Annotated in this window: 91 protein-coding genes (2 of these 91 only partly in view); 49 read left to right on the forward strand and 42 right to left on the reverse strand. The window is 70.8% G+C overall.

The annotated features are described in order from the left end of the window. The 3 genes from OG892_RS09910 to OG892_RS09920 form a co-directional block, all read right to left on the reverse strand. A protein-coding gene (locus OG892_RS09910; RefSeq protein ID WP_328867332.1) for a sensor histidine kinase crosses the window boundary here: on the reverse strand, nt 1–324 show its beginning. Its footprint begins 939 nt before the window's first position; only the first 324 of its 1,263 coding nucleotides appear in the window; its start codon is at nt 322–324; the stop codon falls past the left edge of the window. A 154-nt stretch (nt 325–478) separates the two neighbouring features. Then, nucleotides 479–757 carry a hypothetical protein gene (locus tag OG892_RS09915; protein WP_073735605.1) on the reverse strand — a complete coding sequence of 93 codons (279 nt, stop codon included), beginning with the start codon at nt 755–757 and terminating at the stop codon, nt 479–481. Between the two features lie 9 nt (nt 758–766). Continuing rightward, nucleotides 767–1,552 (reverse strand): PspA/IM30 family protein, encoded by a 786-nt coding sequence (locus OG892_RS09920; protein ID WP_073735606.1) that lies wholly within the window; start codon nt 1,550–1,552, stop codon nt 767–769. Between the two features lie 362 nt (nt 1,553–1,914). On the opposite strand from OG892_RS09920, the gene OG892_RS09925 reads away from it, so the two are divergent. The 3 genes from OG892_RS09925 to OG892_RS09935 all read left to right on the forward strand — a co-directional run bounded on the left by OG892_RS09925 (nt 1,915) and on the right by OG892_RS09935 (nt 4,523). Next, a complete protein-coding gene (locus tag OG892_RS09925) occupies nt 1,915–2,514 on the forward strand; it encodes a DUF3043 domain-containing protein (protein WP_073735607.1) in 600 nt (199 codons plus the stop codon). An 89-nt stretch (nt 2,515–2,603) separates the two neighbouring features. Next, nucleotides 2,604–3,356, forward strand: coding sequence for a bifunctional 2-polyprenyl-6-hydroxyphenol methylase/3-demethylubiquinol 3-O-methyltransferase UbiG (locus OG892_RS09930; RefSeq protein ID WP_073735608.1), 753 nt, complete (start codon nt 2,604–2,606; stop codon nt 3,354–3,356). A 72-nt stretch (nt 3,357–3,428) separates the two neighbouring features. Then, nucleotides 3,429–4,523 carry a S1C family serine protease gene (locus OG892_RS09935; protein WP_371628931.1) on the forward strand — a complete coding sequence of 365 codons (1,095 nt, stop codon included), beginning with the start codon at nt 3,429–3,431 and terminating at the stop codon, nt 4,521–4,523. Between the two features lie 76 nt (nt 4,524–4,599). Here the strand turns inward: OG892_RS09935 and OG892_RS09940 are convergent, their stop codons facing one another. Then, on the reverse strand, nt 4,600–4,857 hold the full coding sequence (locus OG892_RS09940) for a hypothetical protein (RefSeq protein ID WP_371628932.1): 258 nt from the start codon (nt 4,855–4,857) through the stop codon (nt 4,600–4,602). A 126-nt stretch (nt 4,858–4,983) separates the two neighbouring features. Here OG892_RS09940 and OG892_RS09945 point away from each other — a divergent pair, with 126 nt between their 5' ends. The 4 genes from OG892_RS09945 (at nt 4,984) to OG892_RS09960 (ending at nt 10,106) form a co-directional block, all read left to right on the forward strand. Further along, a complete protein-coding gene (locus OG892_RS09945; protein ID WP_328867330.1) occupies nt 4,984–6,186 on the forward strand; it encodes a bifunctional adenosylcobinamide kinase/adenosylcobinamide-phosphate guanylyltransferase in 1,203 nt (400 codons plus the stop codon). A 145-nt stretch (nt 6,187–6,331) separates the two neighbouring features. Beyond that, nucleotides 6,332–7,477, forward strand: coding sequence for a nicotinate-nucleotide--dimethylbenzimidazole phosphoribosyltransferase (gene cobT / locus OG892_RS09950; RefSeq protein WP_371628933.1), 1,146 nt, complete (start codon nt 6,332–6,334; stop codon nt 7,475–7,477). 92 nt (nt 7,478–7,569) lie between these two features. Continuing rightward, a complete protein-coding gene (locus OG892_RS09955) occupies nt 7,570–9,378 on the forward strand; it encodes a phosphatidylglycerol lysyltransferase domain-containing protein (protein WP_371628934.1) in 1,809 nt (602 codons plus the stop codon). Beyond that, nucleotides 9,375–10,106 (forward strand): hypothetical protein, encoded by a 732-nt coding sequence (locus OG892_RS09960; protein WP_328867327.1) that lies wholly within the window; start codon nt 9,375–9,377, stop codon nt 10,104–10,106. The genes OG892_RS09955 and OG892_RS09960 overlap by 4 nt, the downstream gene beginning before the upstream one ends. On the opposite strand, the gene OG892_RS09965 is transcribed toward OG892_RS09960, so the two are convergent. Then, nucleotides 10,049–10,810, reverse strand: coding sequence for a hypothetical protein (locus OG892_RS09965; RefSeq protein ID WP_073735613.1), 762 nt, complete (start codon nt 10,808–10,810; stop codon nt 10,049–10,051). The genes OG892_RS09960 and OG892_RS09965 overlap by 58 nt on opposite strands. An 88-nt stretch (nt 10,811–10,898) precedes the next feature. On the opposite strand from OG892_RS09965, the gene OG892_RS09970 reads away from it, so the two are divergent. Beyond that, nucleotides 10,899–11,678, forward strand: a complete 780-nt coding sequence (locus OG892_RS09970; RefSeq protein ID WP_371628935.1) for an adenosylcobinamide-GDP ribazoletransferase — start codon at nt 10,899–10,901, stop codon at nt 11,676–11,678. Between the two features lie 10 nt (nt 11,679–11,688). On the opposite strand, the gene OG892_RS09975 is transcribed toward OG892_RS09970, so the two are convergent. Continuing rightward, entirely contained in the window at nt 11,689–12,534 is an 846-nt protein-coding gene (locus OG892_RS09975; protein WP_328867325.1) for an endo alpha-1,4 polygalactosaminidase, read from the reverse strand. Nucleotides 12,535–12,804: 270 nt separating this feature from the next. On the opposite strand from OG892_RS09975, the gene OG892_RS09980 reads away from it, so the two are divergent. The 7 genes from OG892_RS09980 to OG892_RS10010 all read left to right on the forward strand — a co-directional run bounded on the left by OG892_RS09980 (nt 12,805) and on the right by OG892_RS10010 (nt 23,799). Further along, a complete protein-coding gene (locus tag OG892_RS09980; protein WP_328867324.1) occupies nt 12,805–14,340 on the forward strand; it encodes a leucyl aminopeptidase in 1,536 nt (511 codons plus the stop codon). Nucleotides 14,341–14,666: 326 nt separating this feature from the next. Next, nucleotides 14,667–16,055 (forward strand): dihydrolipoyl dehydrogenase, encoded by a 1,389-nt coding sequence (lpdA, locus tag OG892_RS09985; protein WP_073735617.1) that lies wholly within the window; start codon nt 14,667–14,669, stop codon nt 16,053–16,055. A 60-nt stretch (nt 16,056–16,115) separates the two neighbouring features. Beyond that, nucleotides 16,116–17,927, forward strand: a complete 1,812-nt coding sequence (sucB, locus tag OG892_RS09990; protein WP_371628936.1) for a 2-oxoglutarate dehydrogenase, E2 component, dihydrolipoamide succinyltransferase — start codon at nt 16,116–16,118, stop codon at nt 17,925–17,927. 147 nt (nt 17,928–18,074) lie between these two features. Beyond that, on the forward strand, nt 18,075–18,698 hold the full coding sequence (locus tag OG892_RS09995) for a GntR family transcriptional regulator (protein WP_073735619.1): 624 nt from the start codon (nt 18,075–18,077) through the stop codon (nt 18,696–18,698). Between the two features lie 278 nt (nt 18,699–18,976). Next, entirely contained in the window at nt 18,977–21,646 is a 2,670-nt protein-coding gene (gene aceE / locus OG892_RS10000; RefSeq protein WP_073735620.1) for a pyruvate dehydrogenase (acetyl-transferring), homodimeric type, read from the forward strand. 563 nt (nt 21,647–22,209) lie between these two features. After that, complete coding sequence (locus OG892_RS10005) at nt 22,210–23,190, forward strand: YafY family protein (RefSeq protein ID WP_073735660.1); 981 nt, start codon at nt 22,210–22,212, stop codon at nt 23,188–23,190. An 87-nt stretch (nt 23,191–23,277) separates the two neighbouring features. After that, nucleotides 23,278–23,799, forward strand: a complete 522-nt coding sequence (locus OG892_RS10010; RefSeq protein ID WP_073735661.1) for a DUF4240 domain-containing protein — start codon at nt 23,278–23,280, stop codon at nt 23,797–23,799. 48 nt (nt 23,800–23,847) lie between these two features. Here the strand turns inward: OG892_RS10010 and OG892_RS10015 are convergent, their stop codons facing one another. Beyond that, nucleotides 23,848–24,618: an SDR family NAD(P)-dependent oxidoreductase gene (locus tag OG892_RS10015; RefSeq protein ID WP_371628937.1), complete on the reverse strand. Its 771-nt coding sequence runs from the start codon at nt 24,616–24,618 to the stop codon at nt 23,848–23,850. A gap of 140 nt (nt 24,619–24,758) precedes the next feature. Between OG892_RS10015 and OG892_RS10020 the strand changes: the two genes are divergently transcribed. Further along, nucleotides 24,759–25,388, forward strand: a complete 630-nt coding sequence (locus OG892_RS10020) for a TetR/AcrR family transcriptional regulator (protein ID WP_073735663.1) — start codon at nt 24,759–24,761, stop codon at nt 25,386–25,388. Nucleotides 25,389–25,433: 45 nt separating this feature from the next. Here OG892_RS10020 and OG892_RS10025 read toward each other — a convergent pair whose 3' ends face one another. Continuing rightward, the gene (locus OG892_RS10025) at nt 25,434–25,961 is read right to left on the reverse strand and encodes an N-acetyltransferase family protein (RefSeq protein WP_371628938.1); all 528 of its coding nucleotides are present in this window, start codon (nt 25,959–25,961) and stop codon (nt 25,434–25,436) included. Between the two features lie 54 nt (nt 25,962–26,015). Here OG892_RS10025 and OG892_RS10030 point away from each other — a divergent pair, with 54 nt between their 5' ends. Both OG892_RS10030 and OG892_RS10035 read left to right on the forward strand, forming a co-directional pair. Beyond that, nucleotides 26,016–26,915, forward strand: coding sequence for a TIGR01777 family oxidoreductase (locus tag OG892_RS10030; RefSeq protein ID WP_073735665.1), 900 nt, complete (start codon nt 26,016–26,018; stop codon nt 26,913–26,915). 262 nt (nt 26,916–27,177) lie between these two features. Then, nucleotides 27,178–28,527 (forward strand): NAD(P)/FAD-dependent oxidoreductase, encoded by a 1,350-nt coding sequence (locus OG892_RS10035; RefSeq protein ID WP_073735666.1) that lies wholly within the window; start codon nt 27,178–27,180, stop codon nt 28,525–28,527. Between the two features lie 24 nt (nt 28,528–28,551). Here the strand turns inward: OG892_RS10035 and OG892_RS10040 are convergent, their stop codons facing one another. Further along, nucleotides 28,552–30,291: a regulator gene (locus OG892_RS10040; RefSeq protein ID WP_371628939.1), complete on the reverse strand. Its 1,740-nt coding sequence runs from the start codon at nt 30,289–30,291 to the stop codon at nt 28,552–28,554. 265 nt (nt 30,292–30,556) lie between these two features. Between OG892_RS10040 and lipB the strand changes: the two genes are divergently transcribed. The 4 genes from lipB to OG892_RS10060 all read left to right on the forward strand — a co-directional run bounded on the left by lipB (nt 30,557) and on the right by OG892_RS10060 (nt 33,709). After that, the gene (lipB, locus tag OG892_RS10045) at nt 30,557–31,369 is read left to right on the forward strand and encodes a lipoyl(octanoyl) transferase LipB (protein ID WP_328867319.1); all 813 of its coding nucleotides are present in this window, start codon (nt 30,557–30,559) and stop codon (nt 31,367–31,369) included. Between the two features lie 133 nt (nt 31,370–31,502). After that, entirely contained in the window at nt 31,503–32,468 is a 966-nt protein-coding gene (lipA, locus tag OG892_RS10050) for a lipoyl synthase (protein WP_328697097.1), read from the forward strand. A gap of 310 nt (nt 32,469–32,778) precedes the next feature. Next, a complete protein-coding gene (locus tag OG892_RS10055; RefSeq protein WP_024492387.1) occupies nt 32,779–32,979 on the forward strand; it encodes a hypothetical protein in 201 nt (66 codons plus the stop codon). 19 nt (nt 32,980–32,998) lie between these two features. After that, nucleotides 32,999–33,709, forward strand: coding sequence for a DUF4191 domain-containing protein (locus tag OG892_RS10060; protein ID WP_073735670.1), 711 nt, complete (start codon nt 32,999–33,001; stop codon nt 33,707–33,709). Between the two features lie 109 nt (nt 33,710–33,818). Here OG892_RS10060 and OG892_RS10065 read toward each other — a convergent pair whose 3' ends face one another. After that, a complete protein-coding gene (locus OG892_RS10065) occupies nt 33,819–34,286 on the reverse strand; it encodes an RDD family protein (RefSeq protein ID WP_073735671.1) in 468 nt (155 codons plus the stop codon). Nucleotides 34,287–34,552: 266 nt separating this feature from the next. Here OG892_RS10065 and glnA (OG892_RS10070) point away from each other — a divergent pair, with 266 nt between their 5' ends. Then, the gene (glnA, locus tag OG892_RS10070) at nt 34,553–35,962 is read left to right on the forward strand and encodes a type I glutamate--ammonia ligase (protein WP_073735672.1); all 1,410 of its coding nucleotides are present in this window, start codon (nt 34,553–34,555) and stop codon (nt 35,960–35,962) included. 134 nt (nt 35,963–36,096) lie between these two features. Here glnA (OG892_RS10070) and OG892_RS10075 read toward each other — a convergent pair whose 3' ends face one another. Both OG892_RS10075 and OG892_RS10080 read right to left on the reverse strand, forming a co-directional pair. Beyond that, nucleotides 36,097–37,983, reverse strand: coding sequence for an SMI1/KNR4 family protein (locus tag OG892_RS10075; RefSeq protein WP_371628940.1), 1,887 nt, complete (start codon nt 37,981–37,983; stop codon nt 36,097–36,099). A 72-nt stretch (nt 37,984–38,055) separates the two neighbouring features. Then, complete coding sequence (locus OG892_RS10080; RefSeq protein ID WP_371628941.1) at nt 38,056–38,541, reverse strand: FxLYD domain-containing protein; 486 nt, start codon at nt 38,539–38,541, stop codon at nt 38,056–38,058. 129 nt (nt 38,542–38,670) lie between these two features. Between OG892_RS10080 and OG892_RS10085 the strand changes: the two genes are divergently transcribed. After that, complete coding sequence (locus OG892_RS10085) at nt 38,671–39,111, forward strand: hypothetical protein (protein ID WP_073735675.1); 441 nt, start codon at nt 38,671–38,673, stop codon at nt 39,109–39,111. 61 nt (nt 39,112–39,172) lie between these two features. On the opposite strand, the gene OG892_RS10090 is transcribed toward OG892_RS10085, so the two are convergent. Continuing rightward, the gene (locus OG892_RS10090) at nt 39,173–39,442 is read right to left on the reverse strand and encodes a hypothetical protein (protein WP_328867317.1); all 270 of its coding nucleotides are present in this window, start codon (nt 39,440–39,442) and stop codon (nt 39,173–39,175) included. A 119-nt stretch (nt 39,443–39,561) separates the two neighbouring features. On the opposite strand from OG892_RS10090, the gene OG892_RS10095 reads away from it, so the two are divergent. Beyond that, nucleotides 39,562–39,921 carry an arsenate reductase family protein gene (locus OG892_RS10095; protein WP_328697095.1) on the forward strand — a complete coding sequence of 120 codons (360 nt, stop codon included), beginning with the start codon at nt 39,562–39,564 and terminating at the stop codon, nt 39,919–39,921. Between the two features lie 47 nt (nt 39,922–39,968). Here OG892_RS10095 and OG892_RS10100 read toward each other — a convergent pair whose 3' ends face one another. Continuing rightward, complete coding sequence (locus tag OG892_RS10100; RefSeq protein WP_073735678.1) at nt 39,969–40,883, reverse strand: Gfo/Idh/MocA family protein; 915 nt, start codon at nt 40,881–40,883, stop codon at nt 39,969–39,971. 43 nt (nt 40,884–40,926) lie between these two features. On the opposite strand from OG892_RS10100, the gene OG892_RS10105 reads away from it, so the two are divergent. From OG892_RS10105 to OG892_RS10120, 4 genes are all read left to right on the forward strand, one after another. After that, nucleotides 40,927–42,597 carry a hypothetical protein gene (locus OG892_RS10105; protein WP_371628942.1) on the forward strand — a complete coding sequence of 557 codons (1,671 nt, stop codon included), beginning with the start codon at nt 40,927–40,929 and terminating at the stop codon, nt 42,595–42,597. After that, entirely contained in the window at nt 42,594–43,739 is a 1,146-nt protein-coding gene (locus tag OG892_RS10110) for a hypothetical protein (RefSeq protein ID WP_371628943.1), read from the forward strand. The genes OG892_RS10105 and OG892_RS10110 overlap by 4 nt, the downstream gene beginning before the upstream one ends. A gap of 89 nt (nt 43,740–43,828) precedes the next feature. Beyond that, the gene (glnII, locus tag OG892_RS10115; RefSeq protein ID WP_073735681.1) at nt 43,829–44,863 is read left to right on the forward strand and encodes a glutamine synthetase; all 1,035 of its coding nucleotides are present in this window, start codon (nt 43,829–43,831) and stop codon (nt 44,861–44,863) included. A 346-nt stretch (nt 44,864–45,209) separates the two neighbouring features. Further along, nucleotides 45,210–45,821, forward strand: coding sequence for a winged helix-turn-helix domain-containing protein (locus tag OG892_RS10120; protein ID WP_073735682.1), 612 nt, complete (start codon nt 45,210–45,212; stop codon nt 45,819–45,821). A gap of 77 nt (nt 45,822–45,898) precedes the next feature. Here the strand turns inward: OG892_RS10120 and OG892_RS10125 are convergent, their stop codons facing one another. Next, nucleotides 45,899–48,049 carry an MMPL family transporter gene (locus tag OG892_RS10125; protein ID WP_371628944.1) on the reverse strand — a complete coding sequence of 717 codons (2,151 nt, stop codon included), beginning with the start codon at nt 48,047–48,049 and terminating at the stop codon, nt 45,899–45,901. Nucleotides 48,050–48,357: 308 nt separating this feature from the next. Here OG892_RS10125 and OG892_RS10130 point away from each other — a divergent pair, with 308 nt between their 5' ends. Together OG892_RS10130 and OG892_RS10135 are read left to right on the forward strand one after the other, a co-directional pair. After that, entirely contained in the window at nt 48,358–49,626 is a 1,269-nt protein-coding gene (locus tag OG892_RS10130) for a sensor histidine kinase (RefSeq protein WP_371628945.1), read from the forward strand. Next, the gene (locus OG892_RS10135) at nt 49,611–50,258 is read left to right on the forward strand and encodes a response regulator transcription factor (protein WP_073735685.1); all 648 of its coding nucleotides are present in this window, start codon (nt 49,611–49,613) and stop codon (nt 50,256–50,258) included. Before OG892_RS10130 ends, OG892_RS10135 begins: the two co-directional genes overlap by 16 nt. On the opposite strand, the gene OG892_RS10140 is transcribed toward OG892_RS10135, so the two are convergent. Continuing rightward, a complete protein-coding gene (locus OG892_RS10140; protein WP_371628946.1) occupies nt 50,255–51,895 on the reverse strand; it encodes an alpha-L-fucosidase in 1,641 nt (546 codons plus the stop codon). The genes OG892_RS10135 and OG892_RS10140 overlap by 4 nt on opposite strands. Before the next feature lie 170 nt (nt 51,896–52,065). After that, nucleotides 52,066–52,560 (reverse strand): MarR family transcriptional regulator, encoded by a 495-nt coding sequence (locus OG892_RS10145; RefSeq protein WP_328867313.1) that lies wholly within the window; start codon nt 52,558–52,560, stop codon nt 52,066–52,068. Nucleotides 52,561–52,629: 69 nt separating this feature from the next. On the opposite strand from OG892_RS10145, the gene OG892_RS10150 reads away from it, so the two are divergent. The 5 genes from OG892_RS10150 (at nt 52,630) to OG892_RS10170 (ending at nt 58,060) form a co-directional block, all read left to right on the forward strand. After that, on the forward strand, nt 52,630–53,181 hold the full coding sequence (locus OG892_RS10150) for a carboxymuconolactone decarboxylase family protein (protein WP_073735688.1): 552 nt from the start codon (nt 52,630–52,632) through the stop codon (nt 53,179–53,181). A gap of 101 nt (nt 53,182–53,282) precedes the next feature. Continuing rightward, nucleotides 53,283–55,232 carry a hypothetical protein gene (locus OG892_RS10155; RefSeq protein ID WP_371628947.1) on the forward strand — a complete coding sequence of 650 codons (1,950 nt, stop codon included), beginning with the start codon at nt 53,283–53,285 and terminating at the stop codon, nt 55,230–55,232. Between the two features lie 76 nt (nt 55,233–55,308). After that, nucleotides 55,309–56,214 (forward strand): metal-dependent hydrolase, encoded by a 906-nt coding sequence (locus OG892_RS10160; protein WP_328867311.1) that lies wholly within the window; start codon nt 55,309–55,311, stop codon nt 56,212–56,214. Between the two features lie 8 nt (nt 56,215–56,222). Beyond that, nucleotides 56,223–57,299 (forward strand): 2Fe-2S iron-sulfur cluster-binding protein, encoded by a 1,077-nt coding sequence (locus OG892_RS10165; protein WP_371631607.1) that lies wholly within the window; start codon nt 56,223–56,225, stop codon nt 57,297–57,299. 38 nt (nt 57,300–57,337) lie between these two features. Continuing rightward, complete coding sequence (locus tag OG892_RS10170; protein ID WP_073735990.1) at nt 57,338–58,060, forward strand: TetR/AcrR family transcriptional regulator; 723 nt, start codon at nt 57,338–57,340, stop codon at nt 58,058–58,060. 2 nt (nt 58,061–58,062) lie between these two features. On the opposite strand, the gene OG892_RS10175 is transcribed toward OG892_RS10170, so the two are convergent. The 6 genes from OG892_RS10175 to OG892_RS10200 all read right to left on the reverse strand — a co-directional run bounded on the left by OG892_RS10175 (nt 58,063) and on the right by OG892_RS10200 (nt 70,631). After that, nucleotides 58,063–58,413 carry a 5-carboxymethyl-2-hydroxymuconate Delta-isomerase gene (locus tag OG892_RS10175; RefSeq protein WP_073735692.1) on the reverse strand — a complete coding sequence of 117 codons (351 nt, stop codon included), beginning with the start codon at nt 58,411–58,413 and terminating at the stop codon, nt 58,063–58,065. A 113-nt stretch (nt 58,414–58,526) separates the two neighbouring features. Next, the gene (locus OG892_RS10180; protein WP_371628948.1) at nt 58,527–59,693 is read right to left on the reverse strand and encodes an alpha/beta hydrolase; all 1,167 of its coding nucleotides are present in this window, start codon (nt 59,691–59,693) and stop codon (nt 58,527–58,529) included. 218 nt (nt 59,694–59,911) lie between these two features. After that, nucleotides 59,912–60,895: a serine protease gene (locus tag OG892_RS10185; protein WP_371628949.1), complete on the reverse strand. Its 984-nt coding sequence runs from the start codon at nt 60,893–60,895 to the stop codon at nt 59,912–59,914. Between the two features lie 353 nt (nt 60,896–61,248). Continuing rightward, on the reverse strand, nt 61,249–63,285 hold the full coding sequence (locus OG892_RS10190) for a regulator (protein WP_073735694.1): 2,037 nt from the start codon (nt 63,283–63,285) through the stop codon (nt 61,249–61,251). A 194-nt stretch (nt 63,286–63,479) separates the two neighbouring features. Continuing rightward, on the reverse strand, nt 63,480–68,807 hold the full coding sequence (gene pulA, locus OG892_RS10195; RefSeq protein WP_371628950.1) for a pullulanase-type alpha-1,6-glucosidase: 5,328 nt from the start codon (nt 68,805–68,807) through the stop codon (nt 63,480–63,482). 102 nt (nt 68,808–68,909) lie between these two features. Then, nucleotides 68,910–70,631 carry a carbohydrate-binding module family 20 domain-containing protein gene (locus OG892_RS10200; protein ID WP_371628951.1) on the reverse strand — a complete coding sequence of 574 codons (1,722 nt, stop codon included), beginning with the start codon at nt 70,629–70,631 and terminating at the stop codon, nt 68,910–68,912. A gap of 516 nt (nt 70,632–71,147) precedes the next feature. Here OG892_RS10200 and OG892_RS10205 point away from each other — a divergent pair. The 3 genes from OG892_RS10205 (at nt 71,148) to OG892_RS10215 (ending at nt 73,869) form a co-directional block, all read left to right on the forward strand. Beyond that, nucleotides 71,148–71,744, forward strand: a complete 597-nt coding sequence (locus OG892_RS10205; protein ID WP_371628952.1) for an NAD(P)H-dependent oxidoreductase — start codon at nt 71,148–71,150, stop codon at nt 71,742–71,744. A 186-nt stretch (nt 71,745–71,930) separates the two neighbouring features. After that, the gene (locus OG892_RS10210; protein WP_371631608.1) at nt 71,931–72,740 is read left to right on the forward strand and encodes a hypothetical protein; all 810 of its coding nucleotides are present in this window, start codon (nt 71,931–71,933) and stop codon (nt 72,738–72,740) included. A 505-nt stretch (nt 72,741–73,245) separates the two neighbouring features. Next, nucleotides 73,246–73,869, forward strand: a complete 624-nt coding sequence (locus OG892_RS10215; protein WP_371631609.1) for a tyrosine-type recombinase/integrase — start codon at nt 73,246–73,248, stop codon at nt 73,867–73,869. 102 nt (nt 73,870–73,971) lie between these two features. On the opposite strand, the gene OG892_RS10220 is transcribed toward OG892_RS10215, so the two are convergent. From OG892_RS10220 to OG892_RS10255, 8 genes are all read right to left on the reverse strand, one after another. Continuing rightward, nucleotides 73,972–74,496: a hypothetical protein gene (locus OG892_RS10220; protein WP_371628953.1), complete on the reverse strand. Its 525-nt coding sequence runs from the start codon at nt 74,494–74,496 to the stop codon at nt 73,972–73,974. Then, on the reverse strand, nt 74,465–81,472 hold the full coding sequence (locus OG892_RS10225) for a polymorphic toxin-type HINT domain-containing protein (RefSeq protein WP_371628954.1): 7,008 nt from the start codon (nt 81,470–81,472) through the stop codon (nt 74,465–74,467). The genes OG892_RS10220 and OG892_RS10225 overlap by 32 nt, the downstream gene beginning before the upstream one ends. A 176-nt stretch (nt 81,473–81,648) precedes the next feature. Beyond that, nucleotides 81,649–85,374 carry a LamG domain-containing protein gene (locus OG892_RS10230; protein WP_371628955.1) on the reverse strand — a complete coding sequence of 1,242 codons (3,726 nt, stop codon included), beginning with the start codon at nt 85,372–85,374 and terminating at the stop codon, nt 81,649–81,651. A 243-nt stretch (nt 85,375–85,617) separates the two neighbouring features. Beyond that, nucleotides 85,618–86,688: a LacI family DNA-binding transcriptional regulator gene (locus tag OG892_RS10235; protein ID WP_371628956.1), complete on the reverse strand. Its 1,071-nt coding sequence runs from the start codon at nt 86,686–86,688 to the stop codon at nt 85,618–85,620. Next, nucleotides 86,673–88,349: a glycoside hydrolase family 13 protein gene (locus OG892_RS10240; RefSeq protein ID WP_328867300.1), complete on the reverse strand. Its 1,677-nt coding sequence runs from the start codon at nt 88,347–88,349 to the stop codon at nt 86,673–86,675. The genes OG892_RS10235 and OG892_RS10240 overlap by 16 nt, the downstream gene beginning before the upstream one ends. A 105-nt stretch (nt 88,350–88,454) precedes the next feature. Continuing rightward, nucleotides 88,455–89,333: a sugar ABC transporter permease gene (locus OG892_RS10245; RefSeq protein ID WP_073735704.1), complete on the reverse strand. Its 879-nt coding sequence runs from the start codon at nt 89,331–89,333 to the stop codon at nt 88,455–88,457. Next, a complete protein-coding gene (locus OG892_RS10250) occupies nt 89,330–90,349 on the reverse strand; it encodes a carbohydrate ABC transporter permease (protein ID WP_371628957.1) in 1,020 nt (339 codons plus the stop codon). Before OG892_RS10250 ends, OG892_RS10245 begins: the two co-directional genes overlap by 4 nt. Before the next feature lie 21 nt (nt 90,350–90,370). Beyond that, a complete protein-coding gene (locus OG892_RS10255; protein WP_073735706.1) occupies nt 90,371–91,648 on the reverse strand; it encodes an extracellular solute-binding protein in 1,278 nt (425 codons plus the stop codon). 381 nt (nt 91,649–92,029) lie between these two features. Here OG892_RS10255 and OG892_RS10260 point away from each other — a divergent pair, with 381 nt between their 5' ends. Beyond that, nucleotides 92,030–93,097, forward strand: a complete 1,068-nt coding sequence (locus OG892_RS10260) for a LacI family DNA-binding transcriptional regulator (protein WP_327336567.1) — start codon at nt 92,030–92,032, stop codon at nt 93,095–93,097. A 135-nt stretch (nt 93,098–93,232) separates the two neighbouring features. After that, complete coding sequence (locus OG892_RS10265) at nt 93,233–94,129, forward strand: phosphatase PAP2 family protein (RefSeq protein WP_328698232.1); 897 nt, start codon at nt 93,233–93,235, stop codon at nt 94,127–94,129. A gap of 105 nt (nt 94,130–94,234) precedes the next feature. On the opposite strand, the gene OG892_RS10270 is transcribed toward OG892_RS10265, so the two are convergent. After that, complete coding sequence (locus OG892_RS10270) at nt 94,235–97,231, reverse strand: bifunctional [glutamine synthetase] adenylyltransferase/[glutamine synthetase]-adenylyl-L-tyrosine phosphorylase (protein WP_073735709.1); 2,997 nt, start codon at nt 97,229–97,231, stop codon at nt 94,235–94,237. 135 nt (nt 97,232–97,366) lie between these two features. On the opposite strand from OG892_RS10270, the gene OG892_RS10275 reads away from it, so the two are divergent. Next, nucleotides 97,367–97,882, forward strand: coding sequence for a pyridoxamine 5'-phosphate oxidase family protein (locus OG892_RS10275; protein WP_371628958.1), 516 nt, complete (start codon nt 97,367–97,369; stop codon nt 97,880–97,882). Between the two features lie 29 nt (nt 97,883–97,911). Here the strand turns inward: OG892_RS10275 and OG892_RS10280 are convergent, their stop codons facing one another. From OG892_RS10280 to OG892_RS10295, 4 genes are all read right to left on the reverse strand, one after another. Beyond that, nucleotides 97,912–98,709 (reverse strand): putative protein N(5)-glutamine methyltransferase, encoded by a 798-nt coding sequence (locus OG892_RS10280; protein WP_371628959.1) that lies wholly within the window; start codon nt 98,707–98,709, stop codon nt 97,912–97,914. 273 nt (nt 98,710–98,982) lie between these two features. Next, nucleotides 98,983–99,210 carry a hypothetical protein gene (locus OG892_RS10285; protein WP_327336571.1) on the reverse strand — a complete coding sequence of 76 codons (228 nt, stop codon included), beginning with the start codon at nt 99,208–99,210 and terminating at the stop codon, nt 98,983–98,985. Nucleotides 99,211–99,244: 34 nt separating this feature from the next. Then, entirely contained in the window at nt 99,245–100,468 is a 1,224-nt protein-coding gene (locus OG892_RS10290; RefSeq protein WP_371628960.1) for an NADH:flavin oxidoreductase, read from the reverse strand. 105 nt (nt 100,469–100,573) lie between these two features. Then, the gene (locus OG892_RS10295; RefSeq protein ID WP_073735714.1) at nt 100,574–100,798 is read right to left on the reverse strand and encodes a cold-shock protein; all 225 of its coding nucleotides are present in this window, start codon (nt 100,796–100,798) and stop codon (nt 100,574–100,576) included. 103 nt (nt 100,799–100,901) lie between these two features. Between OG892_RS10295 and OG892_RS10300 the strand changes: the two genes are divergently transcribed. Further along, nucleotides 100,902–101,828 (forward strand): LysR family transcriptional regulator, encoded by a 927-nt coding sequence (locus OG892_RS10300; protein WP_371628961.1) that lies wholly within the window; start codon nt 100,902–100,904, stop codon nt 101,826–101,828. Nucleotides 101,829–101,889: 61 nt separating this feature from the next. Here the strand turns inward: OG892_RS10300 and OG892_RS10305 are convergent, their stop codons facing one another. Both OG892_RS10305 and glnA (OG892_RS10310) read right to left on the reverse strand, forming a co-directional pair. After that, complete coding sequence (locus OG892_RS10305) at nt 101,890–102,249, reverse strand: SH3 domain-containing protein (protein WP_073735716.1); 360 nt, start codon at nt 102,247–102,249, stop codon at nt 101,890–101,892. Between the two features lie 266 nt (nt 102,250–102,515). Then, nucleotides 102,516–103,877 (reverse strand): type I glutamate--ammonia ligase, encoded by a 1,362-nt coding sequence (gene glnA, locus OG892_RS10310; protein ID WP_073735717.1) that lies wholly within the window; start codon nt 103,875–103,877, stop codon nt 102,516–102,518. Between the two features lie 285 nt (nt 103,878–104,162). On the opposite strand from glnA (OG892_RS10310), the gene OG892_RS10315 reads away from it, so the two are divergent. The 6 genes from OG892_RS10315 (at nt 104,163) to OG892_RS10340 (ending at nt 110,183) form a co-directional block, all read left to right on the forward strand. After that, nucleotides 104,163–104,807: a DUF3105 domain-containing protein gene (locus OG892_RS10315; RefSeq protein ID WP_371631610.1), complete on the forward strand. Its 645-nt coding sequence runs from the start codon at nt 104,163–104,165 to the stop codon at nt 104,805–104,807. Then, nucleotides 104,804–105,535, forward strand: coding sequence for a DUF305 domain-containing protein (locus OG892_RS10320; protein WP_073735718.1), 732 nt, complete (start codon nt 104,804–104,806; stop codon nt 105,533–105,535). The genes OG892_RS10315 and OG892_RS10320 overlap by 4 nt, the downstream gene beginning before the upstream one ends. 137 nt (nt 105,536–105,672) lie before the next feature. Continuing rightward, nucleotides 105,673–106,098: a CBS domain-containing protein gene (locus tag OG892_RS10325; RefSeq protein ID WP_073735719.1), complete on the forward strand. Its 426-nt coding sequence runs from the start codon at nt 105,673–105,675 to the stop codon at nt 106,096–106,098. A 163-nt stretch (nt 106,099–106,261) separates the two neighbouring features. Then, nucleotides 106,262–106,705: a DUF6153 family protein gene (locus tag OG892_RS10330; protein ID WP_371628962.1), complete on the forward strand. Its 444-nt coding sequence runs from the start codon at nt 106,262–106,264 to the stop codon at nt 106,703–106,705. Nucleotides 106,706–106,765: 60 nt separating this feature from the next. Next, nucleotides 106,766–108,337, forward strand: coding sequence for a multicopper oxidase family protein (locus OG892_RS10335; RefSeq protein WP_371628963.1), 1,572 nt, complete (start codon nt 106,766–106,768; stop codon nt 108,335–108,337). Between the two features lie 91 nt (nt 108,338–108,428). Then, entirely contained in the window at nt 108,429–110,183 is a 1,755-nt protein-coding gene (locus OG892_RS10340; RefSeq protein WP_371628964.1) for an NAD+ synthase, read from the forward strand. A 136-nt stretch (nt 110,184–110,319) separates the two neighbouring features. Here the strand turns inward: OG892_RS10340 and OG892_RS10345 are convergent, their stop codons facing one another. The 4 genes from OG892_RS10345 to OG892_RS10360 all read right to left on the reverse strand — a co-directional run. Next, complete coding sequence (locus OG892_RS10345; protein WP_073735723.1) at nt 110,320–111,540, reverse strand: MFS transporter; 1,221 nt, start codon at nt 111,538–111,540, stop codon at nt 110,320–110,322. Between the two features lie 205 nt (nt 111,541–111,745). After that, on the reverse strand, nt 111,746–112,789 hold the full coding sequence (locus OG892_RS10350; RefSeq protein WP_371628965.1) for an endonuclease/exonuclease/phosphatase family protein: 1,044 nt from the start codon (nt 112,787–112,789) through the stop codon (nt 111,746–111,748). Between the two features lie 190 nt (nt 112,790–112,979). After that, nucleotides 112,980–113,672: a TetR/AcrR family transcriptional regulator gene (locus OG892_RS10355; RefSeq protein ID WP_371628966.1), complete on the reverse strand. Its 693-nt coding sequence runs from the start codon at nt 113,670–113,672 to the stop codon at nt 112,980–112,982. Nucleotides 113,673–113,755: 83 nt separating this feature from the next. Beyond that, nucleotides 113,756–115,343, reverse strand: the 3' portion of a protein-coding gene (locus OG892_RS10360; protein WP_073735725.1) for a DHA2 family efflux MFS transporter permease subunit. It continues 29 nt past the right edge of the window; the window shows 1,588 of its 1,617 coding nt (coding positions 30–1,617); its start codon lies beyond the right edge, outside the window; its stop codon occupies nt 113,756–113,758.

Below are 115,343 nucleotides of genomic sequence, written 5' to 3' on the forward strand. Positions count from 1 at the left end.
CGCGATGACCACGCTCATCACCACCGGGGCCGGCGGGTCCACCAGCACCAGCTCGACGACCGTCAGTCCGCAGGTGGCGACGAGTACGGCCATCGGGTGGCGGCGGCGCCACACCAGGGCGAGGGCGCCCAGCACCATCAGCAGCACGCTGCCCGCGTCGGGGGTGCGGGTGCCGAAGGTGGGTCCGTTGTGCGAGCCGGGGTCGGCGAACGAGCCGACGATCATGGCGGTGAGCACGCACAGGGCGAGTGCTCCGTCCAGCGCGAGCGGATGGTCGCGCAGCCAGTGCCGGACGCGCAGCACGCCGGTTCCGAGGGTGGTCACGTCAAGCAACGTTACGGCGTGTCGCGCGGGAATCGGTCCGGCCGCGGGTGCGCGGAACGCCGCCGGCGGTCCGCCGGGCGCTCGACAGTGCCCCGCGTCCGGCGGAGGCCGGTGCGCGGGGCACTGTCGGTGCGGGTGCTGGAGCTGCCGGTTCTCAGCCGGGAATCAGACCGTCGTCGCGGAGCATGGCGCGTACCTCTTCGAGGGTCGCCTCCGGTGACGGCAGGATCAGCTCGGACGGCTCCAGGGAGTCGTCCGGCAAGGGCGCGCCGAGTTCGCGCACCCTGGCGAGGAGCGCGTGGAGAGTGGAGCGGAAGCCGGGGCCGTCGCCGCTCTCCATTTCGGCGAGCAGTTCGTTGTCGAGCTCGTTGAGCTCGGCGAGATGACTGTCGGCCAGGAGTACCTGGCCCTCCCCCATGATCCGTACGATCATGTCGCTGCCTTAATTCTTGTCGAACTTGTTCGGGGACCGGTCCTGGGACTGCTGCTGGGCGGCGTCCTGCGGGCCGCCCTCGATGGCCTGCTGCGAGGAGGAGCCGCCGGCCAGTTCGGCCTTCATGCGCTGCAGCTCCAGCTCCACGTCCGAGCCACCGGAGATCCGGTCCAGCTCGGCGGTGAGGTCGTCCTTCGCCGTGCCGGTCGGGTCGTCCAGGGCGCCGGAGGCGAGCAGCTCGTCGATCGCGCCTGCGCGCGCCTGGAGCTGCTGGGTCTTGTCCTCGGCCCGCTGGATCGCCAGGCCGACATCGCCCATCTCCTCGGAGATGCCCGAGAAGGCCTCCCCGATCCGGGTCTGCGCCTGGGCCGCCGTGTAGGTGGCCTTGATCGTCTCCTTCTTGGTACGGAAGGCATCGACCTTGGCCTGCAGCCGCTGGGCCGCGAGAGTGAGCTTCTCCTCCTCACCCTGCAGCGTGGTGTGCTGCGTCTCCAGGTCGGTGACCTGCTGCTGGAGGGCCGCTCGGCGCGACAGCGCCTCGCGGGCCAGGTCCTCGCGACCGAGCGCGAGTGCCTTGCGGCCCTGGTCCTCCAGCTTCGAGGTCTGGCCCTGCAGCTGGTTCAGCTGCAGCTCCAGACGCTTGCGCGACGTCGCCACATCGGCGACACCGCGGCGTACCTTCTGAAGCAGCTCCAGCTGCTTCTGGTACGAGTAATCGAGGGTCTCGCGCGGGTCCTCGGCCCTGTCAAGAGCCTTGTTTGCCTTCGCGCGGAAGATCATCCCCATACGCTTCATGACACCGCTCATGGGCTTCGCGCGCCCCCTTCTGACTTAACCGGTCTCCAGCACTCCAACAGAACCCACAGTACGGGCCCTGTCTCTATTACCGCACTGTTCGAGCAGAGATGTGGTCCTCCCCAAGGACGACTGACACCGGCCGGCGCTCCGGCGCAGGGAGTAGGTGAAGGTCGGGGAATCCGTTGACAGCACCCGGATCGCCCCGCTTGTGATGCCCCTGTCATCCCACCCGCAGCGCCCGTATCGTCCCGCTCGTGCACTGATCATCCCGCTCGCACACTGCTGAGGACGCAGGCCGTTGCCGGATCGTTCCCGGCCGGCCTGGGGTCGCCGCGATCGACCCCGTACCCTTGGGCCTTGTGTTCCGTAGCCGCTCCAAGGAAGAGAAGGCCCCCACCGGCAAGGTGACGGCGGACCTCTCCAAGACGCCCCGCGACCCGCAGGCCCCCAAAGGTCGCCCCACCCCCAAGCGCAGCGATGCCCAAACGCAGCGCCGTCGTGCCTCCAGTGGAGCGCCGACCGACCGCAAGGAGGCCATGAAGCGCCAGCGCGAGGCGCGCCGCGTCGACATGGCCAAACAGCGTGAGGCGCTCGCCAGTGGTGACGAGCGCTATCTGCCGGCCCGTGACAAGGGCCCGGTGCGGCGCTTCGTCCGTGACTTCGTGGACTCGCGCTTCTGCATCGCGGAGTTCTTCCTGCCGCTCGCCGTGATCATCCTGATTCTCAGTGTGATCCAGGTGCAGGGCATCCAGAACATCTCGCTGCTGCTCTGGCTCGGCGTCATCGTGCTGATCGTGGTCGACTCGATCGGGCTGACGTTCCGGCTGCGCAAGCAGCTGAACGAACGGTTCCCCGATACGCCCAAGCGTGGCGCGGTCGCCTACGGTCTGATGCGCACGCTCCAGATGCGACGGCTACGGCTGCCCAAGCCGCAGGTCAAGCGCGGAGAGCGGCCCTGAGTACGGATCTCTTCGGTTCGGCCGGCGGTACGTCCGCCGGCCGGCCGGGTGATGCCGTCGCCGGGTTCTCCGGAGCCGCTTCGGCGTGGCTGGACGGGCTCGGCGGACTGCGCAACACCGTCCGCCAGGAGCTGGTCGCCCGGCAGCTGGACGAGCAGATCGCGGGCCGCTTCCGGGTCGGGCAGCGGCTGCGCATCCTGGACGTCGGTACGGGCCAGGGCACGCAGGCACTGCGCCTCGCCCGCGCCGGGCACACCGTGACCGGCCTGGAGTCCGACACCGACATGCTGCGGACCGCGCGTGAGGCGCTCGCGGGCGAGCCCGCGGGAATCCGTGAGCGGGTCCGGCTCATCGAGGGCAACGGCCAGGACACCGGGGTGCACTTCCTGCCCGGCAGCTTCGACGTGGTGCTCTGCCACGGCGTGCTCATGTACGTCCAGGCACCCGACGCCATGGTGGCCGGGCTGGCCCGGATGCTCGCGCCCGGCGGCCTGCTCTCACTGCTCGTACGGAACGCGGACGCGCTGGCGATGCGGGCCGGGACCGCCGGGGACTGGGACGCGGCGCTGGCCGCGTTCGACACGGACCGCTACACCAACCGGCTCGGGGTGTCCGTGCGCGCGGACCGGCTCGACGCCCTCACCGCGACGCTCGCCGGGATCGCGGCGCCGCTGCACGCCTGGTACGGGGTCCGGGTCTTCACGGACAACGTGAGCAACGACGTGCCGCTGCCCGCCGCGGCGGAGCTGGAACGCGTGCTGGCCGCGGAGGACCGGGCGGGCCGGACGGACCCCTACCGCGGGGTGGCGGCCCTGCTGCACCTGTGTGGAGTACGGGGCTGAGGATCGCCCCGGCTGCGCTCGGGCGGGTGCGCTCAACGAGCCACCAATGGGGTTGAAAGTAATAATCCGGACATGGATTCCCTTCACTCCCGCCGCCGTGCGCGCCGGCTGCTACTGCCTCTGACCGCGGGTGTCTGTGCGATCGCGCTGGCCGGCGGCTGCTCGGACTCGAACTCGAACTCCTCCGGGCCCGACAACGCGACGAAGGCCGGACAGGTCCAGCAGGGCTCGGCCTCGAAGGCCACCGGCGATCTGCAGGCCGAATACCAGTCCGTCATCGAGAACGTGCTGCCCTCCGTGGTGCAGATCGACGCGTCGGACAGCCTGGGCTCCGGCATCGTCTACGACACCAAGGGCCATATCGTCACCAACGCCCACGTCGTCGGCAAGGAGAAGACCTTCAAGGTCAGCTCGGCCACCGGCGAGAGGGTGCTGAGCGCCTCGCTGGTCGCCGCCTACCCGGAGCAGGACCTCGCCGTCATCAAGCTCGACAAGGTGCCCAAGGGGCTCAAGGCCGCGAAGTTCGGCGACTCGGACAAGGTCGCGGTGGGGCAGATCGTGCTGGCGATGGGTTCGCCGCTCGGGCTGTCCAGCAGCGTCACCCAGGGCATCGTCTCCGCGCTCGGCCGGACCGTCAGCGAGAGCAGCGCGGGCGGCGGCACCGGGGCCACCATCGCGAACATGGTGCAGACCTCCGCCGCGATCAACCCGGGCAACAGCGGGGGCGCGCTGGTCAACCTGAACAGCGAGGTCGTCGGCATCCCGACGCTGGCGGCGGCGGACCCGCAGCTGGGCGGCAGCGCGGCGCCGGGGATCGGGTTCGCGATCCCGGTCTCGATGGTGAAGACGGTCGCGGACCAGATCATCAAAACGGGCAAGGTCACCGACTCGGGCCGGGCGGCGCTGGACATCACCGGCCGTACGGTCGTCGACAACAGCTACAAGCCTGCCGGGGTGGCGCTCGTCAGCGTCTCGAAGGGCGGCGCGGCGGAGAAGGCGGGGCTGCGGGTCGGCGACATCATCACCAAGATCGGCAGCACGCCGGTCACCACGATCACGTCCCTGTCCGAGGCCCTGGCCTCGGACAAGCCGGGCGAGAAGGTCACCGTGACGTATCAGCGCAGCGAGGCGGAGAAGACCGCGCAGGTCACCCTGGGCGAGATCTGAGAGCCGGAGCCGGCGCGCGGGACGGCCGCACGGCCGCCTGGCGGACCCCGAGGGGTGCGCCCGGCGGCCGTCCGGTTCAGCCCTGCTCTGCCTCTGCCTCTGCCTGCTCGGACTGGTCCGTCTGCTCGGGCTGCTCGGCCTGGAGGCTCATCGGGCCGTAGATCTTCGTCGTGTCGTCGAAGAGCGTCACCTGGGCCGCTCCGCCGTCGAGGAGTTCCTTCCAGTACTCACCGATCCAGGACTCCGCGTCGCCCTGCGTCGTGAATTCCTCCGGCTGAAGGGCCGGCTCCGTCTCCGTACCGTCGGACTTCTCGAACCGCCACGTCCACGCCATGTCCGCCTCCTGGGTCACTTGTTACGCTCCGCAGCCTAGTGGCTCCGGACCTGCGCGGGAGGGGGTGGGCACGCTGGGTGTACCCCACGTCGCGCACCCCGTGCGGGTACGCGGGAGGATCGGACCGTGGAACTGACTCTGCTCGGCACCGGAGCCCCCGACGGGCTGCCCCGGCCGGAATGCCCCTGCGCCGCCTGCGCCACCGCCCACGGGGTGCGCAGCCGGGCCGCGACCGCTCTGCTGGTCGACGACGCGCTGCTGCTCGACCTCACCCCCGGGGCGGTGTTCGCCGCCGCCCGTGCGGGGCATTCGCTGACCGGCGTACGCCAGGTGCTGCTCACCCATCCGCACGACGGCCCCGCCGTCGAGCTGCCCCCCGGGCTGCCTCCGGCGGGCCGGGTGCCGGACGGGCAGGTGCTGACGCTGATCAGCGGACACCGGGTGCGGGCCGTGCCGATGGACGCGCCGGGGACCGGGTACGAGGTGATCGCGCCGGAGGGCGAGCGGCTGCTGTACCTGCCGCCGGGCGGCGCCCCCGCCGGTCTGGCCGACCGGATGGCGGAGCCGTACGACATGGTGGTCTGCGACGTGGTGGGCAGGCCCGACGCGGTGGCCCGGCTGCGGGCCGTCGAGGCGGTCGGGCCGGCCACCGAGGTGGTCGCCGTCCATCTGGACCACGACGCGCCGTACGGGCCCGCGCTCGACCGCCGGCTCGCGGCCGCCGGGGCGCGGGCCGTGCCGGACGGGACGACGCTGCCGGTCGGCGGGTACCACGCCGCGCCGGACGTCCCCCGGCGCACCCTGATCACCGGCGGCGCGCGGTCCGGGAAGTCGGTCGAGGCCGAACGGCGCCTGGAGACGTATCCGGAGGTCGTGTACGTGGCGACCGGCGGCTCCCGCGACGGCGACGCGGACTGGGCGGCCCGGATCGGACTGCACCGGGAGCGCAGACCGGCGGCCTGGCGCACGGAGGAGACCTGTGAGCTGGCGGAACTGCTGGCCTCCGACGGGCCCCCGCTGCTGATCGACTGCCTCTCGCTCTGGCTGACGGACGCGATGGACCGGGTGGACGCCTGGGACGACGCTTCGTGGGCCGGTGGCGGCCGGAGCGCGCTGCGCGAGCGGACGGCGGAGCTGGTGGCCTCGGTGCGCGGGACGCGGCGCACCGTCGTCCTGGTGACCAACGAGACCGGTTCCGGGGTGGTGCCCGCCTCAGCGGCGGGGCGGCGGTTCAGGGACGAGCTGGGCCGGCTGAACGCCTCGGTGGCCGCCGAGTGCGAACAGGTGCTGCTGGTGGTGGCCGGGCAGTCGCTGCCGCTGCGCGGTTGAGAGGCTGAGCGGCACGGCGTACCAGCGGGGTCCGGAAATCGCGGCAGGTACTGTTCCCGCAGGGGAGGCCACCCGGCAGCGTCCGAGAGGCTGCCGCCGGGCTCCCCCGGCCCACACGACGTATCGACCCGCGAGGCAGACCCCCGTGAATCTGGACGACTTCTCCGACCTGATCGAACGCCCCGACGGTGGTGTGCGGCGCGACGCCGAGGAGCGCCGGGAGCGCTTCGCCGTGTCCCCGGGCGCCCTCGGCCGCCTGGACGAGCTGGGTGAATGGCTCTCGGCCGCCCAGCAGGCCGTACCGGTCAGGCCGATCGGGCAGCCTCGGGTGGTGCTCTTCGCCGGTGACCACGGGGTGGCGGCACTGGACGTCTCGGGGCGGGCGGCCGGCACCGCGTACGAGCTGGTGCAGGCCACGCTGGAGGGTGCGACACCGGCTGCCGTGCTGGCCCGCCGGTTCGGCGTACCGGTGCGGATCGTGGACGCCGGCCTGGACTGCGATCCGGAGCTGCTGCCCGAGCAGGTGGTGCGGACCCGGGTGCGGCGCGGCAGCGGCCGGATCGACATCGAGGACGCGCTGACGGCGGAGGAGGCCGAGCAGGCGGTGCGCCTCGGGATGGCGATCGCCGACGAGGAGGCCGACTCCGGCACGGACCTGGTGGTGCTCGGTGACCTGAGCGTGGGCGGCACGACGGCCGCGGCCACCCTGATCGCGGCACTGTGCGGCACCGATGCCTCGGTCGTCACCGGGCGCGGCGGCGCGGGCATCGACGACCTGGCCTGGATGCGCAAGTGCGCGGCGATCCGGGACGCGCTGCGCCGGGCCCGGCCGGTCCTGGGCGACCAGCTGGAGCTGCTGGCCACGGTGGGCGGTGCGGATCTGGCTGCGATGACCGGCTTCCTGCTCCAGTGCGCGGTGCGCCGGCTGCCGGTGGTGCTGGACGGTGTGGTCTCCGCGGCCTGCGCGCTGGTCGGCCAGCGGGCGGCGTTCCGGGCGCCGGACTGGTGGCTGGCGGGGCATGTGAGCGGGGAGCCGGCGCAGGCGAAGGCGCTGGACCGGATGGCACTCAACCCGCTGCTCGACCACGGCGTCATGGTCGGGGAAGGAAGCGGGGCATTGCTCGCACTTCCGTTCGTGCAGGCCGCTGCCGCGCTGGCGGCGGAGCTGCCCGAGCGCACACCGGCCGCCGACGAGGACGAAGAGGAAGAGAAGGAAGAGCGGGGCGACGAGGACGACGACGGCGAGGCGGCCGGCGAAAGGGCCAACGAGAGCAAACCGGCCGGGAACTGACGAGAAGCAGCTGACCGATCATGCTGCGGTCGCCGGACACCGGCCGCAGGGTGGCCCTTTATGAAGTGCGATGCCCCATATGATCGCTTTTCATGGGAGAGGTCAGATTGGCCAGCGAGGAATCCGGGCAGGGCGCCGTCCCGGCACAGAGCACCGTCCGGTCACAACGCAGCGCGGCCTTCGCCATCTGGTACCTGCGCGTCGTGTCGTTCATCAACTTCCTGAGCGCCGTCTGGGTCACCTTCGGACAGGATCTCCGGCGCCACAACACCGAGAACTACTTCACGCCCTATCTGCTCACCGCGGGCTTCTCCTCCGGGGTGGTGGCGCTCTTCCTCGCGGTCACCATGCGGCGGCGTAAACGCGCCGCGTGGATCGTCAACATGGTCCTGAGCGGGCTCACGCTGCTGCTGTTCGCCGCGGTGATCGGCTTCCCGGAGATCCGCCGGTACCCGCAGAACTGGATCTCGCTGGCGCTGACCGCCTCTTTCGTCCTCGCGCTGGCCCTCGGCCGTCGCGAGTTCTACGCGAAGGGCGACCGGTCCAATCCGAAGCTGGCCGCGCTGGTGGCGGTCGTCGGGCTGCTGGTCACCTCGCTGATCGCGGCGACCCTGGTCGCCGCCACCAACACCGCGCACGACGAGGCCCGTTCGACGTTCCTGGACCGCTGGCGCTACGGGGCGCTGCGGCTGGTGTCCGTCGCGGACAACGACTCCCGGTTCCCCGGCATCACCACGCCCGGCTGGGTCAACGTCGTGATCAACATCATGTCCACGCTGCTGCTGATCGCCGTCGTCTACGCGGCCTTCCGCTCCCGCCGGGCGGTCGACCCGATCAGCCCGCAGGACGAGGAGGCGCTGCGTGTCCTGCTCGACAAGCACGGCGACCGGGACTCGCTCGGGTACTTCGCGCTGCGCCGCGAGAAGAGCGTCATCTGGTCGCCGACCGGTAAGGCGGCCGTCGTCTACCGGGTGGTCGGCGGGGTGTCGCTGGCCTCCGGTGATCCGATCGGCGACCCGGAGGCCTGGCCCGGCGCGATCGGCCCCTGGCTGACCGAGGCGCGCGAGCACGGCTGGACCCCGGCCGCGATGGGCGTGAGCGAGGAGGGCGGCACCGTCTACGCCCGGCACGGGCTCGACGCCCTGGAGCTCGGGGACGAAGCGATCGTGGAGACCGCCGAATTCACCCTGGAGGGCCGGGCGATGCGCACCGTCCGCCAGGCCTACAACCGGGTCAAGCGGGCCGGTTACGAGGTCACGGTGCGCCGGCACGAGGAGATCCCGGAGGCCGAGATGGCCGAACTGGTGCGCCGGGCCGACGACTGGCGCGACGGGGCGACCGAGCGCGGCTTCTCGATGGCGCTGGGCCGGCTCGGTGACCCGGCCGACGGGCAGTGCGTGATGCTCGAATGCCGGTACACCGGCACGTCCCCCGAGGAGGGCGAACAGGGCGAGCTGCGGGCCGTGCTGAGCTTCGTCCCCTGGGGCCCGAACGGCCTCTCGCTCGATCTGATGCGCCGTGACCGGGACGCGGAGAACGGCCTGATGGAGTTCATGGTCATCGAACTCCTGCAACGGGCACCGGAGATCGGCATCACCCAGGTCTCGCTGAACTTCGCGATGTTCCGCTCGGTCTTCGAGCGGGGCTCCCGGCTCGGTGCCGGGCCGGTGCTCAGAATGTGGCGGTCGCTGCTCAGCTTCTTCTCGCGCTGGTGGCAGATCGAATCGCTCTACCGCGCCAACGCCAAGTACCGGCCGATCTGGGAACCGCGCTTCCTGCTCTTCGAGAAGAGTTCCGACCTGCTGCGCATCGGCATCGCGGCCGGACGCGCCGAAGGGTTCCTGGAGGCGCCCGGTCTGCCCAAGTGGCTGCACCGCTCGCACCTCGGACCGCGTGAATGAGACCGGTGCGCGCCCTCGGCCGGGCGGCCCGCCGGGAGTGGGGCCCGCTGTGGGCGACCGTACGGGCGGCGCTCACCGCCGACCGGCTGCGGGCCGTCCCGATGACGCTGGCGGCGGTCGCTCTCACCGCGCTGCTCCAGGTGGTGCAGAACCGGTCCTGGGGCTTCGGTCCGGTGCAGACGCTCGGCGCGGTGCGGGCCGAGGATCCGCTGTGGGCGGCTCTGCTGCGTACCCCGCTGTCGCTGTTCGTGCCCGCGCCGGACCTGCCCGTCTGGGGCGCGCTGGCGCAGTTGCTGCTGGTGTTCGGGATCGCCGAGATCTGCCTGGGCCGGTGGCGGACGCTGCTGATCGCGTACGTCGCGACGCTGGCCGGGACGCTGTACGCACGGATCGGCGTCGCGGTCGGCCCCGACGGGCTCTTCGGCCTGCCCGCCTCCGACGCACTGGAGGTCGACACCGGCCCCTCGGCCGCCGTGGTCGCCCTGGCCGTCTACCTCGCTTACGTCCACCGGGCCTGGTTCACCGGGGCCCTGGTGATCGGGGCGATGGTGGCCGAGATCGCCGTCAAGGACAACCTGGCGGGCAAGGAGCATCTGGCGGCCATCGCGGCGGCCCTCGTGCTGTGCGCGGTCTCGGCCCGCCACGACCGGCGCAGGCTGCGGCGCCGCCGTCAGGGTTTGGGCGTGGGCGCCGGGACCCGGTCGGGTGCGCCGCCGATCAGGTCCTGAAACCTGCGGCGCGGGCCGGCCCAGCGGACGTCGTGGTGGTAGGCGCGCAGCACGGAGCGGGAGCGGGCCCGGTGCCGGTTGCGGTAGAACCGCTTCGCCCACGTCGAGGTCGGCCGGGCGAGGCGGACCGCGCCGATGAGGGCGACGAACGGGACCAGGGTGCCCACCACCGCCATCCGCGCCTTGCCCTTGAACAGGGAGATCAGCACGAAGCAGAAGTTGATGACGACGGTGAGCACGGCGCTCAGCCGGCCCTGCTGCTGATCGTCGCTCAGGTCGTTCACGCCGAGCGGCGAGAACCCGCCGAGCACGAGCAGCACCAGCGCCGCGGTGAGGACCACGACCTCCACGCTCTGGCGGCCCTGCTCCGTCCAGTACACGTCGTCCAGATGCAGGATCAGCGCGAACTCGTCCAGCACCAGGCCTGCGCCCATGCCGAAGACCACCGCACAGGCCCCGGCCGTGAATCCGTGCCGCCCGCTGGCGACCGCGCCGAAGCCGCCGACCACGCTCAGCACCACCCCGGGCACCACGTGGTGGACGTGGACCCCGCCGGGGGTGAAGTTGCGGAACGGGCCCTTGCCGGCCCGGATCATCCGGGTGATGACCCTGGTGATCCCGAAGGTCAGCACGAAGGAGGCCAGCGCCAGGAGCAGGGGCAGCTTCCCCGGCTCGACGATGTTCTGATCGAACCAGTGACCCATGCCACCCACTCCCGATAAGCCGCTTTCGCCCCGCTCCATGGCGTTTCGGACAATCTATCGGCCGCGCCCACCGATTAGCCTGCGCGCCGTGACCTCCCTGAACAGCCACGGCATACGTTTCGCCTTCGGCACCCTCACCGTGATCCCCGTCCGCGTCACCCGCTGGGACCGTGCGGCGGCGCGGGCCGGAATGCTGTGCGCCCCGCTGGCCGGTCTGGTCGTGGGGGTCCTCGCGGCGGTGCCCGGCAGCCTGCTGCTGCTGTCCGGCTCGGGCCCGCTGCTCGCCGCCGTGGTCTGCGCCGCGGTGCCGGCCGCCCTGACCAGGGGGCTGCACCTCGACGGTCTCGCGGACACCGCCGACGGCCTCGGCAGCGGGAAACCGGCAGCGGACGCGCTGCGGATCATGAAGCAGTCCGACATTGGGCCGTTCGGTGTGATCACCCTGCTGTTCACGCTGCTCGCGCAGGTGGCGGTCCTTCAGCAGCTGTACGCGCAGAGCTGGACGCGGGGCGCGGCGGCGGCCGTCGTGGCGGGCGTCGTCGCCCGGCTCGCCCTCACCCTCGCCTCCCGCGACGGGGTCCCGGCGGCCCGCCCGGAGGGGCTGGGCGCCGCGGTGGCGGGCGCGGTGCCGGTCCGGGGCGCGATGGCGGTCGCGCTCGTGACGGTGGCGGGCTGCGCGGGCGCGGGAGCGCTGCTCGGCGGGTACGGGGCGCTCAGGTACGGGCTCGCCTCGCTGGCCGCTCTCGCGGTCGCCCAGCTGCTCCTGCGGCACTGCGTGCGGCGCTTCGGCGGGGTGACCGGCGATGTGTTCGGGGCGCTGGCGGAGACGGCGGCGACCGTGACGCTGGTGGGGCTGGCGCTCGGCTGAGGCGTCCCGGTCAGGCCCCGGCCGCCGGGCACCGCTCGCGCCAGACGCCGAGCTCGTACTTCTTGAGCAGCGAGCTCAGCCCCAGCCGCCGGGAGTCCGCGCAGAACCGTGCCACGGGCAGCTCGTACTCCACGTGGAAGACCGCCTTGCCCGCCTTCACGAACGGGCTGAGCTCCTCGCACTCCTCGTACTGGGCGCACTGCTCGTTCACCGCGAAGTCGAAGTCCCCCACCAGCTCCGGGATCTGCGGGAGGTCGTTCTTCAGGCCGACGGCCATGCCGTGGCGGTGGGCGGCGCGGGCGACGAGCCGGTTGTAGCGCAGCTGGTGGGCGGCGGTCAGCGGGAAGCCGGAGCGGTTGCGGTAGCCGTCCATGTTGTCGGGTTCCACCGCGTCGAAGCCCTTCTTCGCGCACATCGCGATCCGGGCCTCCATCAGCGGCTCCAGCACGTCGGTGCGGCGGATGTCGAGCCACCGCTCCCCCGCCCAGCCGTTGCTCTTCCCCAGGACCGCCGCCGGGAAGTCGTCCGCGTCCGGGCGGAACTCCTCCCAGGCGCCGGTGGAGAGGTAGCAGATGACCTTGCGCCCCTTGCGGTGCAGCCCGGCCACCTGGGACGCGTCGTGATCGAAGCCGTCGATGTCGTACACCGGGGCGTCCACGGTGGTGTCCAGCCGGCCGGAGAGCTGCCACTGCCAGTCGGTGCCCGGCTCGGGCTGCCAGCGGGCCCCGGCGGACCGTCCGGCCCCGGCGGATTCCGGCGCCGAGGTGCAGCCCGCCAGCACGGCCAGCAGAATCAGTACGGCGACGGGCAGCACGGCCGGCCCTCCGGTCACCCTTGCGGTCGGCCGCTCGCGCATCGTTCTCCCAGCTCACCAACGTGCCGCCAACCGTGTTGCGGTCGTGGCCCGTTCCCCCCGGGAAGATCATCCCGGCAGGACAACCGTACGACGGCCCGGACACGTACTCGGCCCGCCGCCGTGATCCGTCACCAAGGGCGCGCGTAGGCTCATTCCCGGCACAATGCGGCGGCGCCTACGATGCGCCGGGCACGGTCGGCCCGCCCTCTCAGCCAACACAGGCCAACACGGACCGGGCACAGAACTCAACGGAAGCGAGATTTCACCACCGTGACTGCTCTCACTCTCAGCACCTCCGGTGCGGCGACACTGCGCGCCGACGCACTCGTCGTCGGCGTCGCCAAGGGCGACAAGGGCCTGGTCCTCGCACCGGGCGCCGAGGCCGTCGACAAGGCGTTCGGCGGAAAGCTCGCCGCCGTCCTGGAGACCCTGGGCGCCAGTGGTGCCGAGGGCGAACTGACCAAGCTCCCCGCGCCCGACGGCCTGAAGGCCCCGGTCGTCATCGCGGCCGGACTCGGCCCGGTCCCGGACAAGGACGGCGCCTACGACGCCGAGGCGCTGCGCCGGGCCGCGGGCTCCGCCGCCCGCTCGCTCACCGGCTCCAAGAAGGCCGGCTTCGCGCTGCCCATCGGCACCGTCGAGGACGCCGAGGCCATCGCGGAGGGCGCCCTGCTGGGCGCGTACGCCTTCACCGCCTACCAGCGCGGCGAGAACAAGCTCGCCACCAAGGCCTCCAGTGGCGCCAAGCTGCCGCTCGCCGAGGTGGCCGTGCTCGGCGCCAAGCCCCGCGACAAGGCGTTCAAGGCCGCCGCGGAGCGTGCCGTCGCCCTGGTCGAGGAGATCAACCGCGCCCGCGACCTGATCAACACCCCGCCGAACGACCTGTACCCCGAGTCCTTCGCCGCCGTGGCCACCGCCGCCGGCAAGGAGCACGGCGTCAAGGTGCAGGTGCTCGACGAGAAGGCGCTCGTCAAGGGCGGCTACGGCGGCATCCTCGGTGTCGGCCAGGGCGCGTCCCGCGGCCCGCGCCTGGTGAAGCTCGCCTACACGCACCCGAAGGCGGAGAAGACCCTGGCCCTGGTGGGCAAGGGCATCACCTACGACTCGGGCGGCATCTCGCTGAAGCCGGCCGGCCACAACGAGACGATGAAGTGCGACATGGCCGGCGCCGCCGCCGTGTTCGCCTCCGTCGTCGCGGCCGCCCGCCTGGGCCTGCGCGTCAACGTCACCGGCTGGCTGGCGCTGGCGGAGAACATGCCGTCGGGCAACGCCACCCGCCCCGGTGACGTGCTCAACATGTACAGCGGCAAGACCGTCGAGGTGCTCAACACGGACGCCGAGGGCCGTCTGGTCCTGGCCGACGCGCTGACCCGCGCCTCCGAGGAGAAGCCGGACGCGATCGTCGACGTGGCGACCCTGACCGGCGCGATGGTGCTGGCCCTGGGCAACCGCACGTTCGGCATCATGGCCAACGACGACGCCTTCCGCACCTCGATCCACGAGATCGCCGAGGAGGTCGGTGAGGCCTCCTGGCCGATGCCGCTCCCCGCCGACCTGCGCAAGGGCATGGACTCCCCGACCGCCGACATCGCCAACATGGGCGAGCGGATGGGCGGCGGCCTGGTGGCCGGTCTGTTCCTGAAGGAGTTCGTGGGCGAGGGCATCGCCTGGGCGCACCTGGACATCGCCGGTCCCGCCTTCCACGAGGGCGCCCCGTACGGCTACACGCCGAAGGGCGGCACCGGATCCGCGGTCCGCACCCTGGTGAAGCTGGCGGAGCGCACCGCGGCCGGAGACCTCGGCTGAGTACGTAGCTGATGGACGGCCCCGGGCATACGTCCGGGGCCGTCCGTGTTGCACCCACGGCACCGCTGCCGGGTCCGGGCGGGTTTCGCTCTCGACGAAATCAGCCCTCCCTACGCGGCGGTAACCCGCTGGGACGGACCATCGTCCGTCCCAGACCCGGGCCCCGCGTCCCGCCCACCGTCAACAAGTGCGAAGATGGGTTCTCGGCAGGACAGGGCCCCCACCACAGGGCCGAATGACAAAAGCGGCCGCACACCAGCCGACCGGCCGGTCACACCCCGATGACGGGGGCCCGGCGTACGGCGCACATGCATGGAGGACGTGACGTGGCGAACGACGCCAGCACCGTTTTCGACCTAGTGATCCTCGGCGGTGGCAGTGGCGGTTACGCCGCGGCCCTGCGCGGAGCGCAGCTGGGCCTGGACGTCGCTCTGATCGAGAAGGGCAAGGTCGGCGGCACCTGCCTGCACAACGGCTGTATCCCCACGAAGGCCCTGCTGCACGCCGGTGAGATCGCGGACCAGGCGCGCGAGGCCGACCAGTTCGGTGTCAAGGCCACCTTCGAGGGCATCGACATGGAGGCCGTCCACAAGTACAAGGACGACGTGATCTCGGGCCTGTACAAGGGTCTGCAGGGTCTCATCGCCTCCCGCAAGGTGCACTACATCGAGGGTGAGGGACGGCTCTCCTCCCCCACCTCGGTGGACGTGAACGGCCAGCGCATCCAGGGCCGCCACGTGCTCCTGGCGACCGGCTCCGTGCCGAAGTCGCTGCCGGGCCTGGAGATCGACGGCAACCGCGTCATCTCCTCGGACCACGCGCTGAAGCTGGACCGGGTCCCGAAGTCCGCGATCGTGCTGGGCGGCGGCGTCATCGGCGTCGAGTTCGCCTCGGCGTGGAAGTCCTTCGGCACCGACGTCACCATCGTCGAGGGCCTGAAGCACCTGGTCCCGGTCGAGGACGAGAACAGCTCGAAGCTTCTTGAGCGCGCGTTCCGCAAGCGCGGCATCAAGTTCAACCTCGGTACGTTCTTCCAGGGTGTCGAGTACACCCAGGACGGCGTCCGGGTGACCCTCGCCGACGGCAAGACGTTCGAGGCCGAGCTGCTGCTCGTCGCCATCGGCCGCGGCCCCGTCTCGCAGGGCCTCGGGTACGAGGAGGCCGGTGTCGCGATGGACCGCGGCTACGTCCTCGTCGACGAGTACATGCGGACGAACGTCGAGACCATCTCGGCCGTGGGCGACCTGGTCCCGACGCTCCAGCTCGCGCACGTCGGCTTCGCCGAGGGCATCCTCGTCGCGGAGCGGCTGGCCGGTCTGAAGACCGTTCCGATCGACTACGACGGTGTCCCGAAGGTGACGTACTGCCACCCCGAGGTCGCCTCCGTCGGCATCACAGAGGCCAAGGCCAAGGAGCTCTACGGAGCGGACAAGGTCGTCGCCCTCAAGTACAGCCTCGCGGGCAACGGCAAGAGCAAGATCCTCAAGACCGCGGGCGAGATCAAGCTCGTCCAGGTCAAGGACGGTGCCGTGGTCGGCGTCCACATGGTCGGTGACCGTATGGGCGAGCAGGTCGGCGAAGCCCAGCTGATCTACAACTGGGAGGCGCTGCCGGCCGAGGTCGCGCAGCTCATCCACGCCCACCCCACGCAGAACGAGGCGATGGGCGAAGCCCACCTGGCCCTGGCCGGCAAGCCTCTGCACTCCCACGACTGATCAGTCGACGGGCGCGACGACCGACCTACTTCCGCACATTCGTAAGGAGCAACTGAAACCATGTCGGTTTCCGTAACCCTTCCGGCGCTCGGCGAGAGCGTCACCGAGGGCACTGTCACCCGTTGGCTGAAGGCCGAGGGCGAGCGCGTCGAGGCCGACGAGCCGCTGCTCGAGGTATCGACCGACAAGGTCGACACCGAGATCCCGGCTCCCGCCTCCGGCATCCTGGCCTCCATCAAGGTCGCCGAGGACGAGACCGTCGAGGTCGGCGCCGAGCTGGCCACCATCGACGACGGCACCGGTGCCCCGGCCGCCGAGGCGGCTCCGGCCGCCGAGCCCGAGGCCGCCCCGGCACCGGCCGCCGAGGCCCCCGCGGCCGAGGCCCCCGCCGCCGCTCCGGCCCCCGCGGCCGAGGCCCCCGCCGCCGCCCCCGCCGGTGGTGCCTCCGGCACCGACGTCACCCTTCCGGCGCTCGGTGAGAGCGTCACCGAGGGCACCGTCACCCGCTGGCTGAAGGAGGTCGGCGAGGAGGTCACGGAGGACGAGCCCCTCCTCGAGGTCTCCACGGACAAGGTCGACACCGAGATCCCGGCCCCGGTTTCCGGTGTGCTGCTGGAGATCGTCGTCGCCGAGGACGAGACCGCCGAGGTCGGCGCCAAGCTCGCCGTCATCGGTGCTCCCGGTGCCGCTCCGGCTGCCGCTGCCCCGGCTCCGGCTGCTGCCCCGGCTCCGGCCGCTGCCGCTCCGGCTCCGGCCGCGCCGGCAGCTCCCGCCGCTCCGGCTCCGGCCGCGCCGGCTCCCGCTGCCCCGGCCCCGGCTCCGGCGGCTCCCGCGGCACCGGCCGCCGCTCCGGCCCCGGCCGCTCCGGCGCCCGCCGCCGCTGCTCCGGCTCCGGTCACCCCGGCGGCTCCGGCCGCCGCTCCGGCCGCGACCTCCGGGGACGACGGCGCGTACGTCACGCCGCTGGTCCGCAAGCTCGCCGCCGAGAACGGCGTCGACCTGGGCGCAGTCAAGGGCACCGGCGTCGGTGGCCGTATCCGCAAGCAGGACGTCGTCGCCGCCGCGGAGGCCGCCAAGGCCGCCGCCGCCCCGGCCCCCGCCGCCGCTGCTGCTCCGGCCGCCTCCAAGGCGCCGAAGCTGGAGGCCTCTCCGCTGCGCGGTCAGACGGTCAAGATGACCCGCATGCGCAAGGTCATCGGCGAGAACATGATGAAGGCGCTGCACTCGCAGGCCCAGCTGACGACGGTCGTCGAGGTCGACGTCACCAAGCTGATGAAGCTGCGCAACAAGGCGAAGGACGCCTTCGCGGCCCGTGAGGGCGTCAAGCTCTCCCCGATGCCCTTCTACGTCAAGGCCGCCGCCCAGGCGCTGAAGGCCCACCCGGTCGTCAACGCCCGGATCAACGAGGACGAAGGCACGATCACGTACTTCGACTCGGAGAACATCGGCATCGCCGTGGACGCCGAGAAGGGTCTGATGACCCCGGTCATCAAGGGCGCGGGCGACCTCAACATCGCCGGTATCTCGAAGAAGACCGCCGAGCTGGCCGGCAAGGCCCGCGGTGGCGGCCTGACGCCGGACGACATGTCCGGTGCCACCTTCACCATCAGCAACACCGGCTCGCGCGGTGCGCTGTTCGACACCGTCATCGTGCCGCCGAACCAGGCAGCCATCCTGGGCATCGGCGCCACCGTCAAGCGTCCGGCCGTCATCGAGACCGAGGAGGGCACCGTCATCGGTGTCCGCGACATGACGTACCTCGCGCTCTCCTACGACCACCGTCTGGTGGACGGCGCCGACGCCGCCCGCTACCTGACCTCGGTCAAGGCGATCCTGGAGGCCGGTGAGTTCGAGGTCGAGCTCGGCCTCTGAGCACCGCGGTTGTAACCAGCCTCACCAGCGGCGCCCCCGTCCGGAACACTCCCGGGCGGGGGCGCCGCCGTATTGTCTAGACACCACCGGCCGCTCCGGCAGCCGAGTTGGGTGCAGGCAGCACCGGTTTGCCCGAAGGAGCCCCACATGACCCCGCCCGTCGTCCACTCGCTGCGCGAACAGATCCGCGAGCACATCGTGGACGGGATCGTCAGCGGGCGCTGGAAGCCGGGCGAGCGGATCGTGGAGCGGCGCATCGCCACCGAGCTGGAGGTCAGCCAGACGCCCGTGCGCGAGGCGCTGCGGGAGCTGGAGACGCTCCGGCTGATCGAGTCGGCCCCCAACAAGGGCGTCCGGGTCCGCAACCTCACCGCCGCCGATCTGGAGGAGAGCTACCCGGTCCGGGCCGGCCTGGAACAGATCGCGGCGGAGCTGGCGGCCCCGGGGCTGGGCGAGAACTGCTCACGGCTCGCCCCGCACGTCACGGCGCTGTACGAGGCCGACCGGCTCGCCGACGGGGAGGCCCAGGTGCGCCACACGGTCGGCTTCCACCGCGAGCTGGTCCGGGCGGCCGGCAACGCCGTACTGCTGCACACCTGGGAGGGGCTGGGCATCGAGGTGTTCACCGCCCTCTCGATCCGCTGGCTCGGCACGGTGCAGAAGTCGTACGCGGAGGAGCACGAGGCGCTCATCGAGGCGTTCCTGCGCAAGGACCCGGACATCGGCGTGCTGGTCAAGGCGCACGTGCTCGGGTGCGCCCCGCGCGCCTGAGCGGGACGGGCGCAGCGCCGGCCTTGGTGCGCATGTGACATGAGAGGCGCTCACCCGTGCAGACCGGCGCCCCTTTTATGCGCTATATCCCGTCACTGCGTGCCCTGTTCTGCGGCACGCCATGCCACTTTCTCCATATCGAGAAGTTTTGCCTTTCATCCTTTGATCGATCATCGATCGGAGACTTACAGTTCATCCGCGGGCCCACCGGCCCCATCGCCCTGTCCTGCCAGTCAGGGACCTTTCTCCACCCCCCTCCTCACCGGAAGGCGGCGATCATGACCGACCCCGTAGGAAAGCTTCCGAGCGAGCTCGACCAGCTCCCGGACCGCGACCCCGAGGAGACCGCCGAATGGGCGGCCTCCCTGGATGCCGTCACCAAGGCCGCAGGCCCGCACCGCGCCGCATACCTGATGCGCCGCTCGCTCCAGCATGCCGAGGGCGCCGGTCTCGCGCTGCCCAAACTGCTGGAGACCGATTACGTCAACTCCATCCCGACCGCCGCCGAGCCCGCGTTCGACGGCGACCTGGAGATGGAATCGAAGATCACCGCGTGGAACCGCTGGAACGCGGCCGCGATGGTCACCCGGGGCTCCCGGTTCGGCGTCGGCGGCCACATCGCCACCTTCGCCTCCGCGGCCTGGCTGTACGAGACCGGCTTCAACCACTTCTTCCGCGGCAAGGAGGGAGACGGCTCCGGCGACCAGCTCTACATCCAGGGCCACGCCTCCCCCGGCATATACGCCCGCGCCTTCCTGGACGGCCGGCTCAGCGAGCAGCAGCTCGACAACTTCCGCCAGGAGGCGGGCGGCGAGGGTCTGCCCTCCTACCCGCACCCGCGGCGGCTGCCCTGGCTGTGGGAGTTCCCCACCGTCTCGATGGGCCTCGGCCCGCTCTCGGCGATCTACCAGGCGCGCTTCAACCGCTACCTGACCAACCGCAGCATCAAGGACACGTCGAACTCGCACGTCTGGGCCTTCCTGGGCGACGGCGAGATGGACGAGCCCGAGTCGACCGCAGCCCTCGCCCTCGCGGCCCGTGAGCAGCTCGACAACCTGACTTTCGTCATCAACTGCAACCTGCAGCGCCTCGACGGTCCGGTCCGCGCCAACTTCCGCGTGGTCCAGGAGCTGGAGGGCGCGTTCCGCGGTGCCGGCTGGAACGTCGTCAAGACGCTCTGGGGCAACGCCTGGGACGAGCTGTTCCAGCTCGACACCACGGGTGCGCTGGTGCGCCGGCTCCGGGAGGTCCCGGACGCGCAGTTCCAGACGTACGCCACCCGTGACGTCGCCTACATCCGCGAGCACTTCTTCGGCGCCGAGCCCGCGCTCGCCGAGCTGGCGAAGCTGCTCACGGACGCGAAGATCGCGGAGTGCTTCCACACCTCGCGCGGCGGCCACGAGGCCCGCAAGGTGTACGCGGCGTACCGGGCGGCCCTGGAGCACAAGGGTGCTCCGACGGTGATCCTGGCGCAGACGGTGAAGGGCTACACGCTCGGCTCCGGCTTCGAGTCGCGCAACGCCAACCACCAGATGAAGAAGCTCGACGGCAAGCAGTTCCGCGCCATGCGCGATCTGCTGGAGCTGCCGATCCCGGACTCGAAGCTGGACGAGGGCCTGGTGCCGTACGGCCACCCGGGCGCCGACTCCCCCGAGGTCCGCTACCTCCAGGAGCGCCGTGCCGCCCTCGGCGGCCCCGCCCCGGCCCGCCGGGTGCACGCGGTGGCGCTGCCCGCGCCCGAGGAGCGCGCGTTCGCCGCGCTGAAGAAGGGCTCCGGCAAGCAGGAGCTGGCCACCACGATGGCCTTCGTCCGGCTCGCCAAGGACCTGATGCGGGACAAGGAGACCGGCAAGCGCTGGGTTCCGATCGTCCCCGACGAGGCCCGCACCTTCGGTATGGAGGCGCTGTTCCCGTCGGCCGGCATCTACTCGCCGCTGGGCCAGACGTACGACCCGGTCGACCGCGACCAGCTGATGTACTACAAGGAAGCCAAGGACGGCCAGGTCCTCAACGAGGGCATCACAGAGGCCGGCGCGATGGCCGACTTCATCGCCGCGTCCACGTCGTACGCGACGCACGGCGAGCCGATGATCCCGTTCTACATCTTCTACTCGATGTTCGGCTGGCAGCGTACGGGCGACCAGTTCTGGCAGCTGGGCGACCAGCTCGGCCGTGGCTTCGTGGTCGGTGCCACGGCGGGCCGTACGACCCTGACGGGTGAGGGCCTCCAGCACGCGGACGGGCACTCGCACCTGATCGCGTCCACGAACCCGGCGTCGCTCAACTACGACCCGGCGTTCGCGTACGAGATCGCGGTGATCGTCCAGGACGGTCTGCGCCGGATGTACGGCCCCGAGGCCGAGAACGTCTTCTACTACCTGACGGTCTACAACGAGCCGAAGCCGCAGCCCGCGATGCCGGAAGGCGTCGAGGAGGGCATCGTCAAGGGCCTCTACCGGTTCAAGGAGGGCACGCCCGCGAAGGCGGACGCGCCGCGCCTCCAGCTGATGGCGTCCGGTACGGCGATCCACTGGGCCCTGGAGGCCCAGGAGCTGCTGGCCGCGGACTGGGGTGTCACGGCCGACGTCTGGTCCGCCACCTCGTGGGGCGAGCTGCGCCGCGACGCGCTGGAGTGCGACGAGGCGCTGCTCCGCGGTGAGCAGCGGACGCCGTACGTGACCCAGGCGCTGGAAGGCGCACCGGGTCCGGTCCTCGCGGTCAGCGACTGGATGCGCGCGGTGCCGGACCAGATCAGCCAGTGGGTGGAGCAGGACTGGTCCTCGCTCGGTACGGACGGCTTCGGCCTCTCCGACACCCGCGAGGCGGCCCGCCGCCACTTCGGCGTGGACGCGCAGTCGGTCACCGTCGCGGCACTGGCCCAGCTGGCCCGTCGCGGCGAGGTGCCGGCGTCTGCGGTCAAGGACGCGCGCGAGCGGTACGGGCTCTGACGGCCCGGAGGACGGGGCGCGGGCCCACCCTGCTCCCCGTCCTCCGTTTCTTCCAGCCCGTCCGGCAGAGGCTCTGTCCTCAATCGCCGGACGGGCTTGTTTTCTGCGGGGTTCTCCGGCCTGAGGCCTTGTCCTCAATCGCCGGACGGGCTTGATTTCTGCGGGATTCCCCGACCTGAGGCCTTGTCCTCAATCGCCGGACGGGCTTGATTTCTGCGGGATTCCCCGACCTGAGGCCTTGTCCTCAATCGCCGGACGGGCTTGATGTGCCTGCCGAGCGATTTCATGCGCGGCAGGGCGCACCCCCAGCCCGTCCGGCGATTGAGGACAGCTTTTGAGCCCGGCCGGCGTTTGAGGCCTCATTTCAAGCCCGGCCGGCGTTTGAGGCCACGTTCCAAGCCGGCCGGCGATTGAGGCCACCCGTCAAGCCCGGCCGGCGTTTGAGGCCACACTTCAAGCCCGGCCGACGCTTGAGGCCAAACCCAGCCCGGCCGGCGATTGAGGCCGCCCAGGCGCGCCGGGCCGCAGGCACACGTACCCCTCACCGCGGCCACAATGGCCGCATGCGTGCTGCCCGGCTCATCAGAATGGTGCTGCTCCTGCAGCACCGCCCCGCCATGACCGCCGCCGAGCTGGCCCAGGAACTGGAGGTGTCGGAGCGGACCGTCACCCGGGACGCCCAGGCGCTCTCCGAGGCCGGGATCCCGGTCTACGCGGAGCGGGGGCGGGCGGGCGGGTACCGGCTCGTCGGCGGGTACCGCACCGGACTCACCGGGCTCGCCCGTGACGAGGCCGAGGCGCTCTTCCTCTCCGGGCTGCCCTCCGCGCTGCGCGAGATGGGGCTGGCGGACGCCGGGGACGCCGCCCGGCTGAAGGTGTCGGCGGCCCTGCTGCCCTCCCTGCGGGACGCCTCGGCCGGGGTCAGCCGCCGCTTCCACCTGGACGCACCCGGCTGGTACCGGGAACCGGTCACCCCCGAGCTGCTGCCCGCCGTCGCCGAGGCGGTCCGGGACGACCGGACGGTGCTGGCGCGCTACCGGCGGCCCGGCCGGGACACCGAGGTGGAGCGGGAGCTGTCGCCGTACGGACTCGTGCTCAAGGCCGGGGTCTGGTACCTCTGCGCCCGCGCGGCGGACGACTTCCGGGTCTACCGGATCGACAGGTTCACGGCCGTCACCGTCTCTGACACCCGGTTCGTCCGGGACGAGAGCTTCGACCTGCCGGGGTTCTGGGACGAGCGCGCGGCGCAGTTCGCCCGGTCGATCCTGCGTACCGAGGTGACGCTGCGCCTCTCGGAGGCCGCGGCCGCCCGGCTGCCGCACACCGTGGACCGGGCCGCCGCCCACGACGCCCTGGCCGCGGCAGGCCCGCCGGGGCCCGACGGCTGGGTCACGGTCACTCTGCCGGTCGAGTCCCTGGATGTCGCGTACGGCCAGCTGCTCTCCCTGGGACCGGAGTTGGAGGTCCTGGAACCGGATGGGCTGCGGACCCGGTTCGCCGTCGCCGCCGAACGGCTGCACTCGCTCTACCGGCGGCCCCGGTAACGATCACCCCTGCGGTGGAGACCGTAAGGCTTCATTTCGGTGTCTCCGCGTGCATCGCCCGCCGCCAGGGCAGATGCTGGACCCGTGATGGACGAGACTGAATTCTGGGAGATCGTCGACAGCACCCGCGAGGCTGCTGACGGCGACCCCGAGGACCACGCCGATCTGCTGGTCGAACGGCTGGTGCAGCTCGATCCCGATTCCGTGCTGGACTTCGCCCGGCACTTCGAGGCCCGCTACAACCGCGCCTACCGCTGGGAGCTGTGGGGCGCCGCCGCCGTACTGCTCGGCGGGGCGAGCGACGACGCCTTCGACTACTTCCGCTGCTGGCTGATCGGTCAGGGCCGGGAGGTCTTCGAGGGCGCCGTACACGATCCGGACAGCCTCGCCGAGCTCCTCGACGACTTCGACGAGGAGCTGGACGGGGACGCGGAGGAGCTGGGCTACGCCGCCGACGAGGCGTACGAGCAGCTCACCGGGGTGGTCACGCCGGACCTCGGGCTGCCGCCCCAGCCCGCAGAGCCGGAGGGCATCCCGTTCAGCCTTGAGGACCACGCGGCCCTGGCCGAGCGCTTCCCGTCGCTCCAGGAGCGGTTCGGCGGCGTCTGAGCCCCACCGCCCCCGGGCCCCGGGTCCTGCCCAGCCCTCCCGCCCCGGTCAGTAGTGGGTGCCGCCGTCGATGCGGATCTCCGTACCGGTGATGAACGCGCCGTCCTGCGAGCCGAGCATCGCGACGACGCCCGCCACGGTGTCCGGGCTGGCGAAGCCCTCACCCAGGGCGGGGGACAGCTTCGCGAAGAGGGACATGTCGGCGTCGGCCGGGAGCCCCGGTCCGTTGCCGCTGGTCATGTCGGACGAGATCGAGCCGGGCGCGACGGCGGCGAACCGCAGCCCCTGCTTGCTGTACTCGGCGGCCAGCGCGTGGGTCATCGACTGGATGCCGCCCTTGCTCGCCGCGTAGGCGGACATGTAGGGGTGCGCGAAGCTCGCGGACGTCGAGGAGAAGTTCACGACGGCCGGACTGTCGCCCGCGAGCAGGGCCGGTATCGCCTCGCGGATCATCAGGAAGGTGCCGGTGAGGTTGACCGCGATGACCTTGTTGAAGAACTCCAGCGAGGTCTTGTGCGTGTGCTCGGAGCGCAGGATGCCCGCGGCGTTGACCAGCACGTCCAGCCCGCCGAGGGTGGCCACGGCGGCGGCGACACCGGTCCGCACGGCGGTCTCGTCCGAGATGTCCAGGACGGTGGTGGTGAGGCGCTCCGCGGTGCCGTCCGCCACGGCCTTGGCGTACGTGGCCTTCAGCCCCGCCTCGCTGACGTCGGCGGCGACCACGAGACCGCCCTCCGCGAGGACGCGGTGGACGGTGGCCCGTCCGATGCCGGAGCCCGCGCCGGTGATGAGTACGCGTCGGCGTTCGTAGCGGTTCATATGAGGTCTCCCGATCTCGAATCCCCCGATGACGATCTCTTTCACTGTCCACCGTACGCCTATGTGGCACGTTTTGCCATGACGGCATTTAGTGCACTCGTTCGATGCGATCCGGGCCCGGCCGGGGTAATCTGCGGGGAATGAACCCGCCGCAGCCGTCACTCACCGAACGCCGCAAGGCCGCGACCCAGCTGGACATCGCGCGCGCGGCCGCCGCGCTCTTCGCCGAGCGCGGCCCCGACGGCACCACCGCGGAGGACATCGCCCACCGGGCGGGCGTCGCGCTGCGCACCTTCTACCGCTACTTCCGCTCGAAGCAGGACGCGGTGGGGCCGCTGCTCACCGGCGGCGCCGAACGCTGGCAGGCACTGCTCGAAGCGGCGGAGCCGGGCGCACCGTTCGCCGGGGTCCTGGAGCGGGCGGTGACGGAGGCGCTCAGCCCCGGGGACGAGTACGCCGCGGAGCAGCTCGGCCAGACCCGCGGGCTGCTGCGGGCGGCGCAGGACGATCCGGCGCTGCGAGCCGTCTGGTACCGGGTCAACCAGGACTCGGAGGAGCGGCTGCTGCCGGTGCTGACCCGGCTGGCGGGCGACGCGGCGGACCCCCTGGAGATCCGGCTCGCCGCGGCCGCCGCCACGGACGCGGTACGGGTCGCCCTGGAGACCTGGGCGGGCACGGACGCCCCGGCGGCCGGGGCCGGCTCCCCCGCAGACCTCGCGGTGCGCTGCCTGCACGAACTCACCGGCGGAATGCGGCTGTTCAAGGACTGACCGAGCGCAGGGACCGGCTCAAGGGACTCAAGGAGCTCAAGGAGCTCAGGGCGCGAGCGAGCGCCCCATCAGCACGTCGTCGACATAGCGTCCGGCCAGGAAGAACTCACCGGGAAGCACCCCCTCGACGACGAACCCCTCAGAGGCGTACAGCGCCCGCGCGGGCGCGTTGTGCCCGAGCACCCGCAGGGTCATGCGGTTCGCGCCCTGGTCGCGCGCCGCCGCCATCGCCGCCCGCAGCAGCGCCCTTGCGATCCCCCGGCCGCGCGCCCAGTCGGCCACGGCCAGGCCCTGTATCTGGCGTACGTGCGTGTTGCAGGCCAGCGGGGTCGGCGGGACCAGCCTGGTGTACCCGGCCAGCCGCGTCCCGCCCGTCGCGTCCCGCGCCTCGGCCACCAGGAAGTCCGGCGGCCGGTGGTTCTCGTCGAAGAACGGGGCGTACGGGGGCTGCGGCCGGGGCGACACGGCGTGCAGCGTCGACCAGGTGGCGCGGTCCAGTTCACCGAGCGCGGCTTCGTCGGAGAGGACCGAGGGACGGACGGAGTGGGCCGGGTGCGTATGAATCTCGGACATGCGCGCAACTGTGCCACGCCCCCTTCGGCCCGTCCGGTACGGCAGGATGGCCCCATGCCGCACTCCCGTATCGCTGTCACCGGATCGACCGGACTCATCGGAGCGGCCCTGGTGCGCTCCCTGCGCACCGACGGGCACGAGGTGGTCCGGCTGGTCCGGCACCCCGCCCGGTCGGGCGACGAGGTGGAGTGGGACCCGAAACGGAGCTACGTCGACGTGGCCGGACTGGTGGGCTGCGACGCCGTCGTCCATCTCGCCGGGGCCGGGGTGGGCGACCACCGCTGGACCGAGTCGTACAAGCGTGAGATCCGGGACAGCCGGGTGCTGGGCACCGCAGCGATCGCGGAGGCCGTCGCCTCGCTCGACACCCCGCCGAAGGTGCTCCTGGCCGGTTCCGCGATCGGCTTCTACGGCGACACCGGTGACCGGGCGGTCGACGAGAGCGCGCCGCCCGGCGACGGGTTCCTGCCGTCGGTGTGCGTGGAGTGGGAAGAGGCCACGGCCGCCGCGCAGGAGGCGGGGGTGCGGACCGCGCACGCCCGCACCGGACTGGTCGTCGCTCGGGAGGGCGGGGCCTGGGGCCGGCTCTTCCCGCTCTTCCGCGCGGGGCTCGGCGGGCGGCTGGGCGACGGGCGGCAGTACTGGAGCTTCATCGCGCTGCACGACCACATCGCGGCCCTGCGGCACATCCTCGACACCCCCGAGCTGTCCGGCGCGGTGAACCTGACCGGCCCCGACCCCGTCACCAACGGCGAGGTGACGGCGGCGATGGGCCGGGTGCTGCGCCGGCCGACCCTGTTCACCGCGCCCGCGCCCGCGCTGCGGATCGCCCTGGGCGAATTCGCCGGGGATGTGCTGGGCAGTCAGCGGGTGCTGCCGGGGCGGCTGCTGGACACGGGGTTCTCGTTCGCCTTCCCCGGGATCGACGCCGCCATCCGCGCGGCACTGCGCTGATCCGGCCCTCCGCGCACCACGGCGACGGGTCCGCCACCACCCCCGGCCGACTCGGATCCCGGGCCCCGGAAGCCCCAACGACGCCAGGAACCCCACCCGTAGTCGGATTCAGACGGATGTGCGACCCCGTGCACCGGTGCCCCGGTGCGCGCGACTGCGCCGATAACCGGCCGCACTCCTAGCCTCATGGCGAACTCGCGCATTTCGGTGGCCTGTTGAGGGCACAACCCTCCCACCAATCGCGCCGACTCGGGGAGGGCACGTGCTCAGCACGGCACACCACGCGGACGTCGTCATCATCGGGGCCGGGATCGCCGGCCTGGCAGCGGCTCACCAGCTGACCAGCGCGGGAGTGAGCGTCAGCGTCCTGGAGGCCGGCCCCCGGGTCGGCGGCCGGATGATGACGGAGGAGGTCGACGGGTTCCGGCTCGACCTCCTCGGCCCGCTCCTCAACACCTCCTATCCGGAGCTGTACGCGGCCCCGGGACTGGACGATCTCGTCCTGCGGAACTTCGCCCCCGGCGTGCTCGTCCACAGCGAGGGCCGCCGCCACCGCACCGGTGAGATACGGAGCGCCCGGGGCGCGCGCAATGCCCGCGGCGCGCTCAAGGCGGCGCGCGCGCTCGCGAGTGCCCCCAGGGCGCCGCTCGGCGGGGCCATCACCGGGGCCATGGGCGGCGCGATAGACCAGGCCAGGCTCGGCGCGGCACTGTCCCGGCTGGCCGCCACCCCCCGGGCGCGGGTGCTGGCCCGGCCCGAACGGACCGCGCTGGAAGCCCTGTCCGGCCGCGGCCTGTCCTCCCGTACGCTCAACGGCTTCGTGCGCCCGCTGCTCACCGCGCTGCTCAGCGACCCCGGACTCAGCACGTCCAGCCGGTGCGCCGATCTGGCCCTGCGCAGCTACGCGAGCGGCAGGCTCTGCGTGCCGTCGGGGGGTTCGGGCACGCTGCCCGAGCTGCTGGCGGCGGCGCTGCCGCCCGGCACGGTACGGACGGGCGTCCATGTCACGGCCGCCGACATCACCTCGGTGCGCACCAAGGAGCACGGCGAACTGGGCTGCCGCTCCCTGCTGCTGGCCACCGGCGCGGGCGCCGCCGCCGAACTGCTGCCCGGTCTGCGGGTGCCGTCCTTCCATCCGGTGACGGTGCTTCACCACACCGCCCCGGCTCCCCCGCAGACCGGCGCGTCCCTGGTGCTGGATGCCGACCGCTCGGGCCCGGTCGCGCACACCGCGGTGATGAGCGAGGTCGACCCCGCCCGTGCCCCGCACGGCCGGACGCTGGTCAGCTCGACGGTGCTCGGCACCCCGCCGCCCGATCTGGACCGCGCGGTCCTGGCCCATCTGGCCGTGCTGCACGGCACACCGACGGACGACTGGGAGTTGCTGGCCGTCCACCACGACCCGGAGGCGGTGCCCGCCATGGCGGCCCCGCACGACCCCCACCGCCCGGTCCGGCTGCTCGCGGGGCTGTACGTCTGCGGCGACCACCGCGACACGAGTACGGTCCAGGGGGCGCTGTCCTCGGCCCGCCGCGCGGCCGGGGCGATCCTCACCGACCTGGGCGTACGGCCGGGCCGCACAAGCGCCACCGCGTTCCCGGAGGCGGCGTAGGCCGTGTCCGCGAGGGCGCCGGCCTCAGCCGAGTGCGGCGACCCGCTCCCGGTACCCGCGTACCGGGGCGGCGTCCCGGAACGGTTCGAGCCGGCGCTCGAAGTCGCGTACGTACTCGGTGGCGCGCACCGAGCGCATCTCGGTGGCCTGCTGAGCGGCCTCCGCGCCCAGTCGGCAGGCCTGGTCGAGCTCCCCCAGCCCGAGCCGGGCGGAGGCCAGCACCACCCGGCAGAACAGCCGGCTGCGGGCGTACCCGGGGGCGCGCAGCTGTAGCGAGCGCTCCGCGTGCTGCGCGGCGGCCCGGTACTGCTGGAGGTCCCGGTGGCAGTGCCCGAACTCGTCGGCGAGCTGGGCCTCGTCGAAGTAGCGCGCCCAGTGCGGCACTTCGTCCCCCGGGCGCGATACCTCCAGCGCGCGCTCGGCCCGCGCCAGTGAGGCCACGCAGGCCTTGGCCTCCCCGAGGACGCCGTGCCCGCGCGCCTCGACCGCGTGCAGCAGGGCCAGTACCACGTTCGGCGCCGCCGAGCCGATGCCCTGCTGGGCCACCCGCGCCAGCTGCACCGCTTCCCTGCCGTGTCCGAGGTAGACGGCCTGCCTGCTCATGGTGATCAGGACGTAGCTGCCGTAGGCCCGGTCCCCGGCGGCCTGGGCCAGGCGTAAGGACTGCACGAAGTACCGCTGGGCGAGCCCGTGCGCGGCGATGTCGTACGAGGTCCAGCCCGCGAGGCGGGTCAGATCGGCGGCGGCGGCGAACAGCCGTCGGCCGGTGGCCTCGCCGTAGGTGCCGCGCAGCATCGGTTCCGTCTCGTGCTCCAGGTACCGCACCAGGGCCTGGCGGGCATGGCCGCCGCCGTAGGCGTTGTCGAGGGTGCGGAAGAGTTCGGCGACCGACCGGAGAGCGGCGACGTCGCCGCTGCTGACCTTCTGGCCGGAGCCCCGTTCCGTCTGCCGCTGCCGGGGCACGCCGGGGACACCCGGGGCGTGCGGTGTCCCCGGCGTCCCCGGCGGGACGAGGGCTCCCGGAAGCCCGTGGGCCCCGGGTGTGCCGGACGGCCGGACCGGGGCGGGCCCCCGGGGACCGGGCCTGCCGCCGGGACCGGGAACCCCGCCCTGCTCGGGCACCGCGCCGAGACCGCCACCGGGGTGCCCGTTCACGCCGTAGCCGCCGTAGCCGCCGTTCGGTCCGGACGTTCCACGCGAGCCGCCGGGTGCCTGGGTGCCGGGGATCCGGCCGGCCGGGCCGGTACCGGGAGCACCACCGGCCCTCACCGGTCCGCCGGCCGCCCCCACGGCCGCTCCGGGCTCGACGCCGCGCGCCACCCACTCGTCCGCCCGGCCGATCAGCCAGTCCCGGCTGGGGACGACCAGGCCTGCCGGGGTGAAGGCGATCTTCCGCAGCTCCGCATGGCTGCCGGAGTCCTTCCGCCACAGCCCGCTGACGATGTCGACCGCCTCTGCGGGGGTGGCGGCGAACTCCAGGCCCGCGTAGACCGGGGCGCAGGCGTCGAGGCCCAGGTCCTGGGCGGAGAGTCTGCGCCCCAGCCGCCGGGTGAAGACCTCCGCGATCAGTGCCGGGGTGGTCCCGCGCGGCTGCTGTCCGCGCAGCCAGCGGGTCACGGAGGTCTTGTCGTACCGCAGGTCCAGGCCGTGTTCGAGGCCGAGCTGGTCCACCCGGCGGGCGAGGCCGGCGTTGGAGAACCCGGCTTCGGTGATGAGCGAGGCGAGTCGGCGGTTGGGCGTGCGCTGCGGAGGTCGATCCGACATCAGCTGTACGGTCTCCTGCCTTCGGGGCCGGGCGGGCAGCCCTTATGGAACGGCGCGAATTTAGCGGCCTCCGGGGCGACCTCGGCCACCTTCGCTTCACTTTCATCCGATCGTGTGAGGATTGCGGAGAAGCTGACGAGAACCACCTGCCCGGTCGGCACCCGAACGCCGGTCGTACAGTTGCGGGTGGCGCGATTCGGTGCATGGTGACGTGGCGCGGGGACACTTCCCGGCTTCCGGCACCGCAAGGAGAAAGGCTGCTGCCGTGACTGAGCTTCGGTTCGTCCGTCTGGGATTCGGCGAGGAATCCGTCGACTACCGGGAGGCCTGGCAGAAGCAGCGCGAGGTGCACGCGGCGCGGTTCGAGGACACCGTCCCCGACACCTGCCTGCTGCTGGAGCACCCGCCCGTCTACACGGCGGGCCGGCGCACGCTCGACAGCGAGCGCCCCCTGGACGGCACGCCGGTCATCGACGTGGACCGGGGCGGCAAGATCACCTGGCACGGGCCGGGCCAGCTGGTCGGCTACCCCATCCAGAAGCTGCCGCGCCCGGTGGACGTCGTCGCGCACGTCCGCCGCCTGGAGGACGCGCTGATCCGCACGGCGGCCGATTTCGGGGTGGCGACCAGCCGGGTCGAGGGCCGCAGCGGCGTCTGGGTGCTCGGGGACCCGGTCGAGGAGCGTCCGGCGATCGGCGGCCTCTCCCTGGACTTCGACCCCAGGCTCCAGGACGAGGAGTTCGACGCCCGGCTGAACGGCCCCGAGTACGCCCCGTCCAACGCCGGACAGCGCCGCGAGGACCGCAAGCTTGCCGCGATCGGCATCCGGGTCGCCAAGGGCGTGACGATGCACGGTTTCGCGCTCAACGTGAACCCGGACAACACCTCCTTCGACCGGATCGTGCCGTGCGGCATCCGGGACGCGGGCGTCACCTCACTGGCGTACGAGCTGGGCCGCGATCTCACGATCACGGACGTGCTCCCGGTCGTCGAGAAGCACCTGCGGGACGTCCTGGAGAACGCCGAACTCGCTCCGCGCGTCATCGAGCGCCCTGTCGATGCCGTGGCCACGGCGTGACGCTCGGAACACGGCACCGGGAATAGGCCCTGCCGGCCACGGGTTGGTCCAGACGTAAAGCCGCATGAACCACGGGCGTACCCTGGTGTTCGCCGAAGAATCCAATGCAGTGAAAGCAAAGGGGAGTGCCGGAGTGTCCGCTGTCGCACCCGACGGGCGCAAGATGCTGCGCCTTGAGGTCCGGAACAGCCAGACCCCCATCGAGCGGAAGCCCGAGTGGATCAAAACCCGGGCGAAGATGGGCCCCGAGTACAACCAGCTGCAGAAGCTCGTGAAGAGCGAGGGTCTGCACACGGTGTGCCAGGAGGCGGGCTGCCCCAACATCTTCGAGTGCTGGGAGGACCGCGAGGCCACGTTCCTCATCGGCGGCGACCAGTGCACCCGGCGCTGTGACTTCTGCCAGATCGACACGGGCAAGCCGCTGGCGCTGGACCGGGACGAGCCCCGCCGCGTCGGTGAGTCCGTCGTCACGATGGACCTGAACTACGCCACCATCACCGGCGTCGCCCGCGACGACCTGGAGGACGGCGGTGCCTGGCTGTACGCGGAGACCGTGCGCCAGATCCACGCGCAGACGGCGGAGCGGGAGGGCGGCTACACCAAGGTGGAGCTGCTGATCCCCGACTTCAACGCCGAGCCCGCGCAGCTCGCGGAGGTCTTCTCCTCGCGCCCCGAGGTGCTGGGGCACAACGTGGAGACGGTGCCGCGGATCTTCAAGCGGATCCGCCCCGGCTTCCGGTACGAGCGTTCCCTGGAGGTCATCACCCGGGCCCGCGAGGCCGGTCTGGTGACCAAGTCCAACCTGATCCTCGGCATGGGCGAGACCCGCGAGGAAGTCAGCCAGGCGCTCCGGGACCTGCACGACGCGGGTTGCGAGCTCATCACGATCACGCAGTACCTGCGGCCGACCCCGCGCCACCACCCGGTCGAGCGCTGGGTGAAGCCGCACGAGTTCGTGGAGCTCAAGGACGAGGCCGACGCGATCGGCTACTCCGGTGTGATGTCCGGGCCGCTGGTCCGTTCCTCGTACCGCGCGGGCCGGCTCTTCCAGCAGGCGGTCGAGCGGCGCGACGCAGCCGCCGTCGCGCCGACCGCGTAGCCGGACGCCCGTGTGAAACCGGGCACAAGTAGTTACTGAGCAGTAATAGCTGATTCGGCGCGGCCCGTCCGCTCCTCGCAGGTCGGAGGCGCAGATGGGCCGCGCCGACGTGCGCGGCGCCGCTATCAAGGTTTCATTGGTGTTTGACCGACCGGTCATGCGCTGGTAACACCGAGCAGTGACCCTGGATGCACGCAGCGCAGTGGCTTCCCGGCCGCTGGCCACGCCGCTTCCGTATCCAGTCCGCGCAACACAGTCCGCCCACTGAGCGCCGCTCAGTCCGCGCATCCGTTCCGAGGGGACTTCCACGATGCAGGCCGCGCCGGTACGCGCCACAGCCATTCCGACCGTCACCAACGCCCTCCGCGCCGTCGAGTCGCTGCTGCTGAGCAGCGGCCAGCGCACCGCCCGCCGCAATGCCTGGACCGCCGTCCTGGAGGACCGCCGCCGGGCCAAGGACCGGGTCGAGTCCGAGTCCGTACTGGAGGCCGTGGCCGAGCACCGTTCTTAGGCCACGTAAACTTCATTGCATGGCGAGGAAGGCAAAATCCACTGAAGGCGCGGACAGCGCCGAGAACGCGGGGCGACTCAAGCAGATCGCCCTGACCTACAAGATGACCAGGCGGACCGACTCCAAGATCGGTCTTGTCGTCGCGGGTGTGGGAATCGTCACCTTCGGTGTCCTCCTCGCGATCGGTTTCTTGATCAACCACCCGATCTACGTGGGCATCCTGGGCTTCGTGCTCGCCCTCCTCGCGATGGCGATCGTCTTCGGGCGGCGTGCCGAGCGGGCCGCCTTCGGGCAGATGGAGGGGCAGCCGGGCGCCGCCGCGGCGGTACTGGACCGCGTGGGCCGCGGCTGGTCCACGACGCCCGCGGTCGCGATGAACCGCAGCCAGGACGTCGTCCACCGCGCCGTGGGCAAGGCGGGCATCGTGCTGGTGGCGGAGGGCAACCCGAACCGGGTGAAGTCCCTGCTCGCGGCCGAGAAGAGGAAGATGGCCCGCATCGTGGTCGACGTACCGGTGCACGACATCATCGTCGGCAACGACGAGGGCCAGGTGCCGCTCAAGAAGGTGCGCACCAAGATGCTGAAGCTGCCGCGTGTCCTGACCGGCCCCCAGGTGACCGCCGCCAACGACCGGCTGCGCGCGATGGGCGACCTGATGAGCAACATGCCGCTGCCGAAGGGCCCGATGCCGAAGGGCATGCGGATGCCGCGCGGCGGAAAGATGCGCTGACGTACGGAGCGGGCATCCGGATGCGCGGAGGGCGGGTCACGAACTCCTGGTTCGTGACCCGCCCTCTGCGCATCCGTGTGTGCGCACGTCCTACGCGTCGTATCCCGTCTCAGCCGCGGATCTGGACGGCGCGGGCCAGCCGGTCGTGCAGCCCACGGCCGTCGCGGTCCCAGACCAGGGCCGGGATCACCAGGCACAGCAGCACGGTGCGCACCAGCACCCTCCCGAGCCCCAGCCGCCCGCCACCCTCTGCGACGACCCTGATGCCCATGAGGCGCTTGCCGGGCGTGCAGCCGATGGTGCCGACGGTGAGCAGGCTCAGTACGAGGAAGATCCCCACCGCCCAGTTGCCGGCCGCCTGCTGGTCACCGCGAGCGAACAGCCCGTATGCGATCACCATGCACAGGGCCCAGTCGACGAAGATCGCGCCGAAGCGGCGGCCGAGCGGCGCGGCGGCCCCGGGCCCCTGCTCGGGGAGCCCGAGCCGCTTGCCCCGGTACCCGAAGTCCGCGCCCATGTCCTCGGCGGCCGCACGCGGCCCGGAGAGCCACGATCCGATTGCTTGCCTGTTGTCCACCCGACCACGGTACTGCGCCCGCCCCGGCCCCCTGCCGGGCGGGTGGAACAGCCGCGTTCCCGCACCCCGGGGAAACCGGCCCGGAACCGGTCACCGCACGGTCACGAGGCGCTACTCACACCCGGCCCGGTTAACTTCAGCGAAACAAATGGGTCATGCTTGAGAAATCCGGTCTGCCTATGGTCGGGTCCAGCGTGTGCCACCGCACTGGCCGCACAACGAGCTGCAACCCCGTCCCACCCCGGGCCGGGAGTAGGAGGAGTTGGATGTTCCAGAACGCCGACGACGTGAAGAAGTACATCGCCGACGAAGACGTCAAGTTCATCGACGTCCGGTTCTGCGACCTGCCCGGTGTGATGCAGCACTTCACCATCCCGGCGGCGGTCTTCGACCCGACCGAGGAGCTCGCCTTCGACGGCTCGTCGATCCGCGGCTTCCAGGCCATCCACGAGTCCGACATGGCGCTCCGCGCGGACCTGTCGACCGCCCGTGTCGACCCCTTCCGCCGCGACAAGACCGTCAACATCAACTTCTTCATCCACGACCCGATCACCGGCGAGCAGTACAGCCGTGACCCGCGGAACGTGGCCAAGAAGGCCGAGGCGTACCTCGCCTCCACCGGCATCGCCGACACCGCGTTCTTCGGTCCCGAGGCCGAGTTCTACGTCTTCGACAACGTCCGCTTCCAGACGTCGGCGAACGAGAGCTTCTACCACATCGACTCCGAGGCCGGCGCCTGGAACACCGGGTCCGAGGACAACAACCGCGGCTACAAGGTCCGCTACAAGGGCGGCTACTTCCCGACCCCGCCGGTGGACCACTTCGCCGACCTGCGTGCGGAGATCTCCCTGGAGCTGGACAAGAACGGCCTCCAGGTCGAGCGCCAGCACCACGAGGTCGGCACCGCCGGCCAGGCCGAGATCAACTACAAGTTCAACACGCTGCTCGCCGCGGCCGACGACCTGATGCTCTTCAAGTACATCGTGAAGAACGTCGCCTGGCGCAACGGCAAGACCGCGACCTTCATGCCGAAGCCGATCTTCGGTGACAACGGCTCGGGCATGCACGTCCACCAGTCCCTGTGGGCCGGCGGCGACCCGCTGTTCTACGACGAGCAGGGCTACGCGGGCCTCTCGGACATGGCGCGCTACTACATCGGCGGCATCCTGAAGCACGCCCCGTCGCTGCTGGCGTTCACCAACCCGACGGTGAACTCCTACCACCGCCTGGTCCCCGGCTTCGAGGCCCCGGTCAACATGGTCTACTCGCAGCGCAACCGCTCCGCCGCGATGCGCATCCCGATCACGGGCTCCAACCCGAAGGCCAAGCGCGTCGAGTTCCGCGCCCCGGACCCGTCGTCCAACCCGTACCTCGCCTTCTCGGCCCTCCTGATGGCCGGCCTGGACGGCGTGAAGAACAAGATCGAGCCGCCGGAGCCGATCGACAAGGACCTCTACGAGCTGGCTCCCGAGGAGCACGCCAACGTCCAGCAGGTCCCGACGTCCCTCCCGGCCGTCCTCGACGCCCTTGAGGCCGACCACGAGTACCTCCTCGCCGGCGGCGTCTTCACGCCCGACCTGATCGAGACGTGGATCGACTTCAAGCGTACGAACGAGATCGCCCCGATCCAGCTCCGCCCGCACCCGCACGAGTTCGAGCTGTACTTCGACCTCTAGGCGGCGGAGTCCGTCACCGGTCGGTTTCCGTGCCTTGTGCACCGGGGCGGACCGCGTGCCTGATTCGCCGGCGTGAGCCGACAGCATGGGCGAGGGCCGCTACCCCGTGATCGGGGCAGCGGCCCTCGCCCGTGTCAGTGCCGGTGCCGGTGCCGCACCATGCGCAGGTACGCGTAGCTCTCGCCCTCGCGCGGCGCCCGGGTCCAGGAGCGCGGGGTGAACGTGCTGAGCCTGCCCCGGGTCAGCGCGAAGCGGGGGAGCGCGAGTCCGAGTTCGGTGTGCAGGGCCTCCAGGGCACGCAGTTCGTTGTCCGGTGCGGGGTCCTCCGGCCGGAACAGGCGCTCGGGGTCCAGTGCCTCGGGTATGGCACCGGAACGCTGGATCTCCGTGCCGCGCACGGTGAACGCGTAGAGCTCCTGGCCCTGTTCGGCCACCGAAAGGTGGAACGTGAGCCGGCCGCCCGGGGCCGGGTGATCCGGGTCGCGCCACAGCACGGCCGCGCGTCCGGACGCGGAGGCGGGCGCGGCAGGGGACACGAACCGGTCGTTCAGGAACCGGGGGTGGCCGTCGAAGGCGAAGGACCAGGCGCCCGCGGTGCGGCCGACCGAGGCCACGCCCCGGTCCTCCCAGGGCTGCGGGGGTTCCCACCCGTCGTCCTTGGGCATGCGCCAGGGCACCATGCGCTGGTCGACGGGCGCGCTCAGGGTGGCATCCTCCTCGCCCAGCAGGGCGGGCAGCAGGGTGGGATCGGCCCCCTCGACCCAGACGCAGCGGTATCCGTCGAACGGCGGCCGGCGCGTCTCCGGCCCGGTCAGCCAGGCGAGGCCCGGCGGATCGAGGTCGGGCACCGGTCCGGGAGCGGGCCCGATCTCCCCGGCCCTCGGTGTCGCGAGGATCTCCCGCCCACGCTCCGGGGTGACCAGTTGGCCGAGCACCGGATCGGCGAGCAGCCCGACCGGGGCGATCAGCGAGGGGCCCGGGGCCTCCCATCCCGGAAGCGCCTCGCGCAGCACCCGCCACGCGGCGTCCGTCTCCCCCCAGCGGGCCGAGTCCCGGGCCCGGGAGACGGCGCGGCCCCAGGCGCCGGGGGGCTCGTAGCGATGGGAGCCGTCCCGCATCGCGCGCAGAGCGGCCTCGGCCGTGTCCCGCGCGACCCCACGGGCGGCCATCATCCCGAGCCAGTGGTCGTCACCGCCCCGCCTCGCGGGCTCCATGGCGTGCAGGGGCAGGAGCTCCGGCAGACAGCGCGGGTCTGCCACCAGCAGGCCGTAGTCCCGGTCGCCGCCGGGGGCCGTCAGGTGCCGGAGCTGGTTCAGCAGGTCGGCGCTGCGTGGCCGTCCGAAGGACAGCGCCTCCTCCAGCAGGGGCAGAGCCTCCTCGTACCGCCCGCGCAGGGCCAGCAGACGGGCCTCCTCGACGCGCGCGTCGAGGGTGCGCGTCGTCGCGTTCACGAAGTCCGGCATTCCCGCCCGGCGGCCGTGGAAGCCGCGGTACATCGCCTCCATGTAGGCGCGGAACGACTCGTAACGTTCCGGGAACTCACCGCTCCAGCCCTTGTAGACGTACAGCGCCCACTCGCCGTCCCGGCCCCTGTCGCCCGGGTCGAGCAGGGCGTACGACGCGTCGGACTCCGTCTCCAGTTGCAGCGCCCGGCGCCACATCCCGGCCAGCAGGACGTCCTCCTCGCGCGGGTCTTCGTCCAGATTCTCCTCGTACAACTGGGCCAGGTCGTACGGGTCCTGGAACCAGCCGATGTCCGCGACGCCGCCGAGCCGGTAGACGCCGGCCATCTGGTCCACGTTCCAGCCGTCGCTCACGGCCAGGAACTCCCGGTAGGAGGGCGGCAGCCGCTTCCCCAGCCGCGCCTCCGCGGCGGCGATCGCGCCCTCGCCCGCCCCGGGCACGCCCAGCCGGACCGGGGTCCCAGCACCGTCGTCGTCATCGTCCTCGTCGTCGCGCGGGACCCACTCCTCCTGCCACCGTCCAAGGAAATCGGTCCAGTTGAAAGACGCATCGTTCATGGCCGGATGGTGTCATCCGGCGCTGACAACGCCGCGGGGGCAGGGGCGGGCGGGGTCGTACGCGCCGCGTGGTCAGTGCCGCAGGGCCTTGCTCACCTCGGCCTTGACGTCGCCGTCGAGCTTGCGGTTGCTGCGGGCGGTGGCGTCCTTGGTGGCCTTGGCGGCGACGTCGTCGACCGTCACCACGACCGTGTCGAGGAGGTTGCCGTTCTGGTCGCGGAAGTTGATCTGTACGCCGTAGGACTGCTTGGAGTCGCCGTTGTTGTGGACGGTGACCTTCGAGGTGGCGTGGCCGTCCTTGCCGGTGGCCGCCGCACCGGCCTTGACGTCGCCGCTCGCGTTCACGCCGTCCTTGAAGCTGTTCAGCTCGTCCTGGGCGGCGGCCGTCGCGGAGGCGACCGCGTCGGCGCCCTTGGACGCCAGCGAGGAGGCTGCCGACGCGGCCTTGGACGCCGTGCTGGACGCGCTGTCCCCGTCGTCCGAGCACGCCGTCGCCCCCGCCGCCACGACCACCGCCACCAGCACGGCACCCGCACCCCGTACGCCTCGCCTCGTCATCGCGCCTCCCAGCACTCGTCGACCGCCCCAAGTCAAGGCGGCGGCAGGTCGTGCCGCACGCTCTGTGGGCCGGACGGGTGAGGGTGCGGCGGGGTCGCGGGGCGGGGCCGGAGCGTGGAGGGTAGGGGCATGAGCGAGCAGGTGACCGATGACGGGCCGGACGGGCCGCAGACCCCTCGGCGGCGGCTCTGGCCGTGGGTGCTGCTGATGGTCGTCGTGCTCCTGGCGCTGGCCGCGGGCGCGGTCTCCGCGGTGCTGGCCCACGGGCTGTCGGAACAGAGCTCGGAGCGGTTGCGGATCAGGTACGAGGTCACCGGCACCGCCAAGGACGTGACGCTCACCTACAGCACCTGGCAGGGCGAGGCCCTGTCCACCGGGCGGCTGACCCTGCGGACGCTGCCGTGGGCCGGGGAGCTGGAGACCAGGGGGTTCATGAACAGCGGCTCGTTCGTCGTCAGCCTCGGGAGGTCCGGCGGCGACGTCGCCTGCTCCGTGAAGGTCGACGACATCACCCGGCGGACCGACCGGGCCTCCGGCGCCTTCGCCACCGCCACCTGCGACGGGTACTGAGACGAGGCTGCGCCCCCGGATTCTCCCCGGGGGCGCAGCGGGCGGGGCAGGTGGCCCCCGGTCAGCGTCCGTAGCGGATGAGCGCGCGGACCATGCGGCAGGTGGTGTCGGACGGCGGGTGGATGCCGAGGAGCTCGGCGGTCGTGCGTATCCGGGCGTTGCCGGCGCTCGACGGCTGGTGAACTCCGCTGTCGAGCAAGGCGATCGCCAGGCGCATCGCCTTCAGCCGCCGGTTGTGGCTGACGTACCACTCACGGGGACGGCCGGCGGGCAGGCGCTTCTTCTGCAGGGGCTTGTGGAGCGGCTCGGTCGTGACTGCGGCAACGGCCATTGGCAACCTCCTGGCACGGTGGTGGAACCCTCACGAACTCCCTCCATTTTACTGCCCGGCACTGACAATCGCCCCTGGCCAGAGGGGTTTTCGCGGGTCCCTCCCGTACCGTTGGCCCCATGGAGATCTGGATCAATCCCGCCTGTTCCAAATGCCGCAGCGCGGTACGGCTGCTCGACGCGGAGGGCGCCGACTACACGGTCCGCCGCTACCTGGAGGACGTGCCGTCGCCGGACGAGATCCGGGCCGTCCTGGACCGGCTCGGGCTGGAGCCGTGGGACATCACGCGGACGCAGGAGGCGGACGCGAAGGAGCTGGGGCTCAAGGAGTGGCCGCGCGACGCGGACGCGCGGGAGCGGTGGATCACGGCGCTCGCCGAGCACCCGAAGCTGATTCAGCGGCCCATCATCACGGCCGAGGACGGCACCGCCGTGGTCGCGCGCACGGACGAGGCGGTACGGGACGCGATGGGGCGCTGAGGCGGCGGGGTCCGGGCGCCGGGAGAGGCGCCCGGACCGCTCCGCCGCTACTCCCCAGCCCCCGCCTGCGCCTCGGCCTCCGCGAGCAGTTCCGTCAGCCGGAGCCCGAACCGTACGTCGCAGGGGTGCGCCACCCCCGTACGCACCGATTCGAGCAGCGCGTCCACCGCCGCCCGGAAGGCACCCACCGCACCGTCCCACCGGGGCAGCCCGACCGTGCCGTGCTCGCCCCTGAGCTGCACCTCGACCCCGGTCGCCGCCTGCGGGGCGGCCAGGGTGAGCGTCACCGTGCTGGAGGCACCGGAGGCGTGGCGGAGGATGAGGTGGTGGGTGTCCGCGGGGCCGCGGGCGGCGGTCAGCCGGGTCACGTCGCCCAGCACCGGGATGAGGACGGAGAGCGCGTGCGGGCCGACGTCCCAGAGGCCGCCCTTCTCGTGGCGCCACGGGGACGCGGCGTACTCGCTGTCCACGCCGGGTGCCCACAGGGCGCCGATCCAGTGGGCGTGCGCGGTGAACCAGCCGCCCGCCGCGTGCTGTTCCGCGATCCAGGCCGAGGTCTCCGGGGCGAACCTGAGCGTGCAGAAGACGATGGAGGCGACCCGGGCCCGCTCCGCCGCCTCCGCCACCTCGCGGGCTGCCGCGACGCTCGTGGCCACCGGCTTGTCCATCAGCAGGTGGCAGCCGGCCGCCGCGGCGCGGGCGGCCAGCGGCGCCTGGACGTCCGGCGGCAGGGCGAACGCGACGGCGTCGCTCGCGGCGAACAGCTCGTCGAGCCCCGCGTCACCGGTGTACGCCGGGGCGCCGTGGGCCTCGGCCAGTTCCCGCGCGGCCTCGGCCCGGCGGCCCCACACCCCGCTCAGCACGGCGCCGGGGTGCGCGGCGAGGGCGGGGGCCTGGGTGTTGCGGGCCCAGGGACCGGTACCGACCAGGCCGATACGCAGGGGTTTCACGGATGTCGTCATGGCACAAGTGTGCCCGGTACGGACGGCGCCTCGAAGGAATCCGGTGGCGGGGCGTGCGGAATCGGGTGGCGGGGCGTGCGAACGGGCGGTTACGGTGACCGGGCCGGCCGCGGGACTCCGGTGCGACTTCCGGGACTTGCCTGTAAAGCAAATATTTCGCTGTTCGCGCCCCCATTCCCCGGCCGGCTTCCGCTTGCGCGTACCGTCTCGCGGGCACCACGGGGGATGCATCATGACGACCGAGACCCTTGCCGACCTGGTCGCCGCCGAGGATGTGCTCCTCTTCGTCAACGCGGCCGTCACCGCGACCGGGCAGCGCGAGTTCCACTCGGGGGCGTACCAGCAGCGGCTCTCCCTCGACTTCCTGCACGAGTACGTCCGGGTCAACTACCGCCGCGTGTACGCCGCCTCGCTCGCCCTCGACATCAACGACCACAACGCGGCGCGCATCGTGCGGGGGCTGCTGGAGTGCGCCGGTGAGGCCACAGCCGAGGAGAAGCGGACCGAAGGCCTGCTGATCGCCGCCCGGCTGGCGAAGCTGCCTCCGCAGCGGGTGTACCGGCTGTTCCGGGAGCTGCGCGCGGCCCGGGTCAACAACCGGCGTACCCGCGCGATCATGCGCGACTGGGTGGCCGCGCGGCCCGATCCGGCGCACGACGCGGTGAAGTACCGCGCGGGGCTGAAGAACGCCGCCCGCCACGCGCACCTCCCCCTCCGTGAACACGATCACGACCGCGGAAGCAGCTGTGAGCTGGGGGACTTCCTCTTCCGGCCCGGCAGGCTGCCCCGCTATCGCAACCAGTTGCTCGATGCCTGGCGCCGTGCCCATTACGAGCAGGGCGCTGTCGGGGAACTCCCCTTCACCGTCGCCGAGGGCTTCGCGGCCCGGCACGGCATGAAGCGCGAGGCGTTCCTGGAGCGGATGGTGCCCCGGATGACCCGGCTGGAGCGGCTTCGCACCCAGGGACAGCGCGCTACGGCCGACGCGCGGGAGTTGCCGGCGGGCGTCGATCTGACGGTGATGCCGCTGACCCGGCTCGCCCTGTACGTCCTGTCGTTCCGCCCTGAGCTGCGCGGGCGCCATCGCGAGGAGCTGACCTCGGCCCTGCGTGCCGCGGCCCGTCGAGCGGCGGGTCCGCATGCCGGGAGCTGGGGGCGGGTCGCCGCCGTGCTGGACGACAGCTACTCGTCGTCCGGTTCGGGCGAGAAGCGGCGCCGGCCGCTCGCCGTGGCGCTGGCCTGCACCTTTCTGTTGGAGGAGCTGGCTGCGCCGGGGGCGTACACCCCGCTGTGGACCACCGGCGCGACCGATCCGCTGCTGGTCGTGCCCCGGGGCCCGACGCCGCTCGGCAGCCGGGTCCTGGACGCCCTGGAGTACGGCCCCGACCGGCTGGTCATCGTCTCGGACGGCTGGGACAACGCGCCTGCCGGACTCGCGGGCGAGGTGCTGCGGGTGTGGCGGACCAGGATCGACCCGGACCGGCGCACCTCGGTGGTTCATGTCAACCCTGTATACGACGCGGCCGGTTTCGAGGTCCGGCGGCTCGCCCCGAGTGTGCCGACGGCCGGTATCCGGGACGCGGAGGACCTGCCCGCCCTGGTGGAGATCGCACAGTTCTCGGAGGGCCGGACCGGGCCCGCCGCACTGCACGCGTACCTGGACCGGCAGGTGGCCCGGTTCGTCACGGCCGGCCAGGAAGGGGACCCGCTGTGAACAGGCTCGAACTGACCGGGCTCACCGCCCGCCCCTCGCAGGTCTGGGGCGGCATCCGGCTGGTGCCGCTGGTACGCGGGACCCCGGTCGAGGGGCTCCGGCTGCACCGCGAGGTGTACGCGGGGAGCGAGGGCGGTGTCGTGGAGGTGGGGCCACGCACGCACTACACCGCGTACATCCCGCACGGCTTCGTGGCCGACTGGTCGGGCGAGGGGGCCGGGACCGCCGCGTACGGCACGCAGCTGGCCGCCGGTGGCGGAGCGGGGAGCACACCGCCCAGCACCCTGCGGCTGCCCCGGCACCGCCACCACCGGATGGCCAAGCGGCAGCCCGGCGACCGGCTGCGCTTCCTGCCGCTGCATCTCGCGCTGGAGGGCTACCTCTCGCTGCACTTCGGCGGGCCGTCCACCGCCTGGGAGGAGTGGTCGCGGCAGGCGCTGCGCGACGGCCTCTCGCCGCGTGCGGAGGACGCGTACCTGGGGTGGTCGGTGCGCGGGCTCGGCGACGCGCTGCGGGTGTTCGAGATCCACCCCGGCCAGTGCGGGGTGATGGTGTACGCGGCCGACGCGCTCGCCGCCGCGTTCGTCGTGCCGCACCCCGAGGACTACCGCCTGCTGCACGCGTCGCTCGTCCAGGACCTGTACGGGGAACTGGTCCACCAGTACGCGATGTACGGCGCCCCGGTGGCCGCCTTCGGGGCGCGGATCGCGGACGGGCCGGGCCTCGACACGCTCGCCGGGCTGCGGGCGGCCGCGCGGGAGCAGGAGCGGGAGTGGAGCGAGGCGCACGACACGCTGTTCGCCCGGGAGCTGCTGGACACCTCGTACAGCTTCGACCGGGTCTACCGGATGGGCTCGTTCACGCTGTGGCGGTTCCTGCCGCCGTTCCTGCGCAACGGGGCCGGGCAGCACATCGGGGAGACGGTCACCGACCACAAGGGGCGGGTCGCCTACCTCAAGACGTTCCGGCTGTCGGAGGCGCAGATCCGGCGCGGTCATCTGCTGCGGGCGCTCGACGCCGCCGACTGGCAGCTCGCGCGTGCCGCCGTGGCGCTGGGCGCCACCGAGGAGGAACTGGTGCGGCGGATCAGGGCCGCAGGCTTCGGGACGCTGCTGCGGGCCCGCGGCGGAGGCCCTAGGTAACACGGGGTTCACACGAGAGCAACGGACGGGAAATCGCGTCTTGCGAAGCTGCGCTGCATAGACCGCAGCACCCCTAAAGGATGGCTTCCGTGACGTTCAAGGCTGAGTACATCTGGATCGACGGCACCGAGCCGACCGCCAAGCTCCGTTCCAAGACGAAGATCATGCCCGGTTCCCCGTCGTCCGATGTGGCCGAGCTGCCCATCTGGGGCTTCGACGGATCGAGCACCAACCAGGCCGAGGGCCACGCCTCCGACCGGGTGCTGAAGCCGGTCTTCACCTGCCCGGACCCGATCCGCGGCGGCGACGACGTCCTGGTCCTGTGCGAGGTCTTCCACATCGACATGACCCCGCACGAGTCCAACACGCGGGCCTCGCTGCGCCCGGTCGCCGAGCAGTTCGCGGGCCAGGAGCCGATCTTCGGCATCGAGCAGGAGTACACGTTCTTCGACGGCCACCGGCCGCTCGGCTTCCCCGAGGGCGGCTTCCCGGCCGCGCAGGGCGGCTACTACTGCGGCGTCGGCTCGGACGAGATCTTCGGCCGCGACATCGTCGAGAAGCACCTCGACAACTGCCTGAAGGCGGGCCTGGCCATCTCCGGCATCAACGCCGAGGTCATGCCCGGTCAGTGGGAGTTCCAGGTCGGACCGGTCTCCCCGCTGGAGGTCTCCGACCACCTGTGGATCGCGCGCTGGCTGCTGTACCGCACCGCGGAGGACTTCGACGTCTCCGCGACCCTGGACCCGAAGCCGGTCAAGGGTGACTGGAACGGCGCCGGAGCGCACACCAACTTCTCCACCCGGGCGATGCGCGAGGGCTACGACGCGATCATCACCGCGTGCGAGTCGCTGGGCGAGGGCTCGAAGCCGATGGACCACGTCAAGCACTACGGCGCGGGCATCGACGACCGGCTGACCGGTCTGCACGAGACCGCCCCGTGGAACGAGTACAGCTACGGCGTCTCCAACCGCGGTGCCTCTGTCCGTATCCCGTGGCAGGTCGAGCAGGACCGGAAGGGCTACATCGAGGACCGCCGCCCCAACGCCAACGTCGACCCGTACGTCGTCACGCGGCTGATCGTCGACACCTGCTGCACCGCGCTGGAGAAGGCCGCCCAGGTCTGATCCCGCCCGCGCGCCAAGAGGCGCCCACCGCACGGCCGGTGGGCGCCTCTTGGTGTGCCCGGGGTGAGGAAGCCAACACGAAGGGTCCGTACCGACGGCTGGGAGAAGTCTGCTGCGGGGCCGTTTTCTCTGGTTCAATGGGGGCATGGCCAGCATCCAGCACACCTCGACAGGTCGCAGCGACCTGGAGCCGTTCTGGCCTTCCCGTCAGCATCACGACTTCGACCGGGTGTGTTGCCGCGCGTTGAACGCGCTGGCCCTCTAAAGCCGCTCACCCCGGTCTTCGGTCCGCGCGCACGCAGCAAGTCCGTCCACAGACGACTCCTCGCGCGAAAGAGCTGACCCCATGGCGAACACTCGTACCTTCTCCGCCGCATCCGCTGCCACCGCAGCCCAGTCGGCGGCCGCTGCGGCCACCACCGCCCGTCCCCCCTCCCCCAACCGGCACCGGCTGCGGGCCGTCGCGCCGGACGAGGTCTTCCAGCCGGCCGATGTCGCCGCGTTCCTGGCGCCGGGCACGACCTGGCTGCCCGCACCCCAGCACACCCTTCCGGCGCTGCCGGGCCAGCCGCCTATGGTCGGCTATCTGGTGCTCGTCCCCGCCGACCAGCAGCCGCCCGCCGCGGCGGTCCGGGCCGGCCAGTACGTGGTGCCGGACGTCCTGGAGGAACCGGGCGCGGGTCCTGTGCGCATCGACCCCGTGCAGCGCACCGCCTCGGTGAACGGCGACAAGCTCGACCTCACCTACCTGGAGTTCGAACTCCTCTCCCATCTGGTGGCGCACCCGAACCGGGTGCACACCCGCGACCAGCTGGTCACCACCGTCTGGGGCTACGGGCACGTGGGCGACGGGCGCACCGTCGACGTCCATGTCGCCCGGCTGCGCCGCAAGCTGGGCGCCGAGCACCGCCGGTCGATCCAGACGGTGCGGCGCGTCGGGTACAAGTACACGCCCTGATCCCCGGCAGCACCCGCATGGGTGGGCCCCGGTTCCGGTACGTACCGGAACCGGGGCCCACCCGTATCCGCCGGGCGTCAGCCGTGCCGCACCGAGCCCACCGGGTCCGCCGCCGGGCCGGGCTCCGGCTCCGGCTCGCTGTGGTCAAGGGCGGGCAGCCGGGACAGTCCGCGCGGGGTCCGCCAGTTCCGCTCGCCGAGCAGCGCCATCACGGAGGGCAGCAGCACCATCCGGACGATGGTGGCGTCCAGCAGCACCGCGACGGCCAGGCCGACGCCCATCTGCTGCATGTCCTGCATGGACAGCGTTCCGAAGACCGCGAACACCGCCACCATGATCACGGCCGCGCCGGTCACCGCGCCCGCCGTCCGGCGGATGCCCTCGTCGATCGCGGCCGGGGTGGAGAAACCCCGGCCGTGGGCCTCGCGGATCCGGGAGACCACGAAGACGTGGTAGTCCATCGAGAGCCCGAACAGGACGACGAGCACGAAGAGCGGCATCCAGGACTCGATCGCGCCGACGCCCTCCGAGCCGATCAGCGAGGCGCCCCAGCCGTGCTGGAAGACGGCGACCATCACTCCGTAGGCGGCGGCCACCGAGAGCAGGTTCAGCAGGATCGCGGTCACGGCGATGACGTAGCTGCGGAAGCAGAACAGCATCACCAGGAACGTCACCGCGGCGATGAAGAGGAAGACGGGCACGATGCCGCTCTTCAGCTGGGCGGTGAAGTCCACGGACCCGGCCGTCTCACCGGTCACGTAGGCATGGGCTCCCGTTCCGTCGAAGGCGGCGGGCAGCCGGTGTTCGCGCAGTTCGGTCAGATCGGCTTCCCCGTGCTCCATCGGGATCTCGATCTCCGCGACGTTCTGCCCCCGGTGGACGGTCACCTTGTCGAAGCCGTCGAGTGCCCGGCGTACGGCGGGTGCCTCGATGTCGTCCGCCTCGACGACCACCTGGGCCGGGGCGGGGCCGCCGGGGAAGGCCTCGCTGATGTCGCGGTAGGCGACGGCCAGTTCGGATCGGGAGCCGAACTGCTTCTCCAGGCCGAGCTCCTCCGTCTTCATGCCGAGGGCGGGAGCGGCGAGCACGAGGAGCACGACGACAGAGGCGGCGGCGAAGAGCTTCGGCCTGGACAGCACGGGCCGCAGCAGCTTTCCGGCGATCCGGCCGCTCTCCTTCTGCGCGCCCCGGCCACCGCGCTTGCTCCGCCGGTTGAGCAGCGGAACGCGTCCGGCGTCGATCCGGTCGCCCAGCCAGGACAGCAGGGCGGGCAGTACCGTCACGGAGCCCATCATGGCGATGAAGACCACGATGATCGTGGCGACGGCGAAGCCCTTGAACAGGAGCAGCCCGGACAGGAACATGCCGGCCATCGCGACCATGACGGTCAGCCCGGAGACCAGCACGGACCGGCCGCTGGTCGCCGCGGCGATCCGCAGCGCCGTCTCGGCGTCACGCCCAGCGGCCCGCTCGTCCCGCTCGCGCCGCAGGTAGAAGAGGCAGTAGTCGACGCCGACGGCGAAGCCCATCAGGAACATCACGGAGTACGTGGTCTGGAAGAGGTGCAGCTGATGGCTGGCGAGCGACAGCAGACCGAAGGCGGCCATGCAGGCGGTCAGCGCGAGCCCGACGGGCAGCAGCGCCGCGACGACGGCGCCGAAGGCGACCAGCAGGATGCCCAGGGCCAGGGGTACGGCGGTGAACTCGGCCTTCTTGAAGTCGTCGGAGAGCAGGTCGCCGAGCCACTTCCCGGCGCTGGCGTCGCCGAACTGGTGGACCGTGACGTCCGGCTGCCCCTTCCGGACCCCCTCGACGGCGTCCAGCACGGGCTGCACCCGGTCGGACGCGGTGGCGGCGTCCCCCTTCATCTCGAAGGTGATCAGCGCGTCCTTGCCGTTCTCGGCGGCGACCGGGGCCTTGAGGCCCGTCACCTCACCGGTCTTCCCGAGGGCGGTGGTCAGCTCCCGTGCCGCGGTCCTCCAGCCGTCCGGCCGCTCCGAGGACACCATGACCAGCTCGCCCGCCCGGTGGCTGAGGCCGGCGTCGGAGAGGATCTGCTCGGCCCGCGCGGAGTCGCCCGCACCGTTCTCCGCGTTGGTCATCTCGACCATGCCCGACGCACCGCCGATGCCCGCGGCGAGCACGACGAAGAGCAGCCAGCCGAGAATGGCCGTCTTTCGATGGTGTGCGCTCCACACACCGATACGTGCCGCGAGATTACGCCTCATGGCGTGTTCGCCCCCTGAAAGAGTCGTTGGAAGAACCGCCGGAAGGACGGTTGGAAGATCAGTTGGAAGGACCGTCGGAGAACCGTTGGAAGAACCGGTTGCCGACACACCTCGAATCTAGGAATCCGGGGCCCGCCGTCCCAGCCGCTGGAACACCCACTCCCCCGCTACGTAGGGCGAGGCCTCGGGGGTGGTGCTGGGTACACCCCCGACGGGGGTCGGAACGGCTGACGCCCAGGTCGCCCGAGACGTCAGACTGTGTGCGGACCGGGGCTGCCACGAGTGCCGGCGAGGGAAGAGGGACCGATATGAACACGCCGCACGGACGGACGAGGGCCGCGCTGCTGGCCGCTGGGCGCGGGCTGGTGCTGTCGTTCGCGTCGATCGTGGGGTCGGTCACGCTGTTCGTACTGGCGGTGGTCTCCGTCGCGCTCATCCCGGTGGGCATCGGCCTGGTGACCACCCCGCACGTCATGACGGCGGTCCGCAAGCACGCCAATCAGCGCCGGCTGCTGGCGGTCACCTGGTCGGACGTCCGGATCCCGGTCCCGTACCGGCCGCTCCCGAAGGATGTCCGCAGCGGGTTCACCGGGCAGGTGGAGCGGACCACGCTGATACTGAAGGACCCGGCGACCTGGCGGGACATGCAGTGGCTGCTGGTCGACATGACGGCCGGCTATGTGGTGTCGATCCTGGCGGCGGCGCTGATGATCTACCCGGTGGAGGGTTTCGTCCTGGCGGCGGGGCTGTGGCGGGTCTTCACGGACGACCGGTACTGGTACGGGTTCGTGCCCGTCGACAGCCAGGCGACCGCGCTCGCCGCCGCCGCGCTCGGTGTGGTGATCTTCGGGGTCGGGGTGCTGCTCAGCGAGCGGCTGCTGCACGCGCACTTCGCGCTCGCCCGCTCGGTGCTGGCCCCCACCCATGAGCGGGAGCTCGCGCTGCGCATCGACCGGCTGACCGAGACCCGGCACGAGGCCGTCGACACCGCCGCCTCCGAGCTGCGGCGCATCGAGCGCGATCTGCACGACGGCGCGCAGGCCCGACTGGTCGCCATGGGCATGAACCTGGGCACCATCGAGGCGCTGGTCGAGAAGGACCCGGCGCAGGCGAAGAAGCTGCTGGCGATGGCCCGCGAGTCGTCCGCGGAGGCGCTCACCGAGCTGCGCGACCTGGTGCGGGGCATCCATCCGCCGGTCCTGGCCGAGCGCGGGCTCGGTGACGCGGTCAAGGCGCTGGCGCTGCGGATGCCGATCGGGACCGAGGTCGAGGTGGAGCTGAGCGGCCGCGCGGAGCCGCCGGTCGAGTCGGCCGCGTACTTCGCGGTCAGCGAGATCCTGACGAACGCCGCGAAGCACTCGGGCGCGGACCGGATCTGGGTGGACCTGCACCATGGCGACCACATGCTGCGGATCTCCGTCACGGACAACGGAAAGGGCGGTGCGAGCGCCGGATCGGGCTCGGGCCTGAGCGGAGTCGAACGCCGACTCGGTACATTCGACGGCATCATGGCCGTCAGCAGCCCCGCGGGCGGTCCCACCATGGTGACCATGGAGATCCCTTGCGAGTTGTCCTAGCCGAAGATCTCTTCCTGCTGCGCGACGGCCTGGTGCGCATGCTGGAGGCGTACGACTTCGAGATCGCGGCCGCCGTCGAGACGGGGCCCGAACTCACCCGGGCCCTGGCCGAGTTGAAGCCGGACGTCGCTGTCGTCGACGTCCGGCTTCCACCGTCCCACACGGACGAGGGGCTCCAGTGCGCACTGGCGGCCCGGCGCGCCAGACCGGGCCTGCCGGTGTTGGTGCTCTCGCAGCACGTCGAGCAGTTGTACGCGCGGGAGCTGCTGGCGGACGGCAACGGCGCCATCGGCTACCTGCTCAAGGACCGGGTCTTCGACGCCGAACAGTTCATCGACGCGGTCCGCCGGGTCGCGGCGGGCGGCACCGCGATGGACCCGCAGGTGATCTCGCAACTCCTGTCGCGGCGCTCGCAGGACAAGCCGATGGGCGGGCTGACGCCGCGCGAGAAGGAGGTCATGGAGCAGATGGCACAGGGCCGTTCGAACGCGGCGATCGCCGCACACATGGTGATCACCGAGCGGGCGGTGGCCAAGCACACCTCGAACATCTTCGGGAAGCTCGGCCTGCCGCCCTCCGACGACGACAACCGCCGCGTTCTCGCGGTACTGGCCTATCTGGACCGCGGTTAGCGCGCGGCGGTGAGGTGCAGGGTGGTGGCGCCCAGGTGCGGCTTCGCCCTGGACTCCAGCACCTTGACCCGGACGTCCGACGCGGTGACGGCCGCGGCCAGCGGCAGGATGCGCTCGTGGCCGATGGTGGTGCCGTCCGCGATCCGCTGCCACGTCCCGTTGATCCGGGCCTCCACGGCGAACTTCTCCACCCGCTGTCCGTGCCGGATGTCCTCACGGACGGCGACCCGGTCGAAGGTGTACGGGCCCGGCCCCTTCTTGCGCACATCGGTGCCGTACGTCCGGCGCAGATCGGCCCCGAAGGCGGTCAGTGAGGTGACGTCCTCGTCCGCGATCCGGCCGTCGGGCGCGGGCGGGACGTTGAGCAGCAGCGAGGCGTTGCGGCCGACGCTCTTCTCGTACAGGTCCATCAACTGCGCCGGGGTCTTGGGCTTCTCCTCCGGGTGGTAGAACCAGCCGGGGCGGTTGGAGACGTCGGCCTCCGCCGGGTACCACTGGAGGTAGTTGACGCCGGGTTCCAGGAGCCGGTCCCGGGAGCCGATGTCGGGGTCCGTCGAGTCGTTGGGCAGGCTGCCGAGGCCCGTCCACGGGTCGGTGGTGTGCGGGGTGACGCTCCACTCGGTCTCCCGGGCGACGCCGGACTCGTTGCCGACCCAGCGGACGCCCTGCGGCCCCTGGAAGACGACGGTGTTGGGCGAGAGCGCCTTGACCATGTCGAACCACTGCTTGACGTCGTACTTCTGGGTGATGCCGGAGCCGGACCAGGGGTTGGCGCCGTCCAGCCAGAGTTCCTCGACCGGGCCGTACTGGGTGAAGATCTCGTAGAGCTGGTTGAGGTAGTACGCGTCGTAGTCGTCGGCCTTCACCTTGAAGGTGGGCAGCTTGCCGCTCTTCACCCGGGCGGCGCGGTCGTCGCCGGGGACGAGGGTGGGGATGGTGCGCTCGGTGACGGCGCTGCCGTTGCCGAAGCGGCCCTGGCCGGCGGGGGCGCGGTCGCCGTCCTCCAGGGCCACCCGTTCGGGCAGGCTCAGCGATTCACCCGCGGCGTCCTTGGCGCGGATCTTCTCGACCCAGTCGGCGTGCCAGGCGTGCGGGAGTTCGGCGCCGTCCGAGGGCGAGAGGTAGAGGCCGACCTTCAGTCCCGCCTTGCGGGCGGCCTTCACGTAGAGGGCGACGACGTCGGGGCTGCCGGGGCTGAGTGCGACCGAGTGGTCGGTGTAGCGGCTCGGGTAGAGGACGAAGCCGTCGTGGTGCTTGACGGTGAGCATGACCTGTTTGATGCCGGCGGCCTTGTAGGCGCGCATCCACTGGTCGGCGTCGATGCTCTTCGGCGCGAACAGCTTCTCGTCCTCGGTGCCGGAGCCCCATTCGCGGCCGGTGAAGGTGTTCATCCCGAAGTGCGTGAAGGCGGTGACCTCCCGCTGCTGCCAGGCCAGCTGTCCCGTGGTGGGGACGATGTTCGCGGCCTTCTCGATGATCCGGTCCGGACCGTCGCAGGCCTCGACCTTCATCTGCGACGCGGGTCTCACCGGCGCGTCACAGGGGGCGGCGGGCTGCTGCGCCGTGGCAGTCACGGGGATGAGCGCGGCGGCGGCCGCCAGTGCGAGCGCGCTGAGCACATGGGTGCGTCGTGCCATGGTTCCCTCCCATTCTCGACCACGAGTGGTCGGATCTCTTGGGTACCGACGCGTGCATGGTGCCGCACAGAGCGGCCCTCGGGAAGGGTGCCTGCCAGATACGTCCTATCTCTCGTGCGTAAAGTCCAAGTGCTCGGCACATTTGGTCAACCGCCGCCCCGCTGACCCGGTCAGCTGTTGATCCAGCTCGCCACATCGAGCCGGAAGGCTTCCGCGGAGGCCATCGTGCGGAGGTCGGCCTCCAGCGCCGCGACCCGTTCCGCACCGAGCACCCGGACCCATTCGGCGCGCAGCCGGTCGAAGCCCGCGGCGGACCGCATCAGTACGTCGATCCCGCGCGGGGTGAGCCGTACGACCTTGCGCCGGCCGTCCTGCGGGTCGTCGGCGCGCTCGACGTAACCGAGGGCTTCGAGCCTGTCGACGGTCTTGCCGGCCGCCTGCTTGGAGACGCCGAGCCGTCGCCCGATCTCACTGGCGGTCGCCCCGTCGCGGCCGACCGCCTGGAGCGCGTAGCCGTGGGCGGGGCGCAGTTCGGGGTGCCCCTGTCCGGCCAGCTCGCGGTGGAGGTCGTCGATGATCGAACGGAAGCCGGCGAACAGCAGGATGGGCAGCTCGAAGCCCGTACCGGCGCCGCCCGGAGAGCCCCGTCCGGCGCGCTCAGCCATTGCGATACTCGACAACTTGGTTTACCTTTTCGTCAATCACGTTGTCGAGTTTACCGCGAGGGGTCAGCCATGCCCGCATCCGTCTTCACCGACCACACACCCGAATCCGCTCCCGCGGCGTCCCGCCCCGCCATGGCGGCCGTGACGGCGAAACAGGGCTACCTGCCCACCGGCGTCGCCCTGCTCGCCACCTCGCCGGAGCTGCTCAACGGCTTCCTGAAGATGAGCGCGCTCTTCGAGTCGACCACCCTGGACCAGCTCTCCCGGGAGGTCGTGATCATGACGATGGCCACCCGCAACGACTGCCACCTCTGCGTGGCGATGCACACCGCGAAGCTCACCGCCCTCGACGCGGACGGCGCGCTCATCGCCGCACTGCGCGGCGAGAGCCCCCTGCCGCTCCCCGACGAACGGCTGGAGGCGGTACGCCGGTTCACCGTCGCCGCGATCGAGTCGAGCGGGGCCGTGGACGACGGCACACTCCAGTCGTTCCTGGCCCACGGCTACACCTCCCGCAACGCGCTGGAAGTGGTCCTGGGCATCGGCGCCTACACCATGTCGACCCTGGCCAACCGGATGACGGCGGCCCCGGTCGATCCTCAGCTGGCCCGGTTCGCCTGAGGTCCGGGACCGGGAGGAGGCCGCCCCTCGGGGACCGGGAGGCCTTCCCTCCGGCGCCCGGCCCGGGGTGACCATCGCACGATTCGCTCGTTCAGCTGAACGTGCGCCCACTGCCAGAGGTACCGTCAGCCGCCGCCCCGGTCGATGCGGAGCAGGCCGGGGCCTCGCTCGTCGAGCACTACCCGCGACTGGTCCGGCTCGGCTATCTCGTCCTGCCGCCCTCGCTGAGCCGCTCCCGGCGCGTTCTGGCGGCCCATGCCCTGGCCCAGCGCTCCCTGCAGGCCGCGCACCGGGCCGGTCCGGCGCCGGGCACGGGCCTCCCACTGCCACGCCGTCCCGGCCGTACGGCGGCGGCCGGGCCCGACTACGCGTCCGTCCGGCGGCGGGTGCTGCGCGGCGCCCTGGCGGCGGGGCTACCACTGCGGCGGCGGTGGTGGCCGGGGCGTGCCCAGTTGCCGCCCGTCCTTCCGCTGGTCTGGGGGCTGCGGCTGTTCCCGCACTCCGGCGGAGCGGACGAACTCGCGCTGGAGCAACGGCTCTGCGCGCTCTGCGGACCGGCACGTGCCGCGTTCGTCCTGCGCGGCCTGGAGTCGCTCGCGGACGGCGAGGTCCGGCGGGAGCTGGCCGCCGCCGGGGTGGCCGATCCGCACGCGGCCCTGCGGGAGGCGGACGGGGTCGACGCGCCCTACGCGCTGCTGGCCTCGCCCGAGTTCGACCCGTGCTCCCTCCAGGCCAGGCCGCCGGACCTGCCGCGCCGGCGCAGATACGCGCGGGCCGCGCTGGCCGCCGCCGCCGCGGCCGCCGTGTGCGGGACGCTGCTCGGGCTGCCGGGCGGCGGCTGGGGGCGCGGGGAGCCGGCCGCGCCCCCGTACGCGCGCAATCCGGCGGCGGAGGAGGCCCTGGAACCGGGGGCGCTGCGGATGGTCTCCGCGACGTTCTGGCGGCGCTCACCGCGTACCGACTTCACCGCGTGGCCCACCCGGGGCGACCGCACGGAGGACGTCCGGCTGCTGCGGCGGGCGCTGACGGTGTGGGCCCGGCCGGGCGGCGGGGTGCGGACGTCGGCGACGCCCGGGACGCCCGTGGGCCCACCGATGGGAGCCCCGCAGCTGCTGTACGCGGGCGAGGTGGGCGCGTCGGCCGTGGTGCTGTTCTACGACGGACTGCGCGTCGTGCGGTACGCGGAGCCCCGTAACGCCGATCCGTCCGAGGGCGCGGCGCTCGACTTCGCCCGGGTCGACGGGGCGGACGCGGCATCGGCGGGCGCCCTGGTCGTGGAACGCGCGGCCGGCCGGGTCCGCTACCTGACGGCGCCCTGGGTGCGGAAGGCGTCGCTGCGGGACCTGCTCGCGCCGGACCGGGCGCCGCGCCCGCTGCACCGCACCCCGGACGGGGTGACCGACGCACTGGCCGGTACCGGTTCCGCGGGCGGCTGCCGGTCCTGGGACGCGGTCGAGCTGTCCGACGGCACGACGGACCGGCTGGTGACGGATCTCGGTGAACTCGCCCCGGCCCGGCTGACCTCGGGCCCGCCCTCGGAGCCGCACGACGTGGCGGGGCGGTCGGAGCTGGAGAGCTGGGCGCGCACCGCCTGTCTGCTCCCTTCGGTGCGCTCGCACGGTGTGCGCTCGGTCAACTCCTGGACGTACGCGACGCAGCCGCTGCCAGAGGCGGGCGGCTCCGCCAGGTGGCTGTGCACCCGGGCGGAGACCTGGCGGGGCACCGGGAGCCGGGTGCTCGCCCAGTTCCAGGCGCCGTCCGCGCGGCCGCCCGGGAGCCGTCCACCGGGGGCCGTCGCGGCGCGCTCCGAGGACTCCCCCGCGTGCGGGAAACGCACCCCGAGGGTGCTGGCGGGCGTGCTGTGGAAGTCGCCCGGCGGCCGGTGGTACGTACTCGCGGCGGGCAGCGAGCAGTTCACCTCGCTGACCACCTCGGGCGGGGTGAAGGGGAGTGCCCGGGGACGGCTGCTCGCGGTGCCCGCCGGGGCGGGCGACCGGGCACGGCTGAACGGGCGGCTGAGAGACGGCAGTCAGGTCGGGGCCCTGCGGTGAGGGCCGGCCGGGAACGGGCACAGGAATTCGCCGCAGGCCCCTGTTCCCAGGGCCTACCCCTCAGTACATTGACAACATGTCTAACACGCAGCCTGCGGCGGTCGCGTCGGAACGGATCGCGCTCAAGGCCCGGCGGGTCTCCTTCGCCTGGGACCGGACGCCCCTGCACTGGGTACCGGGCGATCCGTTCACCACGCACACCATCAACGTGCTCCATCTGCTGCTCCCGGCCGGGGAACGCTGGTTCATCCACGTCTACCGCCAGGTGCTGCCGTACATACATGACGAGCAGTTGCGCGAGGACGTCATCGGGTTCATCGGCCAGGAGGCGATGCACTCCCAGGCCCATGACGACGTACTCCCGCACCTGAGGGAGCTGGGCCTCGACCCGACCCCGTACACGGCCCAGGTCGACTGGCTCTTCGAGAAGCTGCTCGGGGACCGGACGCTGCCGCCGGGCCGGGCGCGCAAGTGGTGGCTGATGGAGCGGGTGGCGACGATAGCGGCCATCGAGCACTACACCGCGTTCCTCGGTGACTGGGTCCTGAACGCGCGGGAGCTGGACCGGCGCGGCGCCGACCCCACCATGCTGGACCTGCTGCGCTGGCACGGCGCGGAGGAGGTCGAGCACCGCTCTGTCGCCTTCGATGTGTTCTGCCACGTCGACGGCGGATACCGGCGGCGGGTGCGGACCTGGGCGACGGCGTTCTCCGCCCTGGCCTTCCTCTGGCAGCGCGGCGCCCGGTTCTTCATGGCGAACGACCCGAGCCTGCTGGACGGCAAGGCGTCGTTCGGGCAGTTCTACCGCAGCGGCAGGCGCGGCACCCTGCCCAGCACACCTTCGATGCTGCGGTCCATACCGCGCTATCTGAGCCGTTCGTACCACCCCTCGCAGGAGGGCAGTACGGCGCAGGCCGTCGACTACCTCAACCGCTCGCCCGCCGCCGTCGCGGCCGAGGCCCGTACGACGGAAGCCGGCTGACCATGCCCCTGCCCCTCCCCCGGCCGCGCACCCTCGTCGTGGTGGCCGCCGCCGCGCTGCTCGCCAGGCGGGCGATGCGCCGCCGCATAGAGACGTCCCCGCTGTGGCCGCTGCCGGCCCTCGACGAGCCCATATCCGGTCACTCGCAGCGCCGTTCGACCACCGGCAGGCGGCTGACGGTCACCGAGCGCTCCACTCCCGCGGACGGGGTCGTACTGCTCCGCCTGAAGGGCTCCGGTCTGCCGCGCTGGCAGCCCGGCGCCCATCTGGACCTGGTGCTGCCGTCCGGTCTGGTCCGCCAGTACTCGCTGTGCGGCGACCCGGCAGACCCCGACACGTACACCGTCGCGACCCGGCTCGACGAGGACGGCCGGGGCGGCTCCAGAGAGGTGCACGAGCGGCTGCGCGAGGGCGACGAGGTCGAGGTCCGCGGCCCGCGCAACCGCTTCCCGCTGGCGGACGCCCCCGCGTACGTGCTGGTCGCGGGCGGCATCGGGATCACGCCGGTACTGCCGATGCTGCGCGCCCTCGCCGCCGCCGGGGCGGACTGGCGGCTGCTGTACGGAGGCCGCAGCCGGGCGACCATGCCGTTCCTGGAGGAGATCGCGGAGCTGGACGCGGACGGCGGCCGGGTCACCGTCGTACCGCAGGACGAGGCGGGCCACCCGGATGTCGCGGCGGCGCTGGCGGGCGCGGCGCCGGGCACGGCGGTGCACTGCTGCGGACCGCAGCCCCTGATGGACGCGGTCGCCGCCGCGCTCCCGCCCGGCTGCACCCTGCACCTGGAACGCTTCACCGCGGCGGCCCAGGACGCCACCGGCTCCGCCCCGTTCGAGGTGGAGCTGCGCCGCTCCGGCCGCACGGTCCGGGTGGCGGCGGGCCAGTCGGCGCTGGCCGCCGTGCGCGCGGAGCTGCCGCACGTCTCGTACTCCTGCGAGCAGGGCTTCTGCGGTACGTGCCAACAGCGCGTCCTGGAGGGCGAGGTGGACCACCGGGACGAGCTGCTCGACGACGCGGAGCGGCAGGACTCGATGCTGCTCTGCGTGTCCCGGTGCCGGGGCGAGCGGCTGGTACTGGACCTCTAGGTCGTGTGCCGGACCTGCCGGTCGGTACGCTGGTCCCCATGACGACCGGGGTGCGGCGCAGGATGGGCGTCGAGGAGCGCAGACAGCAGTTGATCGGTGTCGCGCTGGAGTTGTTCAGCCACCGCTCCCCCGACGAGGTCTCGATCGACGAGATCGCCGCCGCCGCCGGGATCTCGCGGCCACTGGTCTACCACTACTTCCCGGGCAAGCAGAGCCTGTACGAGGCGGCGCTGCGGCGGGCGGCCGACGAGCTGGCGACCCGGTTCCTGGAGCCGCGCGAAGGCCCCCTGGGCTCCCGGCTGTTGCGGGTGATGGGGCGGTTCTTCGACTTCGTCGACGAGCACGGCCCCGGCTTCGCCGCACTGATGCGGGGCGGCCCGGCCGTGGGCTCGTCGACGGCGAACGCGATGATCGACGGGGTGCGGCAGGCGGCCTGCGAGCAGATCCTGGCCCACCTGGGGGTCGAGGAGCCCCCGGCCCGGCTGGAGTTGGTCGTCAGGTCCTGGGTTTCGCTCGCCGAGTCGACGGCCCTGATCTGGCTGGACGGTCGGCACATCCCGCGCGCCGAGCTGGAGTTGCAGCTCGTGCACGACTTCGCGGCGCTGGCCGCGGTGAGCGCCGCGTACGACGAGGAGATGGCGGGCATCGTGCTGCGGATCCTCGCGCAGGAGCCGGCGGACGGGCCGTTCGGAGACCTGCTGGTGCGGCTCTCCGCGCTGGCACCCGCCGTACCGGCCGTGCCTCCGCAACGCCTCCCGTAGCGTCAGGCGCTGCGGTAGGAGGGGTCGAGATCGCGGGTCTCGGCCGAGAGGTGCAGGGTCAGCCCGTCGGCCGGCCGGATGCGGGCGGCCAGCAGCTCCAGTACCGATTCGGTGAGCCGGGCCTTGGTCTCCGGGGTGCGGCCGGCCAGCAGCGCGATCTCGATGTGCACGAGCGCGTCGCCGTCGGGCGCGTCCGCCACCGCGGTCTCCTCGATCCGGCGGAAGCGGGTCTTGCAGGCGGTGATCTTCGTGGCTACCGTCTCGGCGATCAGCGGGTGCAGTGCGCCGGTGAAGCCGGCCCGGTCGAAGGTGTCGTCGAGCTCGGCGGAGTAGTCGACGGTGATCTGCGGCATAGCGGGGCTCCTGGGCAGGGCGGGGGGACAGACGTTACGCCCCCACCCTTTCCCGGACCTGGGAGGGCGCACAAGCGGGAATCACTGGGTGAGCTGTTCTGTGCGCGAAGCGCTCAGTTGACGCCCCCGTCGAACCGGGTGCTGACGACACCGCCCGTTCCGGGGAACGACTTCTCTCCGGTCAGATAGGGCTCATACCGCGTCCGGCCGAGCAGGTGGTCAGCGAAGTAGGCGCCTGCGTAATCCTTGGTGATCCGGCGCTGCCGCTGCTCCGAGAGTTCCTTCTGATCGGTTCGGGGGGCGGTGGCTTCGGGGAACTGGGACTCGCAGGTGCCTGGCTTGCTGCCGGGAACGGCGTCGTCATGTGCGCCGACCTGACCGCTGCTGGGCGACCACTGCCTGTTGTAGAAGTCGTGAACACCGCCGCGCACCGTGTACTGGGCTATCGGCGCGCTGTTGTCGTCCTTGTTCCAGTCGAAGAACTCTCCGGTGTTCACCTGGTCACACGTGCCCCACATCACCGCGAACGACGTCTTGGTGATGGGTGCGACGTCCCAGGTGGCGGTGGGTGCGAGAGCGAAGGCGGCCTTGATGGACACGCCTTTGGGCCACGTGGCGCGGCTGCTGTCGGCGATCTCCTGCATCACTCCGCCGCCGCCCATGGAGTGCCCCACCAGCCCGACGTTCCGCAAGTCCACATGGTTCTTGAAGTCCACCGGTGACGGACGTCCGGACCCGGCGTCGACGAAGCTGCCACGCAGCGGTCCCTCGCCCGTCGACGACAATGTCTGCCACATGCGCAACTGGGCGTTGATCAGTGCCGCGCGCTCCTGATAGACCGTGTCGGCCTGGCCGTCGGACGTCGAGTTGATGCCGTTCGCACCGATGGAGACAACGACGAACCCCCGGCTCGCCAGATCACGGCCCAGGTAGTCGTATCCGAGATAGCTGGGGATCTGCCGCACCCCAGGCGCGCACGGCCATGCCGACAGCCGGTCCGAGGCGGCCTCGATGATCGCCTCCTGCTTCGCCGCGTCGGCCGTGTCGCCGCTCTGCTCGTCCTCCGCCAGCGCGGCCTGCGCGGCGGTGAGTGACCTGGAGGCGTCGGCGTCGGCACAGGTGTCCCAGAATCCGTGCTCGATCATGATCAGCGGGTGGGTGCCGGAGGAGATGTCGTCGGGGTAATAAACAGCCCCGTTCAGCTCGTTGTCGCCCAGGTATCCGAGAGAATCGGGTGGCGGAAAAGCCTCGTCGCCCAGGTTGTAACGCACCTCGCTCACCCCCTGCCGCGCAGGCTGGGTACTGGACCCGCCGGCGGTGGCGAACGCCTCTGCCGAGGTGAAGCAGACAGCGCAGGCTGTTACGGGCGCGGCAAGCAGCAGCAACTTCGCACGCGCTGTGCGTCCACGTTTCATATCGGCCTCTTCCATGTGGAACGTAAATGTCGATCATTGCGATGGCTCTTGAGTGCTGGGCGGTTGCTCACGCGGCTCGGCACTCAGGCCCGCCGGGCCCGGTCGTACAGCGGCTCGGTGATCGCCGAACTGAACTGCGGACCGACGAGGTAGCGGGCGCAGCCGTCGTGGGAGGGATCGGCGCAGGGGGCGCCCTTGGCGTCGAAGAACGCGCTCTGCGTGTTGTCGCCGACCACGGTGCCCACACCGGTCACCGGGTTCAGGCCGGTGATCCGCGGTCCGCCGCTGGAGCCGCCGCCCATGACGCACGGCGGGCCGAACAGACCGGGCGGCTCGGGGAACTCGACCGTGCCGGGGTATTCCCTGGCCGTCCCTGAGCAGTACGCAAGACGTTCACCGGTGTACTCGGGCAGGCCCTCACGCGCCGGGTCGGCGCTGGCGCGCGGGTAGCCGAGGGAGTCGCTGGGCACGTCGCCGGGCCGGTCGAAGCCGATCCTCTGCGCCGTCCCGACCGCATCCTGCGCCCTCTGGCCCCGCTCGTCCGGGTTCAGCACGACGAACGCCTGGTCGTAGGCGTCGTACGTCTCCGCATGTTGCTGGTCGTTGGCCAGCCAGGTGGAGCCGACGACGCCCATGCGGCCGACGAACTTGCCATAGGGCGCGTGACCGTCGTGGTAGCCGGGCACGAACATCTCGTTGGTCGCCCACTGGTTGTTGTCGCCCAGCAGGTCGGTGTTGTTCACGCAGTGGCCCGCGGTCACCACGGTGCTTCGGTTGGCGCTCCGGATCACGGTGGCGGTGCAGCTGCTGTCCTCGCCGTGGTCGGTGAAGAACAACCGCCCGACGGTCCCCGGCAGCGCGCCACCGTTGGTCCAGGGCGCGCCGTCGGGGCCGCTGGTGGGCGGGTTGCCGGACGTCGGCGTGGTGAGCGCGGCGATGCGCTCGGGCGTCCAGTACTGGAGCACCGACCGCTGCTGTGCCGCGGTGACCGCCTGTTGGTGGACGGCCACCGGGCCTGCCGCGGGGCGTTCCGCCGCGTGCGCGGGGGCCGCGGTCAGCAGAGACATGCCTACGGTTGCCGCCGCCGCTGCCGCCGCGGTGATGCGCCGGGACGGACGGAGGGTCGGCCGACGGGACGGACTGGGGAGGTATCGCATGGCGTGGAGGGTACGGAGAGGATGTCAGCAAGCTGTCAGATTCGTGTTTCCCGCTGATGCGCGCGCCCAGCCCCGCGACGTCGCCCGCCAATTGCCGGGCCCTCTAGGGTCTTTCGTTTGGATCAGGCCGGATCAGGGAGCGGGGCCTGGTGCGTGCAGCTGCAAGGCGGAGGATTGAGGCAAATGGGGTCTCCCCTGCTCGAACGAAGTTGAGAGCTTGGGGAAGTACCAGGCGCCGCCGGGCAGGCGGGACTTTCAAAACATTAGGTGAGCAGTTCGCCGTGGAGGGCGAGCGCCAGGCCCGCTTCCGCGCTGTCGGCCCGGCCCCGGTCGAAGGCCCGCTGGTAGGCGGCGTCACCGACGGACTCGCGGGCCTGGCGTTCGCAGGCCTCGCGCAGCGGGCCCAGCTCCGGGGTGCCGCGCTGCGGGTGGCCGACCATCCGCCAGTAGAGCTGCCCGGTGCCGTACACCCGGGCGGCGTGGGCCCCCTCGCCCTGGGCGGCGACCGCGGCGGCCAGGATGTCCAGGCCGAGGGCGATGCCGAAGCTGTCGCGGAGCCGGTGCTTGCCGGTGAGCATGGACCGGGCGTGCGCGGCGGCCGCCTCTGCCCGGCCCTGGAGGAGGGCGATCAACGCGAGCTGGTAGTCGACGTAACTGCGGGTCCAGCACTCGTCCATGGCCTGGCAGGCCGCGCGCAGGACGACCGCGGCCTCGGCTGCCTCGTCCAGTCGGCCGAGGCCGGTGAGGGCGAAGACGGTGATCAGGTGGCAGCGCAGCCGGTAGGTCGATTCGAGCGGGGTACCGGCCTCTGTGCTGCGCAGCACCCGGTCCACCTCGCGCAGGCTCAGTTCGGGCCGGCCGACCATCAGGTGGGTGAGGCCGCGCAGGTACGCGGCGGCGAGGACGCCCTCGTCGGCCCCGTCCTCCGCGGCCGCCCGTACGCATTCCTCCCCGATCCGCTCGGCGGCCGGGTAGTCGCCCTGGAGCATCACGCAGATGCCGAGCACCCACAGGGCCCGGGTGCGGTGCGGGCCCCGTGCGGGGCCGGCGTCCAGGGCGCGCTGGGCGTAGTCGCGGGTCTGCGGCAGGTGGCCGCAGCAGCACCAGAAGAAGCCGATCCGGCCGGCCATCTCCTGGGCGGCGGCGGTGTCGTGGGTGAGCAGGTGGTCCAGGGCCGCGCACAGGTCGGCGTGCGTGTCGGCGATGCGGTGGTACCAGCTGATCTGGTCGTCGCCGGTCCAGCCCGCGTGGGCGCTGCGGGCCAGTTGCAGGAAGCAGGCGGCGTGCCGGTCGGCCGCGGCGCGTTCCTCCCCGAGTTCGGCGAGCCACATCCGGCCGTACTCGCGGATGGTGTCCAGCATCCGGTGGCGGGTGCCGTCGCGCACGACGACCGATTTGGCCACCAGGCCGCGCAGCGCCGTGGCCACCCCGTCCCCGGTGAGCGGTCCCCCGGCGCAGACCTCGCGGGCGGTCGCCTCGTCGAAGTCGCCGCGCAGCACGGTCGCCCGCGCCCAGAGCAGCCGTTCCAGCGGGGTGCACAGCTCGTGGCTCCAGCCGATGGTGGTGCGCAGGGTGCGGTGGCGCTGCGGGCGGATCGAGTCGTCGGCGAGCAGGTCGAGGCGGGAGCCGATCCGCAGCGCGATCTGCTCGACGGTGTGCCGGCCGGTGCCCGCCGCCGCGAGTTCGATGGCGAGCGGGATGCCCTCCAGCCGCCGGCAGATCTCGGCGGCCGCCTCCGCGGTGCCCGGTTCGTCGAACCGGGTGCCGGGGGCGATCGCGGCGACCCGGGCCCTGAACAGCGCGAGGGCGTCCGCCGCGCCGTCGACGGGCAGCGGGTCCACCTCGACCAGTTGCTCGCTCTTGATGCCGAGGGGCTGTCTGCTGGTGGCGAGCACCGTGAGTCCGGGTGAGGTGGTGAGGATCTCCCCGAGGAGGTGGGCGCAGGCGGGGCGCAGATGTTCGCAGGAGTCCAGGACGAGCAGCAGCCGCTTGTCCGCGAGCCACTCGCAGAGCACGTCCATGGGCATCCGCAGGGTGTGGTCGCTGAGCCCGACCGCGTCGGAGACGGTGGCCAGGAGCAGTCCGTCGTCGTGCAGCGGGGCGAGGTCGGCCCACCAGACGCCGTCGCGGTATCCGGGTTCGGCGCGGCCGGCCGCGCGGACCGCGAGGCGGGTCTTGCCGACCCCGCCGGAGCCGGTGAGCGTGGTCAGCCGACGGGTGGCGAGGGCGCGCTCGATCCGGCCCAGCTCCGTCTTCCGTCCGACGAAGCTCGTGGTCTCCTCGGGGATGTAGCTCACCATCGTCACCGTCGCTGAACAGGTGGAGAGGCCGTTGCCCGGCCCCCGGGCCCGGTACGGCACCGGGCCGACGGCGCGGCTGCCGGTGCGTACGGGTTCGGGGCCGGGACCCGGCCGGGTGGAGTGGGGAGGGGTCGCCCGGGAGTGTGATGCTGCGACTCTCCCCGGCGGCTGGCCTCACGGTAGACCTGTTCCGGTCAGCGTGCCGAGAACACCGCCACTGTGCGTCCCGGAACGGTGAAACTTCCCGAACTCCGCCCGTAGGTCGCCTCCTTGACGGTAAGATCCGCGCCCGCCGCCTGGACGGGGTGCAGGGTGTAGTTCCGGCCCGCCAGGGCGGTGACCTTCTGCGTGGTGGTGCCGGGGGTGGCGTTGAGGACGACCACCAGCTTCCCGAGCCGCATGGTGATCACTCCCGGGGTCTCGTTCCGGCCGGAGAGCGGGAAGGAGAGCGCGGACTGCACCTGCCCGGCGGTGGAGAGGCCGAAGTCCTTCTCGGTGGCGCGGATGGTGAGCAGGTCCCGGTAGGCGGCCGAGGCGCCGTTGATCTGCGCGCAGCCGGGGCTGACCGCCGGGTTGGTCAACAGCGGCTTGGCGTAGGGCCACTTGGCCTCGTTGTCGGCGGCGGGCGGCAGTCCCCGGCCGAAGCCGTTGCCCGCGCGGCAGTCCCAGTGCAGGGCGTTGAACCAGTCGCCGCTGTCGAAGGAGTTGCGGTCCAGCGACTTGGAGCGCAGCAGGTCGGTGCCCGCCTGGGAGAGCGAGGGGCCCTGCGAGAGGGTGGCCGTCGCCATGGCCAGGACCTGCATACGGGCCCGGTCCGCGGCCGGGGTGCCCGCCGGGAGCTTGAAGGCGAGGGTGTCGTAGAGCGTCTCGTTGTCGTGGGCGTCGGCGTAGGCCAGCGCGTCGCCGGGGGCGGCGGCGTATCCGGCCGGGGCCCCGTTGTAGTCGATGTCGGAGCCCTTGACCGTGGCGCCGGAGCTGTCGGTGAAGGTGTACCCGGCGAGGCTGCCGGTGAGCCCGACCTTGATCAGGTCCTGGTAGTGCAGCAGCCGGGCCTTCTGCTCGGCCTTCGTACCGTTGTGGGTGGAGGTGTTGGGGTCGGTGTAGAGGCCGGTGGCGAAGCCCTGGACGCCGGGGTCCTCGTCGAACGGGGAGCCGCCGCGCACGGCGTCGCGGGCCCGGTCGGAGAAGGTGGCGATGCCGGTGCCGGCCATGTTCTTCTGGGTGGCCTGGACGAAGCGGGCGTCGTCGGCGATCTCACCGAAGTTCCAGCCCTCCCCGTACAGGATGATCTTCTTCCCGTCCACGCCGTCCTTGGCGGTCGTCAGGGCGTCGAGGGCCTTGCGGACGGCCAGGATGTTGGCCTTGGGGTGGTGCCCCATCAGGTCGAAGCGGAAGCCGTCGACCTTGTACTCCTTGGCCCAGGTGACGATCGAGTCGACGACGAGCTTGCCCATCATGGTGTTCTCGGGCGCGGTGTTGGCGCAGCAGGTGGAGGTGGCGACGGTGCCGTCCTCCAGGAGCCGCTGGTAGTAGCCGGGCACGATCCGGTCGAGGACGGATTTGGCGTCCTGGCCGGAGGCGACGGTGTGGTTGTAGACGACGTCCATGACGGTCCGCAGACCGGCGCCGTTGAGCCCCTGCACCATCTGCCGGAACTCGACCGTGCGCCGGGTGCCGTCCGGGTCCGAGGCGTACGACCCCTCCGGGACGGTGTAGTGCAGCGGGTCGTAGCCCCAGTTGAAGCCGTCCTTCGCGGCGGCCTTCGCCACGCAGGCCTGCTGTTCGGCGGAGTCGGGGGCGTAGACGGACAGCTCGCAGGCCGGCTTCTGCTGGTCCTTCTTCTTCTCGGGAATGGTGCCGATGTCGAAGGCGGGCAGCAGGTGGACGTAGCTGGTGCCGGAGTCGGCGAGCTGCTTGAGGTGCTTCATCCCGTCGGAGCGGGTGTCGGTGAAGGCGAGGTACTCGCCTGGGTGCTTGGAGGTGGGGTCCGCGATCGAGAAGTCGCGGATCTGGAGCTCCTGGATCTGGGCGTCGCGCAGCGGCACGGCGGCGGGCTTGCGCAGGGTGCTCCAGCCCTTGGGCGCGAGCTTCGCGTCGTCGAGGTCGACGACGAGGCTGCGGGCGGAGTCGGTGGTCAGCGCGGTGGAGTACGGGTCGGTGACCTTGTTGGTGACGAACTTCTGGACGGTGGGCGCCCAGACGTCCACGACGTACCGGTAGGTCTTGCCGGTCCAGTTCTTCTTGCCGGTGACGGACCAGACGCCGGTGCGGTCGTCGCGCCGCATCGGTACGGCCTTGCCGTCGAGTTCGAGCGCGACGGTACGGGCGGTGGGCGCCCAGACGGACAGGGTGGGCGTGCCGTGCCGGAAGACCGGTCCGAGGGCGGCGCCGCTCGCCCGCTTCCCGTAGAGGTCATCGAGCACACCGGCGCTCTGTACCCCGGTGGCGGCGAGCAGGGCGCCGTTGGCCGCGCGCTGGGTGGCGATCAGTTGGCCGCGCAGGGCGTCACGGACCCGGTCCCGGTCGCGGGCGTCCACGGTGAACGCCGGGTAGTCCTTGAGGTGCGGGTACTTCGCCTTCTGCGCGTCGGTCAGCGCGGACGGGCTGAGCCGCAGCCACCGCCCCTCGTCGGAGAGCGCGCCGTCGATGACGGAGATGCCGCCGCCCGATGCGTAGACGAGCTGCTGGCTGGTGGCCTCGGTGGCCTTCACCATCCAGACGACGGTGTCGGCGTCGATCCACTGCGCCTCGGCCTCGGTGAGGTCGGGGGCGGGTGCGCCGCCGGTCTGCGGCAGCAGGTAGCCGGCCGTGCCGCCGAGCATCCAGACCTCGTGGCCGTAGGTGGCCAGGTCGAGTGACTGGTCGCTGGGCAGGTCCTTCTCGTCGCCCCGGTGCAGGATGTAGCTGAGCGCGGTGGCCCCTTCGGTGAGCGGGACCTCGAAGGTGAGGCCGGAGGCGTCCTTCTTCACCGGCTGGAGCGGCTTGGACCAGTCGGTGGGCTCCGCGGCCCCGGTCCAGGTGTGCAGCCCCCAGCCGTCGTAGTCGCCGTCGGCCCGGTAGTAGTGCAGGACGGCCTTGCCGGTGTCCTGGGGCGGGTAGGCACCCTCGGGGGCGGCGGCGGACTGGCCGTCCTCGCCCTGCGCGATCCAGACCTGTCCGGTCGCGGCGAGGTCGACGGTCCGCTCCGGCCCGTCGGCGGTCCCGGCCTTCTCGACGGTGTACGGGACGGAGGAGGCCCCCTCGGGCACCTTGATCCAGGCGAACGCGCCGTAGGCGTCCCGCCCGGCGAAGTCCGCGGTGGTCTCGCCGGACCCGGCCTGCCAGCCCTCGTAGTCGCCGTCGGCGCGCTTGTAGTGGATGACGGCGTAGTCGCGTTCGACGGCGACGGGCTTCGCGGGCGGCGGTGCCTGCCCGGCGGTGGAGGAGGCGAGGACGCTCGCGGTGCGCCCGGCGCGGTCGACGACAACGGCCTTGTAGCGCAGGGGTGTTCCGGCGGCGGTCGTGCCGGCGATGGTCTGGGTGACCTTGTACGGGGCGTGGTCGGCGGTACCGAGCGTGGTCCACTTCCCGTTGCCCGTCTGGGCGGCGAAGACGACCCGGTTGAGCGAGCCGCCGTCCACGTCGGCGGTCAGCTCGACGGTGCCGGTGGCTCCGGCGGCCGGTGCCTTCAGGGAGATCGTGGGCCTCGCGGCGGGCGCGCCCAGCGGCTTCCCGGCCCGGAGCACGATGCTGGAGAGGGCCGGGACGGTGACAGTGATCTTCTTGTCGGCGCCGCTGCGGACCGTACCGGAACCGCCGTACAGGGTACGGAAGTCCATCCGGGCGGACTCGGTCGGCAGCTCGACGGTCTTCGCGGCCGTGCCGTTGTTGGTGGCCACGACGTACTCGTCGCCGCGCGCCGGGTCCGTACGGGAGAAGGCGTAGACGGAGCCCTCGGCGTACCGCTCGGTCTGCACCCCGTCCCGCAACGCCGGGTTCTTGGCGGTCAGCTCGGACAGGGCGGCGATCGACCGGTAGAGCGGGTGCTTCGTGTCGTACGCGTCGGAGGCGTGCGTCCGGTCCGTGCCCAGCTCGTCGTCGTCGAGGTAGTCGGCGGTCTTCGAGGCGAACATGGTCTGGCGGGCGTCCTTGTCGCCCCCGGCGCCCGTGAAGCCCTGCTCGTCCCCGTAGTAGACGACGGGGTTGCCCCGGCTGAGGAACATCAGCTCGTTGGCGAGTTCGGCGCGCTTGACCAGCTCCGCGTCATCGGCCTTCGGGTTGTCCTGCTTCAGGAAGGTGCCGATGCGGCCCATGTCGTGGTTGCCGAGGAAGGTCACCTGCTCATAGGCGTTGGCCTTGTCGGTCGTGTACCGGTAGTCGTCACCGAAGACGGCGGCGAGCTTCGAGGCCGGGGCGCCCTGCGAGGCGTACTGGCGGGCCGCCTCCTGGAACGGGAAGTCCAGCGTCGCGTCCAGCCGCCCCTGGGTGACGTAGGGCGAGGTGATCGCGGTGTCGGCGGAGTAGACCTCCCCGAACATGAAGAAGTCCTCGCGCCCGTGCTTTGCCGCGTAGGTGTCGAGCGCGGTGGCCCACTGGGTCCAGAAGTCCAGGTCGACGTGTTTGACGGTGTCGATCCGGAACCCGTCGATATCGAAGTCGCGGACCCACTTCTCGTAGATCTTCTCCATCCCGGAGACGACCTCGGGCCGCTCGGTCCACAGGTCGTCGAGCCCGGAGAAGTCGCCGTACGTGGTGGACTCGCCGGCGTAGGTCGAGTCACCCCGGTTGTGGTACATCGTGGGGTCGTTGAGCCAGGCCGGCGTCTTGCCGCCGGAGGTGACCGGCTTGTACGGGAAGGAGTCGGCGTCCACCTTCGCCATGCCCGCGGCGTCGTCGAAGGGCCGGCCGTCGCGGTCGAGGTACGGGTAGGCGCCCTTGGGCTTGTACCCGTAGGTCTTCTCGGCGTAGTCGACGGTGTCGGCGGTGTGGTTGGTGATGACGTCGAAGAAGACCTTCATGCCCTTGCCGTGGGCCTTGTCGATCAGCTTCGTCAGGTCGGCGTTGGTGCCGAAGTGCGGGTCGACCTGAGTGAAGTCGGTGATCCAGTAACCGTGGTACCCGGCCGAGGCGTCCTTGCCGGTGCCCTGGACGGGCCGGTTCTTGAAGATCGGCGCGAGCCAGATGGCGGTGGTGCCGAGCCCCTTGATGTAGTCGAGCCTGTTCGTCAGCCCCTTGAGGTCGCCGCCCTGGTAGAACCCCTTGTCGGTGGGGTCGTACCCGGTCTCCAGCCGCGAACCGGTCAGCCCGCCCCGGTCGTTGCCGGTGTCGCCGTTGGCGAACCGGTCGGGCATCACGAAGTAGAACTGCTCGCGGGTCAGGTCGTGCCGGGCGGGCTCCGCGGCCAGCTTCGCGTCCGAGGGCGCGGTGGGCGGCCTTGCCGCCGCGGCGGGCAGCGCGGGCACGAGGGCCGCGCACAGGGCGGCCGCGACGACGGCGGCGGGCGCCGCTCTTCGCGCGGGCACGCGCGGGGACGGACGGTTCACTCGGGTTCTCCTCGAAGGGGTGTGGAGCCGGACGGGCAATCCAGCCCGTCCGGCGATTGAGGACACCGCGCGGCCGGAGACCGCGCGGCCGGCGGAGAGGCCTCAGCTCCGCCAGACGTCACCGGTCAGGGCGACCTTGCCGGAGGCCGGGACGGTGGCCGTGCGGTTGGCACCGCTCTCCCAGGTGACGTTGCCGCTCGCGTCCTTGCGGACGTACTTGTACGCGAACGTCGTACCGGCGGGCAGGCTCACGTCGAGCTTCCAGACGGGGTACGTGGCGGGGTCCAGCTTCAGCGCGGCGCCGGGGTTCCAGTTGCCGAGGGCGGGCTGGTCGCCGGTCACGTAGATGTTCTGGCCGAGCTGGGTGGTGGCGTTGACCCCGAAGGAGGCGCCTGAGGTGCCCGTACCGGGGTCGGTCGGGTCGGTCGGGTCGGTGCCGCCGCCGGAGCAGGTGCGGGCGCCGGTCTGGAGGGCGAGGGCCGTGTTGGCGCCGAGGGTGGCGGTGAACCGGCCCGAGCCGTCGACGGTGACGCCGTTGCCGGACTGGATGTCGCAGTAGTCACCGGCGGGCAGCGAGGTCTGGAAGGTCCGGCTCAGCGCGGCGCTCTCGTGGTTGATCGCGACATACGCCTTGGAGCCCCGGCCGAAGGCGATCTGATCGCCGCCGTTGTCCCACCAGTTCGTGACGGCCTCACCGCGGGCGGTGTTGCGGAAGCCGACCATGGAGGCGATCTCGCGCCAGGCGTGCTGGCACTTCCACCCGTCGCTGTAACAGGCGTTCACCGTGCCGCCGTTGGGAGGGCCCGCGTCCTTGTCCGACCACTCGTAGCCGGAGTGGACGTCGGGCGAACCGTAGGGCCAGGCCAGCATGAACACGCTGGCGAGGGTGTAGTCGGCACCGTCCTTGTAGTTCAGCGTCTCGCCGTTGCGCTCGGTGTCGTGGTTGTCGACGAACACCGCGGCCTTGGACGAGGACATGAAGCCCCAGCCCTCGCCGAAGTTCTTCAGGTTGGCGAGGTTCTCGTTGTTGAAGACCTGCTTCAGGCTGCGGGCGTACCGGAATTCCTGGACGTCCCCGGTGCCGGCGTACTCGTCGGGCGAGACGGCCTCACCGGCCCCGTATATCGCCTCCTGCTTCCAGTAGACGCCGGAGTTGGTCAGCCGGGATTTTATGTTGGCGAGATCCCCGGCGGGGATGTGCTTGGCGGCGTCGATGCGGAAGCCGTCGACACCGAGCGAGAGCAGGTCGTTGAGGTATCCGGCTATCCTGCCGCGTACGTACTCCTCACCGGTGTCCAGGTCGGCCAGGCCGACGAGTTCGCAGTTCTGGACGTTGGCGCGGTCGCCGTAGTTGCTGATCTGCGACTGGCAGTCGTTCATGTCGTTGACCGAGTACAGGCCGGGGTAGTCGTACTTGCTGTACGAGGACCCTCCGGTACCCGTACCGGAGCCGGCCGACATGTGGTTGATGACCGAGTCGGCCACCACCTTGACGCCCGCGCTGTGGCAGGCGCTGACCATGCCGGCGAAGGAGGCGCGGTCACCGAGCCGCCCGGCGATCCGGTAACTGACCGGCTGGTACGAGGTCCACCACTGCCCGCCCTGGATGTGCTCCTGGGGCGGGGAGACCTGTACGAAGCCGTAGCCGGCCGGCCCGAGGGAGTCCGTACAGGCCTTGGCGACCGAGTCGAACTTCCACTCGAAGAGAACGGCGGTGACGTCCTTGGAACCCGGGGCGGAAGCCTGCGCGTTCGTGGCGGGGACCACGAAGGCGGCGGCGGCCGCTACCAGGGCGAGCGCGGCAGACAGGGGTCTGCTGGCCATTGTTTCCTCCTGCGGTGGGGGAAATGCGGGTGACGGTTCAGCCTCGTCCGGCAACGCACCCTGCCCTCAAGGCTCCTGAAGGTTCTTGCTGCAAGAATGCAAACCTTGCCGCGGGGAGACCGTACGAGCCCACCGGGACCCGGTCAACCCTTTGGACACGACCCGCTCACACCCTGCTCACATCAACGAAATACCGCAGATTCCTTCCTGCAAGGACTTACGCAAAACATTGCAGCCCTGTTACGTTTCTCCCGACTCCGGTCCGGTCGGCCGGGGGTCCCGTTACCCCGGGCCCCACGCGCCCGGCAGGCCGGACCGGTCACGCACAAGAGGGGCACCTGGGGGTCACACTCCCCGCCGACCCGTCCGGGTCGACTCCCGGTGCCCCTCGCGTGCGTGACGGAGGGTCCTGCCCCCACTGCCGCCCGGCGCCTCACCCGTCATGATGGGCACCGAGCGGGGGCTGCTCCACGCCCCCACGACGACGACCACGTATGACGTCTTGGGAGAAATGGCATGGTGCGTACCGGGGTCTACCTCGCCCATCCGCGGCCGGGAAGCTTCAACCACGCGGTGTTCGACGCCGTGGTGCGGGAGCTCCGCGACCGGGGCAGCGAGGTGCTGGCGCACGATCTCTGCGCGGAGGGATTCGCGCCCGGGCTGACCGCCGACGAGACGGAGACGGTCAGGTCCGCCGCGGACGCCCCGGATACCCAACTGGCCTCGCACCGGGCGGAGGTGGCCACGCTCGACGCCATGGTGTTCGTCCACCCCAACTGGTGGGGCATGCCGCCCGCCGTCCTCACCGGGTGGGTGCAGCGCGTGATGGTGCCGGGCGTCGCCTACAAGCTGGGCGCGTCGGACGGGAAGCCGCAGGCACTGCTGAAGGCCGGCCGGGCGCTCGTACTGAACACCTCCGACACTCCCGCCGAGCGCGAGGCGGGCGAGTTCGGTGATCCGCTGGACAGGATCTGGTCGGCATGTGTCCTGCCCTACGTGGGAGTTACCGACGTGCGCCGGGTCGTCTTCCGGACGGTCACAGACTCCTCCGACGAGGACCGCGCGTCCTGGCTGCGCGAGGCCCGCGAGCACGCCCGTGCGCTGCTGGTCTGACGTGCGGGGCGGGCGTCACGGCCTCGGCGCTCCTGCTATGCGGGACACCACTTAGACTCGGCCCCCATGTGGCCAGGACAGCAGTCGCCCCCCGATCAGCCGGACCCGCGTGCCGAGTACCCCGGTTCGGGTCCCGAGCAGCCCGGTCGGCCGGGCCGCGACCTGCACTCCGCGCCGACCGTCGGCATGAGCGCCCCCGAACCGCCCCGCCGCTCCCGGAACCGGACCACCGTCGCCATCGTGACCGCTTCCGCAGTGGTCGTCGCGGCATGCGCGGTGACCGGCTTCCTGGTGCTCCGCGACGACGGGAGCGACAAGGCCGACCCGAAACCCGCGGCATCGGCCTCGGCGAGCCCCGGCAGCACCGACCGGACGGCGACCGGCGGCAACGGCCCCCTCGTCCCCGGCTGGAGCACCGTGGTGAACGCCCAGCGCGGCATCACGTTCGACGTACCGGCCTCCTGGGCCCGGAAGTCCGCGAGCTGGGTCAGCTACGTAGCGAAGGACGACGACCCCGAGGAGAAACCGCTGGTCGCCATGATGGGCCCCGCGGTACTCAAGGAGAAGTGGTGCACGTCCGACGACGACAAGAGCGGCACAGAGGAGGACACCCCGCTCGCCTCGACGGGGACCACCGGGGAGAAGGGCTCGAAGACCACCGCGGAGGCCGCGAAGGACACCGCGACCAACTGGGTCTACGGCGCCTACACCCAGCCCGACCGAACCCGCCTGACCATCGGTGAGCCCGAGTCCTACCGCACGAAAACGGGCATCGAGGGCAGCCTCGTGACCGTCACGTCGTCCGGCACACCGGCAAAGGGCAAGTGCGACGGCGACGGCAAGGCGGTGACGTTCGCCTTCAAGAACGCGAAGGGCGCCTTCGTGTCGTGGACCTACGTCGGCGCCCACGGAGTCCCCGACGAGGTCCCCGACACCACGATCCGCAAGATCCTCAGCACCGTACGGCTCTTCAAGAAGGGCGACGGGGAGGGCTGAGGGGCTCGGGCTGTGCGGTGACCGCGCCGGGTACGGCGGGTCCACGCGTTCGCGGCGGGGCCTCTCGCCGGCCGGGCAGCTCCGCCGGGCCAGGATTCCCCGGGGCTCCTGATAAGCCTCCGGTGAACGGGCGGCAGGCCCCTCCTCCCGGCGACCCACGGCCCCACGCCACGACGAAGCCACGCCTCGGCTCGTCCTCTCCCCTCATAGAGAGCGCCGGGCCCGGGGCGCTGCCCCGAGATTGGTCGCTGTGCCGGCTGTTGCCCGCCAGTGCAGGCTGGTCGTCGCTTGCGGAGCGGAGACAGGAGCGGACGACGGCCCCACCGGTCTGGAGCGCGCGGGCCGCGGCAGTGGACTGCCTTGGTCAAGCAAAGAACTCTGACAGCGTGTCAACGTTCACGGCTCTCTCAGCGAGAGATCCCATGGGACACCCCGCCCTCGCCACTTCGAACCGCTCACCGCCGCCGAGGCCGGCGCGGTCCTCGCAGCCACCCGCGAGCACCGGCTGAGCGCGCTCTTCGAATTCGCTCCGCACACCGGACTCCGCGAGGGCGAGCTCCTCGGCCTGCGCGGGGAAGACCTCGACCTGGCCGGCGGAACCGCCAGCATCCGCCGCACCCTCCAGCGCACCAACTCGGGTGGCCTGAGGCCCTCCCGACCAAGACCCAGAGTTCGGAGCGGCGGATCGCACTGCCCACCGAGTGTCTGCACTCCCTCGAACAGCACCGCGACCAGCAAGCTGAGGAACGCGAAAGCAGCGGGGACGGACTGGAAGGCGAGCGGCTACGTCTTTACCCGGCTCGACGGCTCCCCGATCGAGGGAGCCACCCTCACCCGGCACTTCAACGCTCTGCTCCGCCGGGCCAGGCTCCGCCGCATCCGGTTTCAGGACCTCCGACACTCGGCGGCGACCCTTCTCCTGGAACAGGGCGTCGAACTGGTCGTGATCAAGGAACTCCTCGGCCATGCCCACATTGGCGTCACCGCCACGGTGTATGCGCACGTTCGACTCCGCCTCCAGCGCCAGGCCATCGACACTCTGAGCGATGCCCTCCGCCATCCGGCAGAGGGCCCCGCCAAGCCCGACGACGGCGGCGATCCGCCAACTTGTGCAGCACCCGTCCGCTGACGTTGCCGTCAACTACTGCCGTCAAGACGCGCGAAGGCCCGATCGGAATTCCTTCCGATCGGGCCTTCGCTGTTTAACTCAATTAGGTCCGACCTCGCTCAATCAGCGATGCGCAATTGAGTTAGTCAATTCTCCTCGCAGGCTCTCCAGGAAACCCCAGAGGTCGCGAGAGATGATCTTCGCCCCATGTCTTCCGGTTTCATAGGTGTCGCCGATTAGAGATCCGCCACTGAGGCTGTAGACGTTCCCTTGGGTAGCTCCAAGAGCAAACAGGCCACCCCCTCCATCCGAGCCAAAGACAACGATCGAGTCATTAACGTCCCCAGCAAGAATCGTTGGCTGATCGCCATTGACCACCTCGACGGCGGAATGAATGAAGAATCCACTGTCCAGGTCCGGAAGGGACAGTCGCTCAACCTGCTCGTAGAAGCTGAGCAGATCTCCCGAGACCCCGGCTGCTACCAGAGACGCCTTCCCTTCGCTCTCGGCCCCAGGTGTCGCCCCGACCAGCGCGTTCTCCCCGGGAGGGTAGCCGAACTGGCTCTCGAAGCCCTGTGTGAACCTAGGGATGAGTTCGCACATCACATCAACCCAGCTACTTAGGTTCTCCCCAGTAATAGGCACCATATCCCCTATCTATTTGAGCGGCGAAGTCTTCAATCTGAGCCCGGGATGCACCTGGATTCATATCACCAAACCACTTCCACTGATTGGTGATCTCCTGATGAACGTTCGCCCCCCGCGACTGCATCCTGCTCCCTGGGATTCCTCGCATATTAGACGGGGCATCGAAGTCGAAGCCTGCAAATTGCGGGTCATCCCGATACTCCTGGGGGATCGCGTGGTGGGCATCCCAATCGTCAGGCAACCGCTTGAGGCCGGCTTTGTTGAGAGTCGCATTGAACCTCCCGCGATAATTGGTCAGCTTGATCGTTGGGAACTCTGGATCGTAGCCCGTGGCGCAGGTGTTGTGCACCAGCACCGGCGTCGTACCAGCGAGTACATAGTACGTGTGCAAAGCCTCGACCGTGAAGTTATACGTGCGAGTCTGCTTACTGTATGCCCTGTTCGCGCGAATCTTAGCAGTCGAGCCGTCAGCAGTAAGGAGCTTGGTGCCGGGCTCCAGGTCGCCAGCCAGCACCCACGCATGTTTGGAAGGCACCCAGAATGGATGTTCTTTAGTAGCAGTGAGTTTTTTGTCGCCATCTCCAGTGTCGACCGTCAACTCGTTGAGGTGCTTGTACCCTTCGGTGACAATCAGCGCAGTTACTCTGCGCCCCTCCGCCTCTCCGGTCTCGGGGTCAGTCGCCAAGACTTCATCCCCGACACGGATCTCCTCAATCTTCTTGGCCGATTTGTCGGCCATGAGGACTTCTGTTCCTGCTAGAAAACAATTTCCACCCTTAGAACCCGGCTTTGGCCTTACCCCGGTTCCTTCTCCTTGGGTGAACATTGCGATCAAGAAACTAGGCACCTGATATGCATTGCTCGAGGTGTCGTAGCCCTGGCTGGCGACCCAATTGTCGAACGAGCCTCCGTAGTCGCACCCGGGCGCCCCTGCGCCGCCGTTCCAGCAGTCACCGTCTCCGAATACCCCGCCGAAGAGGGACGCCGCTTGCGGAACATTCGAGACCAGGCCGTAGAAGACTTCGCCCGCCCCGCGGCAGAATCCGGAGAACCAGTTCTTTCCGCAACCGCCCTCTCCGCCGCCACTGCTTCCTCGGGTGGCACCGGTGCCAGTGCCAGTGCCAGTGCCACCGCCAGTGCCACCGCCCCCGGACGCAGTACCTCCTGTGTTTCCACCGCCACCGCCACCGGTGCCCATGTTGTTGCCGCCGATGCCGTCACAGCTGGCGGACATGTTGCCGGCGTAGCAGTTGCTGCCGACAGGTTCCTCTCCACCGCTGTTGAGCAGCATGGTCTTCAGGCCGGTTGGATCGCTGGCTGTGACGGGTGTGTTGTTGGCATAGCTGTACCCGTTGAGGGACTGATGTTGATCGAGGGCCAGGACGGGGTCGACGCTGATGAACTGGCCGATGCCTGGGTCGTATTCGCGGGCGCCGATATGGGTGAGACCTGTGGTGGTGTCGGCAGGCTTGCCCAAGAAGCCCTTGTCGTCGGGCCAAGTGGTGGGTGTCGCGCCGCGGGTGGAGCCGAAGGGGGTGGTGTAGCGCTTGGTGACGGCCCAGGTGGCGGGTTCGAGGACGAGGCTGGCTGTTCCGTGGGGGTCCGAGCAGAGGAATTTGAGTTTGGTGCCGGACACGCCGCTGGTGGCGGTGCGCAGGGCGATGGTCTTGCCGGCGGCTGTGTAGTAGCGGGTGCCGGAGAGGATCTTGGTGGTGCCCTTGGTGGTGAGGCGGACTTCTGTGCCGCCGAGGTAAAGCACGGTGTCGCCGTCGCCGGTCGCACGGCGGATCAGGAGTTCGCCGGAGGCGTCGTACAGGTAGCTGGTCGCCAGCTTCGGCTTGCTGCCTGTGGCGGGCTCGCTGGTGGAGACGAGTTTGCCCTCGGAGTTCCAGACCAGGGTCTGCTTGGCCTGAGTGCCGGGCCTGCTGGTGGTGTTGCCCGCTTCGTCGTATGCGTAGGAACTGGTCTTGGTGCCGGTCGTCTTGGTCAGCGGGTGGGGCTGGCCGGCGGTGGTTCCGTACGTGTACGACGTTGTCGTGTCACCGGAGGCGGCGTGTTGCTTCTCGGTCTCGCGCTGACCGGATTCGTTGTAGGTGTAGCTGGTCCAGTAAGGAGCCGCACCGTCGAGGTTGGCGGTGCTGCGCCCGCCCTTGGCGCAGTCGGCGGTTTTGGGGGTCCAGGCTTCGGTCAGGCGGCGGTTGCCGTCGTACTCGAAGCATTGGTAGTCGGCCTTGGTGGTACCGCCCTGGGTGCTGGCGTCGAAGATCGAGGTGACGTTGCCGGCGTCGTCGTGGGTGTACTTCAGCTCCTGGGGCATGTAGCCGTGCACGTCGTCGGTGACGTAGGAGCGGGTCAGCCGACGGGTGCCGTCCTCGTAGTCGTAGTTGAGGAAGGCCTTCTTCGCTGAGCTGGTGGAGTCGGTGCCCAGCGTGAGCTGGCGCAGGTCTCCCTGGGGGGAGTACGCGGCCGTCTGGAGGTATCCGGTGGCGCCCGTCGCTGTGGTCTGCTGGCCGAGCACGTTGTACTTGTTGGATACGGTCTCGCCGGGCAGGCCTGCGACCGCGGGCTGGGAAGCCTGGCTGACGGTGCCATCGATGTTGTAGCCAGTGGTGAACGACAGCGTCTTGGGGACCCCTGCCGTAACGAGCGGGTCGGTATCGGGCAGCACCAGCTGGCTGGCGACGACCTGGTAGAGGTTGTCGTATTTGGTGACCTTGGTTGTGTATGCCTTGCCGGTCAGGCCGCCCTCGTAGCGGGTTGCCGTGTCCTGCTGGCCCTTGGCCAGGCTGTCGAAGCTCCAGGAGGCGAGCTGGGTGGCGTCGGTCTTGGTCCCGTCCCAGAGGCCGGTCTGACGGCCGAGGTTGTCGTACTCGGATATCAGGGTCTTGCCGCGGGAGTCGTTGGTGCTGGTCACCTGGTCGAGCGCGTTGTAGTGGGTGTGCGAAGTGCCCTTGTCCGGGTCGGTGGCGCTGTCCTGGCGTCCGAAGAGGTCGTATGTGTAGGACCACTTGGTCTTGTCGGGTCCGGAAACGCTCTTCTGCTGGCCGGCCGGGGTGTACTCGTACCCCGTGGTGGTGTAGTCACTGCCGGTCGCCTGCGGTCCTGCGTACTCGCGTCGTTCCGTTGTCTGGCCGAGGGCGTTGGTGGTGACCATCGTGGCCTGGCCCCCTGCTGGGGCGCTGGTGGAGACGGTGTCACCGGTGTAGCCGGTCGTGGTCCTGAAGCGTTCGACACCCCGGACCTTGGTCACCGACACGGTGGCGCGCCCGGCACCGTCGTACGTGGTGTCGTTCTCCATGGGCGCCTGGCCGCCCTCGGTTCCCACCAGGTTCCCGGACGGGCTTGTCTTGTCTGCCCAGATGTCAGCCAGGCTGGTGACGGCGAGGCCCCGCTCGTCGTACAGGGTTTCGGCGATGACGGTCCCGCCGACGGGCGAGGGGGTCTGCGTCTGCCGGAGCCGCAGCAGTGAGTCGTAGATCTCGTAGGTGGTGTTGTAGCCAGACGCGTCGCCCTTGAGTGTGCCGGTCGATACCCACGGTGTGTCCGTGGACGTGATGCTGTAGGTGTAGACGTAGTTCGGAGTCGCGTTCAGGACCTTGAGCCGGTTGGGCAGCCACACCTTGGTGACACGGCCCAGCGAGTCGTACTCGGACTCGGTGTTCTTGCCATTCGGGTCGGTGACCTTGGTGACAGCGCCGGTCGCGAAGTCCACCGCTGTAGTCGTGGTGTAGCCCTTGATGTTGCTGCTCGCGCTGGAAGTCAGCGGGCCGATCTTCCCCGACGGGACGTAGGACGCAGTGGTGACGAGTGCGTCGTTGGTGTCCTTGACGGTGAGTGGCCGGCCGAGGATGTCGTAGGTCGTGGTGAGGAGCTTCTGGAAGACGGGCGCGTCATCGACGCCGTAGGACTTGGCCCGGCCCGTCCACTGGACTTCGCCCTTGGTGGGCTTCTGTGCCGCACTCCAGGTGGTGGCGTCGTACGCGGTGGCTACGTCGGAGACGACGTCACCGGACCTGGTGGAGTCCGCGGGCAGGTCCAGCACGGCGTCCGTGGTGGAGCAGGGCTTGGTGACCGTGCGGGTACGGGAAGCGAGCGAGTTGATGCCCAGGGTGTCGTTACGGGCGTACCAGGTGCGGGTGCACTTCTCGTCACCCGCAACAGCGTCGTCACCCTTGTCCTCGACGGTCTCGGGCATGCCGTAGTCGTCGAAGGTGGTGACGGTGGACCGGACCCGGTCCTTCGGGGTTCCGCTGCTGGTGATGTTGGTGCGGGCGTGGGTGGCGGCGGTGCGCACGTAGTACGCCTCTGTGTCGGCGTACGACTTGTGCTGGGTGGCCGTCTTCTTCGACCACGGGTCGTTGATGGTGCCGCCGACCTCGTTGGCCCCGTTGTAAGTGGCTGTTTCGCGGGTGAAGCCGGCGTACGGTTCGGAGTCGGTGATCTCCGCTGCCTTGATGGCCGTGACCTTGGCAGTCTTGCGCTTGTCCGGGTCGAGGGTCTTCCCGTCGTCCTTGAGGACGCGATCGCCGTTCATGCCACGCATGTAGACGGTGACGGTCTTCGACTGGGTCTTGCCCGGGATGCCGGTGAGGTGGGTGACCCTGCCGAAGCCTCGCCAGATGGACCAGGTGCGTTCCTTCTCCTTGGTCATCGGGTCGTCGTTGTAGTGCCAGGCACCACCGCCGGAATAGCTGTAGGTGTTCTCAACCGCCTCCGAACCGCCGTGGGGGTCGGTGGTGATGACCGAGTAGACCGGGTACTTCTGGAACCAGTCCAGAATCGGCGTCTTCCCGCCGTTCGGAGACCAGTACACCGGGTAGCAGCGTCCGGTGTTCTCATCCGGGCGGGGCATGGTCTGCCCGGCGACGCATCCGGCATCCATGTACGTGACGACGGTCTTCGCACCGGCTTCGGAGGTGACCGACTTCAGCCGTGGCTTCTCCAGGGACAGGATGTCGTCGCTGGTGGAGTCGACACGGTTGGGGTGGGACTCCGGGGTGAAGGTGACCGGGTCCAGGCTCAGATCGGTGCCGCGCTTGCCGGTGTGCTTGATCTCGTCCAGCCACAGCGACTGGTCTGTCGAGTCACCCGTGTCGCCGGGGTCGAGGTAGTGCTGCTTCAGTGCCCAGCCGTCCACGGCTGAGAAGCCGGGGGTGGCTGCGGCGGCGTCCCAGGCGTAGGTAGTCACGCCGGTCATCCGCTTGCGGGAGAAGAACATCGGGCTGACGTTGCCGGTGCATTTGGCGCCGTCCTTGCACACGGCGTCGAACGGAACGTCAGGCCAGTTGTCCCGGGTGTCCTTGGTCAAGGCGTCGCATCCGGTGCCGGATGCGACGCACCGCTCGGCGTAGGCGAAGGTGACCTTGTTCGAGGCGGGCTGGGCGGCGAAAAGGCCGTCGGCTCGCTGTCCGTAGCGGATTTCCTTGAGATAGCCGCCACGGGTGTAAGGGGTGCCGGTGTTGTCGTCGCCGAGCTGGTCGTAGTTGTTGGTCTCGGCCGCGTACCAGTAGGACATGGCGTTCTTGTGGGTGTCCTCGACGTAGTCGAGGTTCCACCGCCAGGCCTGCTTCTTGGCCCGGCCGGAGAAGCTGGTGCCGTCCGCGTAGCCGGGTTCGCCGGAGTCGTCACCGAAGACCGGCACCGTCCACACCGAATCGGTGCGGTCAGTGGCTCCCGCGCCGTCCAGCTTGTTGAGGCCGAAGACGTACTTGGTTCCGTCCCCGGTGGTCACAGTCCAGTACTCACCGTTGTCGTCACCGTTGTCGGCGCCGGTGGAATGGATAACGGTGGAGGCGTTGTCGTTCTTCAGCCGCCACACACCCGAGGTGTCGTCCTTGACCAGCTCACTGGCCTTGCCGTTGAGGACAAGAGAGGCGTTGTCGTACTTCCAGCACAGGTCGAACTTGTCGGTCTGACCGTCGTCGTCACAGGAGCCGTACGTGCGCTCGACATACGACGAGGTGATGTCGAAACCAGTACCGATCGCCGTGCCCTGGTTGTTGGTGTTCGCGGTCTGGCCGTCGACCGCCCCGGAGTCATAGGAGATCGACAGATCCGGTGCCGGTCCCGCCGCCGCAGGCGGAGTGCGCAGCGGGTACGACCACGTGAAAGTGCCCGCAGAGCCTCCTGCCTCCCAGGTGGAGGAGGCAGCCAGCGGGGTCGCCTTGTAGTCACCTCCACCGGACTTGGTGCCCGCTGCCAGGGCTACCGTCATCGTGCGTCCTTCACCCCGGGCGGCCGGCTCGGAGGCGGCTGCGGTACCGAAGGTCAGCTGGGCGTCGATGCGGTTGTGCTTGCGGTCGTTGGTGAACTGAAGGGGTGTTCGGGTGCGGCACTCGGCCTTCGCGGGATCGCTCAGCGCACAGTCGGGCAGACGCAAGGCCTGCAGGCGACCGGCCCAGTCCCCGCCGTACGCGGAGACGAACCCGTCGTATTCAATGCCGAGTTGGGCCTTCCCGCCGGCGACCGGACCAGTTACGGACAGGACGATGCCCTTGACGCCGAGCTTGGCCGTCTGCTTCTGATCAAGGACCTTGACCTTGACCGAGCCAGCTGCCTTGGTCTGCCCCTCTCCCTCGACCCGGTGCGGGCGGTCCAAGGTCAGCGGGAGCGACCCCGGCGATGCCTTCGCCGCCCCCGTTGCAGGCAGGGTCAGCTGAGCCTGGCCGGATGTAGGCCAGGAGACGGTCTTGGCGCGATCCTTCTCAGCCCGTGCGGTGGCGGATCGGTCTTCGGCAGCCGACCTCTCCACCACCGCTTCGATTTTCTTGTTCACCTTCGCGGTGAACGGTGACACCTTGTCGGGGTGCAGCGCTATCTGCGGTTTGCCCAGCGGATCAGCATGGGCGGCGAACGCCACGGGCGTGAGCAGTCCGGGTATGAGAGTGAAGCCGGCGAGCGTCGCTATGCGTCGTATCCAAGCTGCTTTGCCTGGTCGGCCTCTGCGCGTACGCATAGCTGATCCGATCCCGTTCATCTGGTTTCCGCTCCCCGCATGAGCTACCCGTAAGGCGCCCTGCGTTCTTGCCCCGCAGCCTGTGCCGACGGGGACGGTTGGTGGGTAACGCAAAGAATGTGAGGGCCGTCGCGACAGCACGGCCGGGCATGCGGCCGGGTGGCAGCGCAGTCGCGCTGCCACCCGGGTAGCCCTGGTTAACCTGCGCCTGATGCGGCCTGCACTTGGGCGCTGACCTGGTCGGCCGTCATCGCTCCGGTCCAGACCTTCAGGCTCTCCAGGCTTCCGGGCAGGTAGTTCCCCACGGCTCCGCCCTTGGCACCTCGGCCGATCGCCAATTCTCCGCTGCCGGCCTGTGCGGCAGTGAAGTCAGCGTTCTCACCGGAAGGCTGAGCGAGGGGACCGACGTACAGGTGCAGTTTCCCGTAGGACGGGTCGTCCGACTCCAAGCTCTCCTGGGCGTTGAACACCCCGGTGACCTGGACCCATGTGTCAGTTTCGGCGAGTTCGTCATCCACAACCTCGGCACTCTGGATGACCTGGCCGTTGGCGCCGCGGGCGGTCCGGGTGAACTTCCACTGGTACGCGTCATCCGCCGGTTTGGTGACCCACAGGGCCCAGGCGGATTCATTGCCCGTGCGCTGGCCGGCTATCTGTCCGGTGTAGCCGACCGGCTTCGCTGCCAGCGCCTCCGAATCCAACTCCACCGATGCCGAGACTGTGAAGGAGCCGCTGTCGTCAACCACCGGGCCGGCCACGGATGCGTAGGCGGTGGTCCCATTGAGCACCACAGCGCTCCGGTCAGCGTTGGAGACTGCGCCGCCGGCCAGGGTCAGGGACCCGGGAGCGTAAAGCGTCGAAGGGCTCTCCGGGATCGCGTTGGCCGTGGCTGCTGCGGCATCCCAATGGGCTACCAACTCATTGGTGGGGACATCGTCAACGGCGGCTTGCGCTTCCTGCATGATGCTGTCCCCGGTGAGCGGGTATTGCCAAACGGAAATCTCGTCCACCAGACCGAAGAAGTATCCGCCATACCCGCCGTTCTCCATCGACCGCCCGATTTGCATACCCGCGTTCGCAGTCCACGGTTCGTACGTGGAGGCGCTTGCCGCGAGCGTGACGGGGTCCCCTTGCGGTCGTCCGTTGACGAAGAGCTGGATCGTGTCGTTGCTCTTGTCCGCGTCGTTCTTGGAGTCGAAAACCCCGGACAAGTGTGTCCAGACGTTCAGTGGCGGGTTGATCTCGTCGGCAACGGATCGAATGAACGCGGGATTCGCCTGGTCCCTGTCCATGCGATTGAAGATCCACTTCTTGAAGCTGGCGGAGTAGTAGAGGGCAAACGCGCTGCCGTTCGTGCCGGACTCGGACAGAACGACCCTATTTTTCGACGGGTCCGACAACTGCACCCATGCCGAGACAGTGAACGAATCCTTGGTGTTCACCGCAGCCGAGGCAGTGGCCGCGTATCCGACCTGGTCTGCGGGGTTCGTCGCGGCGTCGTTGAGGCGCAACGAGTAGTCCGGATCGCCGCGGCGTCCGCGGCCTGACCAAGTGGCGCCGGCAGCACCGTGGAGCGTGGCGTCGTGCCGCGCACCGGCCTCGGTGGCTACATCCTTTGCCACCACGACACCCGATCCGGTTGTGCCGTCGTCAAGGTGCCAGCGACCGACGGGGCCTTTCGGCGTCGACACCTTGAAGGCGAACTCTGCCGGCGTTCCCCAACGTGTCCGGCCGGAGGAATCGAGTTTGAGGTCACTGGCTTCCACCGACAGCACCTGGGTGCCGGCCAGGGAAGGGGTGACGTCATTGACCGTCACGGTGGCCCCGATGACCTGCTTGGTCTTCTGCGCCGAGGTGGTCAGCAGGCGCCACCGAAACGCCTTGACGTCGCTGTCCGCCGAGTTGTGCGTGAAGGTGAACTTGCCCGGCGTGCCGGGACCGCCGCTGGGGTTGCACAGGTTCACCGTGCACTGCGTGTACGGGGCGCCCGCAGTGATCGAGGGGGCCTTCGGCGCTGTGGAGTCAATTTTGAAGTAGCACCAGGACGAGTACGAGGAGAACAGGTCACCGGACGCGCCGTCGTAGGACCAGTGGGACTGAGTGCGCGCCCGGAGGCGGTACAGACCCCCGTCAGCACGGCTGGAAGTGCGCAGGCTCTGCAGCGTTTCGTCCGGCACCCAGCCGCTGGCCGGCCGGTAGGCGGACCAGACTTCGTGCCAGGCTGCGTCATCGCCCCGCTGGACGACATATTCAGCCTGCAGCGAGCCCTCCTCATCGCCCTTGTGCGCCTCGACCTTGGTCTGAACACGGGCCTGCACCATCGGGTCGACCCGGGTCACCATCAATGGGTCCGTCGAGGACGGCCTGCAGTATGCGGTGTTGCCGTTCCCCGGGATGACACCGACACTGGTCGGAACGCCCGGCTGGTACGCATAGTTGACCTTGAGTTCCGCGTTGTCGTCGAAGCGCTTCCAGGCCCTCGCGTCGGTCTCGTCCTTCGCCCTGAGCATGAACGTCAGACGGCTGATCTTGCCGTCGGCGTACGAACGGACAGTGGACTTCAGGTTCTCGTCCGGCTCGGCGGGATTGTCGTTGAACTCGACCCAGCTGTCGGGCTGCGAAGGGCTGCAGTTGTCTCCCCGCCCGTAGGAGACGTTCCGGTCGCCCATCTGATCAAGGTCCTTCGGACCCGGCCAGTGGGTTCCCTCGGTCATGTTGTCGGTCCGCTCAAGATCCACCCAGTGCGCGTTGCAGTTGAACGACCATGTCTCATGCGCGCGGAACGTCGCGTCCAGAACGTACTTGCCTGCCAGCTGGGTCGGGGCAAGCTCGAACAGCATCCGGTTCTTGTATCCGTTGCCGCAGTAGTAACCGTCCGCGTTCCCACAGAGCCCGACTCCGTAGTCCCCGTCGAACTGCCACCAGCGGTCACCGTCGGAAGAAATCACTGACCGCTCGGAGACGCCGAGCCCGACCGAGGGATCGATGCGCACGGGATAGACGGTCTCCGTACCGCGCAGCAGGCCGAGGTCGGGCGTGACCGAGACGACCTCACCGTCGACGTGCACCGGAAGCACAGCGGTGCTGTCGCCCGCCCCGGGCTGGGTGGTGTTGCCCCCGCCTGCCGGATCCTGAGGATCGTCCACCGCGGTCACACGGGCCGACTGGCTCACCGTCTGTTGACTGCCTGCGGAGTCCCACATCTGGCCGGCCGGGCCCTTGAAAACGGTGTTCCCGTTCTCGTCGACTGCGCGCAGACCTCCGCCGGCTCCCGGCACCACCCGCAGACCCTCCCCGGATGCCGACAGGCTCACCTGCTCCAGTTCCGGGCTGGCGGCGGCTGCCGCCGACTTGACGACCAGCACCTCGTGATAGCCCTCGGCTGTCGCGGTCAGTTCGAGGTCGACCCCCGCCATGATATTTGCGTACGTGGCGGTCGCGCCGTCGATCGCCGGTTCGGGCAGCGCGCCGGGCCAGCCCAGTGACACCGAACCCTGCTTGCTGCCCAGCCGGATCATGTCCTTGCCGCTGCTGCTGCCGCCGGTGAAGGCCAGGTCCACCACTGACGCCTTCGGCCCCACCGAACCGTCGGCACGGCGTACCAGCGTCGTGTCCACGCCGCCCCACGAACCGTCATCGGCGCGCACGCGCTGCGGAGCTGTCGACTGCGTCAGCGTGAACGAGCCGTCAGGGTTCGCCGTGGTCGACGAGTACTCGGTGCGCTCTGCCGTGATCTCAACTGGCTCCCCGGTCGCGCCAGCCTGCGCCAGCGCGGTCTGCTCCGCGACCGAGTCGGTCACCTTGGTGGTCGCCCCAGCCGCAGCCCCTGCACCGGCCGCATGGGCCGGAGCTGCCCCGGCCATGAGAGCCAGACCCAACAGCGGACCCAGAACCCGCGCAGATCCCCATCTGCCGACAGACATACCCCACCCCAACCCCGTTGCGGGACCCCCCCGGGTCCATCACACCTATGACCTTCCTGTGAAGATCGCTGACGGAGCGTAGGCACCGACAGCGTCACTCGTCAACGGATTGCATGGCCCCTGAATGAAAAAGTAGAAACCTGACCCCATCTCAACAGCTGTCATATGCTGTTGAGATATAACAAACAGGAATCGTCCGAAAGGTTATTCGGTAGCAATATCGGTGGAGGGGAGCTGCGCTCGTCAGGCTCCCCGCACCCCCGACGCCACCGCCGCCGTCGATCCCCGTACCACCAGCTCCGGCTGGAACACGTACTCCGTGCGCTGGACGGGGCTGCCGGCTATCTCCTCCAGGAGGGCGCCCACCGCGGCTGCCGCCATCGCCTGGACGGGCTGGCGGACCGTGGTCAGCGGGGGGTCGGTGAACGCGATGAGCTGGGAGTCGTCGAAGCCGACCACGGACACGTCGCGGGGCACCGCGAGGCCGCGGTCGCGGGCGGCGCGCACCACGCCGAGGGCCATCAGGTCGCTGCCGCAGACGATGCCCGTGCAGCCCCGGTCGAGCAGGGCGCCGGCCGCCACCTGGCCGCCCTCCACGCTGAACAGGGTGGAGCACACCAGGAGTTCGGCCTCCGCGCGGTCCATCCCCAGCAGGGACACCGCCGCGTCCACGAAGCCGTCGCGTTTGCGGCGGGAGGGCACGTAGCGCTGCGGGCCGATCGCCAGGCCGACCTTGCGGTGGCCCAGTTCCGCGAGGTGGCCGACGGCCATGCGGACGGCGGCGGTGTCGTCGGGCGATACGAACGGGGCGCTGATCCGTTCGTTGTAGCCGTTGATCAGGACGAACGGGACGCCCCGTTCGGTCAGCGCGGCGTAGCGCGCCGGGTCGGCCGAGGTGTCGGCGTGCAGTCCGGAGAGGAAGACGATGCCGCCGACACCGCGTTCGACGAGCTGCTCGACGAGTTCGTCCTCTGTGGCGCCGCCGGGCAATTGGGTGCAGAGCACCGGCGTGTAGCCGTGGCCCGCCAGGACCTGTTCCACGGACTGCGCGAACGCCGGAAAGATCGGGTTGGTGAGTTCGGGCGTCACCAGTCCGATCAGTCCGGCGCTGCGCTGACGCAGCCGCACCGGGCGCTCGTAGCCGAGGATGTCGAGCGCCGCGAGCACCCGCTGACGCGTGGTGTCCGCGACGCCCGGCTTGCCGTTGAGCACCCGGCTGACGGTCGCCTCGCTGACCGAGGCCTGTCCGGCGATGTCGGAGAGCCTCAGTGAGCTGCCGGCCCTGGGCGGGGGGACGGTCACACCGTCCACCACACCGTGGTGTCGGCCGGCAGCTCGATCTCGGCGCCGTCGGTGGTGACCGGGGCGCTGGACAGCAGGACGGTGCCGCGTACGGGGATGCGGACGGCGGTGTCCGTGGTGTTGACGGTGCAGACGAAGCCGGGGCGGGCGAAGATCAGCAGCCCCTCGGGGGCGTCCAGCCACTCCACCGCGGTGCCCGCGCCGAGTCCGGGGTGCACCCGGCGGGCGGCGATCGCGGCCCGGTACAGCTCCAGGGTGGAGCCGGCCTCGCCGGTCTGGGCCTCGATGCTCAGCTCGCCCCAGCCCGCGGGCTGCGGCAGCCAGCTGCCGCCCGCGCCGAAGCCGTACGAGCTGCCGTCGCGGGTCCACGGGATCGGCACCCGGCACCCGTCGCGGAAGCCGTCCTGGCCCTCGGCCCGGAAGAACGACGGGTCCTGGCGGGCCTCGTCGGGCAGCTCCGTGACGTCGGGCAGGCCGAGCTCCTCGCCCTGGTAGACGTAGGCGGAGCCGGGCAGCGCCAGCATCAGCAGCGTGGCCGCGCGGGCGCGGCGCAGGCCCAGTTCGCGGTCGCCCGCGGTACGGATCTGGGTGCCGAGGCCGGGCGGGTTGGCGAACCGGGTGGCGTGCCGGGTGACGTCGTGGTTGGAGAGCACCCAGGTGGTGGGGGCGCCGACCGGGCGCATCGCGTTCAGCGAGGTGTCGATGACCTCGCGGAGCGCCTCGGCGTTCCAGGAGGTGGCCAGGTACTGGAAGTTGAAGGCCTGGTGCATCTCGTCGGGGCGCACGTAGTTGGCGGTGCGCTCGACAGTGGGGGTCCAGGCCTCGGCCACGGCGATCCTGTCGCCGGGGTACTCGTCGAGGATGGTGCGCCAGCTGCGGTAGATCTCGTGCACGCCGTCCTGGTCGAAGAACGGCATGACATCGTTTCCGAGCAGCTTCAGCTGGTCGTGCGTGCCCAGGTCGGGCAGGCCCTCGGCCTTGACGAGGCCGTGCGCCACGTCCACCCGGAAGCCGTCGACGCCCATGTCGAGCCAGAAGCGCAGGATCGAGCGGAACTCGTCCGCGACGGCCGGGTGCTCCCAGTTGAAGTCGGGCTGCTCGGGCGCGAAGAGGTGGAGGTACCAGTCGCCGGGCGTGCCGTCCGGGTCCGTGGTCCGGGTCCAGGCCGGTCCGCCGAAGATGGACTCCCAGTCGTTGGGCGGGAGTTCGCCGTCCGCGCCCTTTCCGGGGCGGAAGTGGTAGCGGTCGCGCAGGGCGGATCCGGGGCCCTCCGCGAGCGCGCGCCTGAACCACTCGTGCCGGTCGGAGGAGTGGTTGGGCACCAGGTCGACGATGATCCGCAGGCCCAGTTCGTGGGCGTCCCGGATCAGCGCGTCGGCGTCCAGCAGGGTGCCGAACATCGGGTCGATGGCCCGGTAGTCGGCGACGTCGTACCCGGCGTCGGCCTGCGGGGAGGCGTAGAAGGGGCTGAGCCACACCGCGTCGACGCCGAGGTCCCTGAGGTACGGGAGCCGGGCGGTGACGCCTGCGAGATCGCCCATGCCGTCGCCGTTGCCGTCGGCGAAACTGCGCGGATAGACCTGGTAGATCACCGCGTCCTGCCACCAGCCGGTGCGGTGGCCCGGGGCGTCGGCGGACGTGCCGGTGGAGGGGGCAGCGAGGTGCTGGGTCATGTCGTCCCTGGGGTGTCTGGGTGGGGAGTGGCGCCGGGACCGGGTCGGGATGCCGGCGCCACCGTGACTGGTGCGTGCGGGTCGTCGTGCTGCTGCCGTGGGACCTCAGCCCTTGACGGCTCCGGCGGACATGCCGGTGACGAGGTGTTTCTGCGCGAACAGGAAGACCAGGGCCGCGGGTATCGCGATGAGCACGGACGCGGCGGTCATCGGGCCCCACTGCGCCCCGTAGCGGTTGACGAACAGCTGGAGTCCGCCCGCGAGGGTGAGGTTGTCCTCCCCGACCATGAAGGCGGAGGCGTACGCCACTTCGCCCCAGGCGGTGATGAAGGAGTAGAACGCGGTGACGGCGAGTCCGGGCTTGGCCAGCGGCAGGATGAGCCGCCAGAACGTGCCGAACGGGGTGAGGCCGTCGACCTGCCCCGACTCGTCGATCTCGCGCGGGATGGTGTCGAAGAAGCCCTTCATCATCCAGGCGCAGAACGGCACCGAGATGGTGAGGTAGGTGATGACGAGACCGGCCGGCCTGTTGAGCAGGCCCATGGTCGCCATGATGTTGTAGATCGGCACGATGAGGACGGCGACCGGGAACATCTGGGTGATCAGCAGCGTCCACATCAGTCCGCGCTTCCCGGGGAAGCGGAACCGGCTGACGGCGTAGCCGGTGGAGGCGGAGACGATCACGCCGACGAGTGTGGTGAGGCCCGCGACGACCACCGAGTTGCCGAACCAGGTCAGGAACTTCGTGTCCTGGAGCAGGTGCGTGTAGTTCTCGAGCGTCGTCTCTTTGAAGAAGTCCGTGGTGGTCGCGAACTGGGCGGGCTTCAGCGAGGTGAGCAGGACCCACAGCACGGGGAAGACGGCGATCACGGACGCGACGATCAGCGTCAGGTGCAGTGCGGTGGAAGCCAGCGGCGAACGCTCGCCGCGCAGCCGGACCTTGGGCGCGGAGTGCCGCGCGGCGGGGGCGGGTGCCGTGGTCACCAGTCATCTCCCTGGGTGCGGAGGACTCGCCGGTACACAGCGGCGAAGAGCATCAGGAGTACGAGGATCAGCACGCCCCACGTGGAGGAGAGCGCGAAGTCGCGCGGGCTGATCTCGAAGGAGAACTTGTACGCCTGCGTCACCAGGATCTGGGTGGCGTCGCCGGGTCCGCCGCTGGTCAGCAGGAAGATGACCGGGAACATGTTGAAGGTCCAGATGGTGGACAGCAGGATCACGGTGGTGGAGACCGGCCGCAGTCCGGGCAGCGTGATGTGGCGGAAGCGCTGCCAGGCGGTGGCGCCGTCCATCTCGGCGGCCTCGTAGTGCTCGCTGGGGATGGACTGGAGTCCGCCGAGGAGGGCGACCATCATGAACGGCACACCGAGCCACACGTTGACGGCGATGACGGAGAGTTTCGCCCAGGTGGGGTCGTTGAGCCACGGGATGCCGTCGAAGCCGCTCCCCGAGAGGATCCGGTTGAGCAGCCCGCGGTCCTCGTTGTAGAGGAAGCGCCAGGCGAAGACGGAGACGAAGCCGGGGATGGCCCAGGGCAGGATGAGCGCCATCCGGTACGCGGAGCGCCCGGCGATCCGGCGGTTGAGGATGTTGGCGAGCCCCATGCCGAGGGCGAAGGTGATGGCCACACAGGAGACCGTCCACACCAGGGTCCAGCCGAGCGTGCCGAGGAACTCGCTGCCCTTCAGTACGTCGGTGTAGTTGTCCAGGCCCACGAACTCGTACGTCGCGGGGATGTGGTTGACACCGATGGACCGCTCGACGTTGCGCTCGTTGGCGTCGGTCAGCGACAGGTAGATGCCGCGGACCAGCGGATACCCGATGATCACGCCGATCACGATGACGACCGGGGCGACCATGGTCCAGGCGTACCAGTGGGTCGAGAGCGCCCGCCGGATCCGGCCCGGGGGCGTGGGGTTGCCAGTACCGCGGCTCCGGCCGCGGGCGACGGTGTCGTCGCCCGCGGCCTTCGCCACCGACTGGCTGGTGTGGACAGCCATCAGCCGGCCTGCCTTCCTGGGTTACTTCCAGCCCTTGAGGAGCTTGCGGTAGGAGTCGCCGGTCGTCTTGACGGCCTTCTCCGGGGAGGTCTGTCCGGTGAGGACCTTCGTGTACTCGGTGACGAGCGGCGCGAAGAGGCTGCCGGTCTCCGGGATCCAGGGGCGCTCGACGGCACTCTCGACGACGGGCTTGAAGAAGCCGACGATCTCGTTGTCGACGACGCTCTCCTGCGCGTAGGCGGAGGTGCGGGTCGGCAGCAGGTTGAGCTCCTTGGTGACCTGGGCCTGGGTCTTGACGGAGGTCATGTAGTCGACGAAGGCGTAGGAGGCGTCGAGGTTCTTGGAACCGGCGTAGACGGCGAGGTTGTGACCGCCCTGCGGGGCGCCCTGCGCGGCGGAGCCGGCCGGGACCGGGGCGACGCCCAGGTTGGCCTTGTCGGTGAACTCCTTGCCGGTGTAGGTGTCGGCGACGGCCCACGGGCCGTTGATCATCATCGCGACCTTGCCGTCCTTGAAGGACGACTGCATGTTCTCCCAGCCGTCCGTCGCGTCGGTCTTGGCGGCGCCCGAGTCGACGAGGTCCTTGACGACCTTCATCGCCTTGACGCCGGCCGGGTTGTCGATGGTGACGGACTTGTTGGAGGCGTCGACCATGTCGCCGCCCTCGCCGTACAGGAACGACAGGAACCAGTACGCGTCGTCACCGCGCAGGTAGAGGCCGGTCTTGCCGGTCTTGTCCTTGATCTTCTTCGACGCGGTCTTCAGCTCGTCGACGGTCTTGGGGACCTCGACGCCGGCGTCCTTGAAGATCTTCTTGTTGTAGAAGATGCCCATGGAGTCGATGACCTGCGGCACCGCGTACGTCTTGTCCTTGTACTTGGTGGACGCGGCGGCCTGCTTCAGGAAGTCGTCCGCCTTCTGGAGGGCGGGGGTGCCGTCCAGCGGGGCGAGGTAGCCGAGGTCGGCGAACTCGGGCGTCCACGCGACCTCGGAGCGGATCACGTCGGGGGCGCCGGAGCCGGACTGCGCGGCGTTCTTGAACTTGTTCTGCGCGTCACCGAAGGGGACGTTGACGTACTTGACGTCGACCTTGGGGTGCTCCTTCTCGAAGCCCTCGGCGATCTTCTTGAAGACCTTGTCCTCGCTGCCCGCGGTGGAGGTGTCCCACCACGTGACGGTGCCGGAGAGCTCGCCCGAGCTCTTGGAGGTGCCGTTGGAACTGTCGTCGTCGCTGCCGCAGGCGGTCGCCGCGAGCGCCAGGGCCGCGACCAGGGCGGTGGCCGTTATGCCACGTCGCATCTGAACTCCTTCAACTGCCGTACCGCTCCGTCGCGGCGCCGGGTCGACGTGAACGTAACAAGGATGAAAGAAGGCCGAAAGAGTTTGCGGAAGATTTCTGCAAGCTCCGGCGATCGTTACATTCGCGTGTCCTCACGGTTGCCGTCAAGCCCCTTGACGCGAAGCCCTGAACCCTGGCAGGGGCTGGCCACCACCCATGATTCCGCAGTGCGACGATCTGACCGCAGCCCGCAGGCCGGTCCCGCAAGACCTTGCAAGATGTTGCCGACAGCCGCTGCGGGACGAGCCATGTGCGGCGTCGCGGGCCCCTCGCGCGGCCACCGGCGTCCGATTCCTGTGCATGGTGGGCAATCCGACCCGCTCCCGGTACAGTCCAGTCCCATGACCGCACGGCTTGCCGATATCGCAACTCAGGCGGGGGTCAGCGAAGCGACGGTCAGCCGTGTACTGAACGGCAAGCCCGGGGTTGCCGCTGCCACCCGCGAATCCGTCCTCGCCGCGCTCGACGTCCTGGGCTACGAACGGCCCGTACGGCTGCGCAGGCGCAGCGCGGGTCTGGTCGGCCTGATCACGCCGGAGCTGGAGAACCCCATCTTCCCGGCGCTCGCCCAGGTCATCGGGCAGGCGCTGACCCGGCAGGGCTACACCCCGGTACTGGCGACCCAGACCCCCGGCGGCTCCACGGAGGACGAGCTGACCGAGATGCTGGTCGACCGCGGCGTCTCGGGAATCATCTTCGTCTCCGGGCTGCACGCCGACACCTCGGCCGATATGCAGCGCTACGAGCAACTGCGCGCCCAGGGAGTCCCCTTCGTACTGGTAAACGGTTTCTCGCCCAAGGTGCAGGCGCCGTTCATCTCACCGGACGACCGGGCCGCGATGCGGCTGGCGGTGACGCACCTGGTTTCGCTGGGTCACACCCGGATCGGACTGGCCGTCGGGCCCAAGCGGTTCGTCCCCGTGGTCCGCAAGATCGAGGGCTTCCACGCCACGATGCGGGAGCAGTTGAACCTCACTCCGGACGAGGTGGAGGGGCTGATCCAGCACTCCCTGTACACGCTGGAGGGCGGTCAGGCGGCTGCCTCCGCACTGATGGAGCGGGGCTGCACGGCGGTGGTGTGCGCGAGCGACATGATGGCGCTCGGCGCCATCCGGGCAGCTCGCAGGCTTTCCAGGGACGTGCCGCGCGATCTCTCCGTGGTCGGTTACGACGACTCCCCGCTCATAGCGTTCACCGATCCGCCGCTGACCACGATCCGGCAGCCGGTGACGGCGATGGGCCAGGCCGCCGTGCGTACGCTCCTCGAGGAGATCGGCGGCACACCCGCCCCGCACAGCGAGTTCGTCTTCATGCCCGAGCTGGTCGTGCGCGGATCGACGGCCGCGGGCCCCGGCCAGGACGCGGCGTCTCCCGCCCCGCCCGTCCAAGGATCCCACGCACACCCGTAGTCCGCAGGACGTGCAGGTCGCCCCCGGCCGGAGGATCATCAGGCGGAGGGGGCAAATCTGGCAGACTCTATGCCTATGGGTGAATTGAGCGTGAAACGACAGGAAGGCCGCACGGAGGCCACCGCGTCACCCATCGTGAACGAGGCGGCTCCCGAGGCGAACACGAAGCAACCCGGCAACGTGAACCGGATGCGAAGACTGCGCGATCGCACTCTGGCAGGGCTGCGTGGTCCACGGTCCCCGAGAAGGCCACGCCTCTGGTTCGAAATCCTGCTGATCGCGGTCAGTTACTGGCTGTACTCGCTGGTGCGCAACGCCGTCCCCGAGCAGAAGGCGGCGGCCCTGGCCAACGCCGACTGGATCTGGTCGGCCGAGCGGTTCATGGGCATCGCCGTGGAGCGGTCGGTCAACCACGCGGTCAACTCGGTGACATGGCTGATCGTGTCGATGAACTACTACTACGCGACACTGCACTTCATCGTCACCATCGGTGTGCTCGTGTGGCTGTTCCGCCGCCACCCGGGCCGCTACGCGGCAGCCCGGCTGGCCCTGTTCGCGACCACGGCCGCCGCGCTGGCCGGCTACTACCTGTACCCGTTGGCGCCGCCCCGCCTGATGAACGGCAGCACGTTCATCGACACGGTCATGGTCCACCAGACCTGGGGTTCGATGGCTTCGGGCAACTTCAAGAACATGTCGAACCAGTACGCGGCGATGCCGTCGATGCACATCGGCTGGTCGCTGTGGTGCGGGCTGACCGTGTTCGCCCTGGCCTCCGCGCCCTGGGCGAAGATCCTCGGCCTGCTCTACCCGGTGGTCACCCTGATGGTGATCGTGTCGACCGCGAACCACTTCTGGCTGGACGCGGTGGGCGGCATGGCCTGTCTGGCCTTCGGCTACGCGGTGTCGTACGCCTGGTACGGAGCGCTGCCGCACCATCTGCCGAGGCGGATTCCACCGAAGGACGCCGGGCGGGCCCGGCTGTCCGCGCTGTCGGTCCACCGGGCGAAGGCCGCGGTGGGCCGTAACTGAGGACCGGGGCGGGACGGTCCGGGGGCAGGTGCGGGCGTGCCCGGGTTTCGGGGCTCCGCCCCGGACCCCGCTCCTCAATCGCCGGAGGGGCTTGATTTGCCCGCCTCACACCGCCGCCCCGTAGAACCGCTCGTCCACCACCGCCCGCGCACGCCGGGTGATCCGCCGGTAGTCCTCCAGCATGTCACCGGCGTGACCGGGCTCGTACCCCAGGTAGCGCCCCACCGCGGTCAGCTCTCGCGGGTTGGACGGGAACGTGTCGCCGGGCCTGCCCCGTACGAGCATCACCGCGTTGCGGACCCGGGTCGCCAGCACCCACGCCTCGTCCAGCGTCTGCGCGTCCTCGGCGGAGATCAGCTCCGCCGCGCACGCCGCGGCCAGCGCCTCACGCGTCCGGGTGGTCCGGAGCCCCGGCTCGGTCCAGCCGTGCTGCATCTGCAGCAGCTGGACCGTCCACTCGACGTCGCTCAGCCCGCCCCGGCCCAGCTTCGCGTGGAGCGTCGGGTCCGCCCCGCGCGGCAGCCGCTCCGACTCCATCCGGGCCTTGAGCCGTCGGATCTCGCGGACCGCGTCCTCCCCCAGCCCCTCCGCCGGGTAGCGCAGCGGATCGATCAGCTCGATGAAGTCGCGGCCCAGATCCGCGTCGCCGGCCATCGGCTGGGCGCGCAGCAGTGCCTGGCTCTCCCAGACCAGCGACCAGCGCCGGTAGTACGCCTCGTACGACTTCAGGGTGCGGACCAGCGGTCCGCTCTTGCCCTCGGGGCGCAGATCGGCGTCGATGAGCAGCGGCGGGTCCGCGGTGGGCAGCTGGAGCAGCCTGCGCATCTCGGCGACCACCCGGTTCGCGGCCCGGGACGCTTCTTGTTCGTCGACGCCCTCGCGCGGGGCGTGGACGAACAGGACGTCCGCGTCGGAGCCGTATCCCAGCTCCTGGCCGCCGAAGCGGCCCATGCCGATCACGGCGAACCGGGTGGGGAGCGTGTCGCCCCATTCGGCGCGTACGGCGGCGCGCAGGGCTCCGGCGATGGTGACGGCGTTGAGGTCGGTGACCGCGGTGCCGACGCGGTCGACGAGCGCGCCCGGGTCCTCTTCTGCGGGGTTGTCCTCGGTGCCGTAGGAGCCGATGAGATCCGCTGACGTGGTCCGGAACAGTTCGCGCCGCCGCACGCCGCGCACCACCGCCACCGCCGATTCCGCGCCTTCCGAGCGCCCCACCGCTGCCAGTACCTCCTGCTCCAGGGCGTCCCGGCTGCGCGGCTTCAGCCCCTGCGGGTCGCCGAGGATGGTCACCGCCTCCGGGGCGCGGAGCAGCAGGTCGGGGGCGAGCCGGCCGGCCGACAGGACCCGGGCGAGGTTCTCCGCCGCCGCGCCCTCGTCCCGCAGCAGCCGCAGGTACCAGGGGGTCTTGCCCAGCGCGTCGGACACCTTGCGGAATCCGAGCAGCCCGGCGTCCGGGTCGGCGGAGTCCGCGAACCAGCCGAGCAGCACGGGCAGCAGGGTGCGCTGGATGGCGGCCTTGCGCGAGACTCCGGACGACAGCGCCTCCAGGTGCCGCAGCGCGGCGGCCGGGTCCTCGTAGCCGAGGGCTTCGAGCCGGTGCGCGGCGGCCTTCGTGCTGAGCCGGGACTCGCCGGGGGCGAGCTGGGCGACGGCGTCGAGCAGCGGCCGGTAGAACAGCTTCTCGTGCAGCCGGCGCACCACGGAGGCGTGCCGCTTCCAGGCCTGGTTGAGCTCCGCGATGGGGTCGGTCCGCATGCCGAGGGAGCGGCCGAGCCGCCGCAGGTCCGGCTCGTCCTCCGGGACCAGGTGGGTGCGGCGCAGCCGGTAGAGCTGGATGCGGTGTTCCATGGCGCGCAGGAAGCGGTAGGCGTCGTCCAGCTGCGCGGCGTCCACCCGGCCCACGTAACCGCCCCGGGCGAGCGCGCCCAGGGCCTCCAGGGTCGAGCCGCTGCGCAGGGCGGTGTCGTTGCGGCCGTGCACGAGCTGGAGCAGTTGTACGGCGAACTCGACGTCCCGCAGTCCGCCGGGCCCGAGCTTGATCTCGCGGTCGACCCGGTCGACGGGGATCGTGTCGATGACGCGGCGGCGCATCTTCTGCACGTCGGGGACGAAGTTCTCCCGGTCGGCGGCCTGCCAGACGAGCGGCGAGACGGCGTCGACGTACTCGGCGCCCAGCGCGGGGTCGCCGGCCACCGGCCGGGCCTTGAGGAGCGCCTGGAACTCCCAGGTCTTGGCCCAGCGCTGGTAGTAGGCGAGGTGCGAGGACAGGGTGCGCACCAGGGGCCCGTTGCGGCCCTCGGGGCGGAGGTTGGCGTCCACGGGCCAGATGGTGCCCTCGACGGTGGTGTCGGAGCAGATCCGCATCATGTGCGCGGCCAGCCGGGTGGCGGCCGGGACGGCGGCGCTCTCCTCCGCGCCGTCGGCGGGTTCCGCCACGAAGATGACGTCCACGTCGGAGACGTAGTTGAGTTCGTGGCCGCCGCACTTGCCCATCGCGATGACGGCGAGGCGGCACTGCGCGGCGTCCTCCGGCGCTGCCGTACGGGCGATGGCGAGGGCGGCCCGCAGGGTCGCGGTGGCCAGGTCGGCGAGCTCGGCTGCGGTCTCCGCGACATCCGTGGTGCCGCACACGTCCCGGGCCGCTATCGACAGCAGGCACCGGCGGTAGGCGACGCGCAGGGCGTCCTGGTCGTCGGCCCCGGCCAGCTCGTGCTCGAACTCGGCCACTCCGGGATGCAGGTCGGTGGCCTCGTACGTGACGAGGGCCTGCCAGTCGCGCGGGTGACGGGCCAGGTGGTCCCCGAGCGCCTCCGACGCCCCGAGCACCCCGAGCAGCCGGTCCCGCAGCGGTTTGGCGGTGACGAGGGTGTCCAGCAGGATCTGCCGCTCGTCCGCCTCCTCCGCCTCCACGAGCCGTACGACGCCGCGCAGCGCGAGATCGGGGTCGGCGGTGGCCCCGAGCGCTTCGAGGAGCACGGGGTCGGAGCGTACGGAGGTCAGGTCCGGCAGGTCGAGCAGCCGCTCTGCGACGGACGGGTCGGTGAATCCGTGTCGCAGCAATCGGGTGAACGTACTGCTCCTGCGCCCCGGCAACGTCGTCATTCCGCGCTCTCTCCTGCTCGCCGCCCGATCACGTTCCAGTCTTACGAGACTAGTCCGGCACCGATGAATACGGGGAGGCCGCACAGTCTGTACTTCAGCGGTATATCTCGTTCAGCACCCTCTGGAGGCCCGATCATGTCCGCAGCCGAACCGCACACCGAGCTGGACCCCCGCTACAGCAGCCCCGGCGCGGAGCCCGCCCGCTGGGCCGACGCGCGGGAAATCCTGTCCGGCGCCGAGCTGTACTGGCTGACGACGGTCCGGCCCGACGGCCGCCCGCACGTCACCCCGCTGATCGGGGTCTGGTCGCAGGGGGCGCTGTACTTCTCCACCGGCGCCGAGGAACGCAAGGGGCGCAATCTGGCAGCCAACGCCGAGGTGGTCCTCACGACCGGCGCCAACACCTGGACGGAGGGCTTCGACGTGGTGCTGGAGGGCCGGGCGGAGCGGGTGACGGACGCGGCTCTGCTGACCGCTCTCGCCCAGGCCTGGGAGGCGAAGTACGGGAAGTTCTGGCACTTCGACGTCGCGGACGGGATGTTCGTGGGCGCTCAGGGCAACCGGGCCGAGGTCTTCGCGGTGTCCCCGCGCACGGTCTTCGGCTTCGGCAAGGGCGAGCGGTTCACCCAGACCCGGTGGCGCTTCGCCTGAGCGACCGGGTCCAGGGCACCGGCTGAGGGCTACCGGGAAGGGGCGGGCATGGTCCCGATCACGACGGTGGCGTACAGCTCGTCGCAGGTGACCACGCGCGGGATCAGCCCGCTGCCGCCGACGGTCTCCTCGGCGAGGGCGGCCTGCCGTTCGCTCGTCTCGACCAGCAGGCTGCCGCCCGGCGCCAGCCACCGGGGCGCCTCCGCGGCCACCCGGCGCATGACGTCGAGACCGTCGCCGCCGCCGTCGAGTGCCACCAGCGGCTCGTGCACGCGCGCCTCCGCGGGGAGCAGCGCGACGTCCCCGGTCGGTACGTACGGCACGTTGGCGAGCAGTACGTCGACGCGCCCGCGCAGTGAGTCGGGCAGCGGGGCGAAGAGGTCGCCCTCGTAGACCCGGCCCAGTTCACCGAGGTTGCGCCGGGCGCAGCGCACGGCGGCGGGTTCGACATCGGAGGCGTGGAGTTCGATCGCCTCCAGCGCCGAGGCGAGCGCGGCGCCGAGCGCGCCCGTGCCGCAGCAGAGGTCGACCGCCACGGCGGGTTGCGGGGCGAGTGCCACGGCCTGCTGGATCAGGAACTCGGTGCGGCGGCGGGGGACGAAGACCCCGGGGTCCACGGCGATCCGCAGCCCGCTGAACTCGGCCCAGCCCAGGACGTGTTCCAGCGGAAGACCGGCGACGCGCCGCTCCATCATGGCGGTGAGCGCGGCGGGGTCGGCGGCGGTGGAGGCGATCAGCTCCGCCTCGTCCTCCGCGAAGACGCAGCCTGCGGTGCGCAGTGCGGTGACCAGGGAGGAGAGGGCAAGCGGGGAGAGCGGGACCGGCATGGAGCGGAGCCTTTCGGGAAAACGCCGATGGGTGCTCCGCGGTCGGTTATGTCCGGTCGACCACGCGTTGACGAGGGGCGAGCACCCAGCCTGATACAGCGGTAATGGGTCCCACCTCCTTCGGTCCGTCCCCGTGCGGGGTCTTGATCTTGCGGTGCGTCCCCGTGCGGGGAAATAGTGCGTGCGTCCCCGTGCGGGAATCGTGCGTACGTCCCCTTGCGGGGGAACGTCACCCTACCCCAGCGGGTCCGGCGCGCGCCGGGCCGCCGGGCGTCAGCGCTTCCGGGGCCGCCAGTCGTTGCCGCCGTCGATGAAGCGGCTGTGTACGGCGACCGAGGTGTTGGCCGCCCGGGTGTGCCGCGCCTCCGCGCTGTGCTGCCGCTCGATCTGCTGCCCGTCGAAGTTGTCCGTGGGGCCGCGCCGGTCCTGCAGCGTCAGCTTCACGATCAGGGCGACGATCACGGCGAACAGCACGCCGAGCACTACGAGAATCCCAACCATGGCTCCCCCGTCCACTGCGGTCCTGCTGCCAGTATCAGTGATCGGGCGGGTGCGGTCCACCGGTCAGCGGGCAGTGGGTCCCCGTGTAGATCGTGGGCATGCAGCGGTTGCAGTGGATGCACTCGGAGCGGGTGGCGGGGTCGCGCTCGATGCGGTGCAGCAGGTCGGGTTCGCGGAGCAGGGCGCGGGCCATCGCGACGAAGTCGAAGCCCTCCGCCATGGCGCGGTCCATGCCCTGCCGGTCGGTGACCCCGCCGAGCAGGATCAGCGGCAGCCGGAGTTCGGCCCTGAACTGCCGGGCGGAGTCGAGCAGATACAGCGACCGGTAGGGGTAGGTACGGAAGAAGCCACGGCCCAGCGCCCGGATCGCGAGGCGCTGCGGGAGCGGGAAGTTCGCCGCGAACTCGGTGACGGGGGCATCGCCCCGGAAGAGGTACATCGGGTTCAACAGGGAACTGCCCGCCGTCAGTTCGAGGGCGTCCACCGAGCCGTCCGCCTCCAGCCAGCGTGCGACCTGGAGGCTGTCGTCCAGGGTGAGACCGCCGGGCGCTCCGTCCTTCATGTTGAGCTTGGCGGTGATGGCAAGGCGGTCGCCCAGCGCGTCGCGCACCGCCCGGGTGACGCCCAGCGCCACGGCCGCGCGGGCGCGCAGGGAGCCGCCGAAGGCATCGGTGCGGCGGTTCAGCCGGGGGCTGAGGAAGGCGCTGGCCAGGTAGTTGTGGCCGAGGTGGATCTCCACGGCGTCGAAGCCGGCCTCGGCCGCGAGCAGGGCCGCCTCGGCGTGGGCAGCGATGACCCGGGCGATGTCGTCGGCGGTGGCCGCCCTGTTGCGCCGCATGCTGAGCGGGTTGAAGCCGGCCATCGGGGCGAGGGCGGGCAGTCCGTTGGAGCGGCCGTCCGCCACCGGTCCGGCGTGGCCCAGCTGCGCACTGACCGCGGCCCCGGTGCCGTGTACCGCCTCGGTCAGCCTGCGCAGCCCCGGCAGCGCCTCGGGCCGCATCCACAGCTGGCGGCGCTCGGTGCGGCCCTCCGGGGACACCGCGCAGTAGGCCACGGTCGTCATCGCGACGCCGCCCGCCGCGGGGCGCAGATGGTAGTCGATGAGCGCGTCGGTGACCAGCGCCTCGGGGGTGGCGCCCTCGAACGTCGCGGCCTTGATCACCCGGTTGCGCAGCCGCAGCGGCCCCAGCCGAGCCGGTGCCAGCACATCCGGCACACGGCCCGACGCGGCCCCAGCTGCTCCCGTTTCGTCCGGCATGGCGCGCAGCATCGCAGAGAACTGACGAATAGTCAGCAGCGCTGCGGCCGGGGATCGCGTACGTCCCCGCAGCGGTCACCGATGACTCCGGGACGGCTGTGGACGTCAGCCGGATCGCGGCACGATGCTCACCGCGCGGTAGTCGTACCCGTCCTGCTTGAAGCCGGGCGCCTCCCAGACAAGATCCACCCGCTGTCCGGGCGTCAGGGTGCGGAAACCGGGCTGCTGTATGTCGGCGTAGTGGCCGAAGCAGCCGCCTGGGGTCTCGGGGGAATCGAGCACGCCCCACCCTTCCTCGTCGCGCCACTCCCGAACCGTCGCAGTCACCATGGGCCGGATCCTATGGGCACCGCCCGCGCGGGCCCGTACGGGGACTCCCACAACCGGACCTCGGCAGCCACAACCATCAGTTGTGCACACCTAGACTGGACCGGTGGACACCGAGGCAATGCGCACGTTCGTCCGGGCGGCCGAACTGGGACGACTGCAGCACGCGGCCGATGAGCTGGGCGTGACGCAGCAGGCCGTCTCCAAGCGGATCGCCGCCCTGGAGCGCGAGCTCGGGGTCCGCCTGTTCACCCGCACCCCCCGAGGGGTGGAGCTGACCTTCGACGGTCAGGCGTTCCTCCCCCACGCGCGGAGCGTAGTGGCGGGTGTCGAGCGCGCCGTCGCCGCGGTCAGGCCGGGCTCCAGGGCCCTGCGGATCGACGTTCTCGGCCTGCGGAGCGCGCAGGCGGTCGTGCTGCACGACTACTGGCGGTCGCGCCCCGGGACCGACCTCGACGTGGTGACCCTCCGGGTCAACGACCCACGCGTGGCGGTCGCCGCCGTCGAGGCGGGCGATATCGACGCCTCGTTCCGCACCGTCACCGACCCGGCCCTCCTGCCGCCCGACGTACAGATGATCCACGCGTTCGACTCACCGCTGGAACTCCTCGTCGGCCCGAAACATCCGCTCGCCTCGGCGCACGAACTGACGCCACTGCAGTTGCGCGAGCACCGGATCTGGGTGCCGGGCATCGCGCCCCGGAGCGAGTGGTCGGAGTTCTACGACCAGCTCGCCACCGACTTCGGCCTGCGCATCGACGCGGCCGGGCCGCACTTCGGGGACGAAGTACTCCTGGACACCCTCGCCGAGTCCGCGGAGGTGGCCACCCTCGTGGGGGCGCGCGACCGGTACATCTGGCCGGCGGACCACGACCTGCGTCGCATCCCGGTCGTGAATCCGGCCCTCGCGTACCCGCTGTCGCTCATCCTCCCCGCGACGAATCCGCATCCGGGACTCCGCGGAGTCATCGCCCACCTCCACGGCCTGCCAGGGCTCCCAGGGCCGGTCTGGCGCCCGGCCTGGGCGACGTGACCAGAACGCCTTCGGGCCGACGGTTTCGCACCGTCGGCCCGTGGAATCCGCTCTCAGTGCGTCAGGCGGCGCCGACCGCCACACACTCTTCAGCGACCCACCCGTCCCGGCCGTTGATCCTCACAGTCATCCATCCATTGCCCCCACCGCACGAGGTGTAGCTCTGGCCTTTGGTGACGCTGTCCTGGTCGGTGCCACAGGACAGCTTGCCACCGGCCGCAATCGTGCCGAGGAGCGTGTACTTCGCTCCGGGGCCGCTGCGGACGTTCAGAGTGCTGCCGGAGACATTGTGGATGTAGCAGGAGGCAGCGGCCTTCGCCGTGACGGACTGGGCCGCAGCGTTGGCCGGGGCCACGGCGGTGCCGAGCGCACCCAGCACAGCCACGCCCGTCACGCTTATCACCTTGATCGAGTTACGCATGAGTTCTCCCTCAGCCCGGTCGGCAGCTTTCAGCAAACAAGATCATCTTATCTCCCGGGCCCTTACTGGTCAGGGCATTTGCGCGATCTGAGGGCATCACCCAGCCCCGCGCTCACCCCGGCTTCCGTCCCGTCCCCCGACTTGGGCCGCCCGTCCGCGCCTGACGGCCCCTGGGCGCCCCGGAGCTGATCATGGCTATGGGCGGGTCGCTTCGGTTGAACCGGGCGACCCGCCCACGTTGCGTTCTCCGGAACGCTGAACTGCGGTTACAGCACCGGCAGCAGGTTCTTCAGCTCGAAGGCGGTGACCTCGCTGCGGTACTCCTCCCACTCCTGCTTCTTGTTGCGGAGGAAGAAGTCGAAGACGTGCTCGCCGAGCGTCTCCGCGACCAGTTCGCTCTTCTCCATCAGCGAGATCGCCTCGCCCAGGTTCTGCGGGAGCGGCTCGATCCCCATCGCGCGGCGCTCGGCGTCGGACAGGGCCCAGACGTCGTCGTCGGCGCCCGCCGGGAGTTCGTAGCCCTCCTCGATGCCCTTGAGGCCGGCGGCCAGCAGGACCGCGTACGTCAGGTACGGGTTGGCGCCGGAGTCGATGGAGCGGACCTCGACGCGGGCCGAGCCGGTCTTGCCGGGCTTGTACATCGGGACGCGGATCAGCGCGGACCGGTTGTTGTGGCCCCAGCAGATGTACGAGGGGGCCTCGCCGCCGGCGCCCGCGGCGCGGGAGGAGCCGCCCCAGATGCGCTTGTAGGAGTTGACCCACTGGTTGGTCACCGCGGAGATCTCCGCGGCGTGCGTGAGCAGGCCAGCGATGAAGGAGCGGCCCACCTTGGAGAGCTGGTACTCGGCGCCGGACTCGTAGAACGCGTTGCGGTCGCCCTCGAAGAGGGAGAGGTGGGTGTGCATGCCGGAGCCGGGGTACTCCGAGAACGGCTTCGGCATGAACGTCGCCTGCACGCCCTGCTCCAGCGCGACCTGCTTCATGACCAGACGGAACGTCATGATGTTGTCGGCCGTGGAGAGCGCGTCCGCGTACCGCAGGTCGATCTCCTGCTGGCCGGGGGCGCCCTCGTGGTGGCTGAACTCGACCGAGATGCCCATCGATTCGAGCATCGTGATCGCCTGGCGGCGGAAGTCCATCCCGACGTTCTGCGGGGTGTGGTCGAAGTAGCCGGAGCTGTCCGCCGGGGTGGGGCGGCTGCCGTCCACCGGCTTGTCCTTCAGCAGGAAGAACTCGATCTCCGGGTGGGTGTAGAAGGTGAAGCCCAGGTCCGAGGTCTTGGCCAGGATGCGCTTGAGCACGTAGCGCGGGTCCGCGAAGGACGGCGAGCCGTCCGGCATCAGGATGTCGCAGAACATGCGGGCGGTGCCGGGGGCCTCCGCGCGCCAGGGCAGGATCTGGAAGGTACCCGGGTCCGGCTTGGCGATCATGTCCGACTCGTACACCCGGGCGAAGCCCTCGATGGCCGAGCCGTCGAAGCCGATCCCCTCGTCGAACGCCTGCTCAAGCTCGGCAGGAGCCACGGCCACGGACTTGAGATAACCGAGCACGTCGGTGAACCACAGCCGGACGAACCGGATGTCCCGCTCCTCAAGTGTCCTGAGGACGAATTCCTGCTGCTTGTCCATAGCCACATCCTTGCAGTTCAGACGGTCCGTGCACCACCGCCCGGGGTAGGGGAGACACTGCCAGTATCACGACCCGGGATTTCACCCAGATTACGCACACGACGTGAGATGGAGCACTCGGCCACCCACTACGATCGTCGGCCATGGTGTGCACGGGACGCGGCAGTCCGGCAACCGCCCTGCGCACACCGGATTTCCGACCCGTTCCAGACCCTCATCGCCCCTTCGCAGAAGGACCACGACATGAGCCACGAGAGCCACGACCGCAGGACGCGCATAGAGCAGATGCGCAACGCCGACCGCACGCGGGACCGCCGCAACCGTGTGGTGGCCATAAGCATCGGCGCCGTCGTCGTCGCAGGTCTCGTCGCCTTCGGCAGCTACACGCTGCTGGACAGGTCCGAGGCCTCCGCGGACCAGAAGTCCGCGGACGGGAAGGCGTCGGAGCAGCCCGGGGCGGAGGGGAAGGACGCGGCCGGCAGCGGGATCGAGGGCGAGAAGACCTGGGACGCGAAGAAGCTGACCCGCAACCACGTCACCAAGACCGTCACGTACCCGATGAAGCCCCCGGTCGGCGGTGACCACAACCCCGTCTGGATGAACTGCGACGGGGAGGTATACAAGAAGGCGATCCCCGACATGAACGCCGTGCACTCGCTGGAGCACGGTTCGGTGTGGGTGACGTACACGGACGAGGCCCCTGCGGCGGACGTGGCCAGGCTCGCCGAACGGGTCGGGAAGACCCCGTACTCGCTGATGAGCCCGTACAAGGACCAGGCCGCCCCGATCATGCTGAGTGCCTGGGGCAAGCAGCTCACGGTGGACGGCGCCGACGACCCCCGGGGGGCGCAGTTCTTCTCCGCGTACGTGCAGGGGCCGCAGACGCCCGAGCCTGGGGCGGCGTGCACCGGCGGACTGGAGGCCCCGTGACGGTTACGGAGCGCACCCGGCGCACTCGCTGGGTGGCCGGTTCCGCCGTGGCCCTCGCGGTGCTGTTCGCGGGCGCCGCGACGGTGGCCTCGGCACGGGACGACGGGGCGGGCCGGCCCGCGAGCGCCTCCGGGTCCGCCCCGCGCACGCCCGCGACGGACTCGGCGGACGCCGGGTTCGCCCGCGACATGGCCGTCCACCACCAGCAGGCCGTGGAAATGTCCTTCATCGTCCGGGACCGTACGCGGGACGAGGACGTGCGCCGGTTCGCGTACGACATCGCCAACACGCAGGCCAACCAACGGGGCATGCTGCTCGGCTGGCTCGATCTGTGGGAGCTGCCCAAGGTGTCCGCCGGGCAGGAGCCGATGGCCTGGATGGACGGGCAGCACGCCGGGCACGACATGGACGGGATGGACGGGATGGAGGGCATGTCGGGGCACGGGGGCGGTTACCAGGCCCACGACGGGTCCCTGATGCCCGGCATGGCCACCCGCACCGAGCTCGGCCGGCTCCGCAAGGCCAGTGGCAAGCAGGCCGAGGTCCTGTATCTCCAGCTGATGACGGACCACCACAAGGGCGGGATCGACATGGCGCGCGGCTGCGCGGACCTGTGCACCGTGAAGGCGGAGAAGCGGCTCGCCCAGGGCATGGTCGAGGCCCAGCAGTCCGAGCTGGACGCGATGGCGCAGATGCTGGCCGAACGCGGGGCCGCACCCCGCGACTGACCGGCACGGTCAAGGTTCCGTCGCGCCTCAGGTGCACCCGAATGGGTGACAGCGCTCGCGTACCCCGAACGGGCCCCTCACGATGGGTTCGCTCGGGGTCGTAGAGCAGTGCCCACCGGCACGCAGGAGGAACCCCCATGACCACCGCCAAGGAAATCATGCACACCGGCGTCACCTGGATCCCGGCGCACGAGACCCTCGACCGCGCCGCCCAGCTGATGCGTGAGCACAAGGTCGGCGCGCTGCCCATCTCGGCAGAGGGCGACAAGGACCGGATGATCGGCATCCTCACGGACCGCGACATCGTGGTCGACTGCGTGGCGATGGGCAAGGATCCGTCGAAGGTGACCGCGGGCGACCTCGCGCAGGGCACGCCGCGCTGGATCGACGCGGGCGCGGAGGTGGAGGACGTGCTGCACGAGATGCAGGACCACCGGATCCGGCGGCTCCCCGTGGTCGAGAACAAGAGGCTGATCGGCATGATCAGCGAGGCCGATCTGGCGCAGCACCTCTCCGACGACCAGATCGCCGGCTGGGCCGAGAAGGTCTACTCCCGCAACTGACCACGACCCGCACGGTCTGCGGGCCGTTGGGCGTACGGTCCGCAGGCGTACGGCCCCACGGTCCGACGGCGTACGGCCCCACGGTCCGACGCGCCCGTCCCTCCGCCGCGCGGGGTGACGGGCCGCCGCCGTTTATATACCCGGTAGGGGTAGGGTGGCCGCCATGTTCGGGACGAGGAGCACGAGGTACGGGCAGCTGCTGCTCTTCGCCGCGCTGCTCTTCGGGATCTTCACCATGCACACGGTCGGCCACCCGGCGGAGCACGGCGGGCAGGGTGCCGGCACGGCGTCCTCGCACGCGTCGCACTCGATGGTCATGGCTGGTGCGGCGTCCGCCGATGCGGACACCCGGGTGGTGAGCGCTGACGCCCACCACCCGGACCGTCCCACGCCGATGCGGTCCATGGACCCGATGGCCGTCTGCCTCGCCGTGCTGTCCGTCTGGGGACTCGCCCTGCTCACCGCACTGCTGATGGCCCGGCGTTCCGCAGGCGGCCTGTCGCGGAACACCGCAGCCCGTTCGCCGTGGAGGCCACGGCCCCCTCCCCCACCCCCACCACGGCCGCGCAAGGCCCTCCTCACCGATCTGTCGGTACTGCGGATATAGGCGCACCGCGCCGCGTCCGCCCTTCACCACACCGACAACATCTTTGAGGTGCACTCAGTCATGCCCGCTCAGCACACCCGACGCGCCGTGCTCGGCGCTTCGATCGCCCTCGCAGGTACCGGAGTTCTCGCCGCCTGTTCCGACGGCGGCGGTACGCCGGACCACTCCGGCATGCATCACGGCGGCCCGTCCGGCACCGCCGCCCCCGAGGGGTACGTGACCCCCGACGGCCCGGAGGTCGCGGCGGCCGAGAAGCGCCGGGGCTCCGGCCCCGTACGCAAGGTCTCCCTCACCGCCACCCCGTCCCGGCTCGACCTGGGCGGCGGGCACACCGTCAGCACCTGGGCGTACGGGGACCGGCTGCCCGGCAAGGAGGTGCGGGTCACCGCGGGCGACACGCTCGCCCTCACCCTCGCCAACCACCTTCCGCAGCCGACCTCCATGCACTGGCACGGGCTCGCCCTGCGCAACGACATGGACGGGGTCCCCGGGCTGACCCAGCGCGCGATCGAGCCGGGCAAGGACTTCACGTACCGGTTCGCGGTACCGGACCCCGGCACGTACTGGTTCCACCCGCACTCCGGCGTCCAGCTGGACCGCGGGCTGTACGCGCCGCTGATCGTCGAGGACCCGAAGGAGCCGCTGTCGTACGACAAGGAGTGGGTCGTCGTCCTGGACGACTGGCTCGACGGGGTGGACGGCTCCACCCCCGACGCGGTGCTCCAGGAACTCACCAAGGGGCACAGCGGGCACACCATGGAGGACATGCCCTCGGCCGATGCCGATGCCGGAACCGGGCCCTCGCGCATGCTGATGGGCGCCACCAGCAAGCTGCTCGGCGGCGACGCGGGCGATGTCGGCTACCCGTACTACCTGGTCAACGGCCGCACCCCGCAGGACCCGGCCGTCTTCAGCGCCCGGCCCGGCGACCGGATCCGGCTGCGGATCATCAACGCGGGCGGTGACACCGCCTTCCGCGTCGCGCTCGGCGGCCACCGGATGACGGTCACGCACACCGACGGCTTCCCGGTCCGGCACACCACGACGGACGCCCTGCTGCTCGGCATGGGTGAGCGGTACGACGTGCTGGTGACCGCCGGGGACGGGGTGTTCCCGCTGACCGCGCTGGCCGAGGGCAAGAAGGTCTCCGCGATGGCGCTGCTGCGGACCGGTGGCGGGGCGGCGCCCGCCGCAGCCGTGCGGCCGAAGGAGCTGGACGGCTCGCTGGTGACCGCGGACCGGCTCACCCCGGACGCGTCCGTGGCGCTGCCCGGCCGGACGCCCGACCGGACGGTGCGGATCAGGCTGACCGGTTCCATGGCCGCGTACGACTGGGCGTTCGACGGGAAGCCGTACAGCGCAGACCAGCGGCATCCGGTGAAGGCCGGGGAGCGGGTCCGGATGGAGTTCCGCAACGCGACCTCGATGTGGCACCCCGTCCATCTGCACGGGCACACCTTCGCGTTGGCCGGAAACGCGTCCGGGGCCCGTAAGGACACCGCGATCGTGCTGCCCCGGCAGACGCTCACGGTCGACTTCGACGCGGACAACCCGGGGCTGTGGATGCTCCACTGCCACAACCTCTACCACGCGGAGGCGGGCATGATGACGGTCGTCGGCTACCGGAGCTGACCGGCCACCCGGCGGGCCGTCCGGCGGGCCGCACGGCCTTCTGCGCGGCCCGCCAGGACATCGCGTCAGTCAGACGATTACACTGGGCGGCGTGCCTCAACTACGCCTCGCACTGAATCAGATCGACTCGACCGTCGGTGACCTCGCCGGCAACGCCGAGGCGATCCTCCACTGGACCCGGCACGCCGCCGAGCAGGGCGCCCACCTGGTGGCGTTCCCCGAGATGGTGCTGACCGGTTACCCCGTCGAGGACCTGGCCCTGCGGTCCTCCTTCGTCGAGGCGTCGCGCGACGCGCTGCGCGCGCTCGCCGCCCGCCTCGACGAGGAGGGCTTCGGGGAGCTGCCGGTCGTCATCGGATACCTCGACCGCTCCGAGTTCGCCGCGCCGCGCTACGGCCAGCCCGCCGGGTCCCCGCGCAACGCCGCGGCGGTGCTGCACCGCGGCGGGATCGCGCTGAACTTCGCCAAGCACCACCTGCCCAACTACGGCGTCTTCGACGAGTTCCGGTACTTCGTGCCGGGCGACTCGATGCCCGTCGTGCGGGTGCACGGGATCGATGTCGCGCTCGCCATCTGCGAGGACCTCTGGCAGGACGGCGGCCGGGTGCCGGCCGCGCGGGCCGCCGGGGCCGGGCTGCTGCTCTCGGTCAACGCCTCGCCCTACGAGCGGGACAAGGACGACACCCGGCTCGAACTGGTCCGCAAGCGGGCCCAGGAGGCCGACTGCACGACGGCCTACCTGGCGATGATCGGCGGCCAGGACGAGCTGGTCTTCGACGGTGACTCGATCGTCGTCGACAAGCGGGGCGAGGTCATCGCCCGTGCGCCGCAGTTCGCAGAGGGCAGCGTGATCATCGACCTCGACCTGCCGGCCGCCGCCGCCGACGCGCCCTCGGGCATGGTGAACGACGGGCTGCGCATCGACCACGTGGTCCTCTCCGAGGAGCCGCTGCCGCCGTACGAGGCGGAGCTGGCCGGAGGGTACGCGGACCGGCTCGACGACGACGAGGAGCTGTACTCCGCGCTCGTCGTGGGCCTGCGCGCGTACGCCGCGAAGAACGGCTTCAGCAGCGTGCTCATCGGGCTCTCCGGCGGGATCGACTCGGCGCTGGTCGCGGCGATCGCCTGCGACGCGCTGGGGGCCCAGAACGTCTACGGCATCTCGATGCCGTCGAAGTACTCCTCCGACCATTCCAAGGGCGACGCGGCCGAGCTGGCGCGGCGCACCGGGCTGAACTTCCGCACCGTACCGATCGAGCCGATGTTCGACGCGTACATGGGCTCTCTGGGGCTCACCGGTCTCGCCGAGGAGAACCTCCAGTCGCGGCTGCGCGGCACGATGCTGATGGCCGTCTCCAACCAGGAGGGCCAGATCGTCCTGGCGCCGGGCAACAAGTCGGAGCTGGCGGTCGGCTACTCGACGCTGTACGGGGACTCGGTCGGCGCGTACGGGCCGATCAAGGACGTCTACAAGACGGCGATCTTCCGGCTGGCGAAGTGGCGCAACCGGGCGGCCGAGGAGCGCGGGCAGACCCCGCCGATCCCGGAGGCCTCCATCACCAAGCCGCCGAGCGCGGAGCTGCGTCCGGGGCAGGTCGACACGGACTCGCTGCCGGACTACGACGTGCTGGACCGGATCCTGGAGATGTACGTCGACCGGGACCAGGGGCTCGACGCGATCGTCGCGGCCGGGTTCGACGCGGCGCTGGTCGCGAAGACGCTGCGGATGGTGGACACCGCGGAGTACAAGCGGCGGCAGTATCCGCCGGGCACGAAGATCTCGCCCAAGGGCTTCGGCAAGGACCGGCGGCTGCCGATCACGAACCGGTGGCGCGAGTCCGGCTGACGCCGGGGGTGGGGTACGGCTTCGGCTTCTGGCCCGTCCGGCCGAGGGTGTGTCCTCAATCGCCGGACGGGCTTGTTTTTGCGGGCGTGGTGTCCTCAATCGCCGGACGGGCTTGTTTTTGCCGGGCGGCCGTTGCTCAGTGCGCGTCCGGGCTTGATGGTGCCGGGGTCCGGTCCGGCGTCGGGGTGGCCCCGGCCACCACCCTCGACGGGCTCCGGTCGCGGTCCAGGGCGCCCGCGGTGACCGCCACCGCGAGGCCGGCCACGGCGAGGACCGCGCCGACCAGGGCCGGGGACGTCCAGCCCCAGCCTGCCGCGATGGCCATGCCGCCCAGCCAGGCGCCGCCCGCGTTGGCCAGGTTGAACGCGGAGTGGTTGGAGGCCGACGCCAGGGTCGGGGCGTCCTTGGCCTTGTTCATGACGAGCATCTGCAGCGGCGTCGTCGTCATGAAGCCGACCCCGCCCAGCAGCACCACCATCACCAGCGCAGCCCACTGCACATGGGCGGCGAACGGGAAGGCGACCAGGACGACCGCGAGCGCGCCCAGTGATCCGTACAGCGTGGGACGCAGTGCCCGGTCCGTGAGCGGGCCCGCGGCGAGCGCGCCCAGGGTCATGCCGATGCCGAAGAGCGCCAGCACCAGCGTCACGGAGGACTCCCCGAAGCCCATCGCCTCCGTCGTCATCGCCGAGAGGTAGGAGTAGACGGCGAAGACCCCGGCGAAGCCGAAGACGGCGGTGAGCAGTCCGAGCAGCACCTGCCGGTTGCCCAGGGCCCGCAGCTCGCGGCGGACGTCCTGGTGGGCCTCGACCGGGATCTGCGGGACGAGCCGGGCGAGCGCGGCCATCGCGCCCAGCCCGATCAGCGCGACCACCAGGAACGTGGCCCGCCAGCCGAGGTGCTGGCCGAGCAGCGTGGCGGCGGGCACTCCGACGATGTTGGCGACGGTCAGGCCGAGGAACATCGTCGCCACGGCCCGTGCCTGGCGCCCGTCGGCCACCAGCCGGGCGGCGACGACCGCGCCGACGCCGAAGAAGGCGCCGTGCGGCAGCCCGGCCAGGATCCGGCCCGCGATCAGCCAGCCGAAGCCGGGGGCGAACGCGGAGGCGAGGTTGCCGACGGTGAAGAGCGCCATCAGGAGCAGCAGCATCCGCTTGCGCGGGACGCGCGAGCCGAGGGCGGTGAGCAGCGGGGCGCCGAGCACCACACCGATCGCATAGGCCGACACGAGGTAGCCGGCCGTGGGGACGGAGGTGCCGAGGTCGTCCGCGACATCGGGCAGCAGGCCCATCATCACGAACTCCGTGGTACCGATGCCGAAGGCGCTCACCGCGAGGGCGAGCAGAGCCAGGGGCATGAGGAGAGACCTTTCCGGAGGGGGCGGAGCGCGGAGCGGCGGACCGGCTCCATCGCCGGTCGCCCTCGGTCCCTGATCGGAACAAATACTCTCAGATGGTTTATGCCGGGAGGTAAACGGACCGTGACGTGACGGGTCTCAGGGGCGTGAGAGGTCTCAGGGGCGTCCCAGCTCGGTACGGGCGTCCCAGCTCGGTACGGGCGGCTCAGAGCTTGACGCGGGCGGCGATCGGGAGGTGGTCGCTGTCCGTCGCGGGCAGCGTCCAGGAGGACACCGGGTCGACGCCCTTCACCATGATCTGGTCGATCCGGGCCATCGGGAACGACGCGGGCCAGCTGAATCCGAAGCCGTCACCGGCCGCGCCCTGGGTGGAGCGCATCTGGGAGGTGACCGCGTTGAGCGAGCGGTCGTTCATCGTCCCGTTGAGGTCTCCGAGCAGGACGACCCGGTCGAGCCCCTCGTCCGCGATGGCCTCACCGAGCGCGTCCGCGCTCTGGTCGCGCTGGTTCGCAGTGAATCCGGCGTGCAGCTTGACCCGGACCGAGGGCAGGTGCGCGACGACGAAGCCGACCTCGCCCTTGGGCGTGGCGACGGTGGTCCGCATGGCCCGGACCCAGCCCATCTTGATGTCCACCGGGCGGGTGTCGCTGATCGGGTACTTGCTCCAGAGGCCGACGGTCCCCTGTACCGAGTGGTACGGGAAGCGGCCGGCGAGCGCCGACTCGTAGGTCTTCACCTTGCCGGCGGGCAGTTCCTGGAGGGCGATGACGTCGGCGCCGGAGCCCGCCACCTGCTGGGCGGTGCCCGCGGGGTCGGCGTTGTCCGCGTTGACGTTGTGGGTGGCGACGGTGAGGTCGCCGCCGCCGCCCGACTTGTCGGTGAGGAGTCCGCCGAACACGTTGAACCAGACGACGACCGGCAGCAGGAGCACGATCAGCGCGGTCGCGGAGCGCCGCACCAGGCCCAGCACGAGCAGCACCGGCACGAAGACGGCGATCCACGGCAGGAACGTCTCGGTGAGGCTGCCCAGGTTGCCGATGGTGTTCGGGATGTGGGAGTGCAGGAGCATGACGAAGGTCAGCACCAGCGAGCAGCCGGCCAGGACCAGTCCGCGCCGCCAGATGCCCCGGTCCCGGGCCAGCCGGACCAGTCTGTCGCTCAGTCTGTCGCGCAGGTCCCGGAAGCGGGGGCCGGTGGGCTGCGGTCCTCCGCCGCCGTTTCCGGTGTCCGCCCTGTACGCCTGCACCATCGCGCTGTCCTCACTGCCTTGCCGTGCACATCGCCGCGCCCACGACCCTAGGCGATGAGCGACGCGATTCCCGCCGTCGACGACGGCCGTACTGCCACCAGGACGAACGAGGGGGCGTGGCCAGTTCCGGTCGGAGGCGGTCTGCGGGGGCTTGTGACAGAACGATCACATGCGCGGGGGTCCGGGCGCGTCAGCCCCGCCGGGCGGCGCCGCCGGGTCCGCCGCCCGGCGGCTGCGGCGCGACCCCCTCGACCAGCAGCTGGATGATGCGGTCGACGAGGTCCTCGGGCAGCGGCGCGTCGGGCCGGTGGACGGTGCGTACGAGCATGGGGCCGACGAACAGGTCGTCCATCAGCTCCACATCCGTGTCGTCGCGCAGCTCACCGGCCTCGACGGCCCGCCGGACGGCCGCGAGCATGGCGGCCCGGCGTGGCGCTATCACGGTGCACTGGTACTCGTCCCAGAGCCGGGGGTGGCTCTTCATCTGGGCGAAGACGTTGTGCAGGAGTACGGAGGAGCGCTGGGCCAGTCCGCGTCGGCGCATCGACTCCAGCAGGACGCGCAGGTCCCCGAGGCCCGCCGTGCCGGAGACATCGGGTTCCACGGGCTCGATGTCGCGCAGGACGTCGACGAAGAGCTCCTCCTTGTCGGTCCAGCGCCGGTAGATGGTGGCCTTGCCGACCCCGGCGGTGCGGGCGATCCGCTCGATGGACAGTCCGGCGAGGGGCTCGCCGGCCTCCAGCAGTTCGACGACGGCGTCCAGGATGGACCGCTCGGCCGCCGCGCTGCGCGGACGCCCGCGGCGGGGCTCCTGCCCTTCACCGGGGTTGCGGTCGCGCTCGCCCGGGGCCTGCTCGTCCCGGTCCGCTGCCTGAGCCTGCACGTGGAACCACCTTTCGCCGCCCCCGATTCTCCCCGAACGGACCGGCCCCGGCGGCCTCCCCCCGGGACCGGTCCGTTCCGGTGTCACCGTGCCGCGGGCGCGGGCACCGTCGGATCGTCCTGGGCGCCGCCCGTGGCGGGCGGCTGCGCGGCGGGCGTCCGGCCCGGCAGGAACAGCGCGACCACGATCGCCCCGAGCAGGGCGACGAAGGCCGAGCTGATGGCCGTGACGTGCATGGCGCTGAGGAACGCGTCGTGCGCGGCGGTGACCAGCGGGGCGCCCTTCGGTCCCATCTTCTCCGCGATGCCGAGCGTCGCCTCGATCGACTCCGCCGCGGTGTCCCTGGCGGCGGCCGGGAGCGTCCCGAGGTGGCTCTCGATGTCGCTCCGGTAGACGGCGGAGAGCACGGAGCCGAGGACGGCGATCCCGAGCGCGCCGCCGACCTGCCGGAAGGTGTTGTTGACGGCCGAGCCGGAGCCGGCCTTCTCGCGCGGCAGCGCCTGCATGACGGCGACGGTGACCGGCGGCATCACATGGGCCATGCCGGTGCCCTGCACGAAGAAGACCACACACATCAGCCAGACGGGGGTATCGGCGTCGAACAGCGCGAACGCCGCGAGTCCGACCGCGACCATCAGCATGCCGACGGTGCACACGGCGCGGGCGCCGAACCGTGCGACCACCAGCCGGGCCCTGGGCGCGAAGACCATCTGGGCGATGGCCAGCGGCAGGATCAGCAGACCGGACTGCAGGGCGCTCCAGCCGCGCACGCTCTGCATGTAGAAGGCGGAGAAGAACGTCACGCCCATCAGCGCGAAGAAGACCAGCGCGATGGCGGCGACGGCGGCGGAGAAGGCCGGCTTCCTGAAGTACGTGACGTCGATGGCCGGGCTGGCGCTGCGCTTCTCGTGGAGCACGAACACCACCAGGACGGCGAGACCGCCGATGACCGGCAGGAGTACCGAGACGTCGGTGAAGTCGGCCAGCTCGCCGCCCCGGATGATCCCGTACACCAGCAGCACCAGGCCGATGATGGAGAGCACCACGCCGACCGGGTCCAGGCGGCCCGGCTTCGGGTCCCTGGAGTCCGGTACGAGGATCAGCATCGCGATCAGCGCGATGATCACGACGGGCACGTTGACCAGGAAGATCGAGCCCCACCAGAAGTGTTCGAGGAGCAGCCCGCCGGTGATCGGGCCGATCGCGATGCCGAGGCCGACGCTGCCCGCCCAGATGCCGATGGCCTTGGGCTGCTCGTCACGCTCGAAGACGTTCATCAGGACGGCGAGGGTGGCCGGCATCACGAAGGCGGCGCCGAAGCCCATCACGGCGCGCCAGGCGATGAGTTCGCCGGGCGATCCGGACATGGCCGCGAAGGCCGAGCCGATACCGAAGAGCACGATGCCCAGGAGCAGCATCTTCTTGCGCCCGACGCGGTCGCCGAGCAGTCCTGCGGTGAAGAGCAGTCCGGCGAAGACGAGGGTGTAGGAGTTGATCGCCCACTCCAGCTCGCTCTGGGTGGCCCCCAGTCCGGTGGGTGCGGGGGAAGCGATCGTCTTGACGGCGACGTTCAGGATCGAGTTGTCCAGCACCACGATGAGCAGGCTGAACATCAGGACAACGAGAATCGCCCAGCGGCGGCGGTGGACCGCCTCCGGGACCTGGGGCACG

Origin of the sequence: Streptomyces sp. NBC_00341 (genome assembly GCF_041435055.1) — a bacterium.
GTDB lineage: Bacteria > Actinomycetota > Actinomycetes > Streptomycetales > Streptomycetaceae > Streptomyces.

Excerpts from the sequence above, each read along its gene's own strand:
- OG892_RS09915 (WP_073735605.1), bottom strand. The coding sequence starts at position 757 with ATGATCGTACGGATCATGGGGGAGGGCCAGGTACTCCTGGCCGACAGT.
- OG892_RS09920 (WP_073735606.1), bottom strand. The coding sequence starts at position 1,552 with ATGAAGCGTATGGGGATGATCTTCCGCGCGAAGGCAAACAAGGCTCTT.
- OG892_RS09935 (WP_371628931.1), top strand. The coding sequence starts at position 3,429 with ATGGATTCCCTTCACTCCCGCCGCCGTGCGCGCCGGCTGCTACTGCCT.
- OG892_RS09940 (WP_371628932.1), bottom strand. The coding sequence starts at position 4,857 with ATGGCGTGGACGTGGCGGTTCGAGAAGTCCGACGGTACGGAGACGGAG.
- OG892_RS09955 (WP_371628934.1), top strand. The coding sequence starts at position 7,570 with ATGGGAGAGGTCAGATTGGCCAGCGAGGAATCCGGGCAGGGCGCCGTC.
- OG892_RS09960 (WP_328867327.1), top strand. The coding sequence starts at position 9,375 with ATGAGACCGGTGCGCGCCCTCGGCCGGGCGGCCCGCCGGGAGTGGGGC.
- OG892_RS09965 (WP_073735613.1), bottom strand. The coding sequence starts at position 10,810 with ATGGGTCACTGGTTCGATCAGAACATCGTCGAGCCGGGGAAGCTGCCC.
- OG892_RS09975 (WP_328867325.1), bottom strand. The coding sequence starts at position 12,534 with ATGCGCGAGCGGCCGACCGCAAGGGTGACCGGAGGGCCGGCCGTGCTG.
- sucB (WP_371628936.1), top strand. The coding sequence starts at position 16,116 with ATGTCGGTTTCCGTAACCCTTCCGGCGCTCGGCGAGAGCGTCACCGAG.
- OG892_RS09995 (WP_073735619.1), top strand. The coding sequence starts at position 18,075 with ATGACCCCGCCCGTCGTCCACTCGCTGCGCGAACAGATCCGCGAGCAC.
- aceE (WP_073735620.1), top strand. The coding sequence starts at position 18,977 with ATGACCGACCCCGTAGGAAAGCTTCCGAGCGAGCTCGACCAGCTCCCG.
- OG892_RS10005 (WP_073735660.1), top strand. The coding sequence starts at position 22,210 with ATGCGTGCTGCCCGGCTCATCAGAATGGTGCTGCTCCTGCAGCACCGC.
- OG892_RS10010 (WP_073735661.1), top strand. The coding sequence starts at position 23,278 with ATGGACGAGACTGAATTCTGGGAGATCGTCGACAGCACCCGCGAGGCT.
- OG892_RS10015 (WP_371628937.1), bottom strand. The coding sequence starts at position 24,618 with ATGAACCGCTACGAACGCCGACGCGTACTCATCACCGGCGCGGGCTCC.
- OG892_RS10020 (WP_073735663.1), top strand. The coding sequence starts at position 24,759 with ATGAACCCGCCGCAGCCGTCACTCACCGAACGCCGCAAGGCCGCGACC.
- OG892_RS10025 (WP_371628938.1), bottom strand. The coding sequence starts at position 25,961 with ATGTCCGAGATTCATACGCACCCGGCCCACTCCGTCCGTCCCTCGGTC.
- OG892_RS10030 (WP_073735665.1), top strand. The coding sequence starts at position 26,016 with ATGCCGCACTCCCGTATCGCTGTCACCGGATCGACCGGACTCATCGGA.
- OG892_RS10040 (WP_371628939.1), bottom strand. The coding sequence starts at position 30,291 with ATGTCGGATCGACCTCCGCAGCGCACGCCCAACCGCCGACTCGCCTCG.
- OG892_RS10055 (WP_024492387.1), top strand. The coding sequence starts at position 32,779 with ATGCAGGCCGCGCCGGTACGCGCCACAGCCATTCCGACCGTCACCAAC.
- OG892_RS10060 (WP_073735670.1), top strand. The coding sequence starts at position 32,999 with ATGGCGAGGAAGGCAAAATCCACTGAAGGCGCGGACAGCGCCGAGAAC.
- glnA (WP_073735672.1), top strand. The coding sequence starts at position 34,553 with ATGTTCCAGAACGCCGACGACGTGAAGAAGTACATCGCCGACGAAGAC.
- OG892_RS10075 (WP_371628940.1), bottom strand. The coding sequence starts at position 37,983 with ATGAACGATGCGTCTTTCAACTGGACCGATTTCCTTGGACGGTGGCAG.
- OG892_RS10080 (WP_371628941.1), bottom strand. The coding sequence starts at position 38,541 with ATGACGAGGCGAGGCGTACGGGGTGCGGGTGCCGTGCTGGTGGCGGTG.
- OG892_RS10085 (WP_073735675.1), top strand. The coding sequence starts at position 38,671 with ATGAGCGAGCAGGTGACCGATGACGGGCCGGACGGGCCGCAGACCCCT.
- OG892_RS10090 (WP_328867317.1), bottom strand. The coding sequence starts at position 39,442 with ATGGCCGTTGCCGCAGTCACGACCGAGCCGCTCCACAAGCCCCTGCAG.
- OG892_RS10095 (WP_328697095.1), top strand. The coding sequence starts at position 39,562 with ATGGAGATCTGGATCAATCCCGCCTGTTCCAAATGCCGCAGCGCGGTA.
- OG892_RS10100 (WP_073735678.1), bottom strand. The coding sequence starts at position 40,883 with ATGACGACATCCGTGAAACCCCTGCGTATCGGCCTGGTCGGTACCGGT.
- OG892_RS10120 (WP_073735682.1), top strand. The coding sequence starts at position 45,210 with ATGGCGAACACTCGTACCTTCTCCGCCGCATCCGCTGCCACCGCAGCC.
- OG892_RS10125 (WP_371628944.1), bottom strand. The coding sequence starts at position 48,049 with ATGAGGCGTAATCTCGCGGCACGTATCGGTGTGTGGAGCGCACACCAT.
- OG892_RS10130 (WP_371628945.1), top strand. The coding sequence starts at position 48,358 with ATGAACACGCCGCACGGACGGACGAGGGCCGCGCTGCTGGCCGCTGGG.
- OG892_RS10140 (WP_371628946.1), bottom strand. The coding sequence starts at position 51,895 with ATGGCACGACGCACCCATGTGCTCAGCGCGCTCGCACTGGCGGCCGCC.
- OG892_RS10145 (WP_328867313.1), bottom strand. The coding sequence starts at position 52,560 with ATGGCTGAGCGCGCCGGACGGGGCTCTCCGGGCGGCGCCGGTACGGGC.
- OG892_RS10150 (WP_073735688.1), top strand. The coding sequence starts at position 52,630 with ATGCCCGCATCCGTCTTCACCGACCACACACCCGAATCCGCTCCCGCG.
- OG892_RS10160 (WP_328867311.1), top strand. The coding sequence starts at position 55,309 with ATGTCTAACACGCAGCCTGCGGCGGTCGCGTCGGAACGGATCGCGCTC.
- OG892_RS10170 (WP_073735990.1), top strand. The coding sequence starts at position 57,338 with ATGACGACCGGGGTGCGGCGCAGGATGGGCGTCGAGGAGCGCAGACAG.
- OG892_RS10175 (WP_073735692.1), bottom strand. The coding sequence starts at position 58,413 with ATGCCGCAGATCACCGTCGACTACTCCGCCGAGCTCGACGACACCTTC.
- OG892_RS10185 (WP_371628949.1), bottom strand. The coding sequence starts at position 60,895 with ATGTCTCTGCTGACCGCGGCCCCCGCGCACGCGGCGGAACGCCCCGCG.
- OG892_RS10190 (WP_073735694.1), bottom strand. The coding sequence starts at position 63,285 with ATGGTGAGCTACATCCCCGAGGAGACCACGAGCTTCGTCGGACGGAAG.
- OG892_RS10200 (WP_371628951.1), bottom strand. The coding sequence starts at position 70,631 with ATGGCCAGCAGACCCCTGTCTGCCGCGCTCGCCCTGGTAGCGGCCGCC.
- OG892_RS10205 (WP_371628952.1), top strand. The coding sequence starts at position 71,148 with ATGGTGCGTACCGGGGTCTACCTCGCCCATCCGCGGCCGGGAAGCTTC.
- OG892_RS10210 (WP_371631608.1), top strand. The coding sequence starts at position 71,931 with ATGAGCGCCCCCGAACCGCCCCGCCGCTCCCGGAACCGGACCACCGTC.
- OG892_RS10220 (WP_371628953.1), bottom strand. The coding sequence starts at position 74,496 with ATGGTGCCTATTACTGGGGAGAACCTAAGTAGCTGGGTTGATGTGATG.
- OG892_RS10225 (WP_371628954.1), bottom strand. The coding sequence starts at position 81,472 with ATGAACGGGATCGGATCAGCTATGCGTACGCGCAGAGGCCGACCAGGC.
- OG892_RS10230 (WP_371628955.1), bottom strand. The coding sequence starts at position 85,374 with ATGTCTGTCGGCAGATGGGGATCTGCGCGGGTTCTGGGTCCGCTGTTG.
- OG892_RS10240 (WP_328867300.1), bottom strand. The coding sequence starts at position 88,349 with ATGACCCAGCACCTCGCTGCCCCCTCCACCGGCACGTCCGCCGACGCC.
- OG892_RS10250 (WP_371628957.1), bottom strand. The coding sequence starts at position 90,349 with ATGGCTGTCCACACCAGCCAGTCGGTGGCGAAGGCCGCGGGCGACGAC.
- OG892_RS10255 (WP_073735706.1), bottom strand. The coding sequence starts at position 91,648 with ATGCGACGTGGCATAACGGCCACCGCCCTGGTCGCGGCCCTGGCGCTC.
- OG892_RS10260 (WP_327336567.1), top strand. The coding sequence starts at position 92,030 with ATGACCGCACGGCTTGCCGATATCGCAACTCAGGCGGGGGTCAGCGAA.
- OG892_RS10270 (WP_073735709.1), bottom strand. The coding sequence starts at position 97,231 with ATGACGACGTTGCCGGGGCGCAGGAGCAGTACGTTCACCCGATTGCTG.
- OG892_RS10275 (WP_371628958.1), top strand. The coding sequence starts at position 97,367 with ATGTCCGCAGCCGAACCGCACACCGAGCTGGACCCCCGCTACAGCAGC.
- OG892_RS10280 (WP_371628959.1), bottom strand. The coding sequence starts at position 98,709 with ATGCCGGTCCCGCTCTCCCCGCTTGCCCTCTCCTCCCTGGTCACCGCA.
- OG892_RS10285 (WP_327336571.1), bottom strand. The coding sequence starts at position 99,210 with ATGGTTGGGATTCTCGTAGTGCTCGGCGTGCTGTTCGCCGTGATCGTC.
- OG892_RS10290 (WP_371628960.1), bottom strand. The coding sequence starts at position 100,468 with ATGCCGGACGAAACGGGAGCAGCTGGGGCCGCGTCGGGCCGTGTGCCG.
- OG892_RS10295 (WP_073735714.1), bottom strand. The coding sequence starts at position 100,798 with ATGGTGACTGCGACGGTTCGGGAGTGGCGCGACGAGGAAGGGTGGGGC.
- OG892_RS10305 (WP_073735716.1), bottom strand. The coding sequence starts at position 102,249 with ATGCGTAACTCGATCAAGGTGATAAGCGTGACGGGCGTGGCTGTGCTG.
- glnA (WP_073735717.1), bottom strand. The coding sequence starts at position 103,877 with ATGGACAAGCAGCAGGAATTCGTCCTCAGGACACTTGAGGAGCGGGAC.
- OG892_RS10315 (WP_371631610.1), top strand. The coding sequence starts at position 104,163 with ATGCGCAACGCCGACCGCACGCGGGACCGCCGCAACCGTGTGGTGGCC.
- OG892_RS10325 (WP_073735719.1), top strand. The coding sequence starts at position 105,673 with ATGACCACCGCCAAGGAAATCATGCACACCGGCGTCACCTGGATCCCG.
- OG892_RS10330 (WP_371628962.1), top strand. The coding sequence starts at position 106,262 with ATGTTCGGGACGAGGAGCACGAGGTACGGGCAGCTGCTGCTCTTCGCC.
- OG892_RS10335 (WP_371628963.1), top strand. The coding sequence starts at position 106,766 with ATGCCCGCTCAGCACACCCGACGCGCCGTGCTCGGCGCTTCGATCGCC.
- OG892_RS10345 (WP_073735723.1), bottom strand. The coding sequence starts at position 111,540 with ATGCCCCTGGCTCTGCTCGCCCTCGCGGTGAGCGCCTTCGGCATCGGT.
- OG892_RS10350 (WP_371628965.1), bottom strand. The coding sequence starts at position 112,789 with ATGGTGCAGGCGTACAGGGCGGACACCGGAAACGGCGGCGGAGGACCG.